The sequence below is a fragment of the Ruegeria profundi genome, assembly GCF_049800715.1.
Classification (GTDB): domain Bacteria; phylum Pseudomonadota; class Alphaproteobacteria; order Rhodobacterales; family Rhodobacteraceae; genus Ruegeria; species Ruegeria profundi_A.
This window is the reverse complement of sequence record NZ_JBNAFO010000001.1, coordinates 563,814-676,739: the sequence shown is the minus strand read 5'-3', so window position 1 is coordinate 676,739 and position 112,926 is coordinate 563,814. Positions and strand designations below refer to the sequence as shown.

At 58.9% G+C, this 112,926-nt stretch carries 108 protein-coding genes (1 of these 108 cut by a window edge); 59 read left to right on the top strand and 49 right to left on the bottom strand.

Going from position 1 to position 112,926, the window contains the following annotated elements:
* Window positions 1-18 precede the first annotated feature (18 nt).
* Entirely contained in the window at window positions 19-633 is a 615-nt protein-coding gene (locus tag ACP15L_RS03365; RefSeq protein WP_170688993.1) for a hypothetical protein, read from the top strand.
* A gap of 82 nt (window positions 634-715) precedes the next feature.
* Window positions 716-1,426 (top strand): alpha/beta fold hydrolase, encoded by a 711-nt coding sequence (locus tag ACP15L_RS03360; protein WP_425083117.1) that lies wholly within the window; start codon window positions 716-718, stop codon window positions 1,424-1,426.
* Here ACP15L_RS03360 and ACP15L_RS03355 read toward each other — a convergent pair.
* Window positions 1,423-2,001: a DUF6151 family protein gene (locus ACP15L_RS03355; RefSeq protein WP_425083116.1), complete on the bottom strand. Its 579-nt coding sequence runs from the start codon at window positions 1,999-2,001 to the stop codon at window positions 1,423-1,425. The two genes, ACP15L_RS03360 and ACP15L_RS03355, sit on opposite strands and share 4 nt — an antisense overlap.
* 5 nt (window positions 2,002-2,006) lie before the next feature.
* On the bottom strand, window positions 2,007-3,278 hold the full coding sequence (gene phaZ, locus ACP15L_RS03350) for a polyhydroxyalkanoate depolymerase (RefSeq protein ID WP_425083115.1): 1,272 nt from the start codon (window positions 3,276-3,278) through the stop codon (window positions 2,007-2,009).
* A gap of 111 nt (window positions 3,279-3,389) precedes the next feature.
* Here phaZ and ACP15L_RS03345 point away from each other — a divergent pair, with 111 nt between their 5' ends.
* The 4 genes from ACP15L_RS03345 to ACP15L_RS03330 all read left to right on the top strand — a co-directional run bounded on the left by ACP15L_RS03345 (window position 3,390) and on the right by ACP15L_RS03330 (window position 7,232).
* Window positions 3,390-5,192 carry a PHA/PHB synthase family protein gene (locus tag ACP15L_RS03345; RefSeq protein ID WP_425083114.1) on the top strand — a complete coding sequence of 601 codons (1,803 nt, stop codon included), beginning with the start codon at window positions 3,390-3,392 and terminating at the stop codon, window positions 5,190-5,192.
* Window positions 5,193-5,335: 143 nt separating this feature from the next.
* Window positions 5,336-5,782, top strand: coding sequence for a phasin family protein (locus tag ACP15L_RS03340; RefSeq protein WP_170374114.1), 447 nt, complete (start codon window positions 5,336-5,338; stop codon window positions 5,780-5,782).
* Window positions 5,783-5,916: 134 nt separating this feature from the next.
* On the top strand, window positions 5,917-6,465 hold the full coding sequence (gene phaR, locus ACP15L_RS03335; RefSeq protein ID WP_170552879.1) for a polyhydroxyalkanoate synthesis repressor PhaR: 549 nt from the start codon (window positions 5,917-5,919) through the stop codon (window positions 6,463-6,465).
* Between the two features lie 11 nt (window positions 6,466-6,476).
* On the top strand, window positions 6,477-7,232 hold the full coding sequence (locus ACP15L_RS03330; RefSeq protein ID WP_425083113.1) for a trypsin-like serine peptidase: 756 nt from the start codon (window positions 6,477-6,479) through the stop codon (window positions 7,230-7,232).
* Here ACP15L_RS03330 and ACP15L_RS03325 read toward each other — a convergent pair.
* From ACP15L_RS03325 to ACP15L_RS03295, 7 genes are all read right to left on the bottom strand, one after another.
* A complete protein-coding gene (locus tag ACP15L_RS03325) occupies window positions 7,220-8,434 on the bottom strand; it encodes a DegT/DnrJ/EryC1/StrS family aminotransferase (RefSeq protein ID WP_425083112.1) in 1,215 nt (404 codons plus the stop codon). The genes ACP15L_RS03330 and ACP15L_RS03325 overlap by 13 nt on opposite strands.
* 116 nt (window positions 8,435-8,550) lie before the next feature.
* Window positions 8,551-9,855, bottom strand: coding sequence for an NAD(P)/FAD-dependent oxidoreductase (locus ACP15L_RS03320; RefSeq protein ID WP_425083111.1), 1,305 nt, complete (start codon window positions 9,853-9,855; stop codon window positions 8,551-8,553).
* Between the two features lie 20 nt (window positions 9,856-9,875).
* Window positions 9,876-11,234, bottom strand: coding sequence for a glutamine synthetase family protein (locus tag ACP15L_RS03315; RefSeq protein ID WP_425083110.1), 1,359 nt, complete (start codon window positions 11,232-11,234; stop codon window positions 9,876-9,878).
* Complete coding sequence (locus ACP15L_RS03310) at window positions 11,234-11,914, bottom strand: type 1 glutamine amidotransferase (protein WP_170374108.1); 681 nt, start codon at window positions 11,912-11,914, stop codon at window positions 11,234-11,236. The genes ACP15L_RS03315 and ACP15L_RS03310 overlap by 1 nt, the downstream gene beginning before the upstream one ends.
* A 59-nt stretch (window positions 11,915-11,973) precedes the next feature.
* A complete protein-coding gene (locus tag ACP15L_RS03305; protein ID WP_425083109.1) occupies window positions 11,974-13,293 on the bottom strand; it encodes a glutamine synthetase family protein in 1,320 nt (439 codons plus the stop codon).
* Between the two features lie 129 nt (window positions 13,294-13,422).
* Window positions 13,423-15,609, bottom strand: a complete 2,187-nt coding sequence (locus ACP15L_RS03300) for a molybdopterin cofactor-binding domain-containing protein (protein ID WP_425083108.1) — start codon at window positions 15,607-15,609, stop codon at window positions 13,423-13,425.
* Between the two features lie 3 nt (window positions 15,610-15,612).
* Window positions 15,613-16,077, bottom strand: coding sequence for a (2Fe-2S)-binding protein (locus ACP15L_RS03295; RefSeq protein ID WP_170374105.1), 465 nt, complete (start codon window positions 16,075-16,077; stop codon window positions 15,613-15,615).
* Between the two features lie 138 nt (window positions 16,078-16,215).
* On the opposite strand from ACP15L_RS03295, the gene ACP15L_RS03290 reads away from it, so the two are divergent.
* Window positions 16,216-16,842 carry a TetR/AcrR family transcriptional regulator gene (locus ACP15L_RS03290; protein WP_425083107.1) on the top strand — a complete coding sequence of 209 codons (627 nt, stop codon included), beginning with the start codon at window positions 16,216-16,218 and terminating at the stop codon, window positions 16,840-16,842.
* 17 nt (window positions 16,843-16,859) lie between these two features.
* On the opposite strand, the gene ACP15L_RS03285 is transcribed toward ACP15L_RS03290, so the two are convergent.
* On the bottom strand, window positions 16,860-18,872 hold the full coding sequence (locus ACP15L_RS03285) for a CocE/NonD family hydrolase (RefSeq protein WP_425083106.1): 2,013 nt from the start codon (window positions 18,870-18,872) through the stop codon (window positions 16,860-16,862).
* A 302-nt stretch (window positions 18,873-19,174) separates the two neighbouring features.
* Between ACP15L_RS03285 and ACP15L_RS03280 the strand changes: the two genes are divergently transcribed.
* Entirely contained in the window at window positions 19,175-19,588 is a 414-nt protein-coding gene (locus ACP15L_RS03280; RefSeq protein WP_425083105.1) for a phosphate-starvation-inducible PsiE family protein, read from the top strand.
* Between the two features lie 512 nt (window positions 19,589-20,100).
* Here ACP15L_RS03280 and ACP15L_RS03275 read toward each other — a convergent pair.
* Genes ACP15L_RS03275 through ACP15L_RS03265 form a run of 3 tightly spaced genes read right to left on the bottom strand, consistent with a single transcriptional unit; the run spans window position 20,101 to window position 23,625 of the window.
* The gene (locus ACP15L_RS03275) at window positions 20,101-20,706 is read right to left on the bottom strand and encodes a response regulator transcription factor (RefSeq protein ID WP_425083104.1); all 606 of its coding nucleotides are present in this window, start codon (window positions 20,704-20,706) and stop codon (window positions 20,101-20,103) included.
* On the bottom strand, window positions 20,687-22,984 hold the full coding sequence (locus ACP15L_RS03270) for an ATP-binding protein (protein ID WP_425083103.1): 2,298 nt from the start codon (window positions 22,982-22,984) through the stop codon (window positions 20,687-20,689). Before ACP15L_RS03270 ends, ACP15L_RS03275 begins: the two co-directional genes overlap by 20 nt.
* On the bottom strand, window positions 22,984-23,625 hold the full coding sequence (locus ACP15L_RS03265; RefSeq protein WP_425083102.1) for a biliverdin-producing heme oxygenase: 642 nt from the start codon (window positions 23,623-23,625) through the stop codon (window positions 22,984-22,986). The genes ACP15L_RS03270 and ACP15L_RS03265 overlap by 1 nt, the downstream gene beginning before the upstream one ends.
* 247 nt (window positions 23,626-23,872) lie before the next feature.
* Here ACP15L_RS03265 and ACP15L_RS03260 point away from each other — a divergent pair, with 247 nt between their 5' ends.
* Window positions 23,873-25,228 (top strand): PAS domain-containing protein, encoded by a 1,356-nt coding sequence (locus ACP15L_RS03260; protein WP_425083101.1) that lies wholly within the window; start codon window positions 23,873-23,875, stop codon window positions 25,226-25,228.
* Here ACP15L_RS03260 and bchO read toward each other — a convergent pair.
* Genes bchO through crtA form a run of 4 tightly spaced genes read right to left on the bottom strand, consistent with a single transcriptional unit; the run spans window position 25,207 to window position 29,437 of the window.
* Window positions 25,207-26,097 (bottom strand): alpha/beta fold hydrolase BchO, encoded by an 891-nt coding sequence (gene bchO / locus ACP15L_RS03255; protein WP_425083100.1) that lies wholly within the window; start codon window positions 26,095-26,097, stop codon window positions 25,207-25,209. The genes ACP15L_RS03260 and bchO overlap by 22 nt on opposite strands.
* Window positions 26,098-26,100: 3 nt before the next feature.
* Window positions 26,101-27,735, bottom strand: coding sequence for a magnesium chelatase subunit D (locus tag ACP15L_RS03250; protein WP_425083099.1), 1,635 nt, complete (start codon window positions 27,733-27,735; stop codon window positions 26,101-26,103).
* Complete coding sequence (gene bchI / locus ACP15L_RS03245) at window positions 27,732-28,739, bottom strand: magnesium chelatase ATPase subunit I (RefSeq protein WP_425083098.1); 1,008 nt, start codon at window positions 28,737-28,739, stop codon at window positions 27,732-27,734. The genes ACP15L_RS03250 and bchI overlap by 4 nt, the downstream gene beginning before the upstream one ends.
* Window positions 28,736-29,437 (bottom strand): spheroidene monooxygenase, encoded by a 702-nt coding sequence (gene crtA / locus ACP15L_RS03240; protein WP_425083210.1) that lies wholly within the window; start codon window positions 29,435-29,437, stop codon window positions 28,736-28,738. The genes bchI and crtA overlap by 4 nt, the downstream gene beginning before the upstream one ends.
* Window positions 29,438-29,557: 120 nt before the next feature.
* Between crtA and ACP15L_RS03235 the strand changes: the two genes are divergently transcribed.
* Genes ACP15L_RS03235 through tspO form a run of 3 tightly spaced genes read left to right on the top strand, consistent with a single transcriptional unit; the run spans window position 29,558 to window position 32,630 of the window.
* Window positions 29,558-31,108, top strand: a complete 1,551-nt coding sequence (locus tag ACP15L_RS03235; protein ID WP_425083097.1) for a phytoene desaturase — start codon at window positions 29,558-29,560, stop codon at window positions 31,106-31,108.
* Window positions 31,105-32,148, top strand: a complete 1,044-nt coding sequence (gene crtB / locus ACP15L_RS03230; RefSeq protein ID WP_425083096.1) for a 15-cis-phytoene synthase — start codon at window positions 31,105-31,107, stop codon at window positions 32,146-32,148. Before ACP15L_RS03235 ends, crtB begins: the two co-directional genes overlap by 4 nt.
* The gene (tspO, locus tag ACP15L_RS03225) at window positions 32,148-32,630 is read left to right on the top strand and encodes a tryptophan-rich sensory protein TspO (RefSeq protein WP_425083095.1); all 483 of its coding nucleotides are present in this window, start codon (window positions 32,148-32,150) and stop codon (window positions 32,628-32,630) included. Before crtB ends, tspO begins: the two co-directional genes overlap by 1 nt.
* Here tspO and crtC read toward each other — a convergent pair.
* Complete coding sequence (gene crtC, locus ACP15L_RS03220) at window positions 32,627-33,496, bottom strand: carotenoid 1,2-hydratase (protein ID WP_425083209.1); 870 nt, start codon at window positions 33,494-33,496, stop codon at window positions 32,627-32,629. The two genes, tspO and crtC, sit on opposite strands and share 4 nt — an antisense overlap.
* Window positions 33,460-35,040: a 1-hydroxycarotenoid 3,4-desaturase CrtD gene (crtD, locus tag ACP15L_RS03215; protein ID WP_425083094.1), complete on the bottom strand. Its 1,581-nt coding sequence runs from the start codon at window positions 35,038-35,040 to the stop codon at window positions 33,460-33,462. Before crtD ends, crtC begins: the two co-directional genes overlap by 37 nt.
* 99 nt (window positions 35,041-35,139) lie before the next feature.
* Here crtD and ACP15L_RS03210 point away from each other — a divergent pair, with 99 nt between their 5' ends.
* The 13 genes from ACP15L_RS03210 to dxs all read left to right on the top strand — a co-directional run bounded on the left by ACP15L_RS03210 (window position 35,140) and on the right by dxs (window position 48,041).
* Window positions 35,140-36,009 (top strand): polyprenyl synthetase family protein, encoded by an 870-nt coding sequence (locus tag ACP15L_RS03210; RefSeq protein ID WP_425083093.1) that lies wholly within the window; start codon window positions 35,140-35,142, stop codon window positions 36,007-36,009.
* A gap of 92 nt (window positions 36,010-36,101) precedes the next feature.
* On the top strand, window positions 36,102-37,136 hold the full coding sequence (locus ACP15L_RS03205; RefSeq protein ID WP_425083092.1) for a methyltransferase: 1,035 nt from the start codon (window positions 36,102-36,104) through the stop codon (window positions 37,134-37,136).
* 126 nt (window positions 37,137-37,262) lie between these two features.
* Complete coding sequence (bchC, locus tag ACP15L_RS03200; protein WP_425083091.1) at window positions 37,263-38,201, top strand: chlorophyll synthesis pathway protein BchC; 939 nt, start codon at window positions 37,263-37,265, stop codon at window positions 38,199-38,201.
* Window positions 38,198-39,199 (top strand): chlorophyllide a reductase iron protein subunit X, encoded by a 1,002-nt coding sequence (locus ACP15L_RS03195; RefSeq protein WP_425083090.1) that lies wholly within the window; start codon window positions 38,198-38,200, stop codon window positions 39,197-39,199. Before bchC ends, ACP15L_RS03195 begins: the two co-directional genes overlap by 4 nt.
* Complete coding sequence (gene bchY / locus ACP15L_RS03190; RefSeq protein WP_425083089.1) at window positions 39,196-40,752, top strand: chlorophyllide a reductase subunit Y; 1,557 nt, start codon at window positions 39,196-39,198, stop codon at window positions 40,750-40,752. Before ACP15L_RS03195 ends, bchY begins: the two co-directional genes overlap by 4 nt.
* Complete coding sequence (bchZ, locus tag ACP15L_RS03185; RefSeq protein WP_425083088.1) at window positions 40,752-42,245, top strand: chlorophyllide a reductase subunit Z; 1,494 nt, start codon at window positions 40,752-40,754, stop codon at window positions 42,243-42,245. Before bchY ends, bchZ begins: the two co-directional genes overlap by 1 nt.
* Window positions 42,233-42,460: a cytochrome PufQ gene (pufQ, locus tag ACP15L_RS03180; protein WP_425083087.1), complete on the top strand. Its 228-nt coding sequence runs from the start codon at window positions 42,233-42,235 to the stop codon at window positions 42,458-42,460. The genes bchZ and pufQ overlap by 13 nt, the downstream gene beginning before the upstream one ends.
* Before the next feature lie 87 nt (window positions 42,461-42,547).
* Window positions 42,548-42,697, top strand: a complete 150-nt coding sequence (gene pufB, locus ACP15L_RS03175; RefSeq protein WP_152458433.1) for a light-harvesting antenna LH1, beta subunit — start codon at window positions 42,548-42,550, stop codon at window positions 42,695-42,697.
* 13 nt (window positions 42,698-42,710) lie between these two features.
* Window positions 42,711-42,869 (top strand): light-harvesting antenna LH1, alpha subunit, encoded by a 159-nt coding sequence (gene pufA / locus ACP15L_RS03170; protein WP_152458432.1) that lies wholly within the window; start codon window positions 42,711-42,713, stop codon window positions 42,867-42,869.
* 117 nt (window positions 42,870-42,986) lie between these two features.
* On the top strand, window positions 42,987-43,826 hold the full coding sequence (pufL, locus tag ACP15L_RS03165; RefSeq protein ID WP_425083086.1) for a photosynthetic reaction center subunit L: 840 nt from the start codon (window positions 42,987-42,989) through the stop codon (window positions 43,824-43,826).
* A gap of 3 nt (window positions 43,827-43,829) precedes the next feature.
* Complete coding sequence (pufM, locus tag ACP15L_RS03160; RefSeq protein ID WP_425083085.1) at window positions 43,830-44,816, top strand: photosynthetic reaction center subunit M; 987 nt, start codon at window positions 43,830-43,832, stop codon at window positions 44,814-44,816.
* Window position 44,817: 1 nt separating this feature from the next.
* The gene (gene pufC / locus ACP15L_RS03155) at window positions 44,818-45,933 is read left to right on the top strand and encodes a photosynthetic reaction center cytochrome PufC (protein ID WP_425083084.1); all 1,116 of its coding nucleotides are present in this window, start codon (window positions 44,818-44,820) and stop codon (window positions 45,931-45,933) included.
* 185 nt (window positions 45,934-46,118) lie between these two features.
* A complete protein-coding gene (dxs, locus tag ACP15L_RS03150; RefSeq protein WP_425083083.1) occupies window positions 46,119-48,041 on the top strand; it encodes a 1-deoxy-D-xylulose-5-phosphate synthase in 1,923 nt (640 codons plus the stop codon).
* On the opposite strand, the gene ACP15L_RS03145 is transcribed toward dxs, so the two are convergent.
* From ACP15L_RS03145 to bchF, 15 genes are all read right to left on the bottom strand, one after another.
* Entirely contained in the window at window positions 48,038-48,463 is a 426-nt protein-coding gene (locus ACP15L_RS03145; protein ID WP_425083082.1) for a c-type cytochrome, read from the bottom strand. The genes dxs and ACP15L_RS03145 overlap by 4 nt on opposite strands.
* Window positions 48,464-48,534: 71 nt before the next feature.
* On the bottom strand, window positions 48,535-49,749 hold the full coding sequence (gene hemA, locus ACP15L_RS03140) for a 5-aminolevulinate synthase (protein ID WP_425083081.1): 1,215 nt from the start codon (window positions 49,747-49,749) through the stop codon (window positions 48,535-48,537).
* Window positions 49,739-50,542 carry a putative photosynthetic complex assembly protein PuhE gene (puhE, locus tag ACP15L_RS03135; RefSeq protein ID WP_171668528.1) on the bottom strand — a complete coding sequence of 268 codons (804 nt, stop codon included), beginning with the start codon at window positions 50,540-50,542 and terminating at the stop codon, window positions 49,739-49,741. Before puhE ends, hemA begins: the two co-directional genes overlap by 11 nt.
* Window positions 50,542-51,669 carry a magnesium-protoporphyrin IX monomethyl ester (oxidative) cyclase gene (acsF, locus tag ACP15L_RS03130; RefSeq protein WP_425083080.1) on the bottom strand — a complete coding sequence of 376 codons (1,128 nt, stop codon included), beginning with the start codon at window positions 51,667-51,669 and terminating at the stop codon, window positions 50,542-50,544. Before acsF ends, puhE begins: the two co-directional genes overlap by 1 nt.
* Entirely contained in the window at window positions 51,666-51,962 is a 297-nt protein-coding gene (locus ACP15L_RS03125) for a hypothetical protein (protein WP_425083079.1), read from the bottom strand. The genes acsF and ACP15L_RS03125 overlap by 4 nt, the downstream gene beginning before the upstream one ends.
* Window positions 51,963-51,974: 12 nt before the next feature.
* Window positions 51,975-52,436, bottom strand: coding sequence for a photosynthetic complex assembly protein PuhC (gene puhC, locus ACP15L_RS03120; protein ID WP_425083078.1), 462 nt, complete (start codon window positions 52,434-52,436; stop codon window positions 51,975-51,977).
* A 9-nt stretch (window positions 52,437-52,445) separates the two neighbouring features.
* Window positions 52,446-53,069, bottom strand: coding sequence for a photosynthetic complex putative assembly protein PuhB (puhB, locus tag ACP15L_RS03115; protein WP_425083077.1), 624 nt, complete (start codon window positions 53,067-53,069; stop codon window positions 52,446-52,448).
* 17 nt (window positions 53,070-53,086) lie between these two features.
* Window positions 53,087-53,857, bottom strand: coding sequence for a photosynthetic reaction center subunit H (gene puhA / locus ACP15L_RS03110; RefSeq protein WP_425083076.1), 771 nt, complete (start codon window positions 53,855-53,857; stop codon window positions 53,087-53,089).
* 31 nt (window positions 53,858-53,888) lie between these two features.
* On the bottom strand, window positions 53,889-55,310 hold the full coding sequence (locus tag ACP15L_RS03105) for a PucC family protein (RefSeq protein ID WP_425083075.1): 1,422 nt from the start codon (window positions 55,308-55,310) through the stop codon (window positions 53,889-53,891).
* The gene (gene bchM, locus ACP15L_RS03100) at window positions 55,307-55,975 is read right to left on the bottom strand and encodes a magnesium protoporphyrin IX methyltransferase (protein WP_425083074.1); all 669 of its coding nucleotides are present in this window, start codon (window positions 55,973-55,975) and stop codon (window positions 55,307-55,309) included. The genes ACP15L_RS03105 and bchM overlap by 4 nt, the downstream gene beginning before the upstream one ends.
* A complete protein-coding gene (gene bchL, locus ACP15L_RS03095) occupies window positions 55,975-56,874 on the bottom strand; it encodes a ferredoxin:protochlorophyllide reductase (ATP-dependent) iron-sulfur ATP-binding protein (protein ID WP_425083073.1) in 900 nt (299 codons plus the stop codon). The genes bchM and bchL overlap by 1 nt, the downstream gene beginning before the upstream one ends.
* Window positions 56,875-56,884: 10 nt before the next feature.
* On the bottom strand, window positions 56,885-60,439 hold the full coding sequence (locus ACP15L_RS03090; RefSeq protein ID WP_425083072.1) for a magnesium chelatase subunit H: 3,555 nt from the start codon (window positions 60,437-60,439) through the stop codon (window positions 56,885-56,887).
* The gene (gene bchB / locus ACP15L_RS03085; protein ID WP_425083071.1) at window positions 60,429-61,937 is read right to left on the bottom strand and encodes a ferredoxin:protochlorophyllide reductase (ATP-dependent) subunit B; all 1,509 of its coding nucleotides are present in this window, start codon (window positions 61,935-61,937) and stop codon (window positions 60,429-60,431) included. Before bchB ends, ACP15L_RS03090 begins: the two co-directional genes overlap by 11 nt.
* A complete protein-coding gene (locus ACP15L_RS03080; protein ID WP_425083070.1) occupies window positions 61,934-63,211 on the bottom strand; it encodes a ferredoxin:protochlorophyllide reductase (ATP-dependent) subunit N in 1,278 nt (425 codons plus the stop codon). The genes bchB and ACP15L_RS03080 overlap by 4 nt, the downstream gene beginning before the upstream one ends.
* Window positions 63,208-63,696, bottom strand: coding sequence for a 2-vinyl bacteriochlorophyllide hydratase (bchF, locus tag ACP15L_RS03075; RefSeq protein ID WP_171668517.1), 489 nt, complete (start codon window positions 63,694-63,696; stop codon window positions 63,208-63,210). The genes ACP15L_RS03080 and bchF overlap by 4 nt, the downstream gene beginning before the upstream one ends.
* Window positions 63,697-64,001: 305 nt before the next feature.
* On the opposite strand from bchF, the gene ACP15L_RS03070 reads away from it, so the two are divergent.
* The 6 genes from ACP15L_RS03070 to idi are packed head-to-tail and all read left to right on the top strand — an operon-like array spanning window position 64,002 to window position 70,178.
* Window positions 64,002-64,784 carry a cobalamin B12-binding domain-containing protein gene (locus ACP15L_RS03070; RefSeq protein WP_425083069.1) on the top strand — a complete coding sequence of 261 codons (783 nt, stop codon included), beginning with the start codon at window positions 64,002-64,004 and terminating at the stop codon, window positions 64,782-64,784.
* A complete protein-coding gene (gene ppsR, locus ACP15L_RS03065) occupies window positions 64,747-66,204 on the top strand; it encodes a transcriptional regulator PpsR (protein WP_425083068.1) in 1,458 nt (485 codons plus the stop codon). The genes ACP15L_RS03070 and ppsR overlap by 38 nt, the downstream gene beginning before the upstream one ends.
* A 47-nt stretch (window positions 66,205-66,251) precedes the next feature.
* Window positions 66,252-67,160 carry a chlorophyll synthase ChlG gene (gene chlG / locus ACP15L_RS03060; protein ID WP_425083067.1) on the top strand — a complete coding sequence of 303 codons (909 nt, stop codon included), beginning with the start codon at window positions 66,252-66,254 and terminating at the stop codon, window positions 67,158-67,160.
* Window positions 67,157-68,458 carry a BCD family MFS transporter gene (locus tag ACP15L_RS03055; RefSeq protein ID WP_425083066.1) on the top strand — a complete coding sequence of 434 codons (1,302 nt, stop codon included), beginning with the start codon at window positions 67,157-67,159 and terminating at the stop codon, window positions 68,456-68,458. The genes chlG and ACP15L_RS03055 overlap by 4 nt, the downstream gene beginning before the upstream one ends.
* A gap of 2 nt (window positions 68,459-68,460) precedes the next feature.
* A complete protein-coding gene (locus ACP15L_RS03050) occupies window positions 68,461-69,639 on the top strand; it encodes a geranylgeranyl diphosphate reductase (RefSeq protein WP_425083065.1) in 1,179 nt (392 codons plus the stop codon).
* Window positions 69,636-70,178, top strand: a complete 543-nt coding sequence (idi, locus tag ACP15L_RS03045; RefSeq protein WP_425083064.1) for an isopentenyl-diphosphate Delta-isomerase — start codon at window positions 69,636-69,638, stop codon at window positions 70,176-70,178. Before ACP15L_RS03050 ends, idi begins: the two co-directional genes overlap by 4 nt.
* Before the next feature lie 11 nt (window positions 70,179-70,189).
* Here idi and ACP15L_RS03040 read toward each other — a convergent pair whose 3' ends face one another.
* The 5 genes from ACP15L_RS03040 to ACP15L_RS03020 all read right to left on the bottom strand — a co-directional run bounded on the left by ACP15L_RS03040 (window position 70,190) and on the right by ACP15L_RS03020 (window position 73,433).
* Complete coding sequence (locus tag ACP15L_RS03040; protein ID WP_425083063.1) at window positions 70,190-70,744, bottom strand: hypothetical protein; 555 nt, start codon at window positions 70,742-70,744, stop codon at window positions 70,190-70,192.
* Window positions 70,745-70,864: 120 nt separating this feature from the next.
* Window positions 70,865-72,265, bottom strand: coding sequence for a PucC family protein (locus tag ACP15L_RS03035; RefSeq protein WP_425083062.1), 1,401 nt, complete (start codon window positions 72,263-72,265; stop codon window positions 70,865-70,867).
* Between the two features lie 105 nt (window positions 72,266-72,370).
* Window positions 72,371-72,721 (bottom strand): light-harvesting protein, encoded by a 351-nt coding sequence (locus tag ACP15L_RS03030; protein ID WP_425083061.1) that lies wholly within the window; start codon window positions 72,719-72,721, stop codon window positions 72,371-72,373.
* A 13-nt stretch (window positions 72,722-72,734) separates the two neighbouring features.
* Window positions 72,735-72,890, bottom strand: a complete 156-nt coding sequence (pufB, locus tag ACP15L_RS03025; protein ID WP_152458403.1) for a light-harvesting antenna LH1, beta subunit — start codon at window positions 72,888-72,890, stop codon at window positions 72,735-72,737.
* A gap of 282 nt (window positions 72,891-73,172) precedes the next feature.
* Window positions 73,173-73,433: a hypothetical protein gene (locus tag ACP15L_RS03020; RefSeq protein ID WP_425083060.1), complete on the bottom strand. Its 261-nt coding sequence runs from the start codon at window positions 73,431-73,433 to the stop codon at window positions 73,173-73,175.
* Window positions 73,434-73,692: 259 nt separating this feature from the next.
* Between ACP15L_RS03020 and dusA the strand changes: the two genes are divergently transcribed.
* The 3 genes from dusA to ACP15L_RS03005 are packed head-to-tail and all read left to right on the top strand — an operon-like array spanning window position 73,693 to window position 76,330.
* On the top strand, window positions 73,693-74,688 hold the full coding sequence (dusA, locus tag ACP15L_RS03015) for a tRNA dihydrouridine(20/20a) synthase DusA (RefSeq protein WP_425083059.1): 996 nt from the start codon (window positions 73,693-73,695) through the stop codon (window positions 74,686-74,688).
* A 38-nt stretch (window positions 74,689-74,726) separates the two neighbouring features.
* The gene (locus ACP15L_RS03010; protein ID WP_170640876.1) at window positions 74,727-75,551 is read left to right on the top strand and encodes a sulfite exporter TauE/SafE family protein; all 825 of its coding nucleotides are present in this window, start codon (window positions 74,727-74,729) and stop codon (window positions 75,549-75,551) included.
* A complete protein-coding gene (locus ACP15L_RS03005) occupies window positions 75,545-76,330 on the top strand; it encodes a hypothetical protein (RefSeq protein WP_425083058.1) in 786 nt (261 codons plus the stop codon). The genes ACP15L_RS03010 and ACP15L_RS03005 overlap by 7 nt, the downstream gene beginning before the upstream one ends.
* Before the next feature lie 521 nt (window positions 76,331-76,851).
* On the opposite strand, the gene ACP15L_RS03000 is transcribed toward ACP15L_RS03005, so the two are convergent.
* From ACP15L_RS03000 to ccmI, 3 genes are read right to left on the bottom strand one after another with little or no spacing between them, the layout of a single operon-like run.
* The gene (locus ACP15L_RS03000) at window positions 76,852-77,082 is read right to left on the bottom strand and encodes a DUF1289 domain-containing protein (RefSeq protein ID WP_170374099.1); all 231 of its coding nucleotides are present in this window, start codon (window positions 77,080-77,082) and stop codon (window positions 76,852-76,854) included.
* A gap of 17 nt (window positions 77,083-77,099) precedes the next feature.
* Window positions 77,100-77,564 (bottom strand): Holliday junction resolvase RuvX, encoded by a 465-nt coding sequence (gene ruvX / locus ACP15L_RS02995; RefSeq protein ID WP_170465968.1) that lies wholly within the window; start codon window positions 77,562-77,564, stop codon window positions 77,100-77,102.
* Window positions 77,561-78,787 carry a c-type cytochrome biogenesis protein CcmI gene (gene ccmI / locus ACP15L_RS02990; protein ID WP_425083057.1) on the bottom strand — a complete coding sequence of 409 codons (1,227 nt, stop codon included), beginning with the start codon at window positions 78,785-78,787 and terminating at the stop codon, window positions 77,561-77,563. Before ccmI ends, ruvX begins: the two co-directional genes overlap by 4 nt.
* A gap of 175 nt (window positions 78,788-78,962) precedes the next feature.
* On the opposite strand from ccmI, the gene ACP15L_RS02985 reads away from it, so the two are divergent.
* The 4 genes from ACP15L_RS02985 (at window position 78,963) to ACP15L_RS02970 (ending at window position 84,245) form a co-directional block, all read left to right on the top strand.
* Window positions 78,963-80,207 (top strand): sarcosine oxidase subunit beta family protein, encoded by a 1,245-nt coding sequence (locus tag ACP15L_RS02985; protein ID WP_170666423.1) that lies wholly within the window; start codon window positions 78,963-78,965, stop codon window positions 80,205-80,207.
* Window positions 80,208-80,283: 76 nt separating this feature from the next.
* The gene (locus ACP15L_RS02980; RefSeq protein WP_419739951.1) at window positions 80,284-80,613 is read left to right on the top strand and encodes a sarcosine oxidase subunit delta; all 330 of its coding nucleotides are present in this window, start codon (window positions 80,284-80,286) and stop codon (window positions 80,611-80,613) included.
* Window positions 80,614-80,656: 43 nt separating this feature from the next.
* Window positions 80,657-83,686, top strand: coding sequence for a sarcosine oxidase subunit alpha family protein (locus tag ACP15L_RS02975; protein ID WP_425083056.1), 3,030 nt, complete (start codon window positions 80,657-80,659; stop codon window positions 83,684-83,686).
* Complete coding sequence (locus tag ACP15L_RS02970; RefSeq protein WP_170676523.1) at window positions 83,679-84,245, top strand: sarcosine oxidase subunit gamma family protein; 567 nt, start codon at window positions 83,679-83,681, stop codon at window positions 84,243-84,245. The genes ACP15L_RS02975 and ACP15L_RS02970 overlap by 8 nt, the downstream gene beginning before the upstream one ends.
* Window positions 84,246-84,355: 110 nt before the next feature.
* Here the strand turns inward: ACP15L_RS02970 and ACP15L_RS02965 are convergent, their stop codons facing one another.
* Window positions 84,356-85,117: an FkbM family methyltransferase gene (locus ACP15L_RS02965; protein WP_425083055.1), complete on the bottom strand. Its 762-nt coding sequence runs from the start codon at window positions 85,115-85,117 to the stop codon at window positions 84,356-84,358.
* 100 nt (window positions 85,118-85,217) lie between these two features.
* Between ACP15L_RS02965 and ACP15L_RS02960 the strand changes: the two genes are divergently transcribed.
* From ACP15L_RS02960 to ACP15L_RS02950, 3 genes are all read left to right on the top strand, one after another.
* On the top strand, window positions 85,218-85,817 hold the full coding sequence (locus ACP15L_RS02960; protein WP_170676522.1) for a superoxide dismutase: 600 nt from the start codon (window positions 85,218-85,220) through the stop codon (window positions 85,815-85,817).
* 185 nt (window positions 85,818-86,002) lie between these two features.
* Window positions 86,003-86,788, top strand: coding sequence for an ABC transporter permease subunit (locus ACP15L_RS02955; RefSeq protein ID WP_425083054.1), 786 nt, complete (start codon window positions 86,003-86,005; stop codon window positions 86,786-86,788).
* 234 nt (window positions 86,789-87,022) lie between these two features.
* A complete protein-coding gene (locus ACP15L_RS02950; protein ID WP_170639532.1) occupies window positions 87,023-87,481 on the top strand; it encodes a host attachment family protein in 459 nt (152 codons plus the stop codon).
* A gap of 36 nt (window positions 87,482-87,517) precedes the next feature.
* Here ACP15L_RS02950 and ACP15L_RS02945 read toward each other — a convergent pair whose 3' ends face one another.
* Window positions 87,518-88,057: a TIGR00730 family Rossman fold protein gene (locus tag ACP15L_RS02945; protein WP_425083053.1), complete on the bottom strand. Its 540-nt coding sequence runs from the start codon at window positions 88,055-88,057 to the stop codon at window positions 87,518-87,520.
* 126 nt (window positions 88,058-88,183) lie between these two features.
* Between ACP15L_RS02945 and ACP15L_RS02940 the strand changes: the two genes are divergently transcribed.
* From ACP15L_RS02940 to ACP15L_RS02930, 3 genes are all read left to right on the top strand, one after another.
* Window positions 88,184-89,620, top strand: coding sequence for a LysM peptidoglycan-binding domain-containing protein (locus ACP15L_RS02940; RefSeq protein WP_425083052.1), 1,437 nt, complete (start codon window positions 88,184-88,186; stop codon window positions 89,618-89,620).
* A gap of 68 nt (window positions 89,621-89,688) precedes the next feature.
* Window positions 89,689-91,503, top strand: a complete 1,815-nt coding sequence (locus ACP15L_RS02935; protein ID WP_425083051.1) for an ABCB family ABC transporter ATP-binding protein/permease — start codon at window positions 89,689-89,691, stop codon at window positions 91,501-91,503.
* A 98-nt stretch (window positions 91,504-91,601) separates the two neighbouring features.
* Window positions 91,602-91,925, top strand: coding sequence for a hypothetical protein (locus ACP15L_RS02930; protein WP_425083050.1), 324 nt, complete (start codon window positions 91,602-91,604; stop codon window positions 91,923-91,925).
* Between the two features lie 56 nt (window positions 91,926-91,981).
* Here ACP15L_RS02930 and ACP15L_RS02925 read toward each other — a convergent pair whose 3' ends face one another.
* Window positions 91,982-95,773: an efflux RND transporter permease subunit gene (locus ACP15L_RS02925; RefSeq protein WP_425083049.1), complete on the bottom strand. Its 3,792-nt coding sequence runs from the start codon at window positions 95,771-95,773 to the stop codon at window positions 91,982-91,984.
* The gene (locus tag ACP15L_RS02920; RefSeq protein ID WP_425083048.1) at window positions 95,770-97,002 is read right to left on the bottom strand and encodes an efflux RND transporter periplasmic adaptor subunit; all 1,233 of its coding nucleotides are present in this window, start codon (window positions 97,000-97,002) and stop codon (window positions 95,770-95,772) included. The genes ACP15L_RS02925 and ACP15L_RS02920 overlap by 4 nt, the downstream gene beginning before the upstream one ends.
* A gap of 225 nt (window positions 97,003-97,227) precedes the next feature.
* Between ACP15L_RS02920 and ACP15L_RS02915 the strand changes: the two genes are divergently transcribed.
* The 5 genes from ACP15L_RS02915 to ACP15L_RS02895 all read left to right on the top strand — a co-directional run bounded on the left by ACP15L_RS02915 (window position 97,228) and on the right by ACP15L_RS02895 (window position 102,627).
* Entirely contained in the window at window positions 97,228-97,899 is a 672-nt protein-coding gene (locus ACP15L_RS02915; RefSeq protein ID WP_425083047.1) for a hypothetical protein, read from the top strand.
* Window positions 97,900-97,941: 42 nt separating this feature from the next.
* On the top strand, window positions 97,942-99,264 hold the full coding sequence (locus ACP15L_RS02910) for a PQQ-binding-like beta-propeller repeat protein (RefSeq protein WP_425083046.1): 1,323 nt from the start codon (window positions 97,942-97,944) through the stop codon (window positions 99,262-99,264).
* Window positions 99,265-99,312: 48 nt separating this feature from the next.
* Window positions 99,313-100,776 (top strand): ribosome biogenesis GTPase Der, encoded by a 1,464-nt coding sequence (gene der, locus ACP15L_RS02905; RefSeq protein WP_170458932.1) that lies wholly within the window; start codon window positions 99,313-99,315, stop codon window positions 100,774-100,776.
* 162 nt (window positions 100,777-100,938) lie between these two features.
* Window positions 100,939-101,928, top strand: a complete 990-nt coding sequence (locus tag ACP15L_RS02900; protein ID WP_425083045.1) for a fatty acid desaturase — start codon at window positions 100,939-100,941, stop codon at window positions 101,926-101,928.
* Window positions 101,929-102,000: 72 nt separating this feature from the next.
* Window positions 102,001-102,627, top strand: a complete 627-nt coding sequence (locus ACP15L_RS02895; protein ID WP_425083044.1) for a helix-hairpin-helix domain-containing protein — start codon at window positions 102,001-102,003, stop codon at window positions 102,625-102,627.
* A 60-nt stretch (window positions 102,628-102,687) separates the two neighbouring features.
* Here ACP15L_RS02895 and serS read toward each other — a convergent pair whose 3' ends face one another.
* Both serS and ACP15L_RS02885 read right to left on the bottom strand, forming a co-directional pair.
* Entirely contained in the window at window positions 102,688-103,980 is a 1,293-nt protein-coding gene (serS, locus tag ACP15L_RS02890) for a serine--tRNA ligase (RefSeq protein WP_425083043.1), read from the bottom strand.
* Between the two features lie 88 nt (window positions 103,981-104,068).
* Window positions 104,069-105,583 (bottom strand): mechanosensitive ion channel family protein, encoded by a 1,515-nt coding sequence (locus ACP15L_RS02885; RefSeq protein ID WP_425083042.1) that lies wholly within the window; start codon window positions 105,581-105,583, stop codon window positions 104,069-104,071.
* A gap of 345 nt (window positions 105,584-105,928) precedes the next feature.
* Between ACP15L_RS02885 and yajC the strand changes: the two genes are divergently transcribed.
* The 10 genes from yajC to ACP15L_RS02835 all read left to right on the top strand — a co-directional run bounded on the left by yajC (window position 105,929) and on the right by ACP15L_RS02835 (window position 112,919).
* Window positions 105,929-106,216, top strand: a complete 288-nt coding sequence (yajC, locus tag ACP15L_RS02880) for a preprotein translocase subunit YajC (RefSeq protein ID WP_155151194.1) — start codon at window positions 105,929-105,931, stop codon at window positions 106,214-106,216.
* 33 nt (window positions 106,217-106,249) lie between these two features.
* Window positions 106,250-107,911, top strand: a complete 1,662-nt coding sequence (secD, locus tag ACP15L_RS02875; RefSeq protein WP_425083041.1) for a protein translocase subunit SecD — start codon at window positions 106,250-106,252, stop codon at window positions 107,909-107,911.
* A gap of 2 nt (window positions 107,912-107,913) precedes the next feature.
* Window positions 107,914-108,882 (top strand): protein translocase subunit SecF, encoded by a 969-nt coding sequence (gene secF / locus ACP15L_RS02870; protein ID WP_425083208.1) that lies wholly within the window; start codon window positions 107,914-107,916, stop codon window positions 108,880-108,882.
* Window positions 108,875-109,621 (top strand): sulfite exporter TauE/SafE family protein, encoded by a 747-nt coding sequence (locus tag ACP15L_RS02865; protein ID WP_170374074.1) that lies wholly within the window; start codon window positions 108,875-108,877, stop codon window positions 109,619-109,621. Before secF ends, ACP15L_RS02865 begins: the two co-directional genes overlap by 8 nt.
* Before the next feature lie 9 nt (window positions 109,622-109,630).
* On the top strand, window positions 109,631-109,984 hold the full coding sequence (locus ACP15L_RS02860; RefSeq protein WP_425083040.1) for an Mth938-like domain-containing protein: 354 nt from the start codon (window positions 109,631-109,633) through the stop codon (window positions 109,982-109,984).
* Between the two features lie 145 nt (window positions 109,985-110,129).
* Window positions 110,130-110,744 (top strand): heme ABC exporter ATP-binding protein CcmA, encoded by a 615-nt coding sequence (gene ccmA / locus ACP15L_RS02855; protein WP_170640834.1) that lies wholly within the window; start codon window positions 110,130-110,132, stop codon window positions 110,742-110,744.
* Complete coding sequence (gene ccmB / locus ACP15L_RS02850; RefSeq protein WP_170676494.1) at window positions 110,741-111,397, top strand: heme exporter protein CcmB; 657 nt, start codon at window positions 110,741-110,743, stop codon at window positions 111,395-111,397. The genes ccmA and ccmB overlap by 4 nt, the downstream gene beginning before the upstream one ends.
* A gap of 61 nt (window positions 111,398-111,458) precedes the next feature.
* Window positions 111,459-112,232 carry a heme ABC transporter permease gene (locus tag ACP15L_RS02845; RefSeq protein WP_425083039.1) on the top strand — a complete coding sequence of 258 codons (774 nt, stop codon included), beginning with the start codon at window positions 111,459-111,461 and terminating at the stop codon, window positions 112,230-112,232.
* The gene (gene ccmD / locus ACP15L_RS02840) at window positions 112,229-112,387 is read left to right on the top strand and encodes a heme exporter protein CcmD (RefSeq protein WP_170374069.1); all 159 of its coding nucleotides are present in this window, start codon (window positions 112,229-112,231) and stop codon (window positions 112,385-112,387) included. The genes ACP15L_RS02845 and ccmD overlap by 4 nt, the downstream gene beginning before the upstream one ends.
* Window positions 112,380-112,919 carry a DsbE family thiol:disulfide interchange protein gene (locus ACP15L_RS02835; protein ID WP_170466049.1) on the top strand — a complete coding sequence of 180 codons (540 nt, stop codon included), beginning with the start codon at window positions 112,380-112,382 and terminating at the stop codon, window positions 112,917-112,919. The genes ccmD and ACP15L_RS02835 overlap by 8 nt, the downstream gene beginning before the upstream one ends.
* On the opposite strand, the gene ACP15L_RS02830 is transcribed toward ACP15L_RS02835, so the two are convergent.
* On the bottom strand, window positions 112,916-112,926 hold the end of the coding sequence (locus ACP15L_RS02830) for an SDR family NAD(P)-dependent oxidoreductase (protein WP_425083038.1). It continues 691 nt past the right edge of the window; 11 of the gene's 702 nt are visible here — the last part of the coding sequence; its start codon lies off the right edge, out of view; its stop codon occupies window positions 112,916-112,918. The genes ACP15L_RS02835 and ACP15L_RS02830 overlap by 4 nt on opposite strands.

The following is a 112,926-nucleotide window of genomic DNA, read 5'->3' as shown; positions in this document are numbered from 1 at the left end:
ATGCGCAAGCCGGGCAGCATGTGGAGCCTTGAGACGCTGGGTCGTGTGCGTCTGTCCCGGCATTTCTTCATGCGCGATTTCCTGTACTCCGAGATCGGGAATTTCCATCAAAAACAGAACCTGCCTGAGAACCCGGATCTGGCCATCGAAACCGGCAGCGCCTTTTGCCAAACCTTGCTGGACCCGCTGGAGGAGACCTTTGGCCGGGTCGCAGTGCGCTCGGGCTATCGGTCACCGTCCTTGAATGCCTTTGGCAACGAAAACCGGCTGAACTGCGCGCGTAATGACAATCCGTTGGAGTGCCATGTCTGGGACTGGGGGCAGGGTGAGGCGCGAGTCGCTGGCGCGTCTGTCGTGATCCCCTGGTTTGCGGATCGCTACGCGCAGGGGCGGGACTGGCGCGATCTGGCGTGGTGGATGCATGATCATCTTGACTACTCCGAGATCTGGTTTTTCCCGAAACTCTGCGCGTTCAATCTGGTTTGGCGCCCCAGGCCTCAGCGTCGGATCGACAGTTACATCGCGCCCAAAGGCTGCCTTTTGCGACCGGGTGCCGAGCCAGCCGAAACCCTTGCTGCCCGTCAGAAACGCTATGCTGATTTCCCGCAGTTCCGTGGAATCGCCTATCCTTAAAGATTCACTTGCTGGGCTGATCCAAACCTTCCATCCTGATGAGAAGGAACGACTCGGATAACCGAGCAGAAGGAGGCCCCACGTGATTGAGCCGCTGGTGTTGTTGCCGGGTTTGATGTGCGATGCTCGGCTGTTTCATCCCCAAATTGATGCGTTTTCGCGCCGCCGCGCCGTGGTCGTCTCGGCGATCAGCCGGGGGGAACGGATCGAAGAGATCGCTTCGGATCTTCTGGATCAGCTGCCTCATCGGTTCGCGCTGGCTGGGCATGGGCTGGGCGGCGTGGTGGCGTTGGACCTTATTCGCCGCGCCCCGGATCGGGTGTCGCGCCTGTGCCTGATCTCGACCGATGCGCAGGCCGACACACCGCAGATCGCGGCCGCACGGGAGGATCTGATCATCGGCGCGCAGGCCGGTCGGCTTGAAGAGGTGATGCGGCAGGTTGTGGGGTCGGACACTCTGGCGCCGGGAACGCAGCGCATCCCTGTGTTGAATGACCTACTGGCGATGGCGCTGGATTTAGGCCCGGAGGTGTTTGTGACCCAGATGCGTGCGCTACAGAGGCGCGCGGATCAGCAGGGCACGCTGCGCCGGATCAAAGCGCCCAGCCTGATCCTGTGTGGAAAGCATGACCGGCTGACGCCCGAGCGCAAGCATGCCTTTATGGCGGACATGATCCCAAATGCGGTGATGCACACAATTGATGCGGCCGGATATCTGCCAACTCTGGAAGCGCCCGAGCAGGTGATCGACCTGATGCAGGCGTGGCTGGCTGAACCCTTGCGCATGGCCTAGGGGTAAAGCGCTGCGCGTTCCTCTTTGCTGATCACCATCGGTGTCACGACGGGTTCAAAACTCTCAGGATCAAAGAACGGCGTGTTTTTCCACCCACCGGATAGTCTTGATTTGATCACGCGACGCAGCAACCCAATTGCCGCCGGAGACAGATTTTCGTGCTTTTGCTTGCCATTGGGCCGAGGCACGAACCCACGAGTCGCAATCGGGCCAAGCCGCGCGTGATCGGCGATACGCAAAGCGATAAACCCTGCAAAGGGAAATCTGGCGGTGCGTGGCGTCGTTGCCAATGGCGCGTTGCAGCATTTGGCATACCATCGCAGCATACCCTTTGGGCTCAGTGACATCGCCGCCAAATGTTCGGCACCGCTGTCAATCGTGACCTCGTCGGGGGCGATTTGAAACACCTCAACCGGGCCGGGGGCCGGGTCGGGTTGGCCGAAGTAAAGCTGGGCCGCACGGCAGTCGTGGCAAAAACACTCGGCATGGGTACCCAGACGCGCACCATCAGATGTGATGCGGCCTGTCAGTGTCCCGCAGGCGCAAGAAAAGGTGAGGTCAGGCTCTGACGCCAAAGCCCTTACGCGACTTTGTTGCTGTTGGCCGCCCGACGACGCGGTTTGCGGCTGTTATCGTTCATGAAGTCGATGACCAGCGGGCGGATATTGTCGCGCCAGCTGCGGCCTGCGAAGATGCCGTAATGCCCCGCACCGGGTTCAACATGGCTGGCTTTCTTGCTGTCCGGCAGACCGGTACACAGATCAAGCGCGGCGATACATTGTCCGGGGGCCGAGATATCGTCATTCGCGCCTTCCACGGTTTTCACAGCCACATCGGTGATCTTGCCCATATCCACCTTGTGCCCGGCGACGACAAATTCGTTCCGCCCGATCTCGCGGTTTTTGAAAATGCGTTCGACCGTGGAGAGGTAAAATTCGGCCGGCATATCCATGACAGCGAGGTATTCATCGTAGAAGCGGTTATGGGCGTCATGGTCCGATGCTTCCCCCCGCATCACGCGCTGGATCTGATCCGTGAAGGCTGTGGAGTGGCGTTCGGCATTCATCGACATGAACGAAGCCAGCTGCAACAGGCCGGGATAGACCATCCGACCCACGCCTTTGTATTTGAAACCAACGCGCTGGATCATGGTCTCTTCCAACTGGCCCATCGTCACGCGACGGCCAAAGTCGGTCACGTCGGTCGGGGTGGCGTCGGGATCGACCGGGCCACCGATCAGGGTCAGGGTGCTGGGTTGGGCCTTTGGTTCGACCTCGGCCAGATAGGCGGTCGCGGCCAGTGTCAGCGGCGCAGGTTGGCACACAGCGACTACATGGGTGTCCGGGCCAAGCTCTTTCATAAAATCGACAAGGTAGAGGGTGTAATCCTCGACATCGAACTTTCCGGCGGACACGGGGATATCGCGCGCGTTATGCCAATCGGTGATGTAAACTTCGCAATTGACCAGCAGGCTTTTGACGGTCGAGCGCAGCAATGTGGAGTAGTGACCGGACATCGGAGCCACCAAAAGCACCTTGCGAGGTTGCGTTTCGCGCCCGTTTACCTTGAAATGGAGAAGGTCCCCAAAGGGACGCTCCAGAACCGAGGTGACTTCGACCAGATGATCTTTGCCATCTTCACACGTGAACGTCCGGATGCCCCAATCGGGCTTCGCGACCATGCGTTGAAAGGTGCGCTCGGTCACTTCACCCCAGGCGGCCATCCAGCTGAATGCCGGGTTCGGAACCATCGAAAACAGCGGGTAGGAGGCCATCGCATTTGCCGTCGAACCAAGCCATTGGTTCGTATTGCGCATGGTTTCCATCAGATCGTAGGTCATCATGTAGCGCATCGAAGGATCCTCCGGAGTATCAACCTAAGAGTTCGGACCATTCGTCGCTTTGTCGACCAACGTCCGCGACGTTATTCTGCATAGCAGCGAGAGTAGGGGTGAATTGTTAAAATGACAACAAGTGAAGACAATACGGGCCAAGTTACCGAAGAACATATTGAACGCATTAAAGAAAATATGGAGAAGGTTGAGGCTCTCTCCAAGCGCCTGATAGAAGTCATGGCTTCGAAGAAGTCTCATGTCCCGGCTTTGGACGGCCCGAATCAAGAGCTTTATGCACGTGCGGCAACAGCCTATTGGGCCGACGCATTACAGAACCCCGCCAAACTGCTGGAACAGCAAATCGAATACTGGGGCAAGTCCGTTCTGAACTTTGCCGAAGCGCAGCAGGCCCTGACCACGGGCGAAGTGGAGGAAGACGAACCCAAGTCCAAGGACAAACGCTTTTCCAACCCGCTTTGGGACACCAACCCCTATTTTCGCTTGATCCGCCAGCAGTATCAGACCAATGCCGAAGCCATCGCGCAGGCGGTGTCGTCGGTTGAGGACCTTGAGGAAAAGGACAAGCAGCGCCTTCAGTATTTCTCGCAGCAGATCATCGACCTGATGGCCCCCACCAATTTTCTGGCAACCAACCCCGATGCCTTGGAGAAAGCTGTCGAAACCGAGGGGCAATCCCTGATCCAAGGGCTTGAGAACCTCGTTTCGGATCTAGAGGCCAATGATGGTGAGCTTGTGGTCAAGCTTGCCGATGACAGTGCATTCGAGGTTGGGGTCAATATTGCGACCAGCCCCGGCGATGTCGTCTATCGCAACCGTATGATGGAGCTGATCCAATACAAACCGGCAACCGAGACAGTGCATGAAACCCCCATCGTTCTGTTCCCGCCGTGGATCAACAAATTCTACATTCTCGATCTCAAAACCCAGAACAGCCTGATCAAATGGGTGACCGAGCAGGGGTACACGCTGTTTGTCGTCAGCTGGATAAATCCCGACTCCACCTACGCCGATGTGGGGATGGAGGACTATATTCAGGATGGGTTCCTGACTGCGATCGAGACGGTCAAGAAGATCTGCAAAGTAAAACAGGTCAACGCCGTTGGGTATTGCATTGCGGGCACGACGCTCAGCCTGACCCTGTCACTGCTCAAACAGCGCGGGGACAAATCGGTCAAGTCGGCGACCTTCTTTACGGCTCTGACCGATTTTGGCGATCAGGGAGAATTCACGCCGTTTTTGCAAAACGACTTTGTGGATGGGATCGAGGATCAGGTCGCCAAGGATGGCCTCCTCCGCGCATGGATTCTTGGGCGCACCATGTCTTTCCTGCGTTCACGCGACCTGATCTACACGCCTGCAATCCGCAGCTATATGATGGGAGAGACCCCTCCGGCTTTTGACCTGCTGTATTGGAATGGCGACGGCTCGAACCTTCCGGGGAAGATGGCGGTGCAGTATCTGCGCGGCCTGTGCCAGCACAACGAATTCGTGGGCGATGGCTTTGAGATGCTGGGCCACAAGCTGCATGTCAGGGATGTGGACGTCCCCCTGATGGCTATCACCTGCGAGACGGACCATATCGCCCGCTGGAAAGACTGCTATCGCGGTGTTCAGCAGATGGGGTCCAAGTCCAAAACGTTTGTCGTGTCAGAGTCCGGCCACATCGCCGGGATCGTGAACCCGCCCAGCAAGAAGAAATACGGACACTACACCAACCCTGATCTGAAGTTGGATGCCGAGGCCTGGTTAAAAGACGCTGACTTTCACGAAGGATCCTGGTGGCCGATGTGGGGCGCTTGGCTGAAGAAACGGTCTGGCAAGCAGGTTCCGGCGCGCGAAACGGGTGATTCGGAGCATCCGAGCCTGTGTCCGGCGCCTGGCAGCTATGTTTTGCTCAAGGCAAATCGTTGAGCAAATCGCTGATTTCAAAATGAAACTCGATTTTTTCTGCATTGCAGCAAGAAAAAACTTGAAATGCTGCGATGCAGAAATCATATTGTCCTCAAGCCGATGGAAACCGGGGTGGGCCCGGTTCGGTGAAAAGGATTAGGACAATGGCAAAGACCCAAGACTTCACCGCGATCATGAAAGACGTCATGGGCGCGTTTCCGGTAGACACCACCGCAATGGAAGGTGCCTTCAAATCGACCGCAGCGCTGAACGAAAAGCTGTCGGGCGTTGCTCTGGACGCGGCTGAGAAATCGGCTGAAATCTCGAACAAATGGACCAAGGACACCCTGGCCAAGCTGACCGAGATGTCGAAAGCAAAGGCCGAGCCTGCTGACTACGCAAAAGCCGCAACCGACTTCGCAAGCGCGTCGGCTGAAGTTGCTGCTGAAAACCTGGCTGCATTCGCGGAAATCGCGAAAAAAGTTCAGTCGGAAACCGTTGAGCTGCTGATGGCCGCTGGCAAAGACGCTGCCGAAGAAGCAACCGCAGCTGTCAAGAAAGCGACTTCTGAGGTGACGACTGCTGCCAAGAAAGCTGCAGCTGCCAAGTAAGAACGTCCGCGACGGGCATCTTATCCTCCCTATAGGTGCCATCGCGTTGGGCAGGTCGATTGACCTGCCCTTTCTTTTTGTGCTGCAGTCGCATAACCTCTGCTGCAACGCATCATCCTTGGGGAGGGTACAAGGTGTCGGACAAAGAAAAACCGCTGTTGATCAAGCGCTATGCCAGCCGTCGGCTGTATAACACCGAGACCAGCGATTACGTGACGCTCGAAGATATTGCGGGGTTCATCCGCGATGGGCGCGAAGTTCAGATCATTGATCTGAAAACGGGCGATGACCTGACCCGCCAGTACCTTTTGCAAATCATTGCCGAACATGAAAGCCGGGGCGAGAACGTCCTGCCGGTGAATGTCCTGAACGATCTGGTGCGCAGCTACATGGTGCCGGGTGGGGGCATGATGCCGCAATTCCTACAAAGCTCGTTCGACATGCTGCGCGAAAGCCAAAGCAAGATGATGGAGAATATGAATGCCATGAACCCGATGTCTCAGATGCCGGGTTTTGAGGCGATGCAGGCGCAGCAACAGGCGTTCCTCAAGGCCATGACGGGCGGGTTGTCCGGCAACTGGTCAGGCCCTGACAAAGAGGACGAGTCCGAACCAAAAGAGGATCTGGACGACATCAAAAAGCAATTGGCTGAGTTGCAGCAGAAGCTTTCCAAACTGAATTAGGAGCGCAGGCGATGCGCTGGCTGGTCCTGTGTGTCGCTATGTTGTGTTCGCAAGCCGTTTGGGCCGAGGGGCAGTTCTCCGAGAACTGGTCAGCAGTTTGTCGGTTGGGGACAGATACCTCTGCCGGATGCCAGGATATTCGGGCGCGTGAGATTCTCGATGCGTCCGAGGCCCCTTGGCGCGCGATTGGTCGCGTGAACTATGCGGGGCGGGACCAGCGATCTCATTGTACGGGTGTTCTGATCTCGGAAAACCATGCGTTGACGGCGGCGCATTGTCTCTACAATCGATCACGCAAACGCTGGATACCACCGGAGAGTATTCTGTTTGCTGCCGGGTACCAGCGGGGCGAGGCGGTCTCGGTTGCGCGGGCCGATGACTTTATCTTGCCTGCAGGTCAGGATGTTTCAGCCGGATTTTCCGATCAACCCGACTTGGATTGGGCTATTCTGGTGCTGGACGCTCCGATCGGGGCCGAGGTCGGTTTCGTTAAGCCGGCAAATCAAGAGGTCGAGGCGGGTTTCGTCGCGGGCTATCCGGGGCTAAGACCTCATGTCCTGAGCCAGACAGAGACTTGCCCCATGCGTATATATGCAGGCCAAATGCTGCATGGGATCTGCCCTGTGATGATGGGGGATTCCGGCGCACCGCTGTTGGTGAATACCTCGGACGGGCTGCGGGTGGCTGCTATCTTGTCCCGCATCGCACCGACCCCCGAAGGGATCGACGCATTGTTCGTCTCAGTGCTCGGAGTTCATGTACCGTAAGCGGGGACAGGGCCAATCACCTCACCGACCGAGGCCAGCAAGATATCGGCGATCACGTCCAATTCCTCGCGCGTCAGGCGCACGGGCAGGCGCACGTCACAGGCTGTCATCAGCATGGCACGCGTTTGCGGCAGCTCGAATTGCTCAGGCAGGAATTGCCAGTTCCAGAAGGCGCGGGCATTGTCTTCACTCATGCCAAAGACCTGAACCTTGACGCCGCGCGCCTCGGATGCGGCGGCAAAGGCACGGATTTCACCCTCATCCATGCCGACCAGATTGAACTGAATCGAATCCGGCGCACGACGTTCGGGCGCAAGCGGGGCGGGAACGTCGATATAGTCCGAGCTGTTCAGACGTTCGGCTACATAGTCGTGGTTCGCCAGCCCATCGCGCACGCGGCGCGCCAGTTCTGGAACCTGAGGGCGGATCACTGCGGCGCTGAGGTTGCTCATCCGCAAGTTATATAGCGGCAGTTTGTTCTGCCAGCGCGCAAAGGCCTGCTCCAATTCCGGAGAGTTGTCGCCATGCGGGGTTTTGTGCTTCTTCCAGTTATGCTCATAAGCGCCGGACATGATCACGGTACGGGCCACCAGATCGGCGTCGTCGGTGATCAGAATGCCACCTTCGCCCGCGTTGATCATCTTGTAGGACTGGAACGAGAAGCAGCCAATTTTGCCGATGGTGCCAATGTTGCGCCCATGCCAGGTGGTGCCCAGCGAATGGGCGGCATCTTCGATCACCGGGATTTCGCGCGCGTCGCACAGTGCCATGATCGCATCCATATCCGAGGTATGGCCGCGCATATGGCTGATGATGACTGCCTGCACATCATCCAGCTTGGCCTCGAAATCAGCCATGTCGATGCGGTAGTTCGGACCAACTTCGCACAGAACCGGAATGCAATCCGCATGCACGACGGACGATGGCACAGCGGCGAAGGTAAAGCCGGGGATCAGAACCCGTGCGTCCCGCGGCAGGCCCAATGCCTTCAGTGACAGAAACAGAGCAGCCGAGCAGGAGGAAACGGCCAATGCGTATTTCGTGCCCAGCAGCGCGGCGAACTCGGATTCCAGCAAAGCAACCGGCGCGTCTTGCGGCGCGGTGTAGCGAAACAGGTCGCCTGACTGCATCAGGGCGTCGATTGCGTCTCGTGCGGCGGCGGGGATGGGTTCGGCGTCATGAACGTTGGGTGGCAGCGTCATATTTGGTTTTCCCGAATTCTAACTTTCACTTTATTAAATCAAGCGTGCCGCCCGTGCCAAGCCCCCAATCGCAAGATCGGCAAAAATTCACCAAATTGTCGTATGGAAAACGGGGATTAGATCCCCAGCCGATCCCGCATCGCGTACCAAGTCATAGCCAGCACCAGCAAAGGGCTGCGCAGGGCCGGGCCACCGGGAAAGGGTAGGGCCGGGACGCGGGCCATTGTATCGAACCCTTCGGCCTGTCCCTGGATGGCCAATGCCATCAGCTGACCGGCATGTGTTGCCGTGCCGACGCCATGGCCGGAATAGCCCGAGGCGGACAGGATATTCGGCGCTACACGCGTTAGGTAAGGCATCCGACGCATTGTAATCGCCAGAGTGCCGCCCCACGCGTAGTCGAGCCTGACGTCCCGCAGATGCGGAAAAATCTCGGTCATTGGTTTGCGCACGGTGGCCGAGATATCCGAAGGGAAACGATAGCCATAGCTTTCACCTCCGCCAAACAGGAGGCGCCCGTCGGCGCTGAGGCGGAAGTAGTTCACCACGAATTTCGTATCCGCAACCGCGACATCCTGCGTCAGTACATGTGCGGCCTCATCCCCAAGCGGCTCCGTCGCGGCTATGAAGTTGTTGATCGGCATCACCCGCGCCGCGACCTGCCGGTTCAGCGTTCCAAGGTATCCGTTGCAAGCCAGAATGACGCGTTGGGCGCGGACATTCCCACCTTCGGTAAGAACAGTGGCCGAGTCGCCTTGTTCGATCCGTGTCACCTCCGTGCCCTCAAAGACACGCACGCCCGCGGCCTCAGCAGCACGGGCCAGACCGAGCGCATAGTTCAACGGGTGCAGATGCGCCGCCCCCATATCCAGATACCCACCCTTGTAAGCGGGTGAGGGGCAGAGGGCTTGGCCTGCCTCTTCATCCAGCAGCTCGATCTGATCGTAGCCGTAGCGGTCCGACAAATGCGCGGCATGGGCGTGCAGATCGCTGCGCTCGGACGCTGACAGGCCCAGGTTGGCGATGCCAGGCTTCAGATCGCAGTCGATTTTGTGCTTTTCAATCAGCGATTTGACCAAGGCCTTCGCATCTTCGGCCAGATCCCAAAGCTTGGTAGCGTCGTCCTGCCCGACGAGCCGCTCCAGATCCTCTTGATCCATGCGCTGGGCGCTGCCCAACTGGCCGCCATTGCGGCCTGATGCGCCAAAGCCCACTCGGTGTGCCTCAAGCAGGACAACGTCCATCCCGGCCTCGGCCAGATGTAACGCAGCCGACAAACCCGTATAGCCACCACCGACGATACACACATCGGCGCGGGTTTCGCCCTTGAACTCAGGGAACCGCGCGAGCGGATTGGCTGTTGCGGCATACCAGCTTGCCGGATACTCGGCTTTGCTATCGTTGGAATAGAGAAGGTTCATCTCTGGTGACCCCAAAAGGCTCAGACGTTCAGCAAGAGATGTTCCCGCTCCCACGGAGAGATCACCTGCAGGAACTCTTCGTACTCGGCCCGTTTCACGATGCCATAGACGCGGGCGAATTCGGGGCCCAGAATCTCATGCAGTTCCGTGGCTCCGTCAAACAGGTCCAGAGCATTCCCCATCACCTGCGGGATATCCCCTTCGCCCTCATAGGCGTCACCGTAAAACTGGCGGCGTGGACGTTCCTGTTGGACCAGACCCAGATAGCCACAGGCCAGTGACAGTGCGATCCCGAGATACGGGTTGCAGTCCATCCCGGCGATACGGTTCTCCACACGTCGCGCCTCAGGCCCCGACAGCGGCACCCGGATACCCGTGGTGCGATTGTCCCGCGCCCATTCCAGATTGATCGGTGCGGCGTGGTCTTTCACATAGCGGCGGTAGGAGTTCACATAAGGCGCCATCACGGCAAGACCGGCGGGCAGGTGTGTCTGGAGGCCCGCGATGAAGTGATAAAACGCGTCCGTCTCACCGCCTTGCGGCCCGGAGAAGATGTTCTGGCCGGTCTCAATGTCGATGATCGAATGGTGGATATGCATCGCCGATCCTGGCTCATCCTCAATCGGTTTCGCCATGAAGGTCGCGAAGCAATTGTGGCGCAGCGCGGCCTCGCGGATCAGGCGTTTGAAGTAGAAAACCTCGTCCGCCAGCTTCACAGGATTGCCGTGGCGCAGGTTGATCTCAAGCTGGCCTGCGCCGCCTTCCTGAGTGATCCCGTCGATCTCAAACCCCTGATGTTCGGCGAAATCATAGATGTCGTCGATCACCGGGCCGAATTCGTCCACGGCCGTCATGGAATAGGCCTGACGGGCGGCGGCAGGACGGCCCGAGCGACCCATCATCGGCTCAATCGACTGCGCCGGGTCAACGTTGCGGGCGACCAGAAAGAACTCCATCTCCGGGGCGACCACCGGCTTCCAGCCCTTGTCGTGATAGAGCTGCACGACACGTTTCAACACGTTGCGCGGGCTGTAGGGGATCGGATTGTCGTCTCGGTCATAGGCGTCGTGGATCACCTGCAACGTCCAGTCGCCGGTCCAAGGCGCAGCCGACGTGGTCGAGAAATCCGGTTTCAGGATCATGTCTCGTTCGATGAACCCGTCCTCACCTGCGGCTTCACCCCAGCCGCCCGTGATCGTCTGGTAGAAGATACTGTCAGGCAGGTGGAAATAGGATTGCCGCGCGAATTTCGATGCCGGAACGGCCTTACCACGAGCAATGCCTGGCAGGTCCGAGATGATGCACTCGACCTCATCCAGCCGATGTCCGGCGATGTAGTCCTGTGCGGCCTGCGGTGTTGCGTCTGTCCAATCGGCCATCAGGCCCTCGCTTTCTTCAGAAAATCCGCCATGATCTGCGCGATCCGGGCATTGTGGTCTGGTGCTGTTTGTCTGTTCGCCGCGGCTTGCATGAGGTCATCAGGCACCAACCCTTTGCCGCGCGTGCGCATCAGGCCCGAGACGAAATCGTTGGAAAATTCAGGATGCGCCTGCACGGTCCAGATCTGGTCACCGTAGCGCAGCATGGCGTTTTGGCAGAAATCGTTGCTGCCGATCACCTCGGCCCCGTCCGGCACGGCCACGACCTGGTCCTGATGCCAGGCGTTCAGCCAGACGTTATCGCCATCGAAGTCATATTCGGTGCGTCCAACCGACCAACCACCTTGGTATTTTTCGACTTTGCCGCCCAGCGCCTGCGCGATGATCTGGTGACCAAAGCAGACACCCACCAGCGGCTTGCCGCTTTGGTGAATTTGGCGGATCAGGTCCTCAAGCGGGGGAATCCATGGCAGGTCCTCATAGGCCCCGTAGCGAGAGCCTGTGATCAGCCAGCCATCTGCGTCTTCTGCGCTGTCTGGGAAGATCCCGTCAACGACTGCGAAGGTTTTGAATTCAAACCCATGTCCGTCCAGCAATGCGGGGAACAGAGAGTCATAGTCTCCGAAGTCCTGCATGAGCGCATCAGGGGTGTGGCCAGTTTGTAGAATGCCGATTTTCATAAGTCACCGAATTTGATCAAATTCAGAAATACCCGAGAGCGGGCCTTCGGGCAAGGGGGTCACACGGCCTCAAGATAGCTGAGCCAGTGTTCGTCCTCGGGGCGGTCTGCAAAACGTGCAATTTCCTGCCGTTTGGTCATCGACATGTTGCGGATCAATTCCGACGGGAAAAGCCGGGCTATGATAGGGTCACTCTCGAACAGGTCGATGGCGGCGGCCCAATCGCCAGCCAGCTGAGGCAGACCGTCAATTTCATAAGCATTACCCGAGATCGGGGCAGGGGGCGCCATGCCGTCCTCGATACCGACCAGCGCCGCGCCCAGAACGGCACTCAACATCAGATAGGGATTGATGTCGCCACCAGCCACGCGGTGCTCGATACGTCGGGCCACCGGGGCACCGCCCGGAATACGGATGGCAGCGGTTCGGTTTTCATAGGCCCAGCTTGCACCGGTGGGCGCATGCGCGCTGGGCACTAGCCGTGCGTATGAATTCCCATGAGGGGCAAAGATCAGAGTGCTGGCGGGCATGGCAGCAAGGCACCCTGCCACGGCTGAGCGCAGCAGGTCGGTGCCCTCGGGCCCTCCATCGTCGAAGATGTTCCGCCCATCTTGGTCCAGGACCGAGAAATGCACATGCATCCCGTTTCCCGCGTCCTCGGCATATGGTTTCGACATGAAGGTCGCAGCAAAGCCGTGTTTTCGGGCCAAACCGCGCGTCAAAGCCTTGAAAAGCCACGTATCATCGGCGCAGCGCATGGCGTCCTGATGATTGAGGTTGATCTCGAATTGACCGATCCCGCTTTCGGATATGGCGGTTTGTGCGGGGATGCCCATCGCGGCGCACCCGTCATAGAGGTCGGTGAAGAACGCCTCGAACGCGTCCATTTCTGCGACGGACAGAACCGCCTCGTCCGTCAGGCGGCGACCAGTGATCGGGTTGAGCGGCGCCAAGGGTTGGGGGCCAGACGCGTCGACAAGGGTGAATTCCAACTCGGTCGCCGCAACGACCGACCAGCCGCGCTGCGCGTAGCGCGACAGTACCGAGGCAAGCGCATGGCGCGGGTCGCCTGCAAAGGGAACGCCGTCATCGTCATGGAGGCTCATGGGAACCAGGGCGGTCGATGTTTCCAGCCATGGCACTGGCACAGGCCCGCGCTCGGTCGGGAGCAGGATGCCATCGGCGTCACCGGTTTCGAACACGAGGGGGCTTCCGTCGATATCCGCGCCCCATAGATCGACGTTCAACGCCGAGAATGGCATGCGCACGGCACCTTTGCTCAGCTTGTCGGCATAGGTAGGCGGGACGCGCTTGCCTCGCATCTGACCGTTCAGGTCGCAGGCGGCAACGCGGAAATTATGCAAGGCGTTCAGGTCCATTGGGGCGGTAGCTCCTCTCGGTTATCCGAGATGTAGCGAAGCCAAACGGCCTTGTCACGAAATTTGATCAAATTTCAGAGGTGGAAAAAGGCGTCGGCACAAATTGCGCCGACGCCACGTGTTTTAGGATCAGACGAAGGTTACGCCGTTTTCCGCCATGGGCAGGGTCGTGACCTTCACGCCCGAAAGAGCGCGAATGGCATTCGCCAGGGCCGGGGCGGACGGCGGTGTGCCCGGCTCGCCGACGCCCGTGGGCGCTTCGGCTGACGGAACTATATGGACGTCAATCGCCTGGATATCACCGATCCGCAGAGGCTCGTAATCCGGGAAGTTGAACTGGTCTACCGCGCCGCTGGTCAGCGTGATCTGGTCGCGCATGACGTGACCAATGCCATAGCCGACACCACCTTCGATCTGTGCTTTGACCACATCGGGGTTCACCGCGATGCCGCAATCAACGGCACAGGTGACTTTTTCGATGCGAACTCCGCTATCCAAATCGCCGGACACCTCGACTACTTCGGCCACATAAGAGCCAAAGGACTTGTGGACCGCGATCCCCTGCGCGCGCCCAGCTGGAGCGTTGCCCCATCCGGCCTTCTCAATCGCCAGTTTCAGAACTCCGGCCTTGCGGACCTGATCTGCGTTGCTGTCATCGCTCAGATGCGCCAGGCGGAACTCGACCGGGTCGCGACCGGCAGCCTCGGCGGCCAAGTCCATCATGGCTTCCATCGCATAGCCCGTGTGGGTGTGCCCGACCGAACGCCACCACAATACAGTCGTCGCTTTCGGTGTGTCCGTCAGACCCACGGCCATACCGGGGATGGCGTAGGGGCTGTCAGAAACCCCTTCGACCGAGCTGTGGTCGACACCGTCATGCACCAGAACGGCTTCAAACGGCGTACCTTTGATGACCGACTGACCGGCGATTTGATGGTGCCATCCGACGATGTTTCCTTCACTGTCCAGACCGACGCGCACTTTGTGGCCAAAGGCAGGTCGGTAGTAACCGCTGCGAATGTCATCTTCACGTGTCCACACCAGTTTGACTGGGCGAGAGCGGTCGGTGACCACGAAGGCCAACGCAGCCTCGACCTGATAATCCGCATCAGGTGTTGCGCGGCGGCCAAAGGACCCGCCTGCCAGCATCGTGTTGATATGGATCTTCTCGGCCGGAAGCTCGAAGATCTGCTGGTAGGCCATATGCGGGCCGGTTGGCATCTGCGCCCCATCATGCAGGACAATGTCGCCCTCTGCAGTCTGTTCGATTGTGCAGTTCAGGGGCTCCATTGGAGCATGGGCCAGAAGCGGGAAGTAGAAGGTCCGCTCAACCACAGTGTCGGCGCCGTCGATGGCGGCAGAGACGGCGGCAAAATCGGCCTTGTTGACGTTGTAGTTCGGCTCGGCATCAAGCGCGTCCATGATCTCGGCCTTGATCTGATCCGAGTCGCGTGTTTCCGCGCCCGACATATCCCATTCGACCTCAAGCGCATCACGCGCCTGAATCGCGGCCCAGGTGTTTTCCGCGTAGACGGCGACACCCGCTTGGTTGGGCAGAACCGCGGCACTGATGTAGCCTTTGACCTCTTTTGAGGCGCTATCGTCAAACCCTAGCGCAATTCCGCCTTTGGATTCGGGGCGTTTGATCATAGCGATCATCTGGTTGGGAAGGTGAACGTCCATGGCATACATGGCCTGACCATTGCCCTTGATCGCCGAATCCTTACGCCGAACGGCTTCGTTTCCGATCAGGCGGAACTCGGAGGGGTCCTTCAGGCGTGGCTCGGCCGGGGCGTCCAGCTGAGCTGCTGCGGCCACGAATTCGGCAATCGGAGCGGACTTGTCGCCGGATTTGACAATGCCTTCTTCGATTGTGATGCCCGACGCGTCGACACCCCAGCTTTGGGCCGCCGCATTTATCAGCATCTCGCGTGCTGCAGCACCGGCCTGACGGTATTGCAGCCACGAATTCGCCATCGCGGTCGACCCTCCAGTACCCTGGAACGGACCGAACAGCAGGTTGTTGTAGACGTTGGGATCAGAGGGCGCGAATTCGTATTCGATCTGGTCCATTGTCAGACCGATTTCTTCGGCGATCAGCGTGGGCAGGCCGGTCGCAGGGCCCTGACCCTTCTCAAAGTGTTTGACAATGGCGGTCACAGTGCCGTCGGCATCAATTTTCACGAAGGGGTTGAACTGAGCGGTCTCGGATGAAGCAGCCGCCAGCGCGCCATCCGGACGTGCGCCAACCAGCAGGACCGCGCCAGCAGCAGCGGCGCCTTTCAAAAATCCACGGCGAGAGGTGTTGATGGTCATGGATCAGGCCTCCAGTATTTCAGATGCGCGCTGGATACCTGCGCGGATACGTTGATAGGTGGCACAGCGGCAGGCATTGCCGTACATGTACGCGTCGATTTCCTCTGCGCTGGGCTTGGGGTTCTCAGCCAGCAGGCCAACGGCCGACATCACCTGACCAGACTGGCAATAGCCGCACTGAACCACGTCCAACTCGACCCAGGCCTGTTGGACAGCTGCACCGATCTTGTCCTCACCGACGGCTTCGATTGTGGTGATCTCGGCATCTTCGACGTCTTCGATATAGGTCTGGCACGAGCGGACGGGCTCGCCATTAAGATGCACGGTGCAGGCGCCGCAAGACGCGACACCGCAGCCGAATTTGGTTCCGGTGAGCTTCAGTTCATCCCGGATCACCCAGAGCAGGGGCGTGCCGGGTTCGGCGTCGACAGTATGCGTCTCGCCGTTCAGTTTCAGATTGATGGCCATGAGGGGATACTCCGTGTTGGCTTGCTACCTGAGTCGGTAAACTGGCGGGTTTACATGTGGCACAGAAAGTCGCGCCTGTAAACTCCCGCGTTTACCTAGTGTTTGACCCGATGCTGTCAATGGGTCTATAGCAATGACATGAATGAGATCAGCGCGCCCAATGCGTCCAAATATGCACAGATCATCGAAGCTGCGGTGGCCGAATTCCAGGAAAAGGGGTTCGCGGCGGCCAGCATGGATCGTATTTCGCGCCAGGCCGAAGTGTCCAAGCGGACGCTCTATAAGTATTTTGAAAGCAAAGAAAATCTGTTCCGCTCAATCGTGGCGGAACTGTCCAGCCGCTTTGCGGAAGTGCTTGAGATCAGGTACGAAAAAGGGCGCGATGTTCGCGAACAACTGACCGAGCTGGCCTGGGCCGAAGGGCGCATTCTGATGCTGCCGGATGTGATGGCCATGTCCCGCATGGTGATCAGCGAAATCCTGCGCAACCCGACCTTGGCTGAACAAGCGCAGGGCAAGCTGGACAAGACGGCCTCGTTCATCGACATGCTGCGCGAGGCCGCCGCGGACGGGCAATTGCAGATCGACGACCCCGAACAGGCCGGTCGCGAATTCATCGGCCTGATCAAGGCGCGGGCGTTCTGGCCGCTGTTGTTTTCGGGAACGGTTCTCAGCCATCAGGAAATGGCGGACACAATCAACAACAGTGTCGAGATGATGATGCGCAGATACAGCCCGGACACCGCGCAGCGTTCAGCGCCATAGGGCGGTCAAACCCGCCCCTACATGCCGTTGCGCGGGATCACGTGATTCCATTCCGTTTTGAAGAACAGCGTGTCTCCGTCCCAGCATTCGACCGTGGCGTTCAGCACGAAATCACTTGCCGTGGCCGTCTGCTGAGACCAGGTCTTGATACGTGCATCCCAATCGCCGCGCTCAAAGCGGGTTTCCTGCCGCATGGTCGCGATCGCGGATAGGGGATCATCGGGCAGAATGGAGTAGATCCGCTCGGACGTGTCGGAAATCTCGGTCCCTGTTTCCAACACTTTCTTCGCTGATGGGCCCATGACGCCGCCACCGATGAAGACGCGCTCCGTCAGCCTGCCGGTGTGGGCGTCCCGTGTCAGCGTCGTCTCGGATCCGCCCTGACCTCTGGTCGAGGTCGGGGGTACCGAACCCGGGGCCGGAACCGGAAGGTCCCGAGGGGCCGGCGCATCTGGTGCATTGGTGCGAACGGGCAACGACAAGGCCGAGGAGCCGGGCACGACAGTCGCGGTAACAGGCGTCGGAGCGGGCCACAAGATCGGCCAATAGGCGGTCGCAAGCTGCACCATGATCCGGTGACTGACCGGAACGTTGTAGCCGATGGCGTGCAACTGGATCGAGATGTCCATCTCTTCTCCGGGCACGACCGGGGTTGGTTCTGTGTCACTGTCACGGTGCATCAGGTTAAAGAACCCGCGCGAGATCAGGGTCTGCGCGCCGTCGGGGGCTTCATCAATCAGCAGGGCAGCGACAAAGGCCTGAGGCTGGTCGACACTGACCCGCAGCGCGACTTCAGGTTGGCCCAGAATGTCCAACGATGACTCCAACTTGTCACTGCGGAACACCATCGCCCCGGCGGCATCGATCCGACAATCCAAAGGCAAATCGCCCGGAATGCCAAAGGAACACATGACCCCACCGGCCGAGCCGAACGTCTGCGGAGAGGTAACCTGCATCGGCGCGCCTGTCTGCGCCTGAGCGTCCAGCGACCCCGCGTTCAGCCAATAGGTTTCGTTCGACACATTGGGCGAGGGCCAACTGCGCTCCTCGACCCAGCGCCCAAGGCGGTGCGTTTGCGTTCCAGCGGGGCGCATGCTGTCCATCATGTATAGGTGCAGCGGTGGCTCGTCCAGAATCCCGGTGTCGATCCCTTTCAGCCAATAGTCCCAGAACCGCAGGACCTCGGCGATGAAATCGACCTGAGGGGTGGGCTTGCCCTCATGCGGGTAGAGGTGCGACCACGGGCCCATCATCACCTTGACCGGCACATTCAGGTGTTCCGAGATCCGGAACGGCGTGTCGCGATACAGATCGGCCCAGCCGCCGAAATAGTAGACGGGCACATTGATTGCGTCATAGTCCTCGCAGATTGAGCCGCGCCGCCACATTTCGTCATGGGTCTGATGTTCCAGCCACATGGCGGGCCAGAACTCCATCGCCTCAAGCCGTTCACGCCAGAGGTCGCGCCACTTGTCCTCGCCCACGATTTCAGGGTCGGGCGGGAAGGCGTTCAACAATTGCATGATCGAGCCCCACCAGAAATTGTCGCCAGCCAGGACGCCTCCGTAGAAATGGATGTCTTCGCGCCAGCGGTCGTCGCAGCCCATCACCGGCGCGATGGCTTTCAGCGCAGGGGGGCGTTTGGCGGCCACCTGAAATGAGTTGTAGGCCCCCCAGCTTTTGCCAAACATACCGACATTGCCGTCGCACCACGGCTGTTTGGCCAGCCACGCGATGACATCAACGCCGTCCTGCGTTTCCTGGTGCGAGTATTCATCCTCGGCCAGCCCACCGCTATCGCCGTTGCCGCGAATATCGACCCGGATGGAGGCATAGCCCGCCTCGGCAAAGCGCGGATGCATGGTTTCATCGCGAAGGCGCGTGCGATCTCGGCGACGATAAGGGATGTATTCCAACAGGCAGGGTACCGGATTCTCGTGCGCATTGGGCGGCAACCACAGACGCGCGGCTAATTGCGTGCCGTCGGGCATCGGAATCCAGATGGTTTCGATCACCTCTACGCTATTCATTGCCGGGTCCTTCCTGTTGTTTTGGCTTGTGTTTCTCTCAAGCACCTGTGTCGCGTCGCCGCGTTTGGTCGTATGAAACGCACAACCCGTTCAGCGCGCAAGCGAATAGGAGGCTTCGGGCCGCAAAATGTGAGGCCTCAAGTTCTATGTTCTGATCGCAAAGGTATGCGGCTAGCCCGGAGCTCCGCTCTGAATCGGCGTGTACGCTGAGGAAACAGCCCAAGGGTCTTCGGCGACGCTTAGATGGCTTGCACGCATTCCAAGTTATTTCCTTGTTATGCGCAGTATTGTGGACCAGGCATATGGGATTTTTTTTAGCGGTGGCTGTCGTCCTATTGCTTGGCACTGTGGTTGTTATTCTACACGCGACCGTCAGTTTCCCGAGGGAGATCGCACATGTCGTTATCTCATCAGGTGCGGGTGTATCGTATGAGGATCTACAACAGCTTTTTGCGCTCCCTTTTGGGGCGATCATAGCGCTTGAGTTGACCCATTCCGTGCCCCTGATGGTGATGGGCAGCAAGGGCGATGAGCAGGTCAGGATCGTTTTGATGATTGGTATTCTCGCCGTCGTCAGAAAACTCATCGTCATGGAAATGGATCAAGTTTTGGGCATTCTGATTTTTGGCTTGGAGGCCGCTGTATTGGCATTGGTTGGCGCTTTTGCGCTGCTGCTCTGGGTTGATCGGACAATGGCCTTAAAAGAGAAAAGTTAAGCTGGCCGGGTTCAGAGAGACCTTCAGAAATCTACAAGAACGGGCTCAACTTAGGATGGATTTTGGAAGTGGATGAAAAGCGTTGCTGAGTCACCGTACCGTAAGCCATCCAAAATGGCTTGGAAACTGCCGACACGCATCGGAAGATAGATCATTTCTTAATCGAGTTTCTGATGGAGGCCACCAGATCGTGCAATTGGGAAATTTCGCTAAGTAATCCAAGGCGAACGAGCTCTGTCAGAGCTTCATTCGTTGACTTAATTTTGTTTGCCTTTCGCCATCCTTCGGCAGCAGCAGCGAGCTCAGCGTCCAACTCAATTAGGTAAGTTGTGGGATCCGATGCTCCGTTGGGTGCAGGACTATGCTGAGTGCTGCCGTCAAAAGGCTGACTTGCGTCAGTTGGCACGTTCTTTCCCCTAAGTTGCGGTGCTCCTTAGGGTAGGTAGGTTTCGGGTCGCCCGGTAGTTGTGGCGATCCACTACGTAGTAATACGTATGATTGTAGCCGCGGCTCTATTCGGTCATCCTGATGAGGTCTGCGATTCCGCGTGCCTGCATTTTTTCTCGGATGCGGGATCTGTGAACTTCGACCGTGCGACGGCTCAGCCCAAGTTCACTGGCAATCTCTTTGTTGAGCCTACCTTTAAGGAGCAACTGCAAAACCTGTTGTTCGCGATCCGTCAGTTTTGACAGGCGCTCTTCTACGATTTTCTTTGGCACAGTCAAAATCGGTTTGTTGGCAAGACTGGTTTCAGCCGATTTGATTGCCTCAAGGATTTGTTCAACGGGCGGCGGCTTTTCGATGAAGTCGACAGCCCCCAGCCGCATGGCCTCAACAGCGGCAGGCACGTCGCCATGGGCGGTGATTACGATAACCGGACAGCGCGCATCTGTTTCGCTCAGATGCTTGAGCAGTTCCATCCCACTCATGCCGGGCAGTCGGAGATCCATGATGAGGCAGGATTTCGCGTGTCTATCGAACCGATCAAGAAAAGCCTCAGCCGAGGTGAGTGGTTCTGTATGAAATCCATAGGCACCCAATACCGCGCAAAGCGAACTCAGAACCGCTTTGTCGTCCTCGATAACATAGATCAGTATGTCACTGAGCTTGGTAGACATTTGCTTCCTCAATCAACGGGAGACTGAAGATCATAGTTGCACCAGTGGGCGCAGGTTCGACCCAGATTTTTCCGCCATGTGCTTCAAGGATAGAACGGCACAGAGATAAGCCAATACCCATGCCCTGGGTTGTGGTTGCGCGCAGAGGTTCGAAAAGAAAGTCCTTTATCTCCTCAGGAATACCGGGTCCGGAGTCCCGAACCACGACCCGAACCTGGTTTCCAAGCCTCTTGGTTTCTATAGTCAGCTGGTGGTCTACTTGGTTTTCCATGGCCTGCAGACTGTTGCGCACCAGATTGAGAACCACCTGAGACAGTTGAACCGGATCTCCGACGACTTTGGGCAAACCGTGATCCAGATTGGTGGTCACTCGTAGGTCAGGGAGCTCGCTTGCGACCAATGCCAGATCCAACCCCTGTTGGATCACTTTGTTGATGTCGATGAGGTCTGTGTTCAGATCACCGCTGGAAATGAAATTTCTGATGCGTTGAACCAATTCTCCTGCGCGTGCTGTCTCGTTGACGGCCATATCGATATGGCTTTGAGCGGGCTCCGGAATTTCGACGCCGGACCGGACCAACTCCTGTCGACACGCGTTTACATAGTTCGATACAGCCGTAAGTGGTTGATTGAGCTCATGTGCGATGGCCGATGCCAATTCCCCCATCGAACTTGCCCGGGCTGCATCAAGCAGAGCATGGCGCAACTTGATTTTCTCAGCTTCCGCTTTTTTCTGCGCTTCTAACGCGGCCTGTTCATGTTCCAGACTGTTCAATGCAAAAAGCGCACGCCGTAGAATCCGCAAGGCATCCCGGTCCATGGCGTCAAAAGGTTTGCTTTGTCCGCGTCGCTCCTCGCTCCACAGCGCGAATGAGCCGCGTGGCGAAAGGCGGGTCGTGCCTTGTTCCGTTTGCGTTTCAATCTTATCCGGTTTCCCTGCCCAGCTGATCGTCTGGACATATTCCGAACGCAGGAGCACCAGATAGTCTTTCCCATCGTCCGAAAGCTCCAGAAACGCAGCTCCTGCTGCCTTTTCGATTTGCTCATCATTCAGTTGCGTCATTGATGACAGATGCGAGGACGTTGCGACACCGTCATTGGAATGTGCGCGTAAAGGCTGAAATTCGATTGGATGCGATGGTACCGAACCGACTGTGGTGACTGTGCGACCCAGAACCAGAACCAAGCCTTGGGCGTCTATCATCTCCATCAAGGCTTCGGCCTGATCTCTGACCAGATCACTCAAAGCAGCTCCGCTTCGCGCGCGCTGTTCGATTTGGAATACGGTCTTTTCCGCGGTAATGCATTTTTTTAGTTGGTTTGTGTTTTCGATGCTTTGAAGCAGGGCTGAGGTCGTGCTGGCCAGAAGCTCTGCAAATCGCAGCCTGCTGGAGGACACGAGGCGTTTGCCGTAATGATGGCAGGCGACCAGCCCCCAAAGTTCATCGTTTGTCACCAGCGAAATCGAAAGGCTGGCACCAACACCCATATTGTTCAGGTACTCGACATGAACCTGAGCCACCGCGCGCAGTTTCGAGTACGTCAGATCAAGTGGACGAGAGGACGTTTCGCTGGCCACCTCGCCTGACCGGGAGACGATCGGGATGCGTGTGCCGTTTATGTCGGGGATGGTACGAATGACGTTCAACGTAAAATGGCGGCGCGCTGGATCGGGTATGTCAGACGCAGGGTAGTGCAGACCCAGAAAGCTGTCCGGTCGGTTTGTACTCTCGGCGATGACCTCGCCGTGTTTGTCTTCGGCGAATTTGTAGATCATGACTCGGTCAAAGCCAGTCACATCCCGGATCATCTTGGCACTGGCTTCGGCAATCTCGACCAGAACGCCGGGTTTGACGAGTTCGGAAATGATGCCCTGCCGCAAAATTTCGTCTTCCCAAACGGCAGTGGGATTGGGTTCAGGTTCGACGAATTCCAGAATAACATGGCCGCCATATTTGTGCGGAAAACACTCGACGCTAAGCGCGTTGTCAGATCGGCTTTCAATGCTGAAGAACCAAGGTTTTAGGAGTTCCGGGTTGGACGGCTTCAAAGGCAATTCGAGCAATTGCCGTGTGTTTTCGTCGCCAATCAGCTCGGAGATGTGCCTGCCCAGAATGGCTTCAGCGGCAACACCGACAAACGCGTCCGTGTTCTGGCTGGCGTATTCGATTTCGAGCGTCTCTTCGGATATGGCAACCAGCGCGCCATGAGGTTGAACAGCACCGATCAGATGGATCGGTTCGCGATCGCACGTGCTGAGATCGACGCCATTGGACATCAAACCGCTCCCTGTTTGGGTCTCGGATCCAGTGGCGCAAGCCAGTCGTCCAGCAAACGAAACGTGTCCTTTGCGCCAGACACAAGATCATCAAGCGAACTGGCGGAAGACTGCAGGTGGTCCAGATATTGCAGGGTCATGCGCCACCGGTTTCGGCCTTCGACGCGGCACCAGTCCCAATATCTTCTGCCAAGTGTATTGTCTGTGCTCAGAAGCCTTTCCGCGGCCCTGTTGATAAGCGCCCCGCCCATTGTTGCACCCTCAACGACGTAGAGCACACCACCGACCGTTTCCGGTGTCACAACCTCGGCAATTTCTCTGCAGGTCGGGCCGGTCGAAACGTTGTCGTGATCACCTTCCAGATCGCGGATATCCTGCGCGATCAGGCGCGATCTCTTCTCGTACCAGAACGATGGTGCCGAAACGTCATTGTCGGCCAGCGCCGCTAAGACCGCATCATCTAATGGCGCGTAAAACCCATGCAAACGTTTGATGAGCGCGTGATATTCAGACCGTTGTAGCGAACCGTCGAGCAGCGACGCGAAACTGAATTGCGCGTGCAGTTTATTGTGCAAGACATCCGTCTCGTTCCGCAAAATCGCCCTCAAGGACTGGCCGTCCAATTCTGACAGAGCTTTCAAAAGTTTTCCTCCGGTCTGCGCTATTGGCAAGTCTGCGGTCCAAAGAAATGAGATGGACCGCTACAAGCTCGGCAGGATCATTTCGAAACGACCGTGCGCTCATAACTTAGGTCTATCGTGAAAAAAATCTGGAGCAAAATCAATGAGACACTGGGTGAGCGATTTGAAAATCTGGTAGTTCTGCGGTATTGCTTTTTTACACTGGAAAAGGTGAGACGGCGTTGTGAGTAGTCAAGACACGGGTTTGTTGACCCAATTTTCCGAACTTGATGCTGGGACACTGAAGTCTTTGCTGACACACGCGGCGGATATCCTTCTTTTCGTTAGCGAGGATGGCCTGATCAACGATATCATCGGTGACTCAAAGTTGCTCGGCAGCATTGGGGCCTTCAGTTGGTGCGGACAATTGATCAGTGATGCTTTACCCGGTAACGCTTATGCCCAGTTCCGGGAGTTCCTTTCAGACGTAGGAAACGACCAACTCGGACATGAGTGTGTGGTTCGGCACGAGACGGGCGACGGCCTTACGAAAACGATCGCCTATTCGGCCGCGCTGTTGTCTGAGCAACGCACTGGGATCGTCCTGGGCAAGGACATCAGCGCGTTTTCGGAATTGCAAAACCGAGTCGTCGAATTGCATCGGATGATGGGAGAAAAGCTCGATGCTCAGAAACGGGTCGAGGCTGAATACAGAACTCTGTTCAGCATTGGGTCAGAGCCGTTTTTGATTGTGAACGTGGCCTCGGGGCAGATTACTGACGCCAATCCGGCGGTTGCCAAAACTCTGGGGGAGGAACTGGAAACGCTATCGAAACGGTCGGTCGTTTCCCTATTTCGAAAATCGGATCACAAAGAGCTGAAAGCGCTTCTTGGTGCTGTTTCGCGTACGCAAGCTCAGGCATCGTTGCAAGCACGCTTTGCAAATGGTCAACCGCTTGTTGTGGACGTGTCGCCGAGTTTCGGCGGTAGCGAAACGGTAATTGTGCGGTTGCGCCCAGCGGGGTCTGCGAGCGGGCAGATGGTGACTGAAGACGTCCTCGTCGAATGGGTTCGCGCGGCAGTTGAAGCCATCGTCGTCACTGATGAAGCGGGTAAAGTCATTTGGCACAATACGGCGTTTGAGGAACTGGTCCATCTCACCTCGTCGACTTCCGAGAGGGGTCTGGGTGAGTTCTTTGATCCTGCGGACTTGGATTTCGCCTCTGTTCTGAAGATCCTGAGCGATAACCCTCGCATTCGGTCCCTACCAGCCAGCGTTAGACGGCCAAATGGTCAAATCCTTGAAGTCGAGCTTTCCGGGACCGTAATCCCTGACTCTGATCCCCGCAGGATCGGGTTTGCAATTCGGAACCTTTCAACTCGGCTAACCGAAGACAGCGCAAATTCCGCCGCTGACGCGTCGATTGAGACCATGCTCAGTCGGATCGGTAAGGCTCCGCTGCGCGAGTTGGTTCAGGAAGAAACAGCCGGTCTGGAGAAAAACCTGATACTTGCTGCGCTGAAACTGACTGGCAATAACCGAGCCGCAACGGCCAAGGTTTTGGGCCTCAGCAGGCAAGGTCTCTACAGCAAGTTGGACCGTTACGGTCTTGGGTCCGATTGACGGGAGTCTTGAATCGCTGAACGGACAAGCGAAACGAACAGCTCTGGCGCTTCTTCATGCGCGAGATGCCCAAGATTGGGCAGTTCGGTCAGCGTCGAGTTTGGTAATGATTGTTGCACCTCAGCAGTACGGTCCGGCGGCACGGCCTGATCGTTCAGTCCAACTACGATCTCCATTGGGGTCTGCGACTGGGACATGGTTGTTTTGAAACTCCTTAACGACCATTGCGCCATCATGAACAAAGCCCCCTGAACGTGCCGACGGTCCTTCAATAGCCTTGCATACAGCGACAGTTGCTCGGCAGGGATCGTTGACCCAGTTGAAGCGATCAACCGTTTTGCACGAGACATGGCGTCGGGGCCAAGTGTGAAGAGCCACGGTGTCAGAGGGTTCACGGCCAAAGACTTGGCTATGAGCGGGAAGAGCACTCCCGCTAAACCGTCAAAATCGGTGAAGGCCGGGTTTATTGCCAAAATGGATTGAGGTCGATCGTTTGGCGTCAGGTGATGTTCGCAGAGTTGCAGAGCGATTGCGGCCCCGGCGGAATGGGCAATGATTTTCTGTGGCCGCCATCCTTCCTGTTTCCAAAGGGCGGCGACATCTTCGGTCATCTGGTTCAACCCGCTGCGGTTCGAAGCGCCGAGAGTTGTAAAGCCATGTCCGGGCAGATCGATTGCGACGACGTGATGGTCCCGCGAAAGCTCAGTCATCATCGCGTTCCAGCTATGAGTTGAAGCGCCCGCACCATGCAGGAAAAGCAACGTTGGTCCTTTGCCATGTTCTTGTACATGCCAGCGATGTAGTGCGCAGACTACGCGTCGAGACCATGCATTGTGCGGCCAGGTTGGTAAGTCGCGCTGCCAGTCCATCGCTTAGGTGTGGACGGCGGTTTCAATCGCCTGCGTCAGCCCCGCAGTGGTCGCGCGGGGCAGGGCGACATGGTCGGCGCCCATTCGATGTGCGAGACTTTGAAGCGCCTTCTGGGGGCGGATGGCGGTATCCAGAACAACGCTGCGGATTTTAGAGGCGCGCAGCCAATCGGCGGTGTGTTCTGCATCTTCGGTGGCCTTTTGTCGGTTTCTCTGGCCATCCAGCGCCACGTTCGCACGGCCATCTGTTAGCAGGATCACGGTTGGGGTCATGCCCCGCTTATGGGCGCTGCCCGCCATGATGCATGCGCATTGCAGCCCGTCGGCCAATGGCGTCGCGCCACCTCCTGGCAGGGCGGCCAGGCGTCTCTTTGCCAATACCAAAGACCGGTTTGGGGGCAGAAGGATATCAGCCGAGTCATTGCGGAACCCGATAAGGGCCACGTGATCTCGATGGGAATAGGCGCGGGCCAGCAGGTGCTCGACCGCGCCCTTGGCTTCGTTCAGGCGCGCACGCGCAGCTGATCCTGAGGCATCGACAAGGAAGATCAGCAACCGTTCGGTCTGGGTCTCAAACCGTTTCAGGCAGATATCGCTGGGCAGCACGCTGACATGGCCCTCGGCAGCACGTCGCAGTTTCTGCCAGGGCGCGGCCATGCGCAGCGTGGCGATCAGATCAACCCGGCTGCGCCCGTCCGGTCTGCGGCGGCGCGATGCGATTGGCCGTCCGCGTTGTTTGGCTATCCGCGCGTCCCCGGCGCCAGTTCCTGTGGCTCCGGCGCGGCGGGGGGATGTTTGTGACAGAATCCCTTCGGGTAAGGCCATCCGCACGGCTTCAACCAGCACGTCCTGATCGGGGTTGCTATCTGATGGCGAGGAGGGCGCTGGCTGTTCGGGGGTGGGCGCTTCGGCCTCGGGTTCTGGGGCAGGCAGGCAGGTCGCACGATGCGCCAGAACCAACGTGGCCGCGATTTCGAGGTCTTCGGTTTCCACAGACATTCGCCCACTCAGGGCTGCATTACATCGAGCGGCTTTCAATGCAAAAGATGGCGCGCGCAGGCTGGTGATGCCCAGCCGTGCAGAAAGATGCACAAGGGTGGAAATATCCGTTGCTTTTGTCTGAACGGCTGGCAGCAAAGCACGCGCGCAATTCAGATCTTCGGTGTCTATGGCAGGCGCATCGCACGCGCGCAAATCAGTCAGATCAATGCGCAAAGCAAGGCGGTCGGCCAAGGCTGGGGTCAGAGTTTCCTCAGGCTCGGCGCCTTCATCGAAGGCAATCAGGCAGGAATGACCTTCTTCCAACCGGCTAGCCAGCTTTGCGGCCAGCTCCGAATGGCAGCGTTCCGCCATGCACAGGTGATAGGCAGACGGACGATGCAATAGACCTTGGCGATAGATCGGCTGTCCTTTTGCAAGGGTTGCGGCGAAATCCATCGAAGCAAATAGTTCGGCATCCGTCAGGGAAGGATGCAGCCGTTGGTGAGGCAAGCCGAGATCAGGCAGGGCAGATACGCAGGTGTCGCGCGCTGGTCCGGCGCGCGCGCGTAGCACAATACCGCCCAATCCAACCGGGTCGACGGCGAACAGGCGCAGGCTGCGCCACACATGCGCCCATGGATCGGGTGAGGGTGTCATCCCAAGACCTCATCCAATGCTCGGCGGACGCGGGCAACAGATCCGGCCTCGTCCATCGGGTCGCGGCGCAGGCGGTGGGCCAGCGCGATCGGCGCAATACGACGGATGTGCCGACGCGTGACCGAGGCCGCGCCTTCGTAAGCCGCCAATGCACGGCAGGCGCGAACAAGGGTCAGTTCTCCACGCAACCCGTCCGAGCCGAGCGCAATGCACAGTTCCGCGCAGTCGCGTAGTTCGCGCTTGCGGATTTTGATGTCTGGCAGGGTTTCGCGCGCAGTTAGTATGGCTTTGCGCACACGGGTGTCCTCGCGGTGCCATTTCTTCAGGAACTTGTCGGGCTGCAACTCAAACGCATCCCGGCGTTGTACCACTTCGACCCTTTGATCGATATCATCAGGTGACCGTACTTCGACCGACAGGCCGAACCGGTCCAGCAATTGCGGACGCAGCTCGCCTTCTTCGGGGTTGCCAGACCCGACCAACACGAACCGAGCCGGATGGCGGATCGATAGCCCCTCGCGCTCGACCACATTCTCGCCGGTTTGGGCCACATCCAAGAGTAGATCGACGAGGTGATCTTCCAGCAGGTTGACCTCATCAATGTAAAGGTATCCCCGGTTCGCTTGTGCCAGCAGCCCAGGTTGAAAGGCCTTCTCGCCATTCACCAAGGCGCGCTCGATGTCCAAAGCGCCGGTCACCCGATCTTCGGTCGCGCCCAAAGGCAGATCGACGACAGGGGTGGGGTAGTCGAGAACCTGCGCATCTTCAGCCACCTCGGCCCAATCCGGGCAAGCGGACCGTGTCGCGGATTGCACCGGGCAGCCCTCAACCGCCGAGATCGGTGGCAGCAAAGCGGCCAAGGCGCGAACGGCGGTGGATTTGCCGGTGCCCCTGTCGCCAAAGACAAGGACCCCACCAAGTTTCGGATCAATCGCTGTCAGGATCATGGCGAGCTTCATCTGATCCTGACCTACAATTGCGGAGAATGGAAACGCGTGCGTCATGTGTTGTCCTGACCCTCCTTCAAGACCACCGGGTGCTTCCCTTCCCAGTGACCGGTTTCGTTTATGACGTCGAACCTTGCGTAAAGCTCTTCGCGGAACCAATTGCCTTCGCGCACAGCTTTCACGGCTTCGGAATGTGGGCCGGGGTGGCGTGCGAAGGCTGCCATCGATCCGGTATCTGGCCAGATCGAGAACGTGATTTGATGAAGGAACGGTACCTCTCCCAACCCGACTTTCATCAGCACATCCGAGTTCGCTCCGATCATCTGACTGATATCCGGCACCCTGCGCCAAAAGCGCATCAGGATCTTCGGCTTCAGCGTCGCGCGGGTGAGTGCTGCGGTGAGCGACCCGGTGGGCGTCGGGTTGTCGACATGGAACGGGTTTTGGCCTGACCAAGCGCCGCGGGAAGAGATCGGGCGCAGGAACACGGTCCAATGCTCGCAAGCATGCTTTCGATACCATCCAAACGGGCTGGCGGATTTCAGGCGGCTCTGCGCCGTTTTTTCATCTGACCAGACACATAAGACAGCCCAAACGGCGGTATTGGGGCGCGGCGTAAACCCTTCGCCGGTGCCAGAGCCGCAGAGTTTCCAGAATTCCAGCCCGTTGAGTCGCGACAACGGCCAGCGTGCCAAGCCCATCATGGCAAAGGCACCGAGACGGCTGAAAACGCCGTCGAAACGAAACAGGCTCAGGGTTGCGACTTGAATGATCGAACCTCCATAGTGTCAATTTAGATTGACATATTAACGTCAAAACCGGAAGACTTTTGATGGAGTGTGTCAATTTAATTGAACAGATTGGACCGCTAACGCATGACTCGCCTTGACGCGCAATTGACGCAAGACGCGATCCCTGTTGGGGATGACCGGTCTCATGCCGTGGTGATCGGCGCGGGCTTGGGCGGTTTGGCGGCGGCGATGCGTCTGGGCGCGAAGGGCTACCGTGTCACCGTTCTGGACCGGCTGGATATGCCCGGCGGGCGCGGTTCGGCTATCTGGCGCGACGGTCACCGGTTCGATTTGGGACCTACGATTGTGACTGTCCCCGAGGTGTTTCGCGACCTCTGGGCCGATTGCGAGCGCGACTTTGACGAGGACGTGAAACTGGTCGCGCTGGACCCGTTTTACGAAATCCGCTGGCCAGATGGCTCGAAGTTTGCGGCGCGGCGGGGCGCTGATGCAATGGAAGCCGAAGTCGCACGCTTGTCGCCCGACGATGTGAAAGGTCTGCGCAAGTTCCTGAAGGACAGCGAGGCGCGCTATCTGTTTGGCTTCGAGGATCTCGGACGTCGTCCGATGATCCGTCTTTGGGACCTGATCAAGGTCTTGCCGACCTTTGCATGGCTGCGCGCGGATCGCTCGGTCTATGCCCATGCAGCGCGGCGGTTCAAGGACCCCCGTCTGAGGATGGCCTTCAGTTTCCATCCCCTGTTCATTGGCGGGGACCCAACGCAGGTGACCTCGATGTACATTCTGGTCAGCCATCTGGAAAAGGCGTTTGGCGTGCATTACGCCATTGGCGGTGTCGCGGCGATCGCAGAAGCCATGCGCAATGTTGTTCGCGATCAGGGCGGACTTGTGCGCCAGAATGCCGAGGTGGATAAGATTCTCGTCTCCGCCGGTACTGCGCATGGCGTGAAATTAAGCACCGGCGAGGTAGTCAAAGCAGATATCGTCGTCTCCAACGCCGACCCGGGCTATACCTACACCAAGCTTCTGCGCAACACCGGGCGCAAACGCTGGACCGACGCGCGACTGAAGCGTACCAGTTGGTCTATGGGTCTCTTCGTCTGGTATTTCGGCACCAAGGGCACCCGCAATCTGTGGCCCGATGTTGGGCACCACACGATCCTGAACGGGCCGCGCTATTGCGGGCTGATCAACGATATCTTCCAAAACGGCCATCTGGCCGAGGATATGAGCCTCTATATCCATCGCCCTTCGCTGACCGATCCGACCGCTGCGCCTGAAGGGGATGACACCTTCTATGCGCTCAGCCCCGTGCCGCATCTGGGGCATGACAATTCCGTTGATTGGGCGACCAATGCCGAGATCTACCGGCAGCGCGTGCAAGCGGTATTGGAGGATCAGCTTTTGCCGGGATTGGGCCAGCACTTGTCAGCGTCCGAAGTATTCACGCCGGACACGTTCCGCGACCGCTACTTGTCACCTTTGGGTTGCGGGTTTTCGATTGAGCCCCGCATCCTGCAAAGCGCATGGTTTCGTCCGCACAACATCAGCGAAGAAGCAAAAGGACTGTATCTGGTCGGCGCGGGAACCCACCCCGGTGCGGGTTTGCCGGGCGTGGTCAGCAGTGCCGAAGTGTTGGCGAAACTCGTCCCTAATCCGGTGGGTGTGCGATGATCGATCCGCAGGATATGCAATTCTGCCGGGATGCGATCCGGCACGGGTCCTTGTCATTCCACGCGGCCTCCAAGCTGCTTCCGCAGTCAGTGCGTGACCCGGCGCTGGCGCTCTATGCATTCTGTAGATTGGCTGATGATGAGGTCGATCTGAAAGCCGAAAAGGCCGCCGCCGTTCTGATGCTGAAAGAACGATTGGAGCTGGTCTATGCCGGGCGCCCGCGCAACGCGGCGCCAGATCGGGCCTTTGCGGCATTGGTCCAAGACTATGAGATGCCCCGTGCATTGCCCGAAGCCTTGTTGGAAGGCCTCGCATGGGACGCGATGGAGCGGCGCTACGAAGATATCTCAGATCTGATCGCGTATTCCGCCCGGGTCGCGAGTGCCGTGGGTGTGATGATGTCTGTGCTCATGGGTGAGCGCAACGCGGACGCTCTGGCTCGAGCCTGTGATCTGGGTGTCGCCATGCAATTAACCAACATCGCCCGTGACGTTGGTGAGGATGCGCGTGAAAACCGGTTGTACCTGCCGTTGAAATGGCTTGAGCAGGAAGGCGTCGACGTGGATGCTTTCATGGCACATCCGCGCGCCGAGCCGGGCATACGCATCTGTGTCTCTCGGTTGCTGAAACACGCACTAGACCTGTATTCGCGGTCAGAGACGGGTATTGCGGAACTGCCATTGCAATGTCGCCCGGGAATCTATGCCGCACGCTTTGTCTATGCCGGTATCGGCGGGCAAATTCGCAAATCCGGATTTGACAGCGTGTCGCAACGCGCGCGGACGGGGAAGGGGCAAAAACTCGGCTGGTTGATGTGGTCCCTCTGCCGCACTGCGTTGAGTGCGGTTGCGCCTCGGTCACCTCGCCTATACGCTCGGCCCTTGCCTGAAACCGCTTTTCTGGTGGAAGCCGCTGCGCGTAACCGGCCCGCTCAAACGGATTGGAGCGATACGTTGTATACGGCCTTTGCGCAGTTGCAAACTTCGGAAAACACGCGGCGACAGCGCGCTATGGCCTCAGTACGGACGCATGCAAGATAATGTTTATTCTGTATTTTCTGATCTTCTTCTCCGCTTGTGTCGCAGCCGGCGCGACTGGTGGCATGTTCCCACCAGGGCAGTGGTATCGTGACCTGCGCAAGCCATCGTGGACACCGCCGAACTGGTTGTTTCCGGTGGCCTGGACAACACTTTATGTTTGCATGAGCTGGGCAGGTGCCCGCGCCGCAGTGGCTGGTGACGCAAGCCTTGCACTGGCGCTTTGGGGGTTGCAGATCGCGATCAACACGTTGTGGACGCCCGTGTTCTTTGGCTTGCGGCGTTTGCGGGCTGGTATGGTCGTGCTGTCTGCGCTTTGGGTTGCGGTGGCGGCGACGATGCTCGCGCTTTGGTACGTCGATACTTGGGCAGGTGTACTCTTCGTGCCCTATCTGGTTTGGGTGAGTGTTGCGGCAGCGTTGAATTGGTCGGTGCTGCAACTGAACCCTGAAACTGCCAATAATCCGCCGCCGATCGAGATCTAAAAACTCCATTTTGCTCGGCGTGGGACGCGCAAGGCTAACATGGGTTTCAACAATGGAGACCGAAATCGGCGTAGGTCCAGCGCCTCGTACACGCCGGTTGTTTCCGCTCCGCCCAATTGAGTTCTGACCATTGCGCGCGAATAGAACGGTGCATCCAGCATGTTCATCACCTGCCGGGGGCTATACCCTTTGTCTGCCCGCGTTTCTCGCCGGACGGCCCAAAGGCTGCGGTTCAGCCGTGCCTTGGGGGGCAAGGAAGTCATTTTAGCGGAGCCATCGGAATTGAAAGAAATGGCCTGGCTCAAGGTTGAGCCATCCAGCCGTTGCGCATCATAAAAACAGGCGCTGCCGTCGGCTGTCGGGAAGCGGCCCCATGTCCAGTGTGAGAAATCTTCTTCCAACGCGCGGGTACCGAAATTTGCGTCGAAATACCCATGCCCAGTCCACTGCCAGCCTGTGGCGGTCAGATCGACATCGATCCGTGCGGTTGGGGCAAACGGTCGCCAGATATGGGAATTGTCCTCAGTAAGGGGCAGTTCCACATCGGTCAGGGCTGTCGGTTCCAGAACCACCTGTCCCCGAACAGGCGAGATTAATGGTGGAGCCCCCATCTCATTGATGTCGATGATCAGCTTGTCACCGTCCCACTTGAGCGACGAGGGACCAACGGTCATGCTGTCGCGCGTCAATCGCAGGGCCGATCGGCCCCTGTCCGTCATGGTAAACCGCCCGCCCGGCCCGTAGGTAGCCACGTTGATACAAACATGGTTTTCCGGGTCTCTACGACCCGACCAGCGGTACCACGGCGAAAAAACCGAACCGATGAATGCTATGATCGAGATTGCCCGGCTCTGATCGTCGCTGATCCCGTCGACATACCACCAGGCGTAGCCGTTTGGCGGGACGTTGAGGGCGAAGTTTGGTCTTGCATGATCGTCTCGACCGCGTGCCGGGCGGAGAGTGCAGCCATCGGCAAGCCGGCACCCGGATGTGTGCCGCCGCCTACCAGATACAGGCCCTTGATCGTTGTCCGCGCGCGCGGGCGCTTCAGCGCTGCCGTCAGCCCATGCGGGCTCTGCCCGTAAAGTGATCCGCTGCTCTCGGGGAACAGAGCCTCGAAATCCGCCGGTCGGGTCAGGTTGGCTTGCCTCGGTGGCGGGTCGAAGGTCAGACCGAAGCGGCGAAGCACCTCGAATGTACGCATTTGACATATCTGGAACTCCATTTCGGGTTCGGGGCCGGTGCCTAAGGGCGGGGCATTCAGAATGATCTCGAACCGCTCGCGCGCACCGGGCGGCTTTTGCGTGTCCGGTCCTCGGTCTTGCGCGCAGACATAAATCGACTGCTGGCGGGGAAAGAGACCGGCTTGCAATTCTTCAAACTCCGGACTGCTCGGATCGGTGAAGAAAACGTTGTGATGCTCCAGATCCAGACCACGCGGGACTGCATCGAAACTCCACACCAACGCTGACAGGCTGCGTGGAGTGTTCAGTGTCTGCTGAGCGACACCAGTCACATCCGGCCCCAGCGCCCCTTTAGCCAGCGCTCGGGGATCCCCGTTATAGATCACGAGATCCGTCTCGATTGTAGTCCCGCCGTTGTATTCGACACCTTTAACGTGGCCGTCTTCGCAAGACACCGAAGTCACCTCGGTGTCATACTGAAAACGTGCACCGTGCCTCTTGCACAACGCCTCCAGCGCCTTTGGCAGGGACTGCATACCGCCCTTAACCGACCAAACGCCTGCTGCTTCGGCTTGCCAAATGAGGCTGAGCAATGCAGGAGACTGGTGCGGCAGACCACCAACGTAGGTTGCATAACGGTTGAACAATTGAGCAAGACGCGGGTCACTGAACCTGTGAGCCAGCTTCCCGCGAAGGCTTTGCATTGGCGCCATTGCCCCAAGCAATGCGGGGTGCCGAAGAAACGTCGTCGCAAGATCTACTGGCGATGGCTGCGGTTTCTCCATCATCGTCGGGCTCAGAGCGACAAACAGGGCTTTGGTTTCAGCGTTAAAGCGCATGAATTCCGCCTCTGCCTCGGGTCCGGCAAATTCTTTGATCGCTTTGCGGTTTGCATCCAGTCGGTCGTGCAGATCAAGCTTAGTTCCATCGGGCCAGAAATGCCGAGCGATAATGGGCAGCTTGTGGAGCTCAATGTGATCGTCCAGCCGCTCATCCAAATTGGCGAAGACGTCGTCGAATATATGCCTGAGGGTCAAAACAGTTGGGCCCGCATCAACAGCACCACTTTCAGAGGGAAGAGTCCTGACCTTTCCGCCCGGATCGGCCTGTCGTTCGAGAACAGTCACACTGAACCCGGACGCGCACATCCGCGCGGCGCTGCACAGGCCGCCAATGCCCGCGCCGATGACCACCGCGTGGCGCATATGCGTTTGTTTCGCGCTCATAAGGAATTGTTGACTCCGAACGGATAACTGTCCAGTGTAATTTACACCATTGTGTCAATTTAAACTTTCACACTGGGTTGTCAGAGCAAAGGGATGCGCATGGAACTGAAGACAAGGATCGATAGTGCCATACAGCAGAACATTGCTCGCGCAAGGGTTGCCCCAGCACCAGATCAGCTTGCAAGGGCCTTGGACTATGCTTGCTTTCCTGGCGGCGCGCGGGTGCGTCCGACGATCTTGATGTCCGTCGCGCTGGCCTGTGGTGACGATAGACCCGCCGTAGCAGATGCTGCCGCGGCTGCGCTCGAGATTATCCATTGTGCAAGTCTTGTTCACGATGATTTGCCCTGTTTCGACAACGCGGACATCCGGCGCGGCAAGCCATCTGTTCACCGTGCGTTTTCAGAACCTTTGGCGGTTTTGACCGGTGACAGCTTGATCATCTTGGCCTTTGACATTCTGACACGCGCCGCCATGCATGAACCGCAACGCGCACTGGGGCTACTGTCCTTGTTAGCGCAGCAGACGGGTATGCCGAATGGCATCTGCGCTGGGCAAGGGTGGGAGAGCGAACAGAGCATTGATCTGAGCGCCTATCACCGATCCAAGACCGGTGCGTTGTTTGTTGCAGCGACTCAAATGGGAGCCGTTGCCGCCGGGCACGATGCTGAACCTTGGTATGAATTGGGTGCACGGATTGGCGAAGCCTATCAGGTCGCAGATGATCTTCGGGATGCGCTTTACGATGAAAAGAAACTTGGCAAGCCTGCCGGGCAGGATGATCTTCACGGTCGTCCAAGTGCGGTCGAGCAGTTTGGCATCAAGGGCGCAATACAGCGGTTGAATGATATCTTAAGCGGCGCAATCGCCTCGATTCCGTCCTGTCCGGGCGAAGCCATCTTGGCCCAACTGGTGCGCAAACAGGCAGAAGCGTTGACACCAGTTACGCCGGCAGTTGCGAAGGCCTGACAATGGGACGGTCGCCTGATGTCGCGCGTCCCTTTTCGATAAGTACTAAGCTTGGTCGCCTTCTGGCGCGAGCTGATGTGCAATCCTTCGCAATGCGATTGCCGATCGCCCGCTGGTTCGCCAAGAGAGATGGGGCAGAAATTTTTGATATTATTCAAGGCTTTGTATCAAGTCAGGTTCTTGTGGCTCTGGTGGAATTCGAACTGTTCGACCGCCTGGCAGATGGTCCAAAGCCCGTACGGCAGCTAGCGCATGAAACCGGGGTCAAGGCCGAGCGTTTGCTGGTCTTTTTGCAGGCCGGCGCGGCTTTGGGTATTCTCCGGCGCCGTCGCGACGGGCGTTTTGGGCTGGCTCGAAAGGGGGCCGCATTGCGAGGTGTTCCGGGGCTGACCGACATGATTCGGCATCACCGGGTTTTGTATCGCGACCTCGAGGACCCGGTGTCGTTTCTGCGCGGTGACGCGCGCACCGAGCTGTCCGAGTTCTGGCCCTATGTACATAACGCAACCAATGTGGGCCGTGATGAGGCAGACCGCTATTCCCTTTTGATGGCGCGCAGCCAGCGCCTTGTGGCTGAGGACACGCTACGCAAGGTATCGCTGAACGGCATACGCCATCTTGTGGATGTCGGTGGCGGCAGCGGCGCCTTTCTGGCCGAAGTCGCGCGGCGCTACCCGAATATGCTGCTTACGTTGTTTGATCTTCCGGAAACCCGCGACGCTGCAGACGCTTATCTCTTCTCAGTCGGACTGTCGGACCGCATTAGCTGTGTCGGTGGGAGCTTTCGGTCGGATCCATTTCCGACGGGGGCCGACGCAATCAGCCTGATCCGAGTGCTCTATGATCACGATGATGCGACTGTCCAAGATCTGTTAAGTAAGGTGTTTGAGGCCTTGCCACCGGGCGGGCGTGTGATCGTTTCAGAACCTATGTCGGGCGGGGATCACCCGGACCCGATCACCGATGTCTATTTTGCGATCTATACGCTTGCCATGGGCACCGGGAAGGCGCGGTCAGCCATGCAAATCGGTGCGCTGCTCGAACAGGCTGGATTTGTGGACGTTGCTTCACTCACGCCGTTGCGCAGCTATATAACGTCGTCGGTGACGGCCTCAAAACCGGGCTGAGACCGCCGGTTTGCATGTATAGTGTCAGTTTTAATTGACAGATGGTTGCGTAAAGTTAAACTGACATAATAGCTCGTCAGGGACTCACCCATCCTGTGTCCCAAGTCGGCGAGGGGAGGGAAGACCGTGAGATCTTCAGCCGTTGTACTGCATGGACCCGGGCATCTGTCTGTTGAGTCTTTGACATTATCCCCGCCATCCGCATCGGATCTGGTGGTTGAAATCCGTCATTCCGGGGTCTCGACTGGAACAGAAAAACTGTTTTGGTCCGGGGAGATGCCGCCATTTCCCGGCATGGGTTACCCACTGGTTCCCGGCTATGAGGCCGTAGGCGAAGTGGTCGAGGCCGGATCCGATACGCGGTACGGTGTGGGCGATGCGGTCTTTGTGCCCGGAGCGACCTGTTACGAGGATGCGCATGGCCTGTTCGGCGGATCCTCGCGCGTGATCGTGACGGATGCCGAGCGTGTCACGCCGCTCGACTCGGGCTGTCAACGTGAGATGACACTGTTGGCGCTGGCCGCCACAGCGCGTCATTCGATGGCCGGATTGGGCCATCAGGTACCTGAACTGATCGTCGGTCATGGTGTGGTTGGTCGCCTGCTCGCACGTCTCACTATCGCTGCTGGAGCACCCGCGCCGCTGGTATGGGAGACCAATCCCACCCGCCGTGATGGGGTCGAAGGCTATCAGGTTATCGCCCCCGAGGAAGACCCGCGCCGCGACTATGGCTGTATCTACGATGCGTCAGGTGACAGTGCGATCCTGAACACTCTGGTCTCGCGCCTGAAACGTACGGGCGAGATCGTTCTGACCGGGTTCTACACCCAACCGCTCAGCTTTGCTTTCCCGCCCGCCTTCATGAAAGAAGCCCGGATGCGCATCGCGGCGGAGTGGACGCCCGAGGATATGCGCGCGACCCGCTCGCTGGTCGAAAGCGGGGCTTTGTCGCTGGACAATCTGATCAGCCATATCGCGCCCGCGTCGGATGCCGCAACGGCCTATGCCACAGCTTTCGAAGATCCCGACTGCCTGAAACTTGTTCTTGATTGGGAGACCACATGAAAGACGACGCCCCCAACCTGAAAGAGTTCGACGCCCGGCTCAAGGCCGAGGCCCATGAGGATTTGGCCGACGTGTTGCCGACCGAGGCGGTCAAGAAAACCCAGATCATCGCGATCTATGGCAAAGGCGGGATCGGCAAAAGCTTCACGCTGGCCAATCTCAGCCACATGATGGCCGAGCAAGGCAAACGCGTGCTGCTGATCGGCTGTGACCCAAAATCCGACACCACCTCGCTGCTATTTGGCGGCAAGGCATGCCCGACGATCATTGAGACCTCGACCCAGAAGAAACTGGCGGGCGAAGAGGTAAAGATCGGCGATGTTTGCTTCAAGCGTGGCGGTGTCTACGCGATGGAGCTGGGCGGCCCCGAGGTCGGGCGCGGCTGCGGTGGTCGCGGTATCATCCATGGGTTCGAGCTGCTCGAGAAGCTGGGCTTCCACGATTGGGATTTTGACTTTGTTCTGCTGGATTTCCTCGGCGACGTGGTCTGCGGCGGCTTTGGACTGCCGATTGCACGTGACATGGCACAAAAAGTCATTCTGGTTGGCTCGAATGACCTGCAATCGCTGTATGTTGCGAACAATGTCTGCTCGGCCGTGGAATACTTCCGCAAGCTGGGTGGGAATGTTGGCGTCGCCGGTTTGGTCGTCAACAAGGATGACGGAACGGGCGAGGCTCACGCCTTTGCCGAGGCGGTCAAAATCCCGGTTCTCGCATCGATCCCGCAGGATGATGATCTGCGTAAGAAATCCGCGAATTATCAGATTGTTGGCACGGAATCCGGTCAGTGGGGGCCTCTCTTTGCGGCCCTTGGTTTGAACGTGGCCGACGCGCCGCCAGTCCGGCCGACGCCTTTGGATCAGGACGGTCTGCTGGCGCTGTTTGACGGCAAGGAAACCGGTGCAGGGATCGAACTGGTTCCGGCCACCGACGAAGACATGCGCGGCAAGAACGCAGCGCCCAAGAAATCTCTGGAAGTGATCTACGACGACGCATGAACAAAGAAGTCACATATGACGCGTCCGCCGAGGCGCAGGTGATCAAGGGCGAACCTCGCGTGGAAACCGCCGGTGAGCCGCCTGCCTTGGGCTGTCATTCCGGGTCCGAGATGGAAGACGCCGCGCGCATCGCAGGCCAGTCCGAGTTGCTGGACCAATATGCGCGCGATTACCCGCAGGGCCCCCATGACAAGCCGCAAAGCATGTGTCCCGCTTTTGGCTCGCTGCGTGTCGGGCTGCGGATGAAGCGGGTGGCCACGGTGCTGAGTGGCTCGGCCTGCTGTGTCTATGGTCTGACCTTTGTCAGCCATTTCTACGGCGCGCGGCGGTCGGTGGGCTATGTGCCGTTCAACTCGGAAACGCTGGTCACTGGCAAGCTGTTCGAAGACATCCGCGCGGCTGTTTATGATCTGGCGGACCCTGAGAAATACGATGCGGTGGTTGTCACCAACCTCTGTGTGCCAACCGCCAGCGGCGTGCCGCTGCGTCTTTTGCCAAATGAAATCAATGGGGTGCGGATCGTCGGGATTGATGTGCCGGGGTTCGGCATTCCAACCCATGCAGAGGCTAAGGATGTTTTGGCCGGTGCCATGCTGGCCTATGCCCGATCCGAGGCCGAGGCGGGGCCGGTCTCCGCCCCGGACGGTGCGCGACAGGATCGGCCTACTGTCAGTTTGCTGGGCGAGATGTTCCCCGCCGATCCGGTGATGATTGGCCAAATGTTGGCCCCGCTGGGTCTCGCCGCTGGGCCAGTTGTTCCCTGCCGCGAATGGCGTGAGCTCTATGCCGCGCTGGATTGCGGTGCTGTGACCGCGATCCATCCGTTCTACACCTCGGCCATTCGCGAGTTTGAGGCCGCAGGCCGTCCGGTTCTGGGAAGTGGACCAGTCGGGGTGGAGGGCACGGCTGCTTGGCTGTCGTCCATCGGTGACGCGTTCGGTCTTTCTGCAGAAAAGGTAAGCACAGCGCAGAACGCGTTCTTGCCCGCAATCAAGGGCGCACTGGCTTCGGCTCCGATCGAAGGCACCGTGACTGTCTCTGGCTATGAGGGCAGCGAATTGCTGGTTGCGCGTCTGTTGATCGAAAGCGGTGCGAGCGTGCCATATGTCGGCACCGCCTGCGCCAAAAGCCAATGGTCCGCGCAGGACGCTAACTGGTTGGAAGCGCATGGTGCCAAGGTGCAATTCCGCGCCTCGCTGGAACAGGATTGCGCGGCGATGGAAGGGATCAAACCCGATCTGGCCATCGGCACGACTCCGGTGGTGCAAAAGGCCAAGCAACTAGGCATCCCGGCGTTATATTTTACCAACCTGATCTCAGCCCGCCCCCTGATGGGGCCAGCGGGTGCCGGATCATTGGCGCAAGTGATCAACGCGGCGATTGCCAACAAGGACCGGATGGACCGCATGCGCGACTTCTTCGAAGAGGTCGGCACCGAAGATGCCGCCGGGATCTGGGAGCGCGACCCGAACCTGCGCCCCGATTTCCGCGCCCTCAATCAGAAAAAACTGGAACGGCAGGCCAAAGCCGCCAAAGCGCAGGAGATGATCTGATGCTGATCCAAGATCATGACCGCGCCGGGGGCTATTGGGGGGCTGTCTATGCTTTCTGTGCCGTGAAGGGCTTGCAAGTGGTGATCGACGGGCCGGTTGGCTGTGAAAACCTGCCAGTCACGTCCGTCCTGCACTACACCGACGCTTTGCCGCCGCATGAATTGCCCATCGTTGTCACTGGTTTGGGCGAAGAGGAACTGGGCCGCGACGGGACCGAAGAGGCGATGAAACGCGCTTGGGGCACGCTGGATCCGGCGCTGCCTGCGGTGGTTGTCACCGGGTCGATTGCCGAGATGATCGGCGGGGGCGTTACGCCTCAGGGCACCAACATCCAACGCTTTCTGCCGCGCACCATTGATGAGGATCAGTGGGAAGCCGCCGACCGTGCGATGACGTGGATTTTCACAGAATTCGCAATGACCAAGGGCCGCATGCCGCCCGAGAAGAAACGGGACGAGGGCGCAAAGCCGCGTGTCAACATTCTTGGGCCCATGTACGGCACGTTCAATATGCCCAGCGATCTGGCCGAGATCCGGCGTCTGGTCGAAGGCATCGGGGCCGAGGTCAATATGGTCATGCCTTTGGGCGCGCATCTGGCCGAGATGCGCAATCTGGTGAACGCAGACGTCAATATTGTCATGTATCGCGAATTTGGTCGGGGCCTCGCTGAGTTGCTGGGCAAACCCTATCTGCAAGCCCCGATCGGCGTCGACTCGACCACCAAATTCCTGCGTAAACTGGGCGAAATGACGGGGTTGGACCCAGAGCCGTTCATCACCCGCGAAAAGCACTCGACGATCAAACCGGTCTGGGACTTGTGGCGCTCGGTCACGCAGGATTTCTTTGCCACCGCCTCGTTTGGAGTTGTCGCTAATGAAACTTACGCGCGGGGACTAAGACTGTTTCTGGAAGAGGATTTGGGCCTGCCCTGCGGTTTCTCGGTCGCGCGCTGCGCCGGGACCAAGACCGACAATGATCAGGTGCGCGCGTTGGTAGCGCAGAAGAAGCCTCTGGTCGTGTTCGGCAGCATCAACGAAAAGATCTACCTCGCAGAACAAAAGGGCGGGTTCGGGCCATCCCCGGCCTTTATTCCAGCCAGTTTTCCGGGTGCCGCGATCCGTCGGGCAACCGGCACGCCCTTCATGGGTTACGCGGGCGCGACCTATGTGCTGCAAGAGGTCTGCAACGGGCTGTTCGACGCCCTGTTCCACATCCTGCCGCTTGGCACTGAAATGGACGCTGGCCCGGCAACACCGGCCACGCAACGCACCGAATTGCCGTGGGATGAGGATGCCAGCGCCGCGCTGGAACGCATACTGGAAAGCCATCCGGTCCTCACCCGTATTTCCGCCGCGAAATCTCTACGCGACGCCGCCGAGCAAGCGGCCCTGTCCAACGGGGACGCGCGCGTCTTTGCCAGCACCGTTCAGGCGCTGGACCCCGCGCGATCCAAAACTGATCCAACCGAAGGAGGAGACCTGTGCCAGCAGTAACCCTGAATTCACCCAGTGAAACGGGCAAGAAGCGTTCGCAACGCACGCCCGAGTTCATCTTCTATTTTACGATCCTGTTCCTGATTTCGATCCCCTTCGCGATGATCGAATGGATCAGACTGTCCCTGCGCCGCCGCACGCTGAATCTGCGCGGTCCATTGGCGCGGGCCTGGTCCGAGGCCGACAGGATCACGCCGCTCATTTTCTCCAAGTGAGGGCGACCCGAGATCCGGCCCGCGTCATGCGGGACGGGGCCCAGCCGCTGGGTAAGCGGCGTCAGCATAATGACCCGGAGGTTCCTTATGGCTGATAATGACGACCTGTCCTTCACAGGTCTTACCGACGAGCAAGCTCAGGAGCTGCATTCGGTCTATATGAGCGGCCTATGGCTGTTCGCGATCGTTGCGCTGGTTGCACATATCGCAACCTACATCTGGGCTCCGTGGTTCTGAGGAGGGATTAAGAATGGCAAAATTTTACAAGATTTGGCTTATCTTTGATCCGCGTCGCGTCTTTGTGGCGCAAGGCGTGTTCCTCTTCCTGCTCGCCGTCATGATCCATCTCGTAGTGCTGAGCAGCGGTCTCAACTGGTTTGAGAACGCAGCATCGACCGCCGGGTTCTAAACCTGGTTGGTGGCATCGTGTGATGGACTGAGAGACTGCCGCGGGCGGCATGCCCCGCCCGCGGCGCATTCCGGGACTTAGGCAACCGGTAGTGACCGAAAACGTCGGAGCAAGACAATGGCGATGCTGAGTTTTGAAAAGAAATACCGCGTCCGGGGTGGGACGTTGATCGGCGGAGATCTGTTCGATTTCTGGTTTGGTCCGTTCTACGTCGGCTTCTTCGGCGTCACGACCGTGTTCTTTGCTGCGCTCGGTACGATCCTGATCTTCTGGGGAGCCGCCATGCAGGGCACGTTCAACCCATGGCTCATCAATATTGCACCGCCGGACCTGAGTTACGGTTTGGGAATGGCACCGCTGATGGAGGGCGGGTTGTGGCAGATCATAACTTTCTGCGCGGTTGGTGCCTTCGTCAGTTGGGCACTGCGCGAGGTTGAAATCTGCCGCAAGCTGGGGATGGGCTATCACGTGCCCTTTGCCTTCAGCTTTGCCATTTTTGCCTATGTCACGCTGGTTGTGTTCCGCCCGCTGCTGATGGGCGCGTGGGGGCATGGGTTTCCTTATGGCATCTTCAGCCACCTCGATTGGGTGTCGAACACCGGCTACGCCTATCTGCATTTCCACTACAACCCGGCCCATATGCTGGCCGTGACGTTGTTCTTTACCACCACCTTTGCGTTGGCCCTGCACGGTGCGCTGATCCTGTCGGCGGCCAATCCGGAAAAGGGTGAAGAGATGAAAACGCCCGATCATGAAGACACGTTTTTCCGCGATTTCATCGGGTACTCCATCGGGACGCTGGGCATTCACCGCCTCGGATTTCTGTTGGCAATCAACGCGGTCTTCTTCTCAGCCGTGTGCATCATCATCTCGGGGCCCGTCTGGACGAAGGGCTGGCCCGAATGGTGGAACTGGTGGCTGGAGTTGCCGATCTGGCCTTCTCAGGCGGGGATGTGATCCATGATTGAGTATCAGAACATTTTTACCCAAGTGCAGGTCCAGGGCGAGCCCGAATGGGGCATGGATGACAACCGCCGGATGGGCCGTGAGCGTATCGGCAAGCCTTTTTTCTCAAAGCTGGTTGGCTGGCTGGGGAACGCTCAGATCGGGCCGATTTATCTGGGCACCTTCGGTGTTGTCAGCATTGCGACGGGCATCCTGTGGCTTAATATCATCGGCCTGAATATGCTGGCGCAGGTCAACTGGTCCATTTCCGAGTTTCTGCGCCAAGGCTTCTGGTTGGCGCTTGAGCCGCCCAGCCCGGAATACGGGCTGACGATCCCACCGTTGAGTGACGGTGGATGGTATATCATAGCCAGTTTTTTCCTGCTGGTCTCGGTCTTGTCCTGGTGGTTGCGCACCTACGCGCTGGCGATGGAGCACAAGATGGGTAAGCACGTGGCCTGGGCCTTTGCTTCGGCCATCTGGCTGTTCTTGGTGCTGGGACTGTTCCGTCCAATCCTGATGGGTTCTTGGTCCGAGGCGGTCCCCTATGGCATCTTCCCGCATCTGGATTGGACCACGGCGTTCTCGATCCGATATGGCAACCTTTACTACAACCCGTTCCACTGTCTCTCGATCGTATTCCTCTATGGTTCGGTTCTACTGTTTGCCATGCACGGGGCGACCATCTTGGCAGTTACGCGTTTTGGTGGCGACCGCGAGTTGGAGCAGATTGTGGATCGCGGTACGGCAACGGAACGCGCGGCGCTGTTCTGGCGCTGGACCATGGGGTTCAACGCCACAATGGAGGGGATTCACCGCTGGGCCTGGTGGTTTGCGGTACTTACCCCGATCACCGGAGGGATTGGCATTCTGCTGACCGGTACCGTGGTCGACAACTGGTTCATCTGGGCACAGGAACACAACTTCGCCCCCGCTTATGACGGGTCATACGGATACGAAGCCTTTGGCACTTACGAAGGCTTCATAGGGCAGGAGAACTGAGATGCTTCCCAAGTGGTTTGATGAGTGGAACAGGGAAAACCCGACGGATATCTTTGGCCCTGCGATCCTTGTGGGGGCGCTGGGCGGCGCGATCTTCATTGCAGCGATGTTGGTGGCCTTCGGCCAGCCCTTTGCCACCAAAAGCATCCAGACCGGCCCGCGTGGGACAGGCATGTCGGTGACCGAGTTCATCAACGATGTCGAACGTCCTGATCCGACAATCGAAGACTACCTGACCGAAGAACCTTACCCTCCGCAGCCCGGCGACGTTCTGGCCCGGGATATCTACGAAAACGTGCAGGTTCTCGGTGATCTGACTGAAGACAACTTCAATCGCCTGATGAACGCAATGACCTTCTGGGTCGCGCCCGAGCAGGGCTGTGCCTACTGTCATGGCGACGGAGATTTGGAAACCTATGGTGAGGATAACCTCTATTCCAAACTGGTGTCCCGCCGCATGATCGAGATGACCCAGAACATCAATGAAAACTGGGACGGGCATGTCAACGCCAACAAAGAAGTCGGCGTGAACTGCTATACCTGCCACCGAGGTCAGAACGTACCCAGCGACATCTGGTTCCGCATTACTCCAGTCGTCGATGCGATGACGGGATGGGGTGCGGTACAGAACCGTGCGACGGTGCAAAGTCAGTCAACATCGCTGCCGTCAGATGCGCTGGAAACCTACCTTCTGGACTACGGAATCATCGGTGTTCATGATTTGGAGTCCCGCGTTGCCGGTTCGCCCGCAGACGAAGGCTTCCGGTCCATTCAGGACACTGAACGCACATATTCCCTGATGAACTATATCGACAACTCCTTGGGCGTGAATTGCGTGTTCTGCCACAACAGCCGCGCCTTCTACGACACAGCTGAGGTTACCCCGCAATGGGCCACCGCTAGCCTCGGCATCGCCATGGTGCAGGAGTTGAACAACGACTATCTGGTGCCGCTGGGTGAGCTCTACCCGGAAGAGCGTCTTGGGCCGATCCACCAGGATGCGCCCAAGGCGGCTTGCCGGACCTGTCACAAGGGCTATCAGCAGCCGCTGCAGGGCATGAATATGATCGCGGACTGGCCGGAGCTGACCAAGTCCGAGGCGCCGGAATACGAATAGGGCCAGTCGTCTCCCCATGACCGGCAAGGCCCTGACGCAGCACGGACCCCGTGGCTTCCTCGGTCCGCGCAAGGGGCGCAAAGTGCCTCGCAACTGTTCTGTGGCGACAGAACCTTGGCCGGTGATCTGAGCGGGCGTGCGTTCCATCCCGCGCAGATCGCCGGTCGACTGACCGGAGTAAGGCCATGACACACCCAGACACACCCCTTTTGGATCGCGTTGCCGGCCCTGCTGATCTGCGGATGCTGAGCGATGCGGAATTGGCGGGTATTGCCGGAGAATTAAGAGATGAGGTGATCGACATTGTCTCTGAAACCGGCGGGCATCTGGGGTCTTCGCTGGGCGTGGTTGAGCTGACTGTTGCATTGCATGCTGTGTTTAATACGCCAATGGACAAGCTGATCTGGGATGTAGGTCACCAGTGTTATCCGCATAAGGTGCTAACCGGGCGGCGGGACCGGATGCGGACCTTGCGCCAGAAAAACGGGCTAAGTGGTTTTACCAAACGCTCAGAGTCCGTGTTCGATCCATTCGGAGCAGCGCATAGTTCTACTTCGATCAGCGCAGCGTTAGGGTTCACGATTGGTCGCGATATGGGCATGCCAACTGGGGATGCGATTGCGGTGATAGGCGATGGCTCGATTAGCGCCGGTATGGCTTATGAAGCGCTGAACAACGCGGGTTGTGAAGGGCGGAGGTTATTCGTAATCCTGAATGACAACGAGATGAGCATCGCTCCGCCAGTCGGTGCAATGTCGACCTATCTGTCGCGGCTCTATGCCTCGGAACCGCTGGCACGGATGCAATCCCTGTCCGAAGGGTTCGAGGCCGCCATGCCTCCACCGGTGCGTGCCGGAATGCGCCGGGCGCGACAGCTGGTGTCGGGGCTGCCGGGCGCAGGTACGCTGTTCGAGGAATTGGGTTTCGACTATGTCGGTCCCATCGATGGGCATGACATGAATCAGCTTTTGCCTGTTTTGCGCGCCGCAAGGGCACGCGCGACCGGGCCGGTTCTAATCCACTGCGTGACTGTCAAAGGCAAAGGCTACGCCCCGGCTGAGAACAGTGCAGACAAGTATCATGGCGTGTCCAAGTTCGATGTCTCAACAGGGGCCATGAACAAAGCCAAGGCCAACGCGCCAAGCTATACCTCGGTGTTTGGCGAAACCCTGACAGATGAGGCCAGCCGGGACCCGTCGATCGTGGCGGTGACAGCAGCTATGCCCGCCGGGACCGGGGTTAAGACCATGGCCGACCGGTTCCCTAGTCGCGTGTTCGATGTTGGGATCGCCGAACAACACGCAGTCACCTTCGCGGCCGGGATGGCGGCCAGTGGACTTAAGCCCGTCTGCGCCATTTATTCGACCTTCCTACAGCGCGGGTATGACCAAGTCGTACATGACGTTGCCTTACAGGGGTTGCCGGTCCGCTTTGCGATTGACCGCGCGGGCCTTGTCGGGGCTGACGGTGCGACCCATGCGGGGGCTTTCGATCTGACCTATCTGTGTAGCCTGCCCGGATTTGTTGTGATGGCCCCGTCGGATGAGGCAGAGCTGCGCCACATGATTGCAACTTCGCTGTCCCATGTTGAAGGGCCGTCGGCTGTTCGCTTCCCGCGTGGGGCCGGGGTGGGTGCAGAGCTTCCTGAACGCGGAGAGATCCTTCCAATTGGCAAAGGTCGGATCGTTCGCGAAGGCGAAGAAGTGGCCATACTCTCGTTGGGCGCAAATCTCTCTGAGTGTCTGGCTGCAGCGAATTTTCTGGCGGATGAGGGGCATCGCCCGACGATTGCGGATGCACGCTTTGCCAAGCCAATCGATACCGAATTGCTGACCAAGCTGGCAGCCAGCCACAGCGCTATTGTCACGGTGGAACAAGGCGCGCAGGGTGGGTTCGGCGCTCATGTCCTGTCGCATCTGGCCAATACAGGCGCTTTGGATCGCGGACTGATAGTTCGCACCGTCACGCTCCCTGACCGTTTCATCGAACAAGCCGCGCCGAATGAGATGTATGAAGATGCGGGAATGACTGCAGAGGATATTGCGGACGTGGTTCGCGCGCTTCACGCGCACGAAGCCAAGGTGATTTCTTTCTCAGTTGCTCGTTAGGACTGAGGGCCGACCGAAGCCAGATAGGCCCAGATATTGGCGGCCTCATCTTCTTTGCGCAGCTTGAATGTCATCTTCCCACGCGCGCTGGTGTCGTCGAGGTATTCTTTCAGGAATTTCGATGGATCTGCCACATAGGTGGTGAAGTTTGCCTCTTCCCAAACCAGCCCGGCCTCACCCGCCGCGACCATTGCGTCCGAGTAGTTGAAGCCTTCATATGTTCCGGCTGTCCGACCCACGATGCCATACAAGTTAGGCCCGGTCTTGCCGCCTTTGACAATCTCTTCACCTGCGTCATCTGCGATGACATGGCAGGCTTTGCATTTGTTGAAATTTTTGGCGCCTTTCTCAGCGTCCCCCTCGGCAAAAGCGGGGCCTGCGAAAATTGCCAGTGCTGCACCAGCAGACAGGATTCTTTTCATCTGTATTTCCTCCTCCGAAGTTCTTTTGAATTAGGGCGTCAGCCTCAAAGTCAATTCTGGAAGCACTGAAATCAGGCAACCGCGTGTGCCAAGGCGCATTGCTTCCAAAGCACCATCAAAGCCTCGACCAAACGGTCGATGTCTTCATCACTGTGCAGGGGCGAAGGTGTAAAGCGCAGCCGTTCCGTTCCTTTCGGGACGGTCGGATAGTTGATCGGCTGCACGTAAATTCCGTAGTCCTGCATCAGGATATCGGACAGCATCCGGCATTTGACCGGGTCCTTGATCATGACCGGGATGATATGGCTGGGGTTGTCCAGATGCGGGATGCCATAAGCGTCAAGCTTGTCGCGCAGACGTTTCACCTGACGCCGCTGGGTCATACGTTCGGTATTGCTGGTCTTCAGGTGCTGAATGCTGGTGGTCGCCGCTGCCGCAACCGCCGGAGGCAGGGCGGTCGTGAAGATAAATCCGCTGGAAAAGCTGCGTAGGAAATCACACAGCGCCTCGGACCCGGTGACATAACCACCGACGCAGCCGTAGGCCTTACCCAACGTGCCTTCGATTAGGGTGATGCGATTTGCCAGCCCTTCGCGCTCGCTGATGCCTCCGCCACGCGGACCGTAAAGGCCGACCGCGTGGACCTCATCCAGATAGGTCAGCGCCCCGTGCTTCTCGGCGACTTCAACGATTTCTTTCATCGGGCATATGTCGCCATCCATGGAATACACCGACTCGAACGCCACGATCTTGGTGCTGTTGACAGGGAGGGCCGCCAGCTTGCGATCGAGGTCTTCGGGGTCATTATGCTTCCAGATGATTTTCTTGGCCCGCGAATGGCGGATGCCTTCGATCATCGAGGCGTGGTTCAGTTCATCGCTCAGGATCACTGCGTCGGGCAGGCGGCTGCCCAGGGTCGACAACGAAGCCCAGTTCGACACATAGCCCGAGGTGAAAACCAAAGCGGCTTCTTTACCATGCAGATCGGCCAGTTCCGCCTCAAGCCGAACGTGGTGATGATTGGTGCCCGAGATATTACGTGTGCCACCGGCACCTACACCGCAGCTATCGATGACCTCCTTCATCACTTCGCGCACTTTAGGGTTCTGACCCATGCCCAGATAGTCATTCGAACACCAGACAGTCACCTTGTCAGGGCTGTCTTCGACATGCGATTTCGCGGTCGGGAACGCGCCGCAGAGCCGCTCAAGCTCGGCAAATATCCGGTAATTGCCTTCCTCTTTCAACTGATCCAGCTGCGCGTTGAACATCTTGTCAAATTCCATGACGTCCCTCCCTTTCGGTATTCATGGTCAGTGGTTTCGGGTCCGGCAGCATCCAGCGCCACAGCTTGGCGTCGGGCAGCGGCAGAACCAGCAACCAGTGTTCCAGTAAGGCCAGCGCAGTGAGGCTGGCCAACAAGATTTGCGTTGTCTTGATCGGGTCAGTCGCGGCATGTCCGGCGCGCGCCATGAACAGGGCGACGGCGACGGACAGCAGCGATACGGAAATGGGAAAAAACCAGTTCATCCGGGCGATGCGGAAGTGGCTGGGCAAGTGCGCCAGGTGGTCGGGCAGAAACTCGGTATTGAACTTCGGCACGCCGAAAAACAGGTTCAGCTTGGCCGAGATGCGGGCGGAGAAAAGGATGCCGAAGCACCAAGCGCCGACAGTGTTGGGCTGGTTCCAACTGATCAGCGCCAGCACGATAGTTATCAGGACCAATAGCATCTCGTGATAAGCAATGGTGCCCCAGGCGCGGATAAAACGCTCCCATAATGGCGCGTCGGTGGGGCATGGATAGGCGTTTGGGCCGGTGATCATACCGCATAGGAAGGCCAACTCGATCCAGCCCCAAATCGCCAGAGCGCTTGTGAAACCCAGATAGATCGAGCCGGTACTGCCATCGCCCAGCGACAGCCAGAACCCGGCCAGCCCTGCGATGAGTACGGGCAAGGAGCACAGCGCAGTGCGGTTGCGTCCGCCCGCGCTACGGCGGACAACCCACAGGATCGCCCCGGTGGAGAACCACCAGAGGAAAAGCGCAATAGGCGCGGCGATCCAGGGGGCGAGGGTCATCAGTAGCAGGGCTCCAATCTTGTTTGAGCCGGAACTTGATGCTTTTTCGCAGGGATGAAATACAGCGCCGCAAAGGCGCGACCAGCGCGGAGCGAACCCCAAAGCTGAGCGACCTTACCCGCGATGCCACCGCGTTCCTTCGCCTTGGCAATGTCTGCGTTGGCCCGATACAGCGCACGGCAGTTCTTGAGCCAGCGTGGATCGTCGATATCCAGCGTGATCGGGAAGATCTGCTTGCTGAGCTCGCTGGTCTTCTCGAACACCGCGTGGGCATACCAATCCGGATCGACGCCCAATGCCTCATGGAAGGCGGGCCGCTGATGGTCGCGCACGAACATGGTCGCGTAGACGGCGGTCAGGAAGAACTTGATCCACAGCACATTGACGCCCGAGGTCAGCTTTGGGTCGGTCTTCATCAGCAAAGCAAACGCCTCGCCATGGCTGAACTCGTCATTGCACCACTCTTCGAACCACTTGAAGATCGGGTGGAACCGATGTTCGGGGTTGGCCTGAAGATGCCGGAAGATAGTTATGTAGCGGGCGTAGCCGATCTTTTCCGACAGGTAAGTGGCGTAGTAGATGAATTTGGGCCGGAAGTAGGTGTATTTCTTCTTCTGGGTCAGGAAGCCCAGATTCACCCGTAGCCCGGCCTCGCGCAGCGCATCGTTGATGAAACCCGCATGGCGCGCCTCATCCCGAGCCATCAGTTGGAACAGCTGGGTGATGTCCTTGTTGTTCCCACGCCGCTTCATCTCTTTGTACAGCACACAGCCTGAAAATTCGGCGGTGCAGGACGAAATCAGAAAGTCGATAAACTCTTTCTTGAGCTGCGGCTTCATGCCGTCCCAGTCGATCTGGTCCCAATCCTCGTTCTTTTTGAAATGACCCTTGTTCGGGTCAGAGAGCATCTGGGCAATCAGCCCGTCCCAATCCTCGCGAACCGAGGACACATCAATCGCGTCCAACTCGTCGAAGTCGGTGGTGTAAAAGCGCGGCGTCAGCAGGGTGTTCTGCATCGCGGTCTCGGTCGCCATTTCGTCGTTATAGATTGCGTCCTGTTCGGCTGCGATGGCCAGACCCTCTTCGACCGTGGTGGCGTCGGCGGTGTGTTTGCTTTGCATATTCATAGCGTGACCTCCTCAGAGAAGGAGAATTCGCACAGCTCCATCACCTCGAAATCGCCCGTAAGGCGGGTCCAGAGACGTTCGAGCAGGCTGGCGCGTATGATTGTCGCTTCACGCTGTTCGACGACGATCTCACCGAACGGGGCCATGATTTCTGGGCCTTTCACCTGTACCTCGTCGCCGGGATAGATCACGGCACCGTTGTCGAACCTGACATGGGCGTGCAGGCTCTCGAATTTGTGGCTCACCTCGACTGTGCAGGGCGCGCGTTCAAAGTCTTTCGTCAAAAGTCCCATGTTGGCTTCCTTTCAAGGTTGATCCAGAAGTCTGGCGAAACGACTGGCATTATCGGCGCCAAATCCCATGAGGTCGGCGCTCCATCCCGTTGCGGGATCGGTGATGTCGAGACGGCCATTGGCGCGGCGCGTTACGATGACGGGGGTGTGCGCAGGCAGATCGGCCTGTGCGCGATTGCGGTCAATGACCCGGGCAACACCCGCGACAAAGCCGCCCTGAGTGGCGTCCAGCCGGGCAATGACCGCGCCTTCGGGCGATAGCACGCTGACAGCACCACTGACGCCATCGCTGATCAAGATCATCGCACGCTCATGCGTAATTTCGGCCGCTGGAGGCGTCGCCGAGAGCGGAACATCGGCGATGCGGGCATAGGTGACGATGGCAAGAACAGCACAAACCAACAGCCCCATGGCCCGCAGCAACACACGCGGGATCAACTCGCGGTCTTGGCTATGGGTTTGGGTATCGGTCATGCCGTTCTCCTATTCCGCTGCGATTGGGTTCATGGCGCGCTCGACGCGCGGGATGCTGACCTGCGCCTCAGCGGCATCCGCGAAGATGCGCGCAACGTTTGCGGCATCAGGGATGCAGCGCAGGGCGGGTTGGGTGTTGAAGCGCCACGGCCGTACATGCGGCCAGCAGAGCAAATAGCTGAACCGCGCCGGGCCTTGCAGCGTCAGTGCAATTGTCCCGGTGCCATCCTTGCGCAGGTCCAGATCGGCGCTGGCGATCTTCGAGTAGGGTAGGTTCAGCGTGATGGTCAGCGCGGCTCCGATCCGCATGGCGACGCGGCGATCGGTCAGCGTATACATCGTGCAACGCGCCTGAATGACCGAGAACAAGACAAGCAACGCGCAGGTTACGGCCCCAAGGATCACGAACGGCAGCGACGCAGCAATGGCCAGATCCAGTGGCATCAGGTCCACCACAGACACAAAGCGCCAGAGCGTTAAGACCGCAAAGTACCCCGCAACCCACAATACACTGACTGAGGATTTCGCGAGCGCCCACCAGTGCGGGCGGCCCTGCCACAGGATCACCTCACCCTCGGGTGGGCGTTCCGGCAGGCCCGGCACAGGTTCGACTGCGAAATCGTCATGTGACATGCGGGCGGCTCCTGTCCTTAGATCTGCGGCTCTTGCCGCGCTTCGCTGGCGTAAAGCGTGCCGCCGGCGTAGTAGGCGCTGATTTTCTCTTCTTCGAGCAGGGTGACCTGATCAGGGTTGGCGATCAGCGGCACGTCTTTGACATGCTCAGCAAAGATCGAGCGGACTTTGACCCGGTTCGACCAGATACGTGCCATCGTCAGTGGCACCAAACGGGTACCGCCGCCATGTTCCGCGTCCAGTTCGTATTCCAGATAGCGGACCAATTGCTCGGGCACGTCGACCCACATGTCGGTGACAGTGCCAACGACCTTATTGTCGCCGGTCACAACGGGTTTGCCGCGTGGGTCGCGGCCTGCGGCATGGGAAAACGCCTCAAGCTTGCGCATCGGCTGCAGTTTCAGATGCCCAAGGCCGTCCAGCTCCGGAATATCGCGTCGCGGAGCCCAGGCTGCAGGGCCGACACCGTCAACCATCGGGTTGCCGGTAGGCTCGAACGGATATCCTCCAGCGGCGTTTGTGCGTTCCAGTGCCAGATCATCGCGATCACCACGTTGGCCGCTCGGAACAGTCAACTCTCCGCGCCCATGGGGCAGTTTAAAGGTCTTGTCATCGGGGACCGGGAACAGACCCTGATTGGGCGCTTCCTCTCCGTCGTCATCCACCAGAGGGAAGCCCTCGCGCATGTTTTCCCGCTGGATGTAGAAAATCAGAAGGGCGAAAAAGACCCAGAACAGCCAGATCGACAGGCTGGCGAGGTCGAATTCTCCGAAAAAGGTCTGGGTCATGCCGTGATCCTTTCTTTCAGTGTTGTGCGCATCATGTCGGGAACTCCGGCAGGCCGGTTGGGCCAGTCGCCCGACGTTTGCGCGTCGCCAGCGGCCCAAGCACGATGAGCGTGACGAAAAGCAAAGCGATTTCAGTGTGGTAAACGACAGAGTAACCCGTCGCGTTCGAATTCAGTGCGGTGCCGAGGTTGCCCTGTAGCGCCTGGATGTTGACGATGTCGCGCATTGCGCCGCCAAGGGCGATGGCAAGTCCTGAGGCCGTTGCTTGCGCAGCACCCCATGCCCCCAAGGCCAAGCCACGCCCGGCAAAGCCCTGTTCTGGCAGGGACATGGTTGAGATCAGAGTGCAAACGGCGAAGATACCCCCGCCAAAGCCGATCAGCCCGGCGCCGGTGAAAAACAACAGCGGGGCCTGCATCGGGGCCGAGAAGATCACGGCGCTGAACGCGGCGATCCCGACCAGAATGCCGCCGCAAGACAGGCGGATCGGATCACGACCCAGCCCGAGCAGCCTCGCGGACAGCCCATACCCGGCGAGCGCTCCGGTGGCCCACATGGCCGTCAGAACGGTCGTGGATGAGACCGAAAGGCCGAGGATTTCACCGCCATAAGGTTCAAGCAGCACATCCTGCATGTTGAACGCCATGGTGCCCAGGAAGACGACTGCTAGCAGGCGCCCAGCCTGACCTCCGCTTAGCAGATCGGACCAGGCATCGCTGAACCGGGGACGCGGCGCTGCGCGTTCTTCGGCACTCATGGGGCGAACTTTTTCCTGCCGCCAGAGGGCGATCAGGTTCAGCACCATGCCAACCACTGCCGCCCCCTGAACCACGCGGATAAGTCGCAGGTCCGAAAAATCACGCAGCAGCCAGCCGACGATCAGGGCCGAAGCCCCCATGCCAATCAGGAACATCACGTAAAGCAGGGCGACGACCTTGGGCCGCGTCTCGGGTGTGGCCCGGTCACAGGCCAACGCCAGACCGGCTGTTTGAGTCATGTGGATGCCGAGACCCGCCATGAGGAAAGAGATCGCCGCCAGCGCCTCACCGGCGAAGGGGACATGCAGTGTGGAATGGCCTCCCAACACCAGCAGCGCAAACGGCATCACAGCCAGTCCACCCATTTGCCAGATCGAGCCAAACCACAGGTACGGGATGCGCTTCCAACCAATCACGCTGCGATGGGTGTCACTGCGGAAGCCCAGAAGGGCGCGGAAGGGTGCAATCAGGACTGGCAGGGCGATCATGATGGCAACGACCGTGGCGGCCACGCCCAACTCGACAATCATCACGCGGTTTAGCGTCCCCAGCAGCATGACCGAGGCCATACCGACCGACACCTGGAAGAGCGACAGCCGCAGTAACTGACCCATCGGCAGGTCCGCGCTTGCGGCATCTGCGAAGGGCAGGAACTCGGCCGGTATCCGGGTGAAGGACGAGGGGCGCTGGCTCATGAAGCGACCTCCAGCGCGTGAGAGATGTAAAAGCCGCAATTGACGCGACCCAGATCGCGGACCCGCCCGGCATCGTCGAGCTTACGGGTCAGGGTCTTGGTGTTGTGGGGCACCATTGTCGGCGAGCGGTCGCTTTTCGGAAAAACCTTGCCTGCGTACCACATGGCGGCCAGCAGAGGTGTGCGCGGGGCCACGGTAAGCCGCACGGTTGCGCCGTGATCTGCAAAGCGATCTACCGCGTCACGGATATGGTCGGCGTCATAATAAATCAGACTGTCCATGGCGAAGACGTGATCAAACGGGCCGTTAGGCTCGTGCAGCATGTCGCCCGCGTGGAAATCGACTTGGTCCTGCAACGCTTTGGGCAAGCGCGCGCGGGCGATGCCGATCAGGGCAGGGGAGATGTCGATGGCCACCACCTCGGCCCCACGTGCAGCAAGGATTTCGGTCAATTGGCCGGTGCCACAGCCTGCATCCAAAATACGGCGCCCGGTCAGATCTGCGGGCAGCCCCTCCAGCAAGCGGTCGCGCATCTGATCGCGGCCTTCGCGCACGGTCTGGCGGATCTTTGACACAGGCGCGTCGCTGGTCAACCGCTCCCATGTGCGGGTGGCGGTGCGGTCGAAATAGGTCTCGACCCGAGCGCGTGTGGCTTCATAGGTCATCAGTCAAACCCCAGCAGCTCAAAGATTTCCCGGTCTGGCAGAGGTTCAGGCGCCAATGCCTCAGTCCCGTTCCAAAGCGTCTCTGCCAGCCGGACATATTCGGCGCGGCAGCGGACAATGTCTTCGTCATCATCCATCTCGAACAGGGTCTTTTTCTTCAGGCGCGAACGCCGGATGGCGTCGACATCAGGCATATGCGCGATGCGCTTGAAGCCGACCTGATCGCAGAATCGGTCCACCTCATCCGTGTTGCGGCTGCGATTGGCGACGCACCCGGCCAGACGGACTTTGTAATTGGCGGATTTCGCCTGAACAGCAGCAATGATCCGGTTCATCGCATAGATCGAGTCAAAGTCGTTCGCAGTGACAATCACAGCCCGGTCGGCATGTTGCAGCGGCGCAGCGAACCCACCGCAGACGACATCGCCCAAGACGTCAAAGATCACGACATCGGTGTCGTCCAGCATGTGATGCTGTTTCAACAACTTCACGGTCTGACCAACCACATACCCGCCGCAACCTGTGCCTGCCGGAGGGCCACCGGCCTCGACACATTGCACACCGCCCCAGCCTTCGAACACGAAGTCCTCGGGGCGCAGCTCTTCGGGGTGGAAATCGACCTCTTTCAGAATGTCGATCACGGTTGGCACCAAGGACCCGGTTAGGGTGAAAGTGCTGTCATGTTTCGGGTCGCACCCGATCTGCAGCACCCGCTTGCCCAAAGTCGAGAACGCGGCTGACAGGTTCGAACTGGTCGTGGATTTTCCGATCCCGCCCTTGCCGTAGACTGAGAAGACCTTGGCCCCTTCAATCCGTGCGGTCGGATCCTGATGCACCTGAACTGAGCCTTCACCATCAAGGCCGGTCAGGTTCGGAGGGTTTTTGTCCAATGGGCTCATAACGTGTTCCTCATTCCGCGGCAATCCCTTCCATCCGGTCTTCCAGCGCGTCTGCGGCACGTTGCAGCGCGTCGAGGGTTTCCGCATCTGGTTGCCAATAAGCGCGATCGCTGGCCTCGAGCAGGCGGTTGGCCATGCGGCTGGAGGCGACCGGGTTCAGGTCGGCCAGCCGGTTGCGCATGTCTTCATCCAGCACGAAAGTTTCCGAGATGCGCTGATACACCCAAGGTTCCACCTGACCGGTGGTGGCCGACCAGCCCAGTGTGTTGGTCACATGCGCTTCGATCTGGCGAACGCCCTCGGCGCCGTGTTTCAGGAGGCCTTCGTAGAATTTTGGGTTCAGCGAGCGTGACCGGGTTTCCAGCGCCACCTGATCGGCGAGCGTGCGCACTTTACCATCGCCCCGTGTCTGATCGCTGATATAGACCGCTACATCCGAACCCCGTGCCCGGCGCACGGCGCGGGAAATACCGCCCAGAGTATCGAAATAGTGGTCAACGGTGGTGACGCCTAACTCGACGGATTCGAGGTTCTGATACGCAACCTCGACGTCTTTCATCGTTTGTTGCAGCAGATCGGTGTTCTTGTGCGCTTTGCCCTTGGTGTCATAGGCGAAACCCTTGCGGGCCTCGTAGGCGTCGGCCAATTCGTCCTCGTCCACGAAGGCCAGACTGTCGACCAGTTGATTGACGTTCGAGCCATAGGCCCCTTCGGCATTCGAGAAGACCCGGAGGGCGGCCTCTTCCAAGGACACATTCATGCGCTCGGCATAGGCAAGTGAATGCGCGCGGATGAAGTTCTGGTCCAGCGGCTCATCGGCTTGTGCGGCATTCAGCGCGGCCTCGGCCAGCAGGCGGGTTTGCAGGGGCAGCAGGTCGCGGAAAATACCCGAAAGGGTCATCACCACGTCGATCCGGGGACGACCCAGCTCCGACAGCGGGATCAAGTCCGCCCCGGAGAGACGGCCAAAGCTGTCGAACCGGGGTTGCGCACCCATCAAGGCCAATGCCTGCCCGATCGGGCCGCCATCGGATTTGATGTTGTCGCTTCCCCACAGCACCAGGGCCACGCTGCGCGGCAGGGTATCGTGGGTTTTCAGAAGCAGTTCCGCCTGTTTCGCACCGTCTTGGCAGGCATAGGCTGTGGGCATCCGGAACGGATCGAAGGCATGGATGTTACGACCTGTGGGTAGAATATCGGGGTTGCGCAGCAGATCGCCGCCGGGAACAGGTGGTGTAAATCGACCTTGCAGCGCTCGCAGCAAGGCGGGGAGTTCGGTCTCTCGGGACAGCGCCGCGTCCATTTCGGCGCGACCTGTCGTGTCCAGATCGAGCAGGTCCAGATAGTCTGAGCGCTCGTGCTCAGCCATCGGTTGGCCGACCACATGCAGACCTTCGGGGATCAGCGCACCTTCTGTATCCAGCAGCGTGTGCCACAAGGCCGCCGGGTCTTGTCCGTCCAGATCCACGGCCTCGGCCTGATCCACAATCAACGTTTCAAGATCGGCGCGGTCGGGTGCATCGGGGGGCAGGGCACGCCAGTGGCTCAGGCTGTCTTTCAGTTCGGCCAATCCTTTGTACAGACCCGCGCTGGAAAGCGGTGGCGTCAAGTGGCTGACAGTCACCGCGCCGGACCGGCGCTTAGCCAGAGTGGCTTCGGACGGGTTGTTAGCGGCATAGAGATAGATGTTCGGCAAGTCTCCGATCAGGCGATCCGGCCAGTCCGCACCGCTCAGCCCGGTTTGTTTGCCCGGCATGAATTCCAACGCGCCGTGCATACCAAAGTGCAGTACGGCATCCGCGCCGAAGCTGTTGCGGAGCCATAGGTAGAACTGAGCAAAGGCGTGGGTCGGTGCAAAGCCGTGTTCGAACAGCAGGCGCATTGGGTCGCCCTCGTATCCGAAGCCCGGTTGCAGACCGACGAAGATATTGCCGAACTGACGGCCCAGAACAAAAACGTCGCGCCCATCCGTCTGAACCCGACCGGGGGCGGGTCCCCAACTTGCCTCGATCTCATCCAGCCATGGCGTATCGCGCACGATGTCATCGGCGCTGATCTTGGCAGCAACGTTGGCCTCCTGCCCGTAAATCTCGGCGTTACCACCCAGTACGGCGTCTCGTAGATCTTCAACCGTTTCGGGTGGGTCGAGATCATAGCCATCCGCCCTCAACGCCCGCATCGTGTTCAGCAGGGACGCGAAGACATCCAGATAGGCGGCGGTTCCAGCGGCCCCGGCATTGGGTGGGAAGCCGAAGAGAACAATCGCCAGTTTGCGCTCGGCTGCGCGGGATTTGCGCAGAGCAGCTAACCGAACCATACGGGCGGCCAAAACCTCAATCCGCTCGGGGCAGGGGGCCATGGCTTTGCTGGCGATGGGTTTGCAGGTCCGAGAACAACCGGTACAGCCCTTTGGCCCGTGACGCCCGGCAAAGACGGTCGGCGCGGTTGCGCCATCCAACTCGGGCAGGGCGATCAGCATCGTGGTTTCAATCGGTCCAAGCCCTTGCGGCGAGGCGGCCCATTGATCGAGTGTTTGAAATTCGAGCGGGTGTGCTGAAACGTAAGGAATATCAAGGTTTTCCAGAACCTTGATCGCGTTCTCATTGTCGTTGTAAGCCGGGCCGCCCACCAGCGAGAACCCGGTCAGCGACAAAAGGGCGTCAATTTTGCGCGCGCCATCCTTTTGAAAGAACTGATCCACGGCAGGCCGCGCATCCAACCCGCCCGCAAAGGCCGGGAGCACCCGCAAACCCTTGGCCTCAAGCGCGCGGATGACCGCATCATAATGCGCGGTGTCAGAGCTCAATACATATGACCGCATCATCAGAACACCCACGGTCGCACGCGGTTTGCGGGGACCTGGCAAGTACTCCACGTTGATGGTGATGCGTTGCGGCAGGTCTGGGTGATACAGCCCTGCATCCGGATACTCGCGTGGTTCCGGAGCCTCCGCGTTTTGCCATTCAGGCCGATCAGCGTAGCGACTGACCAGGAAACGGACCATCGCCTCCATATTGTCGTCAGAGCTGCCAAGCCAGTACTGCATGGTGATGAACCAAGCGCGCAAGTCCTGAGCCTTGCCGGGGATGAATTTCAGGATCTGCGGCAGGCGGCGCAGGATTTTCATCTTGCGCTGGCCGGTATCGGAGGATGGCTTGGACGAGCCCCGCAGCCTACGCAGCAGTTTCAGAGCGCCTGAGGTTGGCGCGGCCATATCCAGCGCGCCCATGCGGGTCAGCTTGACGATCTGCGCATCGGCAATGATGCCGATCATCGCGTCGCAACTGTCGCGCCGGGCCTGAAGCGCGGGCAGGATTGCGTTGATATGTTCTTCAAGGAACAGAAGATTGGCGATGACGAGATCGGCCTTGGCGACACCCTGTCGCGCGGCTTCAAGCGCAGTCGGGTCTTCGCCCCATTCCGCAGCGGCAAACACTTCAAGTTCCAAGCCGGGAAAATCGGATTGTAGTCGCGCCAGAACCCGATCACACGGACCGGCGGCGTGGCTGTCCAGCGTCACGATCGCGATGCGATAGGGCCGATATGTCTGGCTGTCATCGCGCATAGTGGGCCTTGGCCTCGTAAAGTGTTTCGACGGAGATTTCGGATTCGCCCCGCGCCTCGGCAAACGCTTCCGTATTGCGCCGCGCCTTGCCGCGCACGAAGAAGGGGACTTTGCGCAGCTCACGCTCGGCGTCATCCAGCCAGATGATCTGGGCGCCGGTGGAATCCGCTATTTCTGCAACCTGCTTGGCCCCGTGGGCATGATGCGAGGGGCCGGCGGCGTCGTTGAATTCGGGGTCTTCGCGGAACATGTGCAGTAGGTGTTCCTCCAGCCCCATGACCAGCGGATGTACCCAAGTGTCAAAGATCACGTTAGCGCCTTCGATACCCATTTGCGGCGAATAGCGGGCGGGGAAGTCCTGTACATGAACCGGAGCTGAGATAACGGAACAGGGAATGCCCAGACGCTTGCCGATGTGGCGTTCCATCTGCGTGCCGAGGATCAGTTCAGGCGCGAGGTCCGAAATCCGCGCCTCGACCTCAAGGTAATCATCAGTGATCAGCGCCTCGACACAGATCTCCTTGGCCAGTGCGCGGATCGGGCGGGCCATTTCGCGGTTGAAACAACCGATGCCGACGACTTCGAACCCCATTTCCTCGCGCGCGATACGAGTCGCGGCAGCGACATGGGTGCCATCGCCAAACAGGAAGACGCGCTTGCCAGTCAGATAGGTGCTGTCGACGCTGGCCGAGTACCACGGAAGGCGCAGCCGGTCGGTATCCAGGCTCGGTGCGCATCCGGCGAGCGCGGCTACTTCATTGACGAACTCCCTCGTCGCACCGACGCCGATGGGAATAATGCGTGTATAGGGTTGGCCGAGGTTCCGTTCCATCCAGCGACAGGCGCTTTCACCGGTTTCGGGATACATCAGCACATTGAAATGTGCGGCCCCCAAGCGCGTAATGTCGGACGGTGTCGCGCCAAATGGGGCAGTAACATTAACTTCGACGCCCATATCGTTCAGTAGGGCTGTGATTTCAGTGATGTCATCGCGATGTCGGAACCCCAGCGCGGTGGAGCCGATCAGGTTGCATGACACGCGTTTCGTGCGCTCGGTCGGTTTGGCGAGGCAGCGCACGATTTGCAGAAAGGTCTCATCCGCACCGAAATTCTCTTTCCGCTGATAGCTGGGCAGTTCCAGCGGGATCACCGGAACGGGCAGCCCCAGGGCTTCGCCCAGCCCACCGGGATCATCCTGGATCAACTCGGCGGTGCAGGAGGCGCCAACGATCATGGCCTGTGGCTGGAATCTGTCATACGCAGCCTGACAGGCGTCGCGGAACAGTTTGGCAGTGTCAGACCCCAAATCACGCGCCTGGAACGTCGTATAGGTCACCGGCGGGCGGTGATTGCGACGTTCGATCATGGTGAACAACAGATCGGCGTAGGTGTCGCCTTGCGGAGCGTGCAGAACATAATGCAGCCCGGTCATCGCCGTTGCGACGCGCATGGCCCCCACATGGGGCGGGCCTTCATATGTCCACACCGAAAGCTTCATTCTGCCGCCACCCCCAAAAGGCTGCGCCGACGCAGTGGGCGGGCAAACAGACCAGCCAGATCACCGGCTTGTTCGTAGAAATGGATGGGCGAGAAGACCAACTCGATGGCCCATTTGGTCGCCAGCCCTTCGGCTTCGAGCGGGTTGGCAAGTCCTAAGCCGCAAACCGTCAGATCGGGCTGCGCAGCGCGCACCCGGTCGAGTTGTTTTTCGACATCTTGGCCTTCGGAAAGGGTTGGACCGTTTTGGATTTCAGCAAGGTCTTGGCCGACCAGATCGCGGTGCAGATAGGGTGTTCCGACCTCAACCAGTTCCATGCCGCATTCACGAGACAGGAAACGCGCCAGCGGAACCTCTAACTGACTGTCAGGCATCAGGAAAACGCGCTTCCCTCTGAGCGGTTCCGAGGCTTGCGCAATCGCCTTTTGTGCCCGCAGGCGCGCGGAATGCGTGACCGCGTCCACATGATCTGCCGAAATACCGAAGCGGACAGCAACGGCATGCAGCCATGCAGTTGTACCCTGCTCACCCAAAGGGAACGGCGCGCGGATTGGTTGTGCGCCCCGGCGCACCAGAATGTCGTGGGTCTCACCCAGGAAGGGCTGCACAAAGGCCACCTGAGTATTCGGTCCAATCCCGAACTCTTGGTCGCTGGAGCGATTGGGGAGCAGCCGGACGTTCGACACACCGATCTTCGACAGCAGGTCCAGCATCTGATCCTGAACAACGTCCGGCAGACCCCCGGCGACGACCAGCTGCGCTGCGTCGCTGTTGGGCATCGCCGCAACCATCGCGGCCAGGCAACTGTCTTCGCCCTGCGTAAAAGTGGTCTCGATCCCCGAGCCGGTGAAGTTCAGCACCCGGATCTTTGGCGCATAGCGCGCGTTCAGCCGTTCAGCCGCTTTGGCAAGATCCAGCTTAATCACCTCGGACGGGCAAGAGCCAACAAGGAACAATCGGCGAATGTCAGCCCGTCTTGACAGTAAACGGTCAACTTCGCGGTCGATCTCTTGCTGCGCGTCGGCCATGCCGGCCAGATCAGTCTCTTCAAGAATCGCTGTGCCAAAGCGCGGCTCGGCGAAGATCATGACGCCGGCGGCGCTTTGCAGCAGATGCGCGCAGGTGCGCGAGCCGACCACCAGAAAGAAGGAATCCGGCATCATCCGGTGCAGCCAGATAATTGATGTCAGACCGCAGAAAACCTCGTGCTGGCCACGCTCACGCAGCAGCGGCGTCTGGGTGCAGCCCGTGGATATGGGAGCAGCGGTATTCATGCGCGGGCCTGCATCTGCAACCGCGCGCGGCGGAGCTTCCAAAGGAACTGCCCAGCGTTGATCACATACGCCAGATACGCGGCCAAGGTCAGCAGCATCAGTTGTGTCGGTGTTAGCCAACCTGTTGAAAGGGCGACCAAATACGCCGTGTGCAGGGCGATGACCAGAAAGCTGAAAACGTCTTCCCAGAAGAAGGCAGGGGCCAGCAGGTACTGCCCGAACACGACCTTTTCCCAGATCGCACCGGTGACCATAATTAGGTACAGAACGAGCGTTTTCAGGACAATCGAAACGGTGGCGATCGTGTATCCCTCACCGGTTGCAAGGTAGCGCAGCACCAACCCAAGCGAGACAAGAAACACCGCAAATTGCAGCGGTGCCAGGATGCCCTGAACGGTCGTCCAATATGTGCTGTCCCGGCGCGCCAGTTGGTCCGGTGTGTAAAGCTGGTGCGTTCCAGGCGTACTCATGGCTGGTCGCGCCATGGTGGCCTCCCTCCTGAACTTCCACACCAGCGTAGAGGGCTAAATCGGAAAGTGTCAATTAAAACTTACACTCAGAAAGTGCCGGTGAGAATGCAGCGGATTCAGGCCGTCCAAGACTGTTTCTGAAATAGGTTATTGTTATTAAATGATAATAATTTCCAGAGTCCTCATAATCGACGGAGATATCCACAGTATGTCTACTAAGTTTGACAAATTCGCTTACTTGAACCAGACTGATCCGAGGTCAGTTCACTACCCCAGTACCGATTCCAGTCACCGCCCTTTAGCAAGGATTGGATATTCCGATGCCACCTGCCGATCCATTTCAAGGCAATCGCCCACTGGATCAAAGCCAGCTTGAAGCGTTTGCGAAGCAGGTGTTGAGTTCCCTTGACCCGAATTCACAGAGTCCATCGTTGCTCGATCTCGACGCGGTGACGGATTGGTTGTTTTCCGAGGTGATGTACAAGGGTGACTTTTCTCAGGAAACTGCAATTGATTTCCTGCGGGAAACCGGGGTGTCATCGTCCGAAATTATTGACGTATGCATCCCCGAAGCCGCCCGTCGCGCTGGTCAGATGTGGGTGGATGACGAAGCGAGTTTTGCGACGGTGACTTTTGCGTCTTCACGCCTCTATGCACTTTGCAAGGCTTTGTCAGATAACTGGGACATGCGCCCGCGTCGTACCGGGCAACCCACGATCCTTGTTGCCATAGCACCTGGTGAGCAGCACATGATCGGATCAGTCGTTATGACGTCGCAGTTGCGCCGCTTGGGATGTTCCGTTCAGTTGATCGCCGGAGCTAAGCAAAAGGAAGTGGTATCTTGCATTCGGCGAGGGCGATTCGATGCTGCGCTGATTTCCTGTGCTGGAACCCAGGCTCTTGACAATGCGGTGCGTTTGATCACACGTATTCGGTCAGAAATAAACCGGCCGCCAAGGCTGGTTATTGGCGGGGCAATAGAGAAGCAGGTGAAGTTGACTTCAGCAGGAACAGGCGCGGATATCACCACATCCAATTTCGAAGTAGCGCTTGCCGGACTGGCGAATGCCAAGGATCGCGCGGGTCCTCTCGCGGCTCAATGACATGACGTCGGGCAAGCCGAACCCTTGGCAGATCGCCGCACTGCCAATGATCGAACCAGAGTTCTTAGCGGGCGTTCTTTCCGAAGCGTCAGATATCGCATTGATCATAGATGCTGAGGGCGTGGTCATGGCCGCGCTGGTCGGAGAAAGCGGGTCCCCGTACGGCGATCTGGATCATTGGGTCGGCAACAAACTGACAGATTTCTTGACCGAGGAGTGCTTTCCCAAGCTGGACCGTATCCTCAAGCAGTCCGCCGAAAGTGCCAGTGTTCAGCGGGTCGAATTGAATCATCGGGACAAGATGGTTTGGCAATACCCGGTTCGGTATTCGATACATCCGGTTGGTCACAGTGAGCCTGCCATCCTAATGCTCGGGCGCGATTTGCGACAAGTCGCTGAAACTCAACAGCAATTGGTACAGGCTCAACTGGCGTTGGAGCAAGGCTACGAAGAGCGGCGTGAGTTTGACGCGCGCTACCGCATGCTGATGTCAGTCACGCGTGATGCTTTTGCGTTGGTGTCAGTCACAGATGGGCGTATTCGCGATTTGAACGACGCGGCTGCGCATCTGTTGGGGGCTGCGAAGGATCAGCTTCAGGGCCAGCCCTTCGCAAATGAATTCAAGGATCGCGGGCGTGCCGAGTTTGTTCAGAACATTCTGGCTCTGGCTCTCTCCGAGGTCGACGCGGAGGTCACCATTCAGGCCAAGCGTACGCGCAGTGACATAACGATCACGCCGATTAGTTTCCGGGCGGGTGGCGAGCGTATGCTGATCTGTCGTCTGGAATCCGGTACAACGGAAGAGCATGCCAGCGATCAGCTGTCGGACAACCTGGCTCGGCTGTTTCGGACGGGGGCAGAGGCGATTGTGTTCACGGACAGCAAGGGTGTCATTCAGTCGGCAAATGAAGCCTTTCTTAGGCTCGTCGATTTTGCGCATCACGTAGATGTGCGGGGCACCAGTCTGGCTGAGTACATGTCGCGCGGTCAGATCGACCTGAATGTGCTGCTGGACAACGCGATGAAATCGGGTCGCATGTCCGTTTATGCGACCAAGTTTTGCAACGATGTTGGCGTTTGGACTTCTGCCGAGGTCTCAGTGTCCTATCTGAACAGTCGCTCTAATCCATCCGTCGCATTTGTGATCCGGGATGCAACCCGGTCTGAGGCGATGCGGGCGCCGGTCAACAATCGTCAGAATCTGGCGGGTGGGGACGTGGTTGATCTGGTGGGTTCTGCGCATCTCAAGGAAATCGTGTCCCAGACCACGGATGTGATCGAGCGCATGTGCATTGAGACGGCGATTGAGCTAACGGGCAATAACCGGGCTGCCGCTGCCGAAATGTTGGGCCTGTCGCGCCAAAGTCTATACGTCAAGTTGCACAAGCTGGGAATTCAGGAAAAACAAGACGGCGAATAGCGCGCGTTTTTCTTGCATCGACTCAAGTTGTCAATCAAGATTGACACATGAGCGCAAATCCTGATTTACACTCATCCTCATGGCCGCAGCCGCTTGCGGCGTTGGAGTTGATCAAGCCCATCACCTGGTTCCCGCCGATGTGGGCGTTTCTGTGCGGGGTGGTGTCCTCGGGTGGCGTGTTGTCTGGACAGATCGGATTGATCCTATTGGGCCTCGTCCTTGCCGGTCCGATTGTCTGCGGAATGAGTCAGGCCGCCAATGACTGGTGCGACCGTCACGTCGACAAGATCAACGAGCCCCACCGCCCTATTCCGTCGGGTCGTATCCCCGGTATGTGGGGGGCTTGGATCGCCATCGCGATGAGCGTTCTGGCCTTGGCGGTCGGTTGGCAGTTGGGGTCATGGGGCTTTGGCGCAACCGTGTTTGGCGTGTTGGCGGCTTGGGCCTATTCGGCTGAACCCGTTCGGCTGAAACGGTCTGGCTGGTGGGGTCCGGGCCTTGTGGCCCTGTGTTACGAAGGACTACCCTGGTTCACCGGCGCGGCGGTTCTGTCTGCAGGGGCTCCTTCTTTGAAAGTCGTGATCATTGCTGCGCTCTATGCGCTTGGCGCTCACGGAATCATGACGCTGAATGATTTCAAAGCGTTAGAAGGTGATCGACAACTAGGAATCAATTCGCTCCCGGTGACACTCGGACCTGAGCGCGCCGCGTGTTTGGCATGTTGGGTGATGATTGTTCCACAATTTGTCGTCATCGCTCTGCTGGCGCTTTGGGGCCAACCGATTTTTGCCGTGGTCATACTGACTGCAGTGATCGGTCAGCTGATGGCAATGCGCGTCTTGCTGAAAGACCCGAAAGCAAAAGCTCCTTGGTACAACGGGACCGGTGTTTCCCTTTACGTCGTTGGCATGATGATCGCGGCCTTTGGTCTGCGCGGATTGGAGGCTTTGGCATGAGCAATTCCGGATATCTCTCTTGGATCGGAATTGTCCGGCTGGGCCTGGTTCAGATGTGTTTGGGGAGCATCGTAGTTCTCACCACATCGACGCTGAACCGGCTGATGGTGGTCGAACTGGCGCTGCCTGCGATCCTGCCGGGCGTTTTGGTGGGTCTGCATTACGGTATTCAGATTTCTCGCCCACATTGGGGCTTTCTGTCAGACGCGACGGGGCAGAGGACCCCATGGGTTATCGGGGGCATGGCAATCCTTGCGTTTGGGGCTTTGGGTGCGGCGTTCTGCATTCCGCTCTTTGGCGAAAGCTTCTGGTTAGCGCTGTTCCTGTCGGTCCTCTCGTACACAGCGATCGGCGTGGGGGTCGGCGCGTCAGGCACGTCATTGCTGGCTTTACTCGCTACTGCCACGGCGCCTCGCCGCCGCGCGGCTGCTGCAACGATCACATGGCTTATGATGATTGCCGGGATCGCGATTACCGCCGCATCTGTTGGTGCGATGCTCGATCCGTATAGCCCGTCCAGACTGCTTGTCATCGTCGCGTGTGTCGGGTTGGGCGCTGTCGCGCTGACGTCTATGGCCACATGGCGCATCGAGGCTGGCGTACACGCTGCCCCCCGTCCATCATCCCGAGCTAAACCACGGTTTCGCGACGCTCTGCGCGACGTTTGGGCGGATGATGCAGCGCGCAGGTTCACCGTGTTTGTCTTTCTGTCGATGACCGCCTTCTTCATGCAGGAATTGATCTTGGAACCCTATGCGGGGCTGGTATTCGGCTTCACGCCGGGCGAGTCCACATCCCTGTCTGGGGCACAAAATGGCGGGGTATTCCTCGGGATGCTCTCAGTCGGTATCGCTGTAACCGGGCTGAGGATCGGATCGCTGCGTGGTTGGGTGGTTGCAGGTTGCCTGGGTTCGGCGGTCAGTCTGGGGGTGATCTTCGCGATGGGCCAAGTAGGGCCGGGTGCCCCGCTGATATGGGCCGTTGTGGCGCTTGGGTTCTTCAATGGCATGTTCGCCGTGGCTGCAATCGGCGCGATGATGGAGCTGGCCGGTGAGCATGCCGGCGGACAAGAAGGCACGCGTATGGGGCTTTGGGGTGCAGCGCAGGCAATTGCAGCAGGCGTCGGTGGTCTGCTGGGCGCAGCGGCGGCGGATGCATTCCGGTCAGCCATGTCGGATGCAAACGCGTTCGGAGCGGTCTTCCTCGCCGAAGCTGCCCTGTTTGTGGCCGCCGCAATCCTTGCCGCTCAAGTCATTCACGAAACACGGCGTGATACGCACGTCGTTGCGGGAGAATAGCCATGTATGATGTCGTAGTCGTCGGTGGCGGCCCAGCCGGAGCAACAGCCGCCGAAGATCTGGCAAAGGCCGGGCATAAGGTTTGCATGCTGGACCGGGACGGGCGGATCAAGCCTTGCGGTGGGGCGATACCGCCTCGGTTGATCGAGGACTACAACATCCCTGACGAACAGCTCGTGGCCAAGATCAACACGGCACGCATGATCTCGCCGACCGGGCGGCAGGTGGATATTGCCATCGAAAACGGATTTGTCGGGATGGTCGACAGAGAGTATTTTGATGAATTCCTGCGCCAGCGGGCACAATCCGCCGGTGCGCGGCGCCATACGGGGACGTTCCTGCGGATCGAACGAGACGAACGCGGCCCTTCGGTTGTCTATCGGGAAAAACAGAGCAAGGAAGAGGTGAAACTGCCCACGCGGCTGATCATCGGTGCGGATGGAGCGCGGTCAAACGTTGCGCGGGCCGAGGTTCCCGGTGGTGACAAGATCCCCTATGTCATTGCTTATCATGAGATTATCGAAGCACCGGACGCGGTGCAGGCCTATGATCCGACCCGATGTGACGTGGTCTATGATGGATCGATTTCTCCAGATTTCTATGGCTGGGTGTTCCCTCACGGCCAGACCGCCAGCGTAGGTATGGGGACCGGTATCAACGGGTTCGACCTCAAGAAAGCGACGAAGGAGCTGCGGAGCGCATCCGGTTTGGAGGGGTGCCGAACAATCCGTCACGAAGGCGCACCGATTCCGCTAAAACCATTGGATCGCTGGGACAACGGGCGCGACGTCGTTCTGGCTGGGGATGCTGCAGGCGTGGTGGCTCCAAGCTCGGGCGAGGGGATCTACTACGCGATGGTAGGTGGCACGGTTGCGGCAACCGCTGCGCAAGCCTGCCTTGCCTCATGCAAGGTTTCCGACCTCAGACTGGCGCGGCGACTGTTCCTGAAAGAGCATAAGACGGTTTTCCGCGTGCTGGCTTCGATGCAAAACGCCTATTACCGCTCAGACGACCGACGCGAGCGGTTCGTGTCGCTATGCCATGACATCGATGTGCAGCGCCTGACGTTCGAGGCCTATATGAACAAGAAACTGGTCAAAGCGCGCCCGATGGCGCATGTGCGCATCGGACTGAAGAACCTGGCGCATCTGACAGGGCTCGTCCGGGCAGAATTTGTATGAACACGTTTATACCGGCCTGGGTCGATGGTGAGCTGAAGCCTGTCGAAAAACTGAAGGTGCATCAGCTGGGTCTACGGCACAAAGCGGTTTCGGTCTTTGTACTGCATGGCTCAAAATTGCTGCTGCAAAAGCGAGCCGCATGCAAATACCACACGCCGGGCCTTTGGGCGAATACCTGTTGTACGCATCCAGATTGGAATGAAGTTGCGGTGGATTGTGCGGCCCGACGCTTGCGCGAAGAGTTAGGGATTACTGGCCTGTCTCCGCGTTTTTCAACCGTTCTTGAATATCGCGCGGATGTGGGGCAGGGGCTGATTGAGCATGAATTGGTGGATGTTTTCCGCGCCGATACGACTGTGGAGATGACCCTTCTCCCGAACCCAGACGAGGTATCAGATACACGTTGGGTTCACTTGGCCGAGTTGAATGCGGAAATCGAACAAGCGCCCGAACGGTTCACGCCTTGGTTGAGGATTTATATGCGCGACCATGCGCAGCGGATCCTCGGGCCAGCACTTGCGGCTGACCTTATGGTTTAAGCGGCGTGCACTTAGTCGGCCGAGGGATTGTAAAGCATCCGCCGACCGCCTGAAATCACCGAGTTTTTCCGCGGCTTGTCCGAGAGTAATTTGAAGGGCAGGATGCGCTGGGAAATAAAGCGTGTTCCCGACATGGTCGATCGTTTTGTGCGATGCTTGGTCAGTATTTTCCAATGCATCGCTGCAGACACCAACCCTCTGTCTGCATTGGCGCGGGGGTTCATATCAGGGGTCAGAAAACGAGGGTGATCCACCAGGATCTTCTGGCGAATGAACAGATTCATATCCGGTTCGTCGCGAATGTACTGAGTTTCGGTTTCCACCTTCGCCTGGACGCTTTCGACGCTGTCCATGATTGAAAGGGCGTTCCGGGCGGCTCCGAAAGGCGTGAACGGCGCACGCATGACGATCAGCCGCGACCCGTGCTCCTTGAGCATTTTGACATAGGTTTTTGCATTTTCTTCACTGACCCGGGCGGCGACGATCTTTGCTGTCAGGCCGCGCCCACCCCCTTCGAAGATATCGAAATTCGCTTCCGGGTGGCCTGCCTCGCGCAGCGCTGTCATCACGCCCTGGGCTGTGGCTTCTGCTGCGTATACTCTTGAAATTACAGTCGTCATGATCGCTCCTGTTCTTCAGTTCGAGGTCGGTTGGCGTGTGTTGTGTCAGTCCACTTCATAGCTGTTTTACCGAAAGTAGGCCGAATTGTCGGTCTGGGTAGGAGGTAGACGCAGCAGCGGCAGCACCGCAATCAGCGCAAAAGCCAGGAAAAGGATCTGCATCGAAAAGACGGGCAAATAGGCCATGCTGGGTGTAAACTGGTGATCACCCTGCAATTGAAGCATCAAATCACGGATGACGCCGCCCAGTGCGACACCAGCACCAGCGGCTGTCGCCTGAACAGCCCCCCACGCGCCAAGCGCCAGACCAGTTTGGGAGTCAGGGGCTGACCGCATGGTTGCGGTCAGCGTACCATGGCCGAACAGGCCAGCGCCGACACCGGTTGCAAAGGTTCCGGCGACAAACAGGGCTAACCAATCCAGTGGCGAGGCCAGAATGATCGCAATGTATCCCGGAATGCCGACCAGCGCCCCCATCAAGCACATACGGGTGGGCGAGCCCCCACGGCCCAACACGCGCGAGGCGACGGCCAAACCAAACAAGGTGCCAAGCGCCAGGGTCGCGGTCAGCTTGGTTGTCGCAGCAACTGACATGCGTAGAACCTGACCTCCGTACGGTTCGATGATCACATCGGCGATCCCAAAGGCGAACGTTCCCAAAGCGATCACCGCCAGCAGACGCTTGGCCCCGGCCCGATTGGCAAATCTCTCCCAGGCGACCGAAAACGGAGGTGCCGCGACGGCCTGGACATGCCGACCCCGGACCTCCTGTTTCCAAACCGAAAATGCGTTGAGAAGGACCGTGAGAACGGCAGCGCCCTGAATGACCTGGATCAGGCGTCCGGGGCTATATTTTTCAAGTAGCGCGCCAAAGATAAAGGCTGATCCGATCATCCCGACCAGCAGCATGACATACATCAAGCCAACGACCTTGGGCTGGTCCTCTTGCGGAACAAGGTCGGTTGCAAGCGTAAGTCCAACGGTCTGAACCATATGAACTCCTGCACCGACCAATAGAAACGACAGCGCTGCCGAAGACAGACCGATCCAACGCGGGGCGTCGATTGCCTCGCCATATCCCGACAGCACCAGCAGCGCGAAAGGCATGATTGCAAAGCCACCGAATTGCAGCAGCGTGCCGCGGTAGATGTAAGGGAATCGTCGTAAGCCAAGGGCTGAGCTGTGCGTGTCAGATTTGAACCCGATCAACGCGCGCAGAGGTGCAAACAATATGGGCAATGCAATCATCACCGAGACCAAAGCGGCGGAAACACCCAACTCGACGATCATTACCCGATTCAATGTGCCGACGAGCAGGACCAAAGCCATACCAACAGTGACTTGAAATAATGACAGCCGAAGCAGTCTTGTCATTGGAACATCATCGCTCGCCACGTCTGCGAAAGGCAGATACCGCGTGCTAAGCCGCGACAGCTTATTCAGTGCAAATGACCGATAGTCGAGCATTGCTCAATACTTGTCCCAAATCGTCTCATGCCAGCCGATATCTTCAAGCGACTGGTCTGTCCGGTGCCGCTTAGCACCGGACCCGTTCCGTTGTTTTTGCCGGCCTCAGTGCTCCGGAGGCGGCGCCGCCTCGGATGCCGATGCCAGAACGGCTGGTGCTTCGACCGTCGCCACAGCCAGAGTACCATCCGGCATCTCTACCAAGATCCGATCGCCGCTGGACGTAGTGCTGGCAGAAACAAACGATGCTCTCGCGGTCGCTTCGCCATCTTCCTGCGGCAGCATCGCGGTTTCCTCACCGCTGCCTAAAGGCTGACCAGATAGGAAATCAGACACCCAAGTCGTGTTGCTAAGAACTGCTACATGAACCGCAAACGATCCAACCGCGACCGCCGACAAGAACAGCGGAATGCCGACGGTGGGTTTAACGACGAGCCAGATTTTTGAATTGTTCATCTGATCGCTCCTTTCATCCGAGCCAAGGTGTTGCGACCGCTACAAGGATGTGCGCGAGCAGAGCGATAACGCCAAACACGCGAGTCCCGTCGATCAGGTAGCTGTGGACCTCTTCAGCCTCACGTAGGTTGAGACCGGTTGGCCATACTTTTTCTGGATCGTCAGACATGATTGCCTCCCGTTGATCGGCTGTTGAAAATAACGTGCCAAAAACGCGTGGAACGGATCCTGCATGGCAAGTTCTCCGGTCGGGTGCGCACAGCCGATATGGAGCGCATTAAGAGAAACCGAAGTGTCATTAATATATGACAGTTAGAACTGTCAGGTCAATTAGACACTTTATGGGTCTGCGTTTTTGGACAGATCCTGCCTTTCAACGCGACCACATTCCCAAAATTTGAACAGGGAACCCATTCACTTCGATTTCCAGAAGTTTCTTGTTCCACCATCTTCACGCTTGCCGGACTTCGAAAGGTTTTCGTGACGCTGCGCTGTTTTCCAACGACACGCCTGCGAGTTTGACCCCATGGGGCACATGGCGTTCTCTGCCCGTAATCTTATTGGTGTTTGGTTCCTCGAATTTCTCCTTGAGGTTTGAAGAAGGCGGTTTCTTAGAAGCCTTTTTCCTCTTTGCTGTGCGTGGTGGAGGCGGGCATTTTTGAGCGGTAGTGGCCGCGACAAGGCGCTGTGTACGGTCGTTGAGCTTGGTCATGGATTACACCCATCTTGGTCTCTGGGGAATTCGGTTCGAACATCAAAAAAAAACCGGGGTTTGATAGTCGATTTCCGGTGGGCAACGGATGCATGCACAATGAGCATGCCCGGCTCAGTATCCAGCAGCATTCGTGCCGCTGTTTGTATGCTTTGGATGTGCTACACCGTAGCACGTTCGAATCGAACGCCCCCGGAAACACCCCGGAATCCAAGGTAATCGTGCTACGCGAAGGTCGAAGGTGCATGGAGTTAGTGCTTTGAAAAATAACGCACAAAAAGCGGCACGCCTAAGCGTGGCACCCATGATGGACTGGACCGACCGCCATTGCCGGTTTTTGCATCGGCTGCTGAGTGAGCAGACGCTACTATACACCGAGATGGTCACCGCGCCCGCGCTGGTGCGTGGTGGGGCGCTGCATCTGTTGGATTATAGCCCGCAGGAACATCCAGTTGCGTTACAGCTTGGCGGCTCTGACCCCGACGAACTAGCGCAGGCTGCACGTCTTGGGGCCGCAGCAGGGTATGATGAGATCAACCTGAATTGCGGCTGCCCCTCGGACCGGGTGCAATCGGGCACGTTTGGGGCTGTATTGATGAAAGACCCTGCGCGGGTCGCCGACTGCGTGGCCGCTATGGGTGAGGCTGTCTCGGTCGATGTGACCGTCAAATGCCGGATTGGCGTGGACGATCAGGAACCGCGCGACGTGCTGCCGGACTTTCTGGACAAGATACAGCAGGCCGGGTGCCGACGTGTGACAATCCATGCGCGCAAGGCGTGGCTGCAGGGCCTCAGCCCGAAAGAGAACCGCGATATCCCTCCACTGGACTATGACCTCGTTCATCAGATGAAGGCCGATTTCGCGGATCTCCACATCTCGATCAATGGCGGCATCACCTCGTTGGACGAGGCGCATACGCATCTAGAGGCCGGGCTGGACGGGGTGATGATTGGACGGGCGGCCTATCATCAGCCTTCTGAAATCCTCTCTGAAGCGGATATGCGAATTTACCAGAGCGGCAACGCTCGGGACCCGATCGACGTGGCTCGTCAAATGGTGCCCTATATCGAGCAGCACCTTGTCAACGGAGGGCGTTTGCACCAGATCACGCGGCATATGCTCGGCCTCTTTGCCGGTCGCCCCGGCGCACGGGCCTGGCGGCGCGCGCTGTCGGAAGGGGCGGTGCGGGATGGGGCAGGGCCCGAAGTGATGCTGAAGGCCCTCGATCACGTGGCGCCTCTGGCCGAGGTTTGAACGAATGAAGCCCGGTCTATGACCGGTTTGGGGGAAAGATGCCCGAGACGATGTTGCTGGCCCAGATGCTGGGCCTTTTGCTTGTAATTGGCGCACTTGCGGGCGTTCTGGCGGGGCTGCTTGGCGTTGGCGGAGGCATCGTGCTTGTGCCCGCGTTTTTCTATGCGTTCCAAACGCTTGGATATGGTGGGCCGCAGTTGATGCAGCTGTGTCTGGCGACCTCGCTGGCGACGATCATCGTAACCTCGATTCGGTCGGTGCTGGCCCACAACAAGAAGGGCGCCGTGGATTGGCAGATCCTGCGTGGATGGGGGGCGGGTATTGTCGTGGGGGCGATTATTGGCGTGCTGGTCGCCTCGGCCCTGCGGACAGAGGCCCTGCAGGCGCTGTTCGGCGTTTTGGGCATGGTGATTGGTGCGTATCTGGGTTTTGGCCGTTCGGAATGGCGCTTGGGGGATGCGATGCCCAAGGGGATCAAGCGCGCGGTTCTTTCCCCATCCGTAGGCTTCCTATCGGTACTTATGGGAATCGGTGGTGGCAGTTTCGGCGTCCCCCTCATGAGCCTCTACAACACGCCCATCCACCGGGCCGTGGCAACGGCTGCAGGGTTCGGAGTGATCATCGCCGTGCCGTCGGTGCTGGGTTTTCTCTTTCTGGAGATTGCCCCTGAACACAGGCCTCCGCTGACGATCGGGGCCGTGAACCTGGTGGCCTTCGGGATAGTAGTCGCGATGACGATGATCACCGCCCCGTGGGGCGTTAAACTCGCTCATGCGATGGATCCGAAGCCACTCAAGAGGGTCTTTGCGCTGTTCCTGACACTGGTCGCTCTGAACATGCTGCGGAAGGCTTTGGGATGGTAGAGGATTTCTGGGCGAAGGGTTGGGTCAAATTTCCGTTCGACCCGGCTCTGGCCGAATGGGTTGGGCAGGTTTTGCCCGCCGCTCAGCAGTCGGTCACGGCGCCTGAGCATGCCGAATGGCTAGATTGTGAAGGCACGTGGTTTGTCGGGGTCGATGCCTTGCCCAACAATGAACTAGGGCAGGTTGGGTCGTCAAAACCGCTGTCCGGGACGGCTATGGATTTCATCGCTGCGCATCTGGGCAGCCTGCCGCTGCATCCCGGGCAGGTGTCGATTATCTATCCGGGGTATCCTCGCCCTCGAAAAGGCGAAAGCGAGGCCGCCGGGCGCTACCGGCGCAATCGCGACGCGGCGCATGTGGACGGGTTGCGGCCTATGGGCCCGGATCGTCGCCGCCGCGTGGATGAACCGCATGCGTGGATTTTGGGCATTCCCCTGTCGGAAGCCAGCCCCGATGCCTCGCCCATGGTGTTGTGGGAAGGTAGTCATATCCCAATGGGCGAGGCCTTCAGAGCGGCTTTCGCGGATCAGTCCCAGACCGATCTGAGCCAGGTCGACATCACCGACATCTATCAAGCGACCCGCCGCGAGGTGTTCGAGACCTGCCCAAGGATCGAATTGCCTGCCAAACCTGGCGAAGCCTATCTGCTGCACCGCCATTGCCTGCATGGCGTTGCGCCATGGCCAGATGAGGCGACCGCGGGTCCGGATGGACGTATGATTGCCTATTTCCGCCCCGAATGCACAAACGGCGTCGCGGAGTGGATTGAAACACGCTGATGTCTCGTGAGGGAAACGGTTCCCGCGAAATACCCCAGCAGACCACGCCCACATCTGCCCGTTTCGCAACTTGTGGGCTTCAAAACCCGGCTTGTCACGAAAAATGACGTAGGGTCACTTTGCGATAAGTTTATTGATTGCTGAGTCAATGAATATACAACTGAGGGCGTTTTCTTCGTCGTTCCGGCTGAAAACTCTTTAGCCAGACCGTGCCGCTGCGGGTCGCCACTCACTCACGGAACCGGCTTTCGCCTCGCTTTTTTTCGAGGCGTGCGTCCGGCCCGCAGCAGGCAACTTAATTGATTGGTTCTTAATGTCTTTCAAAAGCTTTCTACAACGCTTTTCCAAGCTGCGAGATCACGCGCAACCCGTGACTGTCGCCACCACGATGGAACGGTCTGCCAAACATCCAAGAACCAGCCGGTCCGAATATTCAGACCTATTCAAGGATGAACTCGCGACCCAACAGGCGGGCAGGCGTGACAAAGCAAAGGATGAAACAAGCCCGGTGAACTGAGCGGTTAGCTTTTCAGGCGGGCCGAACGTCCGCCGCGCCGTTTCGCAAGGCGTGGTTTGCGGGCGGGCAGAGCCTCCATGATTTCGGCGCGTTCGCTGCTGTCCATGCGGGACCAGCGCGCGATCTCATCAAGGGTGCGGTAACAGCCGGTGCAAATCTGCTCTGTCGGGTGGACAACACAGATCCGTACACAGGGGCTTTCGACCTCATCGCGCTGCCAAACCATGTTCGTCATTCGTGGTCTCCGACCCGTTACAAAAAGCGCAGCCTGTCCAGCGCTCCTTGCAAGATATACCCTGCTGCAACGTGATCAATAACCTGTCCGCGACGTTTTCGTGTCGTATCCGCCTCTAAAAGTGCCTTTTCTGCCGCAACTGTGCTCAGACGCTCGTCCCAGAAGCCGATGGGGCAGTCGGTCAGGCGGGTCAAGTTGCGGGCAAAAGCGCGGGTAGATTGGCAACGGGGGCCTTCGGTACCGTCCATATTTTTGGGCAGCCCGAGGATGACGCCACCGATCTCACGATCCTTGATCAACTCAAGCAAGCGCGCGGAATCGACGGTGAATTTCTTGCGACGCACGGTCTCCAGAGGGCTGGCCACCCCGCGCATCCGGTCCGAGACCGCCACGCCGATGGTCTTTTCACCCAGATCCAGCCCCATAAGCGCCGTCATCGGCGACAGGGAAGCGGCGAAGTCCTCAAAATCGTCGTGGATCATTGGGCAATACCGGCTTGCAGGGCGGCTGCGTCGATCATCTCAAGCGCCTCGGGGTTGTCGGCAAAGAGGATCTCGGCTTCGTCGCGAATATCTATTGCACGCTGGGCCTGACCCAAAACGCCAAGCGCCGCGATCAGGCGCGCCCAGTCCTGAGGAGGACCGCCCTCAGTCGCCAGGCGATCAGACAGACGGTCAACCATGCCTTGGATCATCTCTTGCCGTTCTTCCGGGGTCATCTCCGCTGCGGCGGCGACATCGTCCTGACTTGGGCCGGGCTGGCCCAATGAGCTGGGGTCGGGGCCGTTGAAAACCCCAGCGCGGAAGGCAAGCTCATCCAACTGGGTGCGAATGGCATCACCCCAGGGTGCGCCCACCGGCGCATCCCGCGCGGTGTCGACCCAGACACGATAGGCGAGGTCTGGACGTCCGGTCTGGGCCAGCATCTGCCCCCAGTAGTAGCGCGCCGGGCCGTGTCGGGGATCACGCTCAAGCGCGGCGGCCAGAATTTGCTCGGCTTCGGGCGAGACATAACCGCCTGCCGCAAGGATCATCTTTTCGGCCAGATCCGAGTAATCATCGGCTGTTGCCGCCTGACCCGAAAGCTCGATAACGCGTTGCTGCGCGGCATAAGCGGCCTTGAAGTTCCCCGCATTGGCTTCGTGCTGTGTCAGCAGGATATGCCCTTGCAGGTCATTCGGCCGGGCCGCCACGGTGTCGCGCAGTTGCTGGAGCAGCGTTGCGTAGCTTTCTTCCAGTTGTCGCGGCTGCGGCGGGGTGGCAAGGGCTTCGGCTGCTTCCTGCGCCGGGCGGTTCGTCCGGACCTCCTCGGCCAATGCCAGTCGTGCTGTCAGGGGTTGATCGGGCAAGCCGACGGCACCGGTTCGGTAGTACATCGCCAGCGCGCCGCCGATAACGATCAGCATCACGATCGCGATACTGACGACGGAAACCCCGCGCGACGGGCCCGAGGCCACCCGGTCACCCTGCATCTGGGCGTCCGCTGCCAGAATGCGGCGTGAGATCTCGGTACGGACCCTCTCGGCATCGGCTTCGCCAATGACTCCTCGGGCCAGATCACGGTCCACACCGGCCAGTTGTTCACGGTAGACGCGCAGATCGTAGGCTGCGGTTGGCTCGTCCGCGCGGCGGCCGCGCAAAAGCGTGTAGCCGAGGAACCCTGCGACCAGCAGCGCGATCAGACATGAAATGACCCAGAACGTCATGCTCTCTCCTGAAATTCTGCCCTGACTTAGACCTGCGGGCCGCCTAAAAAAAGGGACAAATGGCCGCGAATGTGCCACATGTCGCAATAGTGCTATATTGCGGCGTTGACCGGCGTGGATATACCCGGTCGACGCGGCATACCTGCGCCAATCACCGAACCGGATGGATTCGCTTATGAAACACTATTCAGCCTTTGCTGTCGCGCGCGAAGCGTTGCGCTATCATACCGGATGGGAGCGCGCATGGCGCTCGCCCGAGCCAAAGAAAAAATACGACGTCATCATCGTCGGTGCCGGGGGGCATGGTCTGGCGACCGCCTACTACCTTGGTAAAAACTACGGCATCCAGAATGTCGCCATCATCGAAAAAGGATGGCTGGGCGGCGGGAACACGGGCCGGAACACGACCATCATCCGGTCGAACTACCTGCAGGATCCTTCGGCGGCGCTCTATGAAAAGGCGCGGGGCCTCTATGAGGACCTGAGTCAGGACCTGAACTACAACATCATGTTCAGCCCCCGCGGCGTGATCATGCTGGCGCAGACTCAGCACGAAATTCGCGGCTATCAGCGCACGGCGCATGCCAACGCACTGCAGGGTGTTCAGACTGAGTGGATCGGACCCGAACGCGTGAAAGAGCTGGTACCGATCATCAATCTGGACGGTCCGCGTTATCCGGTTCTGGGTGGCCTTTGGCAGGAACGCGGCGGCACCGCGCGTCACGATGCGGTGGCGTGGGGCTATGCACGCGCCTGTTCGGCCATGGGCATGGACATTATCCAGAAATGCGAAGTCACCGGCGTGCGCTCGGACAATGGTCGCGTTGTTGGCGTTGATACAACCAAAGGCGCGATCGACTGCGACAAGCTGGGGATCGTCGTTGCAGGCCATTCCGGTCAGCTGGCCGAGATGGCAGGCTTCCGCTTGCCGCTGGAAGCCGTTGCGCTGCAGGCGCTGGTGTCCGAGCCGATCAAACCCTGCATGGACGTGGTCGTGATGGCCAACACCGTACATGGCTACATGTCACAGTCCGACAAGGGCGAGATGGTGATCGGCGGCGGTACCGATGGGTTCAACAACTTCACCCAGCGCGGCAGCTTCCATCACATCGAGGAAACCGTCCGCGCATTGGTTGAGACCTTCCCGATGATCTCGCGCCTGAAAATGCTGCGTCAGTGGGGCGGGATTGTGGATATGACCGGCGACCGGTCTCCGATCCTGTCGAAAACACCGCTGCAGGGCTGTTTCATCAACGCAGGTTGGGGCACCGGTGGCTTCAAGGCCATTCCGGGCTCGGGCTGGGGTATGGCACAGCTGATGGCGACAGGTCATTCACCGCTGACCGAGGCCTTCTCGATGGACCGCTTCAAAGAGGGCCGCTTCATCGACGAAAGCGTCGCCGCCGGGGTGGCGCACTAAGGGCTCTGCCCGAGGTGGCCACAACACAGAATTCTGGTCGGCCCGAGTGCCGACCGACCGAGAAAAGGATGACCATATGCTGATCCTGAATTGCCCCTATTGCGGCGTCGATGCCGAAGAAACTGAACTGGCCGCCGGCGGCGAAGCGCATCTGAAGCGCTATGGCCCCGGCTCGTCGGATGATGAATTCCACGACTACCTGTTCATGCGTGAGAACCCGAAAGGCGTTCATTTCGAACGTTGGCGCCACGCGAATGGCTGTGGCAAGTGGTTCCACGCGGCGCGCTGCACCAACACGCTTGAGGTGTTCGGCACATATCCGGCCCAGACCACCGAGCCACCGCAAGAAATCAAGGACGCCATCACCGCCAAGCGTCCCGGCTGGACGTGGAGAGAGTTTAAATGACCCACCCAGCCAACCGTAATTCCGCCTGCGAAAGGTCCGCAACATGAGCACCCGTCTCGCAAATCAAGGCCGGCTGATTGACCGGTCGAAACAGGTTACCTTTACCTTCAACGGCACCTCGATGCAGGGCTATGAAGGCGATACCCTTGCATCCGCCCTGTTGGCCAACGACCAGATGATGATGGGCCGGTCGTTCAAATACCACCGTCCACGCGGCGTCGTCGCAAGTGGCGCGGAAGAGCCGAACGCTCTGGTCGGTTTGGGCGAAGGCAACCGGTTTGAACCGAACCAGCGCGCCACCACGACCGAGCTGTTCAACGGTCTGACGTCTGTATCGCAGAACCACTGGCCGAACCTCGAGTTCGACATCGGGTCGATCAACACCCATCTGTCGCGCTTCCTGCCGGCTGGCTTCTACTACAAGATGTTCATCCATCCGAAGCCGTTCTGGAAACACGTCTACGAGCCGTTCATCCGTCAGTCCGCCGGGCTGGGCAAAGCGCCCGACAAGGACAATCGTGATGCAGACACCTATGAGCATTTCTACCACTTCACCGATGTACTGGTGATCGGTGGCGGTGTCGCTGGTCTGCAGGCGGCTAAGGCGGCGGCTCAGTCCGGTGCCAAGGTCATGCTGATCGAGCAGACCGCGCATTGGGGTGGTCGTGCTCCTGTTGATGGTGGAACGATCGACGGTGAGCCTGTGGATAAGTTCGTGGAACAATTAGTTTCTGAACTCGAAACAATGGACAACGTCATCCTGCGCAATCGCTGCATGGGGGCAGGGGTTTATGACCACGGTTATGTACTGGGCTACGAACGCCTGACGGACCACACTCCGGGCGTGCAAGGCCCGCGTCATCGCCTGTGGCGCATCCGTGCCAAACAGGTTGTCACAGCAACCGGCGCGATTGAGCGTCCGCTGTCTTTCGCGGGTAACGATGTTCCGGGCGTGATGTTGGCCTCGGCTATGCGGGATTATGTGGTGAACTGGGGCGTGACCCCCGGCGACCGCGTGATCGTTGCGACCAACAATGACGACGCCTATCGCACTGCAATTGCCCTCAAGAAAGCCGGTGTTGATGTTCTACGCGTGGTCGATGCGCGCGCAAGCGCCGGACCTCTGGCGGAAGAGGCGCGCCAACTGGGCATCCGTGTCGATCCCGGCAAGGCCATCGCCAAGGTCAAAGGCGGCAAGCGCGTCAAGAAAGTTGCGCTGTGCAACCAGGAAGGCATCGGTGGTGCGCGGGAAGAGGTCGAATGCGATGCAGTCGCCATGTCGGGCGGCTGGTCTCCGGTTGTTCACATGTGGTCGCATTGCGGCGGCAAGCTGATCTGGGATGAGGCGAACGCCCATTTCCGTCCTGACCCTGAACGTCCTCCGCTGGGTGCAGACGGTGAAGGTTTCGTGATCGCCGCGGGTTCGTCTAACGGTCCTCTGGCTCTCGGTGAAGTTCTGACCGACGCGGATGCCGCAGGCAAAGCAGCGGCGAAGGCGGCCGGTTACAAGGCAAAACGCACCAAGGCTCCTTCGGGCGAAACCACGGCCGAGGCTCCGATGGCCGCCGTTTGGCTGATGCCTGCGAATGCCGACATTCAGTTGCGCATGAAGTCGTGGCTGGACTTCCAGAACGACGTGAAGGTCTCGGACGTTCAGCTGGCTGCGCGCGAAGGTTATGAAAGCGTTGAACATACCAAGCGCTACACCACGCTGGGTATGGCGACCGATCAGGGTAAGTTGAGCAACATCAACGGCTTGGCGATCCTTGCTGATGCGCTGGATTCCGAGATTCCGAAGGTCGGTACCACGACGTTCCGTCCGCCCTATACGCCCATCTCGCTGGCGTCGATCGGTGGTGAAGCACGTGGTGAGGTGTTCCAGCCGATCCGTCAAACGCCGATGCACAACTGGCACGACCAGAATGGCGCAGACTGGGAGCCGGTCGGCCATTGGCGCCGGACCTATGCCTATGTCCGTCCTGGTGAATCCGTGCATGACGCGGTGAATCGTGAGGTAAAGAACACGCGCGAAAACCTCGGCCTGCTGGACGCCTCGACACTGGGTAAACTGATCGTCAAAGGCCCCGACGCGGGCAAGTTCCTGGACATGATGTACACCAACATGATGTCCACGCTGAAGGTTGGCAAATGTCGCTATGGCCTGATGTGTTCAGAGAACGGCTTCCTGATCGACGACGGTGTTGTTGCCCGCATCGACGAGGACACATGGCTGTGCCACACCACCACCGGGGGTGCCGAGCGCATCCATGGTCACATGGAAGAATGGCTACAGACCGAGTGGTGGGACTGGAAAGTCTACGTCGCCAACGTCACCGAGCAATACGCTCAGGTCGCGGTGGTTGGTCCCAACGCCCGCAAGGTGCTGGAGAAGCTGAACGCGCAAGCAGGCGGCGGCATGGATGTCTCGAAAGAGGCGCTGCCTTTCATGGAATGGCGTGACGGTAAGATCGGCGCGTTCGATGCGCGGGCCTACCGCATCTCGTTCTCGGGTGAACTGTCCTATGAAATCGCGGTTCCCGCATCTCAGGGTCAGGCGTTCTGGGATGCTCTGATCGACGCGGGCAAAGAATTCGGCGTTATGCCGTATGGCACCGAATGCCTGCACATCCTGCGGGCCGAGAAGGGCTTTATCATGATCGGGGACGAGACAGACGGCACCGTGATCCCGCAGGATCTGGGGCTGCATTGGGCGCTGTCCAAGAAGAAAGAGGATTACCTCGGCAAACGCGCCCATTCGCGGACCCATATGGCCGATTCAGGGCGTTGGAAACTGGTCGGTCTGGAGACTGTGGATGGATCGGTTCTGCCGGACGGAGCCTATGCGGTCGGCGAGGGCGTCAATGCCAACGGTCAGCGCAACATGATCGGGCGTGTGACCTCGACCTATTACTCGTCCAATCTGGACAAAGGCATCGCGATGGGTCTGATCAAGCACGGTCCTGACCGCATGGGCGAGATTGTCGAGTTCCCGGGAACCGATGGCAAAACCTACAAAGCCAAGATCGTCGATCCGATCTTCTACGACAAGGACGGGGAGAAGCAGAATGTCTGAACCCATCAGTGCACTGAACCACGCCAGCTATGACGGTATCGCCAAAGTGGCCGAGGTCGGCCTGCAGGGCATGATCACCCTGCGCGGCGATCTGTCCGACAAGGTGCTGGCCAAGGCTGTCAAGGATGCAACCGGGCAAAAAATGCCCGGCCAGCGTGAGGCTCTGGTCGATGGCGATACCGGCGTGTGCTGGATGTCCACCGATGAGCTGCTGGTGCTTGTGCCCTATGCCGAGGTTGAGGCCAAACTGGCCGAGATGGCCAACGCGCTTGGCGGTACGCATGCGCTGGCCGTCAATGTCTCGGACGCCCGTGCGGTGTTCTCAGTCACGGGCAGCAACGCGCGTGAAGTTCTGGGCAAGGTTGCTCCGGTCGATCTGTCACCTGCGGCTTTCCAACCCGGCCAAATTCGCCGTTCGCGTCTAGCTCAGGTGGCTGGTGCATTCTGGATGGACGACGCCGAGACCCTGCGCATCGTCTGCTTCCGTTCGGCGGCTGACTATGTGTTCAAACTGCTCAAGGTTGCGGCGCAGCCGGGCAGTGAGGTCGGGGTTTACTAACGAACCGACGACTGATGTAAAAAAAAGGCTCCGGTTTTGGCCGGAGCCTTTTGCGTTCCGACCTTGGGAATACCAGTTAAGAGTGATCGGAGGCCCGAACGGCGCCCACTTCAATCATGTAAAAGGATCGTTTGAAAGCGGCTGAGCGCCGCGGGTTCCAACAGCGCCTGTACCGTCACCGGCTGTTCGTTTTCGTCGCACAGATGGTTGTAGAACCTTAGGCTTTCTAGCAGGCTTTCCATACGGGAACGCCGGTTCGCCTCTTCCAAAAGTGGCGCATGCAGGGACAGAAACAAAGCGGGACGTTTCTGTTTCAGCCAGTCCAGTAACGTAGGCAGGACAAAGAACTCGGCCCCTTCGATATCCATTTTCACCAGCGAGACGCGGCTTAAATCCTGGGCGGCCTGGAACTGATCCCATGCGATTGTCAAAGCATCCGTTCCATGCGCTGCGTCATGCAAAAGGGAACTGGTGGAATCGCCCGGCTCTCCTCGGGTTGAGGCCATGCGGGCCACTCCGAACTGATCTGACAACGCCACCCCGAAGGCCGAGACATTGCGGATATCGTTCAGGTCCAGGTTCCAGGCCAGATGGCGAAACGCGGTCGGGTCGGGCTCAAAGCAATACACATGGCGGGCTTTGCGCGCACCGTAGAGGACTGTTGGCCCTATCCATGCGCCAGTATCCAGATAGTCGTTTTCCGAGGAAAGGAACTGATCGAGAACTGCGAAGGTCTCAGGCTCCCAATCTCCGGCCGAGGCTTTGCGCCAGAATTTCGAATGGTAGGGATCCAGCCGGAACGCCTGACCATTCAGGTTCCCAGCATAGTATCCGCGGGCGCGGTAAAACATCTTGCGCGCCTGTGTCAGCATCGCGGACCTCCGGGTTTTATTGTCTCGCCCCTTGACCTGCGGCGGTTGCCAAAGCATTTAACCCTTGGGAACCGCAACTTTTATTTTACAGGGGGCCGACATGGCTTTTGAACTTCCTGATCTTCCTTATGCACATGACGCGCTGGCAGCCAAGGGCATGTCCGCCGAAACGCTGGAATATCACCACGACCTGCACCACAAAGCCTATGTCGACAACGGCAACAAGCTGATCGCCGGCACCGAGTGGGACGGCAAGTCGCTGGAAGAGATCATCGTAGGGACCTACGACGCAAACGCCGTCGCACAGAACGGTATCTTCAACAACATCAGCCAGCTGTGGAACCACAACCAGTTCTGGGAGATGATGGGCCCCGGCGAAAGCGCGATGCCTGGTGAGCTTGAAAGTGCGCTGACCGAAAGCTTCGGCTCGGTTGACGAGTTCAAGTCGCAGTTCAGCGCGGCTGGCGCTGGTCAGTTCGGCTCGGGCTGGGCATGGCTGGTTAAGAACGCAGACGGCTCGCTGGCCGTGACCAAAACCGAAAACGGCGTGAACCCGCTGTGCTTTGGTCAGACCGCTCTGCTGGGTTGCGACGTGTGGGAGCATTCCTACTACATCGACTTCCGCAACAAGCGTCCGGCTTACCTGTCGAACTTCCTCGACAACCTGGTGAACTGGGAAAACGTCGCATCGCGCATGTGATCTGAGTGTCCCTTTCGGGAACAGGGGCCTGCTGGCGGAGACGCTGGCAGGCCTTTTTCATTGGTATAGTTTTCATGCCGCGCGGTTGGTCAATCCGCACTGCAAGCCTTGCGAGACCACCTCAACCGTGACAGTCCTGCTGTAACCAACTGGCAAACCGCCATTTTGACGATTGGACCTCAAGCTTGCGTGGAAACCATCTCATCGATCACGCGATTCTTCTGGCGGGCGTTACCTTGATGTGCGGGCCGGTTTGCCTGCTGCTTTGGCAGTTGCTCACGGCCCTTGATCTGCCCGAGTTGTGGGCCCTGGTTCAGCGGGTCTGGCGTGGTGGCCTCAGCAGCGCTGGCATTGGGGCAGGGGCGATGATGTGGAATTCGCTGGTCCTGGCCCTTGGCGTTGCCATCTTGAAAAGCGTGATGTCGATGATGGCCGCTTATGCGTTGGTGTTCTTTCGACTGCCCTGTAGCGGGTTGATCTACGGCGTGATCCTGATCGCGATGTTCTTTCCGATCGAGACCCGGATCCTGCCAACCTTCGCCGTAGCCAGTGATCTTGGGCTGCTGAATTCCTACGCCGGGATGATCCTGCCGATCACGGCCAGCGGTCTGGGCGTGCTGGTGTTCCGCCAATACATGCGCCAGATCCCTAATGAGGTGATGGAGGCTGCGCAGATGGACGGCGCCGGACCGCTTCGTGTACTGTTTGATATCATTGTCCCTCTGTCTCTGCCGATGATCGCGGCTGTGTTTGCGATCCTGTTTGTGCTGGGGTGGAACCAGTATGTCTGGCCGATCATGATCACCACCACCAGTCAGGACCATGACACCTTGGTGCGCGGCATGGCCTATTCGGGCTTTGGAGGAACGGCGGGTATGGTTCTGGCGCTTTTGGCGCTGCTGCCTCCGGCTGTGGTGGTGATTGGGCTGCAGCGTTGGCTGATGCGGGGTCTGACCGCAGGCATCCACTAGGTCCGCAATCTACTCGAACATGAAGCGCAGGTGAAAACTTGCCGATACGTCAAGTTTCGGTATGAGACGGGATTGTACCGGGTCCGCCAGTGCTTAAGTAAATAGAGCGGAGGGAGAGAACCGCACTCATTGGAAGCACAAGCAAACACCGCGCCAGAACGCTCTGGCCGCGAAGCAAAGAACTTGTGCCCAATACATGAGGGATAGCCATGGAAACCAATACGGGAGAGCATAATGGCTGCACTTGAACAGGGAACCTGGGTTGTTATCGCGGATGGGGAAAAGGCACTGTTCGTCGAGAACATCACTGATGCCGAAGACCCCAATCTGGTTGTTGTTTCGGTTGAGGAGCAAGAGGCGCAAGACCGCCCTACTGATCGGGCTGGGCGACGGTCTGATCCGGGGCCGAACCAGAAATCGGCGGTTGAGGAGCCGGACTGGAAATCCCATGCGAAATCGCTGTTCGTGCAGGACCTTGCCAATCTTTTGAACCGCAAAGGGCTGAAAGGCAAATTCCAAAGGCTTGTTCTAGTGGCCAGCCCCCATGTCCTGGGCCTGCTGCGTCGCAGGCTACATAGCGAGGTGCTGGCCAAAGTCGTGGCCGAGGTGGATAAAACCCTGACCAACCACCCGCTTCACAAGGTCGAACAGGTGCTGAAACAGCGCCTTCGCCCTGCGCCACGTCTGGCTTGAATGAAAACGGGCGGCCTCGGCCGCCCACATTTTTGCCTACCGCAAAGCGGCGATGACCGCGTCGGCATCCTCGACCCAAGTCACGAAACTTGACAGGGACTGATCGGCAAATCCCTGTTCGATCACCTGTTCCAGCAGATCGCGGAGCTTATCCCAGTAGCCCCCCACATTCACCACCACAATCGGCTTGTCATGCAGGCCCAACTGCCGCCATGTCAGGGCCTCGAACAACTCATCCAGTGATCCCGGCCCTCCGGGCAGGACCACGACGGCATCCGCATTCATGATCATGACTTTCTTGCGCTCGTGCATCGTCTCGGTGATCACGTAGTGCGTCAGGTCGCTTTTGCCGACCTCGCGCTGGACCAGATGCACTGGGATAACACCGAAGGTCTCGCCACCGGCAGATTGCGTGGCGCGCGCAACTTCCCCCATCAGACCCACATCTCCGGCCCCGTAAACGAGCCGCCAGCCTTCCTGCGCCAGCGCTGCTCCCAACTGCTTGGCGGAGTCAGAATAGGCGGGATTGTTGCCATTGCGTGACCCGCAATACACACAGACGGATTTCTGGGACATGACAGGTGCGCTCCGGGCTTGTTTCAGACGTTTTGACCCCTGATAGCGAGATTGATAGGTTGGCTCAACTGTCCGCCGGAACACGAGTCACTCACATCAGTTTCGCGGCGGAATGAAAGGGAAAGAATGAACGGCACATCGGGAAGCGGAAGCTCGGGCAGCTTCATCTGGGGGCTGCTTGTCGGCCTTGTGGCAATTCTTGCGGCCGGTGGTCTGTATTTGTCGGGTGTGTTTTCAAGCAGCCCCGAACCCGTACAGGAACAGGTTGAGGTTGCAGAGGAAACTCCAGCGCCGGAGGTTGCACCCGAAGAAGAGGCCTCGCAGGAGCCCGCACCCGAGTCAGAGGAGGCTACCGCCGAGGCTGAGGAACCTGCCGCAGAAGAACCCGAAGCCCAGCCCGAAGAAGTTGCAGTTGAGGCTACCCCTTCGACACCTCCGGCGTTGGACCAGGTTTTCGTGTCGCCGGACGGTAGCGCGTTGCTGTCGGGTGAGGCAGAGCCGGGCAGTGACGTTGATGTGGTGCTGAACGGCGAGATCGTGCATCAGTTTTCGGTCGATGAGACGGGCGAGTTCGCCGAATTCGTTGCGGTCCCATACAGCGATGATCCACGTGGCCTTGTTTTGCAGTCTACCGATGGGGATGAAACCGTTCGATCTGACGACTATCTGATAGCAGCCCTGCCAGAACCCGCCCCCGAGGAGCCAGCGCCAACGGTTGAGGAAACGTCCTCGGAACCGGAAGTTGCTGAAGATCCCGAGCCTGAGGCGGAAGATACGACTGTGGCAAATGTTGAGCCTGAGCAGTCGACGGAAACCGCAGACGCGGGTACCGAAGCCGCGGAAGCCGGTACGGAAACTGCAGACGCGGGTGCGGAAGCCGAGAACACCAGTACAGAAATTGCAGATGCCGGTGCCGAAACCCAGAACACTGGTGCGGATACAGAAAAGGCCGTTGTTGAGGCTGAATCGACCTCGGAAGAAGCAACCGAAACCCCTGCTGAAAGCCAACAGGTTGCCATCCTGCGTTCAGGCGAGGATGGGGTAGAGTTGGTGCAATCCCCGTCCGAAGAAAACTCCGCGCCCCAGCAGGTTGAGCTGGACACAATCGGCTATTCAGACACCGGCGACGTGCAACTGACGGGCCGTCTGAACGAAGGGTCTGCTGTGCGGATCTATCTGAACAACCGGCTGGTGGCCGATGTAACACCGGAAGACGATGGCAATTGGCGGGGTGACCTCGAGGGAATTGATCCCGGCGTCTACACCCTGCGAGTGGACGAGGTGCATTCCGACGGCACAGTCCTCAGCCGGGTTGAGACGCCTTTCAAACGTGAACCCGTCGAGGTGTTGCAGGCGGCAGAGGCGCAGACCTCGGAGCAACCGCAGGAAACCCCTGCACCGATCCGGTCGGTCACGGTTCAGGCGGGCGACACTCTGTGGGCCATCTCGCGCGAGAGGTTCGGAGACGGTGTGCTGTACGTTCGCTTGTTCGACGCCAACCGCGAGCTGATCCGCGACCCGGACCTGATCTTCCCGGGGCAGGTGTTCACCATTCCTGAATAAGCTCAGGCTCTGGCCTTTCTCGGGCCGGGGCCCATATTGCACTTCACACTAGGCAGGTAATGCGACGTATGCCCCCCAATACATCGGACGAATTGGCCGGAATTGACGAGCGCCGCTCTGGCTGGCGGACGATACGCAAGGTTGCGCCCTATATGTGGCCTGATGATGAGCCATGGGTGAAGCGACGCGTTGTGATTGCCATGGCGATGCTGGTGTTGGCCAAGCTGATCGCTGTCTATACGCCGATCCTCTACAAAGGCGCGGTGGACGGTCTGGCGGGCGAGGGCGTGCCTCCTCTGGCCCTTGGCGCTGTTGGGTTGACTGTGGCCTATGGTGTCGCCCGGATGATGACCGTGGGCTTTCAACAATTGCGCGATGCAGCCTTTGCCCCTGTTGGCCAACGGGCCTTGCGTGCGCTCGCGTTGGAGACCTTTCAGCATATCCACCAACTGTCCATGCGCTATCACGTTGGACGCCGGACAGGCGGCCTCAGCCGGATCATCGAGCGTGGGGTCAAGGGGGTCGAGTTCCTTTTGCGGTTCCTGCTGTTCTCGATCGGGCCGCTGATCCTGGAGCTGCTGCTGGTCGCCATCATCCTGATGTGGCTGTTCGATGTCTGGTATCTGGTCGTCGTGGCCGTCACTATTGCGCTTTACATCTGGTTTACTTTTGCCGTCACCGAATGGCGCGTGAAGCTGCGCCGCGAGATGAATGATCAGGATACCGAGGCGAACCAGCGCGCCATCGACAGCCTGCTGAATTTCGAAACCGTCAAGTATTTCAACGCAGAACAGCGTGAAGCGAACCGGTACGACGTGTCGATGAAGGCCTATGCCGGGGCGGCTTTGAAAACCGCCTATTCGCTGGCCTTCCTGAATTTCGGGCAGTCCTTCCTGATTACCTGCGGCCTTATCGGGGTGATGGTTCTGGCTGCGATTGGGGTCCAGAACGGCACGCTAACGGTTGGCGATTTCGTCATGGTGAATGCCTACATGATCCAGATCACCGTACCGCTGAATTTTCTGGGGACGGTGTATCGCGAGATCCGACAAGCACTGGTCGATATGGGCCAGATGTTCGACCTGCTGGAACAACCTGCAGAGGTGAAAGACAAGCCGGGCGCCCCAGACCTGAAGGTCAACGGAGGCGAGGTGACCCTGCAAGATGTGCGCTTTGGCTATGACTCGGAGCGCGAGATCCTCAAAGGGGTGTCGCTGACGGTGCCTGCTGGGCAGACCGTTGCCATTGTGGGCGCGACTGGGTCCGGTAAATCCACCATCGGGCGGTTGTTATTCCGGTTCTACGACGTGACGGGCGGGGCATTGAAGATTGATGGTCAGGACGTGCGGGATGTGCGTCAAACCAGTCTGCACGCGGCCATCGGCGTCGTGCCGCAGGACACGGTGCTGTTCAACGACACCATCCGCTACAACATTGCCTATGGCCGTGACGGCGCAACGCAGGACGATGTTGAAGAGGCTGCGCGTGCGGCACAAATCCACGATTTCATCGCCTCTCTGCCCGAAGGATATGACACCAAGGTGGGTGAGCGTGGGCTCAAGCTGTCAGGCGGAGAAAAGCAGCGTGTCGGCATCGCGCGGACGCTGCTCAAGAACCCGCCCATTCTGCTGCTGGATGAGGCGACCTCTGCACTCGACACCGATACTGAGCAAGAGATCAAGGATGCCTTGGCCCGAGCGGGTGAAGGACGGACCGTGATCACCATCGCGCACCGTCTGAGCACGATTGCCGAGGCTGACCAGATTGTGGTTCTGGACAGCGGTGAGATCATCGAACAGGGCACCCATGATGCGCTTTTGGCGCGCGAAGGCCGTTATGCCCAATTGTGGAGCCGCCAGCAGGCCGACACACAGGCTGCCTGAGATTTTCCGTTTGACGCGGCTCGTCCTCTGGTTGACACCTTAACGAGCGCGCTATCGCGCCAGGTTTGGTTTTGCCATCGAACAGGAAAGAGCAAAGAATGAAGAAAATCGTCGCATCCTTGACACTCGGTTTGACACTCGCGGCATCTGCCGCATCAGCCGAAGATCTGGAGTTTCTGCTGATCAATGAAACAAGTGCGGATCTGGTCGAATTCAATGTCTCCCCGGCCTCATCCGGCAGCTGGGAGGGGAACCTTCTGCAGGGGGGATACCTCGCGCCAGACTATGAGATCGATGTGTTGATCGCGGATGGGCTTGTGACCTGCGTCTACGACATTCGCGGCGTGTTTGATGACGGCAGCGCGGTTGAGGATTACGACCTGGACCTGTGCGACCTGGGCGAATACGCGTTCTCGGAATAGAAAAACGTTTGAAGAAACGAAAAATGGCGGGCCATCGACTCGCCATTTTTTGTTGGTTATTCGGCTGCTTTTAGCGGTGACCCAGGCGGGATTGTCGGGTGGTCCTCTTCCGTCCCTGTGGCCTGCTTGGGCCGAGGCACAGGCTGTTCGTCCCAGACGATCTCAGTCGCTTGCGCGGCCCGTGCGCTTTGGCCGATAGCCATGTCCTGCGCGATCTGGCTGGACCGGCCCGCTGTGACCCGCGCCAGAAGTTTGCCCAGCCAGATGGCATAGGTTGTCACCCAAACCCGCAGGGCCAGCATCGATGGCGTCACGATCAGGGTCAGCACGGTGGCGATGCCGAGGCCAAAGACCACAGCGGTGGCCAGCTGTTTCCACCACAGTGCTGTCGGGCTGTCGATGGTGTAGCCACCATTGATGAAGTCCAGCGACAGGCCAAACATCATCGGCGTCAGACCGGCCATAGTGGTCAGCGTTGTCAGCAGAACGGGGCGAATCCGAGCCTCAGCCGTACGCACGATCGCGTCGATCCGCGGCATGTAGCGGCTGTACTCCTGATAGGTGTCAATGAGAACGATATTGTTGTTCACAACAATCCCTGCCAGAGCGACGATCCCCGTACCGGTCATGATGATCGAGAAGGGTTGCTCCATCACCAGCATCCCGATCAGAACGCCGGTCGTCGACAGTACTACCGCCAGCAAAACCAGAACCGAGTTGTAAAAGCTGTTGAATTGCGCCAGCAGGATCACGAACATCAGCCCTAGGGCCGCCAGAAACGCGCTGGACAGAAAGGCCTGGCTTTCGGCCTGTTCTTCCTGATCACCGGTCCATTCCCATGTGATCGAAGGGTCGAACGGGTTGGTGTTCAGCCATTCGGTCAGAACGGCGATACGTTCGTTGGGATTGATCGGCGCGATGCTGGCCTCGCCATTCTCAATGGCGGTCCGCAGCTCTTCAGTTGTCTCAGCCCCGGTCAATTGCACCAGATCGTACTGCTTGCCATTGGGCGCAGTGATCGCGGCTGAGGAGGGCTCAGCCTCATCCGCAACCGCGCGCAGAACGGCCAAACGTTTTTCACCACCGTCTGGTCCAGCGACTACTGCTTTGCTGAGGCCAGTTTCGACATCGGCTTTGACGTCATAATAGCGTTCCTGATCAACACGGTTGATTTCAGCCAGTTTGGCGACCGGCTGACGGGTGACGAAGTTGGAAAGAGGCACGAGGCCGTCCGCCGTGCGCACCTTCAACGTGTCCAGCGTTGACAGGACGCGATCTTCTTCGGGTAGGCGGACGCGGATCTCGATCTCTTCATCCGTGGTGTCGGGGCGCATCTCGCCCAGAAGAATACCGCGCGTGACCAGCTGCACCATGGCCCCAACAGTGGCCACATCGGCGCCAAATCGGCCTGCTTTGGCGACGTCAACGTCGATCTGCCAGTCGATGCCGGGCAGGGGCAGAGTGTCTTCTATCTTGATCAGGCCGGGGGTCGTGTCGAAAACCTCTCGGGCGGCGACAGTAGCAGCAGTCAGCGGCTCCCACCCGTCGCCCTTGATCCGCAGATGCACGGGCTTGGCCGAGGCGGGGCCTTGTTCCAGCGCCAGAATCTCAACCTCGAAACCGGGCAGCTCGGCTAGTTGGGTGTTCAGTTCTTCCAGAACATAGTCACCATCATATTCGGGGGCGATGAAATGCCGGTCGAACAGCCCGCCCAGAATGGGCTCCGAGACGTTGGGGCGGTCTTCCCATGGGATGATTTCGAACTGGACGCGTCCAACCGTGTCTGCCGGGTCTTGCGCGCCGCCATTGTTCTGCGTCAGCCCACCTTCGCCCGCAAACGAGAAGACGTTGATCACGGCCGGGTGCGCGGAAATCACCTGTTCGGCGGCCAGCACCATGGCGTCTTTTTCCATCAACGAAAGGTTGCCCCGCGCGCGGACGTAAGCCGTGGCCTGTTCCGGCTCGCTTTCGACGAAGAACTCAACGCCCCGGTTGTTTTCGCCGAACACCGAAATCACCGTCATCACAGCCATGATAACTGCTGCGATCGAGACGATCGGCATCACCGGATTGCCAACGAGGAACTTGATGACATAGCCGAAGGGCGTGTGTTCCTTTGTCGTGTGAACCTTGGTGTCGGGTTTGCGCTCGATCCGGGCCGCACCCAATGTGACCGACCCGGCGAAGGCTCCGAGGATCATCAGAACGGCCCCAAGGAGCGAACCACCGCCCTCGACCAGATAGGAGGGGTTCAGCACCTGCATTGCGCCGAGGAAGACCAGATAGAAGGACGGGGGGACTAGAACGGCGCGCAGCCACCAAGGCGTGCGACCGCGCAACCAGTCAGAGGCTCGGTCGAAGATGCGGCTCAACCGGCCCGAGACGCCGCCCATAACCGGCAGGTAGATCAGGGCCACGATCAGCGACGCGGAGAGAACAAAGATCAGCGTGACCGGTAGCATGCCCATGAACTCACCCGGAATACCGGGCCAGAACAGCATCGGCAGGAAGGCACAGAGGGTCGTGGCCGTGGAGGAGACGATGGGCCAGAACATGCGCTGCGCCGCCTCGACATAGGCATGCATCGGGCCGACCCCCTCTTTGATGCGTTTGTCGGCGTATTCGACCACAACGATCGCGCCATCCACCAGCATACCAACGGCCAGGATCAGACCGAACATCACGATGTTCGAAATGCTGACCCCCATGACCGCGAGAAAGGCAAAGCACAGTAGGAACGAGGTTGGAATCGCAAAGCCCACCAACAGCGCTGCCCGCGACCCCAGCGAGGCAAGGACGACAATCATCACCAGCGCAATCGCCGTAAGGACCGAGCCCTCCAACTGGCTGACCATGGACCCTACGATCCGGCTTTGGTCGTTCGAGGTGCCCACATCCACCGCCGCCTGCAATTCGGCAGGCCATTTGGTTTGCGCTTCGGCAATCGTTGCTTTGACCTGCTCGACCGTGTCGATCAGGTTGAAGCCTTTGCGCTTGACCACCTGCAAAGCGACGGTCGGCACGTTGTCGAACCGGGCCGTGCCTTCGCGGTCTTCAAACGTATAGTTGATCTCGGCCAGCTCACCCAGAGTAACCACGCGGTCGCCGTTGACCTTGATCGGCAAGCCGTACACGTCCTGCGCGGTTTTGAAGGACGAGGGGATCTTGACCGAAAAGGCCCCTTGCGCGCTGTCCACTTCGCCCGCTGCAATCAACTGGTTGTTGTTTTGCACAACCGTGATCAGCTCATTCGCGGTGACGTTGTAGGCCTCAAGGCGCAGAGGGTCGATGATGACCTCAAGTAGTTCATCCCGGTTGCCAGCGATTCCGGCCTCAAGCACGGAATCAAGCGCTTCGATATCGTCCTGCAGGTCCTTGGCGATGCGCGCCATAGTCCGTTCGGGCACGGCACCGGTCAGGTTGACGATAACGATGGGGAACTCGGAGAAGTTCAGCTCGCTCAGGGAATATTGCTCGGCCCCATCCGGGAACTCGGCCTGTGCGCTGTTCATTGCATCGCGGACATCGGCAGTGATCGCGGTCTTGTCCCAGCCGAATTCGAACTCAAGGAACAGGCCTGCATAGCCTTCGGCGGCAGTGGCGGTCATCTCTTTCAGACCATCCAGATCTGCCAGCTCGGTCTCCATCGGTTTGACCAGCAGGTTCTCGGAATCCTCTGCCGAGATTCCGGGGAAAACGACCGACACGAAAAGGGCAGGGACCTCGATATCCGGCTCGCCCTCTTTCGGTAGATTGACATAGGCGAACCCGCCGATGACCAGCGAAATCAGGATGAAAGCCAGAACCATGCGGGCCCGGTCGGCGGCCCAGCTGACGATACCCGTCATTGCGTGACCTCCTGATAGGTTGGGTTCACAGTGACGCCTTTGACGACGAACTCCTGCCCGACCACGATGATGTCTGTGGTTTCCGGCAGCCCGTCGATCCAAACGCCCTCGGCCGTGTCGCGCAACACGCGGACCGGCATGAAATCGACCACATCGCCCGCGCCGACGGTGCGTACGCCCAATTGCCCTTCATTGCTGAGGGTCAGTGCTGATTGCGGCAGCAGATGCGCCTTGGCCCCTTCGGCCGAGATACGGATTGTCGCTGTCTGGCCATCGCGAATAGTCAGGTCTTCGTTCGGCACGGTGATCTCGACCTCAAAGGTGCGGGTTGTCTCATCTGCCGAGCGGCTGAGGAAGGTCACGCGGCCTTCGACCTGACGACCGGTGACCAACTGAGCCGAAGCCAGCGCCCCGACCTGAACGCGGTTAACTTCGGTCTCGGGCACGAATCCAACAAGCTTGATCGGGTCCAGCTGGATGATCGTGGCGCAGAGCGTTCCAGGCTGCATTAAGCTGCCCAATTCGGCGGTGTCGCTTTCCAGCAGGCCTTGAAACGGGGCCTCAATCGTCAGCCGATCCATTTCACGTTGGGCGGCTTCAACCTCGGCCGCGGCGGATTCGATTCCAGCGCGGGTTGCTTCCAGCCCGGCTTCAGCCGATTTGATGCCTGCCTCGGCGCTGCTCATCGCGGCCTCGGAGGAGACGCGGCGGGTTTCCGAACCAAAGCCCGTCTCGGACAGTTTGCGGGCCGCTTTCAGGTTGATATCGGCCTCGGCCACCAAAGCATGTGCTTCTTCCAGACGCGCCTCGGCCTCGGGGATGCGGCTTTCGGCCTCAAGCTTGCCTGCCTTCGCTTCGGCTAGGCTGGCGGGGCGGGTGCCGGGATCAAGCTCACACAGCAGATCGCCCGCCTCAACAAAAGCACCGCGGCGCATAGGTTCTGAGATTACGGTCGAGGTCGTCTCGGCCAGCACTTCGACCTGACGGTTGGCTTTTGTTTGGCCGCGCAGCAGGACGGCGCTGTCAATCTCGCGCGCGACCGAGCGCAGGGCGACCACGCGCACAGCATTTTCATTGGCTATCGAAACCACCGCCTCTTCGGTCTCTGATGAGGCGCTTTCCTCTACGTCACCTCGGCCTGCAAAGGCGAACAGCGCGTCACGCTCAAAAACAAGGAAATACAGCGCGACAATCACCAAGGCGGCATTGATGAATGAAATCAGACGCATAAAGCTGGTCTCCTTAAAAAATTCGCCGGCTTAGACCGGGGTAGTATAGTGAAAGATGGGCGTCGGCTTGTGTATTTTCTACGCTAAACTGATTAGTTCGGTTTATTTTTTTTGGCAAGGGCGCATGCAGTAAGCGGAATTGTGCAAAATCCGGCCCTTGGCTTGGCCGTGGTGCCGGGGTATGACATGGCCCACCAAGACAGGATACACAGCCCGGGGGCAGGTATGAGCGATACCGACAGTTTCATTGATGAGGTCACAGAAGAGGTGCGCCGCGACCGGCTGTATCTGCTTTTGCGGCGCTGGGGCTGGGTCGGTGTTGTTGCCGTCGTGCTGATCGTCGGTGGGGCTGCATTCAACGAATACCGCAAGGCGCGGGATACCTCACAGGCTCAGAAGCTGGGCGATGACATTCTTGCCGCGCTGGCGGAAAACGATACGGCCGCGCGTGTCGCTGGCCTGGAGCAGGTGGACGTGTTGACGCCGGGTGGTGAGGCTGTGCGCAACATGCTTTTGTCCGCCTCACAGCTCGATGCTGATTCCCGGCAGGACGCGGTCGATAGTCTAAATGCTGTGGCCGTTCAGGGCGATTTGCCCGAGATTTACCGTGCTATTGCCAGCTTCAAGGCGCTGCTGCTTCAATCCGACACGATGCCCGCTGCAGACCGTCGGCAACAGTTCGAGGCTTTGGCTGTACCGGGCGCCCCGTTGCGCCTTCTGGCCCAAGAGCAACTGGCCCTGATCGACATCGCCGAGGGCGAAGTAGACGCCGCGTTGGAGCGATTGCAGGCGCTGCGTCAGGATGCAGAGGTCAGCGTGGATCTGCAGCAGCGCGCCGCGCAATTGATTGTTGCACTGGGCGCTGAGCCCGAGCCATTGGTCGCTCAGCAGGGCTAATCGGGCGGAACACAGGTTAATGACAGGCGAGTTCGGATTAAAATGGTAACAAGACTTTTCTCTCGCGTGGGACTGCCGATTGCGGCACTGGCCCTGACCGCTCTGGCCGCTTGTGAAGAACCCGAACAGATTTTGCCGGGCGTGCGCGAGGATATCCGACCCGCCTCAGACCTTGAAACGGTCGCCAAAAGCGGCTCGCAACCGATTAGCCTGCCATCGCAGAGTGCAAATGCAAGCTGGCCCCAAAGCCCTGGCACGCCAGCCTTCCGGACGTCCAATGCTTCGTTGCGTACGACACCTCAACGTATTTGGTCGGCCTCGATTGGGGATGGCGATTCCCGCAAACAACGAATTACGGCTGACCCGGTTGTCGCGGGGGGGCTGGTCTACACGCTTGACGCGGGGGCGACGGTTTCAGCGGTGACACCGCAGGGACAGGTCGCCTGGAGCACCAATCTGATTCCAGCAACCGACGGAGACGCGGATGCCACGGGCGGTGGTATGGCCTATTCGGGTGGCATTCTCTATGTCTCCTCCGGTTTTGGCCGTCTAACAGCGCTGGATGCCAAGACAGGCGCGATCCGTTGGCAGAAACGCCTAAACGCAACCGGCAGCGGCGCGCCTTTGGTGAGTAACGGACTGCTGTATCTTGTCGCCGGAGATGAAACCGGTTGGACCGTTGACACCAAGGATGGCCGCATTCAATGGCAGATCGAAGGCACCCCTAGCGTTGGCAACGTTCTGGGCGCACCTGCGCCGGTTGTGACCTCGGACCTAGCTGTCTTTGCCTTTGGTTCGGGTGATATCGCCGCAACATTCAAGCGGGGCGGGATCAGCCGTTGGAATGCCTCGGTGGCTGGGGGCCGCCGTGGACGCGCGACTGCGCGGATCGTCGACGTGACAGGTAGCCCAATGGTAGTGGGCGACACCATCTTCATCGGTAACCACTCTGGCCGTACCGTTGCGTTTGACGCGGGAACAGGTGAGCGTCGCTGGACTGCAGATGAAGGCGCGGTTGATACCGTCTGGCCCGCAGGCAACAGCATCTTCCTGATCAGCGATCGCAGCCAGCTGGTCCGCTTGAACAGCGCCGATGGTTCGGTGATCTGGGCGCAGGACCTACCGGGCTTTGTAAAGGACAAACCAAACCGTCGCGGTCCGATCGTGGCCCATTATGGCCCGATCCTGGCCGGAGGGCGCATTGTGATCGCCTCGAATGACGGGTTCCTGCGGTTCTTCAACCCGGTGAACGGGGCGCTTGTGCATCAGGTCGAAGTTCCCGGAGGCGCGACCACCGCGCCTGTCGTTGCCGGACAAACACTGTATGTCGTGTCGACCAAAGGTGATCTACACGCTTTCCGTTGACCAAAAGATACGCTAAAGGGCGCATCTTGAGTCTTGAAAGTTGAGAACATGTCACTGACCCTCGCCATCGTGGGGCGCCCGAATGTGGGCAAATCCACTCTGTTCAACCGCCTTGTGGGCAAACGTCTGGCCTTGGTCGACGACCAGCCTGGCGTGACACGCGACCTGCGCGAGGGTGAAGGGCGGCTGGGCGATCTGCGGTTCACCGTGATCGACACGGCGGGTCTTGAGGACGCGACTGATGATAGCCTTCAAGGTCGCATGCGCCGCCTGACCGAGCGCGCGGTGGATATGGCAGATGTCTGCCTCTTCATGATCGACGCGCGCACCGGCCTCACTCCGACCGATGAGATGTTTGCCGAGATTCTGCGCAAACGCTCCAAACACGTGATTTTGGCTGCCAACAAAGCTGAAGGGTCGGCTGCTGATGCCGGTGTTCTGGAGGCTTACAACCTAGGTCTCGGAGAACCTGTCCGCCTGTCGGGCGAGCATGGCGAGGGTATGACCGACCTTTACGCCCAACTGATGCCTCTGGCAGATGCGGCTGAGGAAGAGGCCGAAGACGACGCCCCCGTGGTCGATATCGAGCTGGACGAGGATGGAGAGGGCGAAACCCCTCTGATCACCGCAGCCAAACCGTTGCAGGTAGCCGTCGTAGGTCGACCGAATGCAGGTAAATCCACCCTGATCAATAAAATCATGGGTGAAGACCGCCTTCTGACCGGTCCTGAGGCTGGGATTACCCGTGATGCGATCAGCTTGCGGGTCGATTGGGCCGACCCGGATGGCGAAAGCACTCCGATGCGGATTTTCGACACTGCGGGCATGCGCAAAAAGGCCAAGGTCCAGGAGAAGCTGGAGAAGCTCTCGGTATCTGATGGTCTACGCGCGGTGAAATTCGCCGAAGTGGTTGTCGTCCTGCTGGATGCAGCCATTCCGTTCGAGCAGCAAGACCTGCGCATCGCCGATCTGGCCGAGCGGGAAGGCCGTGCGGTCGTTGTCGCGGTCAACAAATGGGACGTTGAGGAAAACAAGCAGGAGAAGCTGCGCGAGCTCAAAGAGTCCTTCGACCGGCTGCTGCCGCAACTGCGGGGCGCACCTCTGATCACCGTGTCGGCCAAAACGGGCCGGGGGCTGGAACGTTTGCGCGCCGCCATCTTGCGTGCGCATGATATCTGGAATCGCCGCGTGCCCACCGCCGCGCTGAACCGCTGGCTGACCGCCATGCTCGAGCAGCACCCGCCGCCAGCCCCGCAAGGCCGCCGCATCAAGCTGCGCTACATGACCCAGGCAAAGACACGGCCGCCGGGCTTTGTCGTGATGTGCTCGCATCCCGACAAGATGCCGGCCAGCTATACCCGCTATCTGGTCAACGGCCTGCGTGAAGACTTTGACATGCCTGGTACGCCGATCCGTCTGACGCTGCGCGGGCAAGGTGACAAGAACCCTTATAAGGGGCGGCGCAAGAAAAACGCCGGTGCCTTGGCCAAACACCTCAAGGGACGCGCGTAACTGCGCCAATTTTCAGCATTTTCAGTGCAAGGGCGTGACAGCGCTCTTTCTGCACGCTAGCATTCAGGAGCGTGCATTTGTTTCCTGTGCGCGGCCCGTCCTGCGGCGGGTCTGAATTCCTTTTGCTTCTCATTTAACCGGGCCATCGTGGGAGAGGGCTTGATGAATCTAAGAGACTACACGCGGCAATACGCGGTTCAGGACAACAGGCTTGCAGCCCTGAGCTATTTCGGAACCTTCGCCGTCTATTTTGCCTCGCTGGCCCTGGCGATCGTGAATGTGGACCATTGGTATGTCATGGTTCCAGCTGGGATTGTTTTTGCGTTTTCCGCTGTGCGACTTTACGTGCTGCAACATGACTGCGGCCATCATTCCCTGTTCGAAACGCGCCAGCAGAATGAATGGGCAGGGCACGGCCTGTCGCCTTTCACCTTTGCCCCTTTTGAGGTGATGAAACAGAACCACAATCTGCACCATGCGGGGATCGGCAACCTCGAGCATCGGGAGACCGGTGAAATCCACACAATGACCCTGCGGGAATGGAACGAGGCGGACTGGCTCAAACGTCTTGTCTATCGCCTGTACCGCAACCCGTTCATTCTCGTGCCTGTGGGCGCTCTGTTCACCTATTTCATACGCTACCGTTGGCCCAAAAACACTGTACGGTTTGGCGTGAAGGGCGTTGTTCTGCACAACCTCTCGATCGCCGTTTTTCTCGGGCTGCTCTACCTGATCGCCGGGACGACCGGTATTCTGGTCTGGCTAGTGTTTTCCTTGCTGGGTGGGATGCTGGGCGTATTCCTCGTCTATCTACAGCACAATTTCGAGGACACATATTGGGATCGTCGACCGGATCTGGATCCGCAAATCGCGGCTCTTCAGGGCTCGTCAGCGCTGGATTTCGGTTGGTGGTTCGACAACGCGGTGGCCTGTATCACCTTGCACGATATTCACCATTTCAACGCCCGTATCCCGTCCTACCGGTTGCGTGAATGCCACTATAACCTGCCGCCCGAATACACGCCGCGTCGGATCAAGTTCCCCGAAGCCGTGGCAGCGTTGAACCTGAAACTATGGGACGAAGACGCCAAACGGCTGGTGCCATTTCCGAAAAAAGGGCAGACTGCTGACTTGGCCCATGGATCGTCATAGGCGCAGCTCTGCTTGAAGAGCGTATATCCTGTGTATATACAGGTGACCAGGGAGACAGAGAAAGGACCCAGAATGACCGCATTGACCGAGATAAAAGGCGTTGGCGATACGCTCGCCAAAGGTTTGGCCGATAACGGTTTCAAGACCGCCGAAGCCGTTGCGAAAGCGAAACCGGACGATCTGGTCAAGGTCCCCCGCGTTGGTGTGGCGCGCGCAGCGGTCCTGATTGCCGCTGCAAAAGAGGCGACTGCTGCGAAACCGGCGGCTGCCAAACCAGCCCCTCGTCGCGCAGCCGCCCGGAAACCTGCTGCCCGCAAGCCCGCTACGCGTAAACCGGCGGCTCGACGTCCCGCTGCGCGCAAGACAGTTGTCGCCGCCGCTGCCGAGAAGCGCGCCGCCGAAGCTGCACGCAAAGCCGCCGAGGAAAAAGCCGCTGCAGAAGCCGCAGAGGCGAAGGCCAAGAAGAAAGCCAAGGCAAAAGCCAAGGCTGAGAAAGCTGCGAAAAAGCGGGCCGAGATGGAGGCCGCGTTCTCAAAGGCCAAGGATAAGGTTAAAGCCAAGTCCAAGAAGGGGAAGAAATCCAAGAAGGACGACAAGTCCAAGAAGGCCGACAAGAAGAAAGATACAGGCAAAAAGGACGCCAAGAAGTCGGACAAAAAATCTGACAAGAAGAAGGATAAGAAAAAGGCGAAGAAGTAACTCTTCCTCGCCCTTTCATGTGTTTCGAACCGGCACCGTGCAACGCGGATGCCGGTTTTCTTATGCCAATGTACCGTCCAGCTGTAGCGTCAGCTTGCCACCCAGATAGGGGGCAAGGACATCGGGCAGGCTGACCGTGCCGTCTGCGTTCTGACCGTTTTCCAGCACGGCGATTAGGCAGCGACCCACCGCAAGGCCAGAGCCGTTCAGCGTGTGGACATATTCTGGTTTGCCACCGCCTTCGGGCCGGAAACGCGCATTCATGCGGCGGGCCTGAAAATCGCCGCAGGTTGAGACCGAGCTGATCTCGCGATAGGTGTCCTGACCGGGAAGCCATGCCTCGATGTCAAAGGTACGGCGGGCGCCAAAGCCCATGTCGCCGGTACACAGAATAACGGTGCGATACGGCACGCCCAGCTTTTCCAGAATGCCCTCGGCGCAGCGAACCATGCGTTTTTGTTCGTCATCAGAGGTCTCGGGATGGGTGATCGAGACCATCTCGACCTTTTCGAACTGGTGCTGACGCAGCATTCCGCGGGTGTCTTTGCCCGCCGAACCGGCCTCGGACCGGAAGCAGAGCGAATGCGCGGTATATCGGCGGGGCAGGTAGCTTTCTTCTATCATCGTATCGTTGACGATGTTGGTCAGCGAAACCTCGGAGGTCGGGATCAACCACCAACCTTCGCGGGTCTGATAGCTGTCCTCGCCGAATTTCGGCAGCTGGCCGGTGCCCTGCATCATTTCGGACAGAACCAGAACCGGGCCGTTGACCTCGGTCAGTCCGTTTTCGTTGATATGCGTGTCCAGCATGAACTGGGCCAGTGCACGGTGGATACGCGCAACGCCGCCGGACAGCAGCACAAAGCGCGAGCCAGAGAGTTTCGCGGCGGTTTCGAAATCCATACCGTTTTGAACGGCCTCAATCTCAAAATGCTCTTTTGGGGCAAAGTCCATTTCGCGCGGGGTACCCCAACGGCTCACCTCGACATTGTCGTTCTCGTCGGCGCCCTCTGGCACATCGTCGGCGGGTAGGTTGGCAATACGGATCAGTTGGTCTGTCAGCAGAGCGTCCAGATCCTTGGCCTCGGTCTGCATCCGGGCGATTTCGGCCTTCTTTTCAGCTACTAGCGCGCGCAGGCGTTCAAATTCGGCCTCATCCCCGCGGGCTTTGGCTGCGCCGACCTCTTTGCTGGCCTTGTTCTGTTCGGCCTGCGCGGTTTCAGCGGCCAAAATCTTGGCGCGGCGGCTTTCGTCCAGCCGCAGCAGGTCTGACGACACCGGCGCGTCCCCACGGCGCGCGAGTGCGGCGTCGAAAGCGGCTGGGTTTTCGCGAATGGCGCGGATGTCGTGCATAGTTCAGATCCTTGAATGCAGTGAATCACTGCGACTGCTTATGCACCATATATCTCGGAGGGTGTAGCGCTGGTTAACCAAACTGCGCCTAACTGTCCGGCTCCTCATCGTGATGAGCCAGATGTCCGTCCCATTCCCCGGTCGGGATCTTTGGTTCGGGCGGATCAGCGATGTAGGAGGGGGTCATGATCTGCACGTTATTCTCGTTGAAAACGGCCACAATGTTGCGATGTAGATCTGACCGGATCTTGGGAATAATGCTGCCTCGGGTCGTGTATCCGTTGATCTGGTAGTTGATCGCGTAGTCGGCCAGCGCGGTCCACAGGACAAAGGGTTCAGGCTTGGACTTGATCCCCTTGGTGCGATTGGCGGCCTCGATCAGCATCGCCTCGATCTTTTCGGGTGGCTCTTCATAGCCGATGCCAACGGTTGTGTGCAGCAACAGCCCGCTGCCATCTGTTTTCTTCGAAAAATTCACCACGTCCGAATTCATCAGCTGCGCGTTGGGGATCGAGATCAACTCGTTCTTGATGGATTTCAGATGTGTTTCCATCAGCTTGATTTGCACCACGTCGCCGATGTGATCCCCGATCTGAATACGGTCCCCGATCGAGGTTGAGCGGCGATAGATCACGAATAGCCCGGCCAGCATGTTCGACACGACCGAGTTCGCGCCTAACGACAGCATCGCACCGACCAGAATGGTCAGGCCCTGAAACGCCGCCGAATCCGAGCCTGGAATGTAGGGAACGGCAAAGACCAGTGCGATCAGGATCACGACAACTCGGGCGATGTTGAAGGTGGGGTTAACCCAATGCTTCTCAAAATCCCCCATATCGAACGATCCTGCTTCGACGGCGTCGAAGAAGACCCGCATGCCCTTGATAATATACATAGTTACCCATGCGATCAGGCCAAGCATGATCATGTTTGGGATATAGCTGAGGATGCCTTTGAAGATAAGGAGGACCGGCTCGGTCAGATAGGTCAGCAGCAATTGCGCGAAATACCGGGTTTCGGCAAAGGCCAATAAGACGAACGACAGGTAGTAGTAGAAACCCAGGAAGAAAATCACCAGCAGAGCGAAATTTAGACCGTAACGCACCAAGGCTGCAATGGCCTCGGCTTGAACGCTCTTGGCCGTGGCGGTTTCCACGTCCTTCAGGTAGCGCTTCACGAATCTCAGTGTCCGCCGCCGTATCCTGCGGTGCAGCCACAAGATCATCACGATAAAGACAACGAAGCCCAAGGTCCAAGCCGCGGCTTCGATAGCACCTGAAACCCGCGCCTGTTCTGTTCGATTCAAACGGTAGGCCTCAATAGCCTGTTTGATCGCATTGCCGTGCAGAACGCTGACAACGCTGAGTTCCATCTGGTCCAATTCTGCATCGGCTTCGGTGACGATCGAAACCCGTTCACCATCAACCAGAACCCAGGTGCCGAACTCGGTTTCCTCAAAGCTGATCGTGACCTCGGACGCGTCCGACGCTTCGGCGATTTCTATGATCTTGTCTTGAACTTCTTCGGCACGCTCGGGGGCGGGTAGTGCGCTTGAGCCTCGAACCTGAAACAGAACGTCCCCGTCGATTATGACTGGGGCCATAAAAGATTCTGATTCTGCAGCTTCTGGCACAGGCGTATCGGTCGGTGACTCTTGTGCCTCGACAGGTTGGCTTAGCCAAAGGGCTGCTGCCATTGCAGTCAGCAAATAACGTAGCGAATGGAAGGGTTTGAATTGCCGTGCCATGTGTTCCCCTTGTTGGGAACTATACCCGGTTTGAACAGTGTTCCTAGGACATATCTGCAACGTTTTGACGGTTCTTGTGGCGGCAGGTGTGCGTTCAGGTAGGTCACGCTGCCGCCATTGCTTGCAAACACGCATATCAGCGCATAGGTTCCCGCCAAATTTGCGGAACGGTGCCGCAGGTCAAAGAAAAAGGAATATCCCATGGAAGGTGGCGCAATCGCCCAGTTTCTCCCGCTGATCCTGATCTTCGCGATCATGTATTTCCTGCTGATCCGTCCGCAGCAAAAGAAGATGAAAGAACACCAGGCCATGGTCGAAGCTGTGCGCCGTGGCGATCAGGTCGTCACACAGGGTGGTCTGATCGGCAAGGTGTCGAAGGTCAAGGAAGGCGACAACGAGATCGAGGTCGAGATCGCCGAGGGCGTTAAGGTTCGTGTGGTCAAGTCAACCATCGCTCAGGTTCTGAACAAGACCGAACCTGCGAAGTAACTTCGCCTTACAATTCCTTGAAAAGGCAGGGTTATGCTGCAAATTGATACCTGGAAGCGGGTTCTGATCTGGCTGGTCTGTGTGACCGGCCTGCTCTTGGCTCTGCCGAATGCGTTCTACACGCGGGTCGAACAATCTAATGACGCCAAAGCCGCGATTGAGCTTGGCGCGGATACGCCCGAAAATCAGGCCGAAGCGGCGCTGTGGCCGAACTGGCTGCCGTCCTCCTTGGTCAATCTGGGCCTCGATCTGCGGGGCGGTGCGCATCTGCTGGCCGAGGTCAAGGTCGAGGATGTCTACGAATCCCGCATGGAGGCGATGTGGCCCGAAATCCGCGACGCCCTGCGGGATGAGCGTTCCACCGTTGGTACGATCCGTCGTCAGGACTCGGACCCCGATCAGATTCGCGTCCGCATCAGCCAGCCCGAGGGGATGTCTCGTGCGCTCGAAACCGTTCGTGGTCTGGCCCGTCAAGTGCAGACACTGACAGGTGTAGGTGCGACCGATATCGAAGCTTTTGCCGATGGCGATACAATCGTTGTGCAGCTCTCCGAGGCGGAGAAGCTGGCCTCGGATGATCGCACCGTGCGTCAATCGCTTGAGATCGTGCGCCGCCGGATTGACGAGGTTGGTACGCGTGAACCCACCATTCAGCGCCAAGGTGCAGACCGTATCCTGATTCAGGTTCCCGGGATCGGAAGTGCAGGCGAGCTGAAAGAGATCATCGGCACGACGGCGCAGCTGACTTTCAACCCGGTTGTCGGTCGTGGCACGGACCCGGATGCCGTTGCAGGCATCGGTGAAGAAGTGGTGCCGTCGATTGACGAAAGCGGTGTGTACTACACGCTTGAATCCTCTCCTGTCGTGACTGGGGAGGAACTGGTTGATGCGCAGCCCTCGTTTGATCAGAACGGACGTCCCGCCGTCAGTTTCCGGTTCAACACATCGGGCGCGCGCAAATTCGGCGACTACACGCTGGAAAATATCGGCGCACCTTTCGCGATTGTGTTGGATGATGAGGTGATCTCGGCCCCTGTGATCCAAAGCCACATTCCCGGCGGCTCAGGCATCATCACCGGCAACTTCACGGTCGAGGAAAGCACCAATCTCGCCATCCTGCTGCGGGCAGGGGCCTTGCCTGCCGAGCTGGAGTTCCTCGAAGAACGCACCATCGGCCCCGAATTGGGTCAGGACAGCATAGACGCCGGTAAAGTCGCCACTATGGTAGCCTTTGCCGCGGTGCTGGTGTTCATGGCGCTCAGCTACGGTTTGTTTGGCCTTTTCGCCAACATTGCCTTGATCATCAACGTGGGCCTTTTGTTCGGACTGCTGTCGCTGATCGGCGCCACGCTGACCCTGCCGGGCATTGCGGGTATTGTTCTGACGGTCGGTATGGCCGTGGACGCCAACGTGCTGATTTTCGAACGTATCCGAGAGGAACTGAAATCTGCCAAAGGTCCCGCGCGTGCGATTGAGCTGGGCTATGAAAAGGCCCTGTCGGCCATCGCGGATGCCAACGTGACCACCTTCATCACGGCGGTGATCCTGTTTGCCATGGGCAGCGGCCCCGTGCGCGGATTCGCCATCACTCTGGGCCTGGGTATCCTGACCTCGGTCTTCACCGCGATCTTCGTGACGCGCCTGATGGTCGTCATGTGGTTCGAACGCCGCCGTCCGAAAACGATCGAGGTTTGATGATGAGACTGAAACTCGTACCCCAAAGCACCTCGTTCGATTTCTTCAGCCGCTGGAAGCTCTGGCTGGGCATTTCGGCCCTGATGATGGTTGTGGCCTTTGCCTCATTCATGTTGCAGGGTTTGAATTTCGGCATCGACTTCCGGGGCGGCACAACGATCCGTACCGAAAGCACCCAGCCGATTGACGTGGGTGTCTATCGCGACGCAATTGCACCTCTCGAACTGGGCGACGTCACAATCACTGAGATTTTTGACCCGACCTTCGGACCGGAAGACAACGTTGCAATGATCCGCATTCAGGCACAGGCAGATGCAGAAGCTGTCGAAGCCTCGACCATCACAGCTGTTGAGGGCGCGTTGCAGGCCGTGATCCCCGATATCCAATTCGTATCGGTGGAGTCGGTTGGCCCCAAAGTCTCGGGCGAGTTGATTCAGACAGCCGTGATCGCCATCGTTTTGGCCATCGGAGCGGTGCTCGTCTATATCTGGCTGCGGTTCGAATGGCAGTTCGCTCTTGGCGCGGTCGCGGCACTTGTGCATGACGTGATCCTGACCATCGGCATCTTCTCCGAGCTTCAAATCCGCTTCGATCTGGCCATCATCGCGGCGCTTCTGACCATCGTGGGTTACTCACTTAATGACACCGTAGTCGTGTTTGACCGGGTGCGTGAAAACCTGCGGAAGTATAAGAAGAAAGACCTCAAAGAGGTTCTTAACATCTCGATCAACGAAACCCTCAGCCGGACGGTGATGACCTCGGTCACGACCCTGCTGGCGCTGATCTCGCTCTACGTGCTGGGCGGTGACGTGATCCGCGGCTTTGTCTTCGCGATGATCTGGGGTGTGATCGTGGGGACCTATTCGTCGGTCTTCGTGGCCTCGACCATCCTGCTGTGGCTGGGCGTCAAGCGCGACTGGTCCAAGCCGTCGAACAACGCAGGCAACCAGTTTGCCAACGTAGATGCCTGAGTTCTTCGGCCAGTCCCCACAGGGTCTGGCCGTTGTCTTATTCGCAGCCTTTCTTGGGGGCGTCGTTCGCGGTTTCTCGGGGTTTGGCACCGCTTTGGTTTTCCTGCCTATCGCCACCCCATATCTCGGCCCGTTCGGAGCGCTGATCGGCCTGACGATCATGGATATCTTTGGCCCCTTGCCGAATCTGCGCCGGGCTTGGAGCGCCGTGAACAAGGGCGATCTGACACGCCTTCTGCTCGGCTGCGCTCTTGTCCTTCCGCTGGGGCTTTGGGTGCTGACGCAGGTCGCGCCCGAGGTTTTCCGCTATGCGGTCAGCGGTCTGGCCCTTGCAATGCTGGCCATTCTGATCCTAGGCCTGCGATATCACGGTCATGTCGGCCGCGTGATGGTCACGGGTATCGGCGGAGCCGCCGGGTTTCTTGGCGGTGTCGCAGGGCTCCCTGGTCCGGCCGTCATCCTGTTCTACATGTCGCGCCCACTGCCGGTGGATGTCATTCGCGCGACAATCCTGTTGTTTCTGTTCGGGTTCGACTTCCTGCTACTCGGCTACCTGACCGGTATGGCGCAGGTCACCCTCGCCGCTGCTGGGCTGGGGCTTCTTCTGGCGCTACCCAACCTGCTGGGCAATTGGCTGGGCGGGTGGCTTTTTCGACCAGACCGAGAGCGCCTCTACCGCGCGGCCGCCTATCTGGCGATTGCGCTGGCTGCCTTGTCCGGCCTGCCGCTTTGGGGGTAAATACTGCGCATGCGACTGAATGAGATCAACTATACCAACGCCGAACCCGTGGACGGATACGGCCCCGGCTTTTTCCGGATCGGAGGGCGCGTTCATCAAGGCGCAGTGCTGACTGGCCCGACGGGAACGCAGGTGTGGGGCGGATACTCAGACGACGAGCCACTGAGCGAACTGTCCGAGCTCGTTGACGTCCTGTTCATAGGAACCGGAGAAGAGCTGGTCCATATCCCGCCCGAGCTGCGCCAAACTCTCGAATCTGCGGGGATCGGAGTCGAGATCATGAACTCCCCCGCCGCCTGCCGTACCTACAACGTCCTGCTATCCGAAGGTCGCCGCATTGCGCTCGCTCTGATCCCCGTCTGACGGGATCCCCTTCATCTGGCCCAAAATATCTCGGGGAGCGCGAGGGGCTGGCCCCTCGCATCCGAACCCATCCAAGCGCACTGCCCTAGCTCCCTGCGTCAAATCCAACCTTTTGCCTGCGTCCCCAATCGGATAAGCGAGTCTCATGACTCTAACCGTTTTCGATCTGACCATCACCCGTGGTGGCGTGCCCGTGCTCGAGGGGGTGAGCTTCAAACTCACCCCCGGTCAGGCGCTCATTTTGCGCGGGCCGAACGGAATAGGAAAAACAACGCTGCTCCGCACTCTGGCAGGGCTACAGCCTGCTTTGGCGGGAAAGATCGAAGGTGCCGAGGACCAGATCGCCTACGCCTCGCATTCCGATGGTTTGAAGCCAACCCTGACGGTTGTCGAAAATCTTGCCTTCTGGGCGTCCGTCTTTGGGACCCATGACATCCAGCCAGCACTAGACGCCTTTGCGCTGAATGACTTGTCCGACCGCCATGCGGGCAACTTGTCGGCCGGGCAAAAGCGCAGGCTGGGCCTTGCACGGATGCTGGTTACGGGGCGGCCGATCTGGATGCTGGACGAACCAACCGTCTCACTCGACAAAAACGCCGTTCAGATGTTCGCTGACGCTGTGCGCGGGCATCTGGGGCAGGGCGGCTCGGCCCTGATTGCAACCCATATCGACCTCGGCCTCGACGGAGAGGTTCTGGACGTCGGCCCCTACAAAGCCAAACCGCAACCCATCGATGACTTCGACGGAGGCTTCCTGTGATCGCCCTATTGTTGCGCGACCTGAAGCTGGCCTTTCGCGCAGGCGGAGGCTTTGGTCTCGGCCTGGCCTTCTTCCTGATCGTAACGGTTCTGGTGCCTTTTGCTGTCGGTCCACAATCGTCGCTGCTCTCGACCATCGCGCCGGGAATTCTGTGGCTGGGCGCGTTGCTGGCCTGCCTGTTATCTCTCGACCGTCTTCTGGCCCTGGATTGGGAGGACGGATCGCTGGACCTTCTGGCTACCGCGCCTCTCCCGCTAGAGGCCGTCGTCTCGATCAAAGCGCTGGCGCATTGGATCACGACCGGTTTGCCTCTGGTTCTGGCGGCACCGTTTCTGGGCGTCTTGCTGAACCTTCCCACGCCGGGCTTCTTCTGGCTGGTGATCTCGCTCCTGCTCGGCACCCCCGCCATGAGCGTCATCGGCACCTTCGGCGCCGCTCTGACCGTCGGGCTGAAGCGCGGTGGCCTGCTGTTGTCATTGCTGGTTCTACCGCTCTACGTCCCAACCTTGATCTTCGGCGCAGAAGTCGCCCGCCGGGGTGCCGTCGGGATGGAGACCCAAACGCCACTTTTGATGCTGGCGGGGATCACGATGGCCACGATAGCTCTGCTTCCATTCGCCAGCGCAGCGGTCCTGCGCATCAATCTGCGGTGAAGCGCCACAACTTTGAGCAAGGTCAATTGAGAATGAACCCGAGTCAGACTAAATAACGGCCATGTCTATCGCAGCCAAAGCCAACGCCCTCTGGGAATATGCCAACCCGCGCAAGTTTCTTGCCACCAGCGAGCGTATCTTGCCCTTTTTCTGGATCACCTCGGCGGTTTGCATCGTGGTCGGGCTGATCTGGGGCTTCTTCTTCACGCCGGATGACTTCCGACAGGGATCGACAGTCAAGATCATCTACCTGCACGTCCCATCGGCCCTGATGGCGATCAATTGCTGGCTGATGATGCTGGTGACCTCGCTGGTCTGGCTGGTCCGCCGCCATCACGTCAGCGCTCTGGCCGCGCGCGCCGCCGCACCTGTGGGCATCGTGATGACCCTGATCGCACTGGCGACCGGAGCGATTTGGGGCCAACCGATGTGGGGCACCTGGTGGGCCTGGGATCCACGCCTGACTTCGTTCCTGATCTTGTTCCTATTTTATCTCGGTTACGTCGCCTTGTGGGAGGCGATCGAGGACCCGGACACCGCCGCCGACTTGACCTCGGTCCTGTGTCTTGTGGGGTCGGTCTTCGCGATACTCAGCCGTTATGCGGTGAATTTCTGGAATCAGGGGCTGCACCAGGGTGCCTCGGTCATGCGGGCGGGAGCGGTCACGGGAACGGACACCGAAGAGAAAGTCAGCAACGTGTTCTTCTATCCATTGCTGACCTGCATCATTGGCTTCGTTCTGCTGTTCATAGCATTGGTTCTGTATCGCACCGGCACCGAAATCCGCGCGCGTCGGGTCAAAGCGCTGCTGGCTCGTGAAAGGGTGGGCGCATGATGCCTGATCTTGGAAAATACGCAGACGCTGTCTTGTCGTCCTACGCTGCTTCGATCCTGCTGCTCGTTGCGCTGGTCGTCTTCAGCGTGATCCGGGGACGCAAAGTGCGGGCCGAAATGGAGAAAATCGAACAAAGGATGTCGCGCAATGGCTAAGATTTCGCCTTTGATGATCGCGCCGCCGCTGATCTTCGGTGCTTTTGCCGTTCTGGCCGGTATCGGCATGTTCCGAGACGACCCCAACGCCCTGCCATCCGCCCGCGAAGGGCAACCCGCCCCTCCGGTCGTCCTGACTGAGTTTCCGGGCAAAACGCCTTTCGACGACGCGACCCTGCGGGACGGGCAGGTCAAGCTGGTCAACTACTGGGCCAGCTGGTGTGCCCCCTGTCGGGCAGAGCATCCAAACCTTGAGGCGCTGTCGAACGAAGGCATCCCGGTCTACGGTGTCAACTACAAAGACAAATTGGACAATGCGCAAAGCTTCCTGACTGAACTCGGCGATCCCTATACAGGCATCGGTCGCGATGAGCAGGGCCGCATGGCGCTGGACTGGGGCCTCTACGGCGTTCCCGAAACCTATGTGATCGACGGGGAGGGCACTGTGATCCTGCGGTTCGCCGGGCCGATCACCCAACGTGTGATCGAAAGCACGATCCGCCCGGCCCTTGAAAAAGCGGCTGGCGGTTAGAGCCTGT

What these genes read in the sequence shown, in the direction of transcription:
- idi (WP_425083064.1), top strand. Translation starts at nt 69,636, where the DNA reads ATGAACACGTTTATACCGGCCTGGGTCGATGGTGAGCTGAAGCCTGTC.
- ACP15L_RS02960 (WP_170676522.1), top strand. Translation starts at nt 85,218, where the DNA reads ATGGCTTTTGAACTTCCTGATCTTCCTTATGCACATGACGCGCTGGCA.
- pufC (WP_425083084.1), top strand. Translation starts at nt 44,818, where the DNA reads ATGCTTCCCAAGTGGTTTGATGAGTGGAACAGGGAAAACCCGACGGAT.
- ACP15L_RS02935 (WP_425083051.1), top strand. Translation starts at nt 89,689, where the DNA reads ATGCCCCCCAATACATCGGACGAATTGGCCGGAATTGACGAGCGCCGC.
- ruvX (WP_170465968.1), bottom strand. Translation starts at nt 77,564, where the DNA reads ATGATCCACGACGATTTTGAGGACTTCGCCGCTTCCCTGTCGCCGATG.
- ACP15L_RS03145 (WP_425083082.1), bottom strand. Translation starts at nt 48,463, where the DNA reads ATGAAAAGAATCCTGTCTGCTGGTGCAGCACTGGCAATTTTCGCAGGC.
- ACP15L_RS02950 (WP_170639532.1), top strand. Translation starts at nt 87,023, where the DNA reads ATGGCTGCACTTGAACAGGGAACCTGGGTTGTTATCGCGGATGGGGAA.
- ACP15L_RS03235 (WP_425083097.1), top strand. Translation starts at nt 29,558, where the DNA reads ATGACTCGCCTTGACGCGCAATTGACGCAAGACGCGATCCCTGTTGGG.
- ACP15L_RS03020 (WP_425083060.1), bottom strand. Translation starts at nt 73,433, where the DNA reads ATGACCAAGCTCAACGACCGTACACAGCGCCTTGTCGCGGCCACTACC.
- ACP15L_RS02970 (WP_170676523.1), top strand. Translation starts at nt 83,679, where the DNA reads ATGTCTGAACCCATCAGTGCACTGAACCACGCCAGCTATGACGGTATC.
- bchY (WP_425083089.1), top strand. Translation starts at nt 39,196, where the DNA reads ATGAACAAAGAAGTCACATATGACGCGTCCGCCGAGGCGCAGGTGATC.
- tspO (WP_425083095.1), top strand. Translation starts at nt 32,148, where the DNA reads ATGTTTATTCTGTATTTTCTGATCTTCTTCTCCGCTTGTGTCGCAGCC.
- ACP15L_RS03340 (WP_170374114.1), top strand. Translation starts at nt 5,336, where the DNA reads ATGGCAAAGACCCAAGACTTCACCGCGATCATGAAAGACGTCATGGGC.
- ACP15L_RS02865 (WP_170374074.1), top strand. Translation starts at nt 108,875, where the DNA reads ATGCCTGAGTTCTTCGGCCAGTCCCCACAGGGTCTGGCCGTTGTCTTA.
- pufA (WP_152458432.1), top strand. Translation starts at nt 42,711, where the DNA reads ATGGCAAAATTTTACAAGATTTGGCTTATCTTTGATCCGCGTCGCGTC.
- ACP15L_RS03080 (WP_425083070.1), bottom strand. Translation starts at nt 63,211, where the DNA reads ATGAATACCGCTGCTCCCATATCCACGGGCTGCACCCAGACGCCGCTG.
- pufB (WP_152458403.1), bottom strand. Translation starts at nt 72,890, where the DNA reads ATGTCTGACGATCCAGAAAAAGTATGGCCAACCGGTCTCAACCTACGT.
- hemA (WP_425083081.1), bottom strand. Translation starts at nt 49,749, where the DNA reads ATGGAATTTGACAAGATGTTCAACGCGCAGCTGGATCAGTTGAAAGAG.
- ACP15L_RS02925 (WP_425083049.1), bottom strand. Translation starts at nt 95,773, where the DNA reads ATGACGGGTATCGTCAGCTGGGCCGCCGACCGGGCCCGCATGGTTCTG.
- pufL (WP_425083086.1), top strand. Translation starts at nt 42,987, where the DNA reads ATGGCGATGCTGAGTTTTGAAAAGAAATACCGCGTCCGGGGTGGGACG.
- secD (WP_425083041.1), top strand. Translation starts at nt 106,250, where the DNA reads ATGCTGCAAATTGATACCTGGAAGCGGGTTCTGATCTGGCTGGTCTGT.
- yajC (WP_155151194.1), top strand. Translation starts at nt 105,929, where the DNA reads ATGGAAGGTGGCGCAATCGCCCAGTTTCTCCCGCTGATCCTGATCTTC.
- ACP15L_RS02930 (WP_425083050.1), top strand. Translation starts at nt 91,602, where the DNA reads ATGAAGAAAATCGTCGCATCCTTGACACTCGGTTTGACACTCGCGGCA.
- ACP15L_RS03305 (WP_425083109.1), bottom strand. Translation starts at nt 13,293, where the DNA reads ATGGACCTGAACGCCTTGCATAATTTCCGCGTTGCCGCCTGCGACCTG.
- puhC (WP_425083078.1), bottom strand. Translation starts at nt 52,436, where the DNA reads ATGACCGATACCCAAACCCATAGCCAAGACCGCGAGTTGATCCCGCGT.
- chlG (WP_425083067.1), top strand. Translation starts at nt 66,252, where the DNA reads ATGAGCGCAAATCCTGATTTACACTCATCCTCATGGCCGCAGCCGCTT.
- ACP15L_RS03055 (WP_425083066.1), top strand. Translation starts at nt 67,157, where the DNA reads ATGAGCAATTCCGGATATCTCTCTTGGATCGGAATTGTCCGGCTGGGC.
- ACP15L_RS03090 (WP_425083072.1), bottom strand. Translation starts at nt 60,439, where the DNA reads ATGCGCGATGACAGCCAGACATATCGGCCCTATCGCATCGCGATCGTG.
- crtD (WP_425083094.1), bottom strand. Translation starts at nt 35,040, where the DNA reads ATGAGCGCGAAACAAACGCATATGCGCCACGCGGTGGTCATCGGCGCG.
- ACP15L_RS03105 (WP_425083075.1), bottom strand. Translation starts at nt 55,310, where the DNA reads ATGAGCCAGCGCCCCTCGTCCTTCACCCGGATACCGGCCGAGTTCCTG.
- ACP15L_RS03285 (WP_425083106.1), bottom strand. Translation starts at nt 18,872, where the DNA reads ATGAATAGCGTAGAGGTGATCGAAACCATCTGGATTCCGATGCCCGAC.
- ACP15L_RS02980 (WP_419739951.1), top strand. Translation starts at nt 80,284, where the DNA reads ATGCTGATCCTGAATTGCCCCTATTGCGGCGTCGATGCCGAAGAAACT.
- pufB (WP_152458433.1), top strand. Translation starts at nt 42,548, where the DNA reads ATGGCTGATAATGACGACCTGTCCTTCACAGGTCTTACCGACGAGCAA.
- ccmA (WP_170640834.1), top strand. Translation starts at nt 110,130, where the DNA reads ATGACTCTAACCGTTTTCGATCTGACCATCACCCGTGGTGGCGTGCCC.
- ACP15L_RS02940 (WP_425083052.1), top strand. Translation starts at nt 88,184, where the DNA reads ATGAACGGCACATCGGGAAGCGGAAGCTCGGGCAGCTTCATCTGGGGG.
- ACP15L_RS03125 (WP_425083079.1), bottom strand. Translation starts at nt 51,962, where the DNA reads ATGGGACTTTTGACGAAAGACTTTGAACGCGCGCCCTGCACAGTCGAG.
- ACP15L_RS03320 (WP_425083111.1), bottom strand. Translation starts at nt 9,855, where the DNA reads ATGAACCTTCTCTATTCCAACGATAGCAAAGCCGAGTATCCGGCAAGC.
- dxs (WP_425083083.1), top strand. Translation starts at nt 46,119, where the DNA reads ATGACACACCCAGACACACCCCTTTTGGATCGCGTTGCCGGCCCTGCT.
- ACP15L_RS03005 (WP_425083058.1), top strand. Translation starts at nt 75,545, where the DNA reads ATGGTAGAGGATTTCTGGGCGAAGGGTTGGGTCAAATTTCCGTTCGAC.
- ACP15L_RS03010 (WP_170640876.1), top strand. Translation starts at nt 74,727, where the DNA reads ATGCCCGAGACGATGTTGCTGGCCCAGATGCTGGGCCTTTTGCTTGTA.
- bchM (WP_425083074.1), bottom strand. Translation starts at nt 55,975, where the DNA reads ATGACCTATGAAGCCACACGCGCTCGGGTCGAGACCTATTTCGACCGC.
- ACP15L_RS03070 (WP_425083069.1), top strand. Translation starts at nt 64,002, where the DNA reads ATGCCACCTGCCGATCCATTTCAAGGCAATCGCCCACTGGATCAAAGC.
- ACP15L_RS02985 (WP_170666423.1), top strand. Translation starts at nt 78,963, where the DNA reads ATGAAACACTATTCAGCCTTTGCTGTCGCGCGCGAAGCGTTGCGCTAT.
- ACP15L_RS03345 (WP_425083114.1), top strand. Translation starts at nt 3,390, where the DNA reads ATGACAACAAGTGAAGACAATACGGGCCAAGTTACCGAAGAACATATT.
- acsF (WP_425083080.1), bottom strand. Translation starts at nt 51,669, where the DNA reads ATGAATATGCAAAGCAAACACACCGCCGACGCCACCACGGTCGAAGAG.
- ppsR (WP_425083068.1), top strand. Translation starts at nt 64,747, where the DNA reads ATGCCAAGGATCGCGCGGGTCCTCTCGCGGCTCAATGACATGACGTCG.
- ACP15L_RS03050 (WP_425083065.1), top strand. Translation starts at nt 68,461, where the DNA reads ATGTATGATGTCGTAGTCGTCGGTGGCGGCCCAGCCGGAGCAACAGCC.
- ACP15L_RS02845 (WP_425083039.1), top strand. Translation starts at nt 111,459, where the DNA reads ATGTCTATCGCAGCCAAAGCCAACGCCCTCTGGGAATATGCCAACCCG.
- ACP15L_RS02945 (WP_425083053.1), bottom strand. Translation starts at nt 88,057, where the DNA reads ATGTCCCAGAAATCCGTCTGTGTGTATTGCGGGTCACGCAATGGCAAC.
- ccmI (WP_425083057.1), bottom strand. Translation starts at nt 78,787, where the DNA reads ATGACGTTCTGGGTCATTTCATGTCTGATCGCGCTGCTGGTCGCAGGG.
- ACP15L_RS02915 (WP_425083047.1), top strand. Translation starts at nt 97,228, where the DNA reads ATGAGCGATACCGACAGTTTCATTGATGAGGTCACAGAAGAGGTGCGC.
- secF (WP_425083208.1), top strand. Translation starts at nt 107,914, where the DNA reads ATGAGACTGAAACTCGTACCCCAAAGCACCTCGTTCGATTTCTTCAGC.
- der (WP_170458932.1), top strand. Translation starts at nt 99,313, where the DNA reads ATGTCACTGACCCTCGCCATCGTGGGGCGCCCGAATGTGGGCAAATCC.
- ACP15L_RS03310 (WP_170374108.1), bottom strand. Translation starts at nt 11,914, where the DNA reads ATGAAAATCGGCATTCTACAAACTGGCCACACCCCTGATGCGCTCATG.
- ACP15L_RS03035 (WP_425083062.1), bottom strand. Translation starts at nt 72,265, where the DNA reads ATGCTCGACTATCGGTCATTTGCACTGAATAAGCTGTCGCGGCTTAGC.
- ACP15L_RS03040 (WP_425083063.1), bottom strand. Translation starts at nt 70,744, where the DNA reads ATGACAGCGCTGCGCGAGGCAGGCCACCCGGAAGCGAATTTCGATATC.
- bchI (WP_425083098.1), bottom strand. Translation starts at nt 28,739, where the DNA reads ATGACGCACGCGTTTCCATTCTCCGCAATTGTAGGTCAGGATCAGATG.
- ACP15L_RS03000 (WP_170374099.1), bottom strand. Translation starts at nt 77,082, where the DNA reads ATGACGAACATGGTTTGGCAGCGCGATGAGGTCGAAAGCCCCTGTGTA.
- ACP15L_RS02965 (WP_425083055.1), bottom strand. Translation starts at nt 85,117, where the DNA reads ATGCTGACACAGGCGCGCAAGATGTTTTACCGCGCCCGCGGATACTAT.
- puhE (WP_171668528.1), bottom strand. Translation starts at nt 50,542, where the DNA reads ATGACCCTCGCCCCCTGGATCGCCGCGCCTATTGCGCTTTTCCTCTGG.
- bchL (WP_425083073.1), bottom strand. Translation starts at nt 56,874, where the DNA reads ATGAGCCCATTGGACAAAAACCCTCCGAACCTGACCGGCCTTGATGGT.
- puhB (WP_425083077.1), bottom strand. Translation starts at nt 53,069, where the DNA reads ATGTCACATGACGATTTCGCAGTCGAACCTGTGCCGGGCCTGCCGGAA.
- bchB (WP_425083071.1), bottom strand. Translation starts at nt 61,937, where the DNA reads ATGAAGCTTTCGGTGTGGACATATGAAGGCCCGCCCCATGTGGGGGCC.
- phaZ (WP_425083115.1), bottom strand. Translation starts at nt 3,278, where the DNA reads ATGCGCTACATGATGACCTACGATCTGATGGAAACCATGCGCAATACG.
- ACP15L_RS03270 (WP_425083103.1), bottom strand. Translation starts at nt 22,984, where the DNA reads ATGTCCAATGGCGTCGATCTCAGCACGTGCGATCGCGAACCGATCCAT.
- ACP15L_RS03295 (WP_170374105.1), bottom strand. Translation starts at nt 16,077, where the DNA reads ATGGCCATCAATCTGAAACTGAACGGCGAGACGCATACTGTCGACGCC.
- ccmD (WP_170374069.1), top strand. Translation starts at nt 112,229, where the DNA reads ATGATGCCTGATCTTGGAAAATACGCAGACGCTGTCTTGTCGTCCTAC.
- ACP15L_RS03365 (WP_170688993.1), top strand. Translation starts at nt 19, where the DNA reads ATGTGGAGCCTTGAGACGCTGGGTCGTGTGCGTCTGTCCCGGCATTTC.
- ACP15L_RS03030 (WP_425083061.1), bottom strand. Translation starts at nt 72,721, where the DNA reads ATGAACAATTCAAAAATCTGGCTCGTCGTTAAACCCACCGTCGGCATT.
- ACP15L_RS03205 (WP_425083092.1), top strand. Translation starts at nt 36,102, where the DNA reads ATGCGATTGCCGATCGCCCGCTGGTTCGCCAAGAGAGATGGGGCAGAA.
- ACP15L_RS02895 (WP_425083044.1), top strand. Translation starts at nt 102,001, where the DNA reads ATGACCGCATTGACCGAGATAAAAGGCGTTGGCGATACGCTCGCCAAA.
- ACP15L_RS03280 (WP_425083105.1), top strand. Translation starts at nt 19,175, where the DNA reads ATGGGATTTTTTTTAGCGGTGGCTGTCGTCCTATTGCTTGGCACTGTG.
- pufM (WP_425083085.1), top strand. Translation starts at nt 43,830, where the DNA reads ATGATTGAGTATCAGAACATTTTTACCCAAGTGCAGGTCCAGGGCGAG.
- bchF (WP_171668517.1), bottom strand. Translation starts at nt 63,696, where the DNA reads ATGGCGCGACCAGCCATGAGTACGCCTGGAACGCACCAGCTTTACACA.
- ACP15L_RS03290 (WP_425083107.1), top strand. Translation starts at nt 16,216, where the DNA reads ATGAATGAGATCAGCGCGCCCAATGCGTCCAAATATGCACAGATCATC.
- ACP15L_RS03315 (WP_425083110.1), bottom strand. Translation starts at nt 11,234, where the DNA reads ATGGCCGATTGGACAGACGCAACACCGCAGGCCGCACAGGACTACATC.
- ACP15L_RS03210 (WP_425083093.1), top strand. Translation starts at nt 35,140, where the DNA reads ATGGAACTGAAGACAAGGATCGATAGTGCCATACAGCAGAACATTGCT.
- ACP15L_RS03325 (WP_425083112.1), bottom strand. Translation starts at nt 8,434, where the DNA reads ATGACGCTGCCACCCAACGTTCATGACGCCGAACCCATCCCCGCCGCC.
- ACP15L_RS02900 (WP_425083045.1), top strand. Translation starts at nt 100,939, where the DNA reads ATGAATCTAAGAGACTACACGCGGCAATACGCGGTTCAGGACAACAGG.
- puhA (WP_425083076.1), bottom strand. Translation starts at nt 53,857, where the DNA reads ATGACCCAGACCTTTTTCGGAGAATTCGACCTCGCCAGCCTGTCGATC.
- ACP15L_RS03330 (WP_425083113.1), top strand. Translation starts at nt 6,477, where the DNA reads ATGCGCTGGCTGGTCCTGTGTGTCGCTATGTTGTGTTCGCAAGCCGTT.
- crtB (WP_425083096.1), top strand. Translation starts at nt 31,105, where the DNA reads ATGATCGATCCGCAGGATATGCAATTCTGCCGGGATGCGATCCGGCAC.
- ACP15L_RS02860 (WP_425083040.1), top strand. Translation starts at nt 109,631, where the DNA reads ATGCGACTGAATGAGATCAACTATACCAACGCCGAACCCGTGGACGGA.
- bchO (WP_425083100.1), bottom strand. Translation starts at nt 26,097, where the DNA reads ATGGACTGGCAGCGCGACTTACCAACCTGGCCGCACAATGCATGGTCT.
- ACP15L_RS03250 (WP_425083099.1), bottom strand. Translation starts at nt 27,735, where the DNA reads ATGACACCCTCACCCGATCCATGGGCGCATGTGTGGCGCAGCCTGCGC.
- ACP15L_RS02920 (WP_425083048.1), bottom strand. Translation starts at nt 97,002, where the DNA reads ATGCGTCTGATTTCATTCATCAATGCCGCCTTGGTGATTGTCGCGCTG.
- ACP15L_RS03195 (WP_425083090.1), top strand. Translation starts at nt 38,198, where the DNA reads ATGAAAGACGACGCCCCCAACCTGAAAGAGTTCGACGCCCGGCTCAAG.
- ACP15L_RS02910 (WP_425083046.1), top strand. Translation starts at nt 97,942, where the DNA reads ATGGTAACAAGACTTTTCTCTCGCGTGGGACTGCCGATTGCGGCACTG.
- ACP15L_RS02835 (WP_170466049.1), top strand. Translation starts at nt 112,380, where the DNA reads ATGGCTAAGATTTCGCCTTTGATGATCGCGCCGCCGCTGATCTTCGGT.
- ACP15L_RS02975 (WP_425083056.1), top strand. Translation starts at nt 80,657, where the DNA reads ATGAGCACCCGTCTCGCAAATCAAGGCCGGCTGATTGACCGGTCGAAA.
- ACP15L_RS02885 (WP_425083042.1), bottom strand. Translation starts at nt 105,583, where the DNA reads ATGGCCCCAGTCATAATCGACGGGGACGTTCTGTTTCAGGTTCGAGGC.
- bchZ (WP_425083088.1), top strand. Translation starts at nt 40,752, where the DNA reads ATGCTGATCCAAGATCATGACCGCGCCGGGGGCTATTGGGGGGCTGTC.
- ACP15L_RS03275 (WP_425083104.1), bottom strand. Translation starts at nt 20,706, where the DNA reads ATGTCTACCAAGCTCAGTGACATACTGATCTATGTTATCGAGGACGAC.
- ACP15L_RS03300 (WP_425083108.1), bottom strand. Translation starts at nt 15,609, where the DNA reads ATGACCATCAACACCTCTCGCCGTGGATTTTTGAAAGGCGCCGCTGCT.
- serS (WP_425083043.1), bottom strand. Translation starts at nt 103,980, where the DNA reads ATGCACGACATCCGCGCCATTCGCGAAAACCCAGCCGCTTTCGACGCC.